Annotated in this window: 95 protein-coding genes, 12 tRNA genes and 2 pseudogenes (2 of these 109 only partly in view); 30 read left to right on the top strand and 79 right to left on the bottom strand. The window is 62.4% G+C overall.

All coding sequences use genetic code 11. From position 1 onward, the window contains the following. The 13 genes from purF to leuC all read right to left on the bottom strand — a co-directional run. Positions 1-600, bottom strand: partial view of an amidophosphoribosyltransferase gene (gene purF, locus ACIOAU_RS12370; RefSeq protein ID WP_101321405.1) — the 5' portion only. It extends 906 nt beyond the left edge of the window; only the first 600 of its 1,506 coding nucleotides appear in the window; its start codon is at positions 598-600; its stop codon lies beyond the left edge, outside the window. A 42-nt stretch (positions 601-642) separates the two neighbouring features. Beyond that, positions 643-1,197, bottom strand: a complete 555-nt coding sequence (locus ACIOAU_RS12365; protein ID WP_101321407.1) for a CvpA family protein — start codon at positions 1,195-1,197, stop codon at positions 643-645. 120 nt (positions 1,198-1,317) lie between these two features. Beyond that, positions 1,318-1,968: an SPOR domain-containing protein gene (locus ACIOAU_RS12360; RefSeq protein WP_188036472.1), complete on the bottom strand. Its 651-nt coding sequence runs from the start codon at positions 1,966-1,968 to the stop codon at positions 1,318-1,320. Next, positions 1,952-3,259: a bifunctional tetrahydrofolate synthase/dihydrofolate synthase gene (gene folC / locus ACIOAU_RS12355; RefSeq protein WP_150570207.1), complete on the bottom strand. Its 1,308-nt coding sequence runs from the start codon at positions 3,257-3,259 to the stop codon at positions 1,952-1,954. The genes ACIOAU_RS12360 and folC overlap by 17 nt, the downstream gene beginning before the upstream one ends. After that, complete coding sequence (gene accD, locus ACIOAU_RS12350) at positions 3,259-4,158, bottom strand: acetyl-CoA carboxylase, carboxyltransferase subunit beta (RefSeq protein WP_101321413.1); 900 nt, start codon at positions 4,156-4,158, stop codon at positions 3,259-3,261. The genes folC and accD overlap by 1 nt, the downstream gene beginning before the upstream one ends. Positions 4,159-4,396: 238 nt before the next feature. Further along, positions 4,397-5,017, bottom strand: a complete 621-nt coding sequence (locus tag ACIOAU_RS12345; RefSeq protein WP_401182239.1) for a phosphoribosylanthranilate isomerase — start codon at positions 5,015-5,017, stop codon at positions 4,397-4,399. Between the two features lie 59 nt (positions 5,018-5,076). After that, complete coding sequence (gene truA, locus ACIOAU_RS12340) at positions 5,077-5,931, bottom strand: tRNA pseudouridine(38-40) synthase TruA (protein ID WP_101321417.1); 855 nt, start codon at positions 5,929-5,931, stop codon at positions 5,077-5,079. A gap of 119 nt (positions 5,932-6,050) precedes the next feature. Further along, the gene (locus tag ACIOAU_RS12335) at positions 6,051-8,795 is read right to left on the bottom strand and encodes a FimV/HubP family polar landmark protein (protein WP_401182234.1); all 2,745 of its coding nucleotides are present in this window, start codon (positions 8,793-8,795) and stop codon (positions 6,051-6,053) included. A gap of 71 nt (positions 8,796-8,866) precedes the next feature. Next, a complete protein-coding gene (locus ACIOAU_RS12330; protein WP_401182232.1) occupies positions 8,867-9,871 on the bottom strand; it encodes an aspartate-semialdehyde dehydrogenase in 1,005 nt (334 codons plus the stop codon). 139 nt (positions 9,872-10,010) lie between these two features. Next, positions 10,011-11,123 (bottom strand): aspartate-semialdehyde dehydrogenase, encoded by a 1,113-nt coding sequence (gene asd / locus ACIOAU_RS12325; protein WP_101321423.1) that lies wholly within the window; start codon positions 11,121-11,123, stop codon positions 10,011-10,013. A 64-nt stretch (positions 11,124-11,187) separates the two neighbouring features. After that, positions 11,188-12,270, bottom strand: coding sequence for a 3-isopropylmalate dehydrogenase (leuB, locus tag ACIOAU_RS12320; protein WP_150572950.1), 1,083 nt, complete (start codon positions 12,268-12,270; stop codon positions 11,188-11,190). Between the two features lie 78 nt (positions 12,271-12,348). Continuing rightward, entirely contained in the window at positions 12,349-12,993 is a 645-nt protein-coding gene (gene leuD, locus ACIOAU_RS12315) for a 3-isopropylmalate dehydratase small subunit (protein ID WP_101321427.1), read from the bottom strand. Continuing rightward, positions 12,990-14,423, bottom strand: a complete 1,434-nt coding sequence (leuC, locus tag ACIOAU_RS12310; protein WP_101321429.1) for a 3-isopropylmalate dehydratase large subunit — start codon at positions 14,421-14,423, stop codon at positions 12,990-12,992. Before leuC ends, leuD begins: the two co-directional genes overlap by 4 nt. A 130-nt stretch (positions 14,424-14,553) precedes the next feature. On the opposite strand from leuC, the gene ACIOAU_RS12305 reads away from it, so the two are divergent. Continuing rightward, the gene (locus ACIOAU_RS12305) at positions 14,554-15,432 is read left to right on the top strand and encodes a LysR family transcriptional regulator (protein WP_312389963.1); all 879 of its coding nucleotides are present in this window, start codon (positions 14,554-14,556) and stop codon (positions 15,430-15,432) included. A gap of 61 nt (positions 15,433-15,493) precedes the next feature. After that, positions 15,494-18,790 carry a PAS domain S-box protein gene (locus ACIOAU_RS12300; RefSeq protein WP_401182228.1) on the top strand — a complete coding sequence of 1,099 codons (3,297 nt, stop codon included), beginning with the start codon at positions 15,494-15,496 and terminating at the stop codon, positions 18,788-18,790. A 49-nt stretch (positions 18,791-18,839) separates the two neighbouring features. Here the strand turns inward: ACIOAU_RS12300 and ACIOAU_RS12295 are convergent, their stop codons facing one another. The 13 genes from ACIOAU_RS12295 to uvrB form a co-directional block, all read right to left on the bottom strand. Then, complete coding sequence (locus ACIOAU_RS12295; protein ID WP_101321435.1) at positions 18,840-19,283, bottom strand: Hsp20 family protein; 444 nt, start codon at positions 19,281-19,283, stop codon at positions 18,840-18,842. Between the two features lie 126 nt (positions 19,284-19,409). After that, positions 19,410-20,384, bottom strand: a complete 975-nt coding sequence (locus ACIOAU_RS12290; RefSeq protein WP_101321437.1) for a tRNA-dihydrouridine synthase — start codon at positions 20,382-20,384, stop codon at positions 19,410-19,412. Positions 20,385-20,433: 49 nt separating this feature from the next. Beyond that, entirely contained in the window at positions 20,434-20,868 is a 435-nt protein-coding gene (locus tag ACIOAU_RS12285) for a thioesterase family protein (RefSeq protein WP_186700129.1), read from the bottom strand. Positions 20,869-20,911: 43 nt separating this feature from the next. Continuing rightward, the gene (locus ACIOAU_RS12280) at positions 20,912-21,745 is read right to left on the bottom strand and encodes an alpha/beta hydrolase (protein WP_150570234.1); all 834 of its coding nucleotides are present in this window, start codon (positions 21,743-21,745) and stop codon (positions 20,912-20,914) included. Positions 21,746-21,767: 22 nt separating this feature from the next. Continuing rightward, positions 21,768-22,307: a TetR/AcrR family transcriptional regulator gene (locus ACIOAU_RS12275; RefSeq protein WP_103438111.1), complete on the bottom strand. Its 540-nt coding sequence runs from the start codon at positions 22,305-22,307 to the stop codon at positions 21,768-21,770. Positions 22,308-22,478: 171 nt separating this feature from the next. Further along, positions 22,479-22,554: transfer RNA gene (locus tag ACIOAU_RS12270), tRNA-Glu, on the bottom strand. A gap of 45 nt (positions 22,555-22,599) precedes the next feature. Then, positions 22,600-22,675: transfer RNA gene (locus ACIOAU_RS12265), tRNA-Ala, on the bottom strand. Between the two features lie 64 nt (positions 22,676-22,739). Beyond that, positions 22,740-22,815: transfer RNA gene (locus tag ACIOAU_RS12260), tRNA-Glu, on the bottom strand. A 42-nt stretch (positions 22,816-22,857) separates the two neighbouring features. Then, positions 22,858-22,933: transfer RNA gene (locus ACIOAU_RS12255), tRNA-Ala, on the bottom strand. Between the two features lie 53 nt (positions 22,934-22,986). Beyond that, a tRNA-Glu gene (locus ACIOAU_RS12250) sits at positions 22,987-23,062 on the bottom strand. Positions 23,063-23,138: 76 nt separating this feature from the next. After that, positions 23,139-23,214: transfer RNA gene (locus tag ACIOAU_RS12245), tRNA-Ala, on the bottom strand. Positions 23,215-23,459: 245 nt separating this feature from the next. Next, a complete protein-coding gene (gene gltX / locus ACIOAU_RS12240) occupies positions 23,460-24,941 on the bottom strand; it encodes a glutamate--tRNA ligase (protein WP_103438112.1) in 1,482 nt (493 codons plus the stop codon). A gap of 145 nt (positions 24,942-25,086) precedes the next feature. After that, the gene (gene uvrB / locus ACIOAU_RS12235; protein ID WP_101321457.1) at positions 25,087-27,102 is read right to left on the bottom strand and encodes an excinuclease ABC subunit UvrB; all 2,016 of its coding nucleotides are present in this window, start codon (positions 27,100-27,102) and stop codon (positions 25,087-25,089) included. Between the two features lie 279 nt (positions 27,103-27,381). Here uvrB and ACIOAU_RS12230 point away from each other — a divergent pair, with 279 nt between their 5' ends. Beyond that, positions 27,382-28,578: an amino acid aminotransferase gene (locus ACIOAU_RS12230; RefSeq protein WP_150572946.1), complete on the top strand. Its 1,197-nt coding sequence runs from the start codon at positions 27,382-27,384 to the stop codon at positions 28,576-28,578. Between the two features lie 36 nt (positions 28,579-28,614). Here the strand turns inward: ACIOAU_RS12230 and ACIOAU_RS12225 are convergent, their stop codons facing one another. The 16 genes from ACIOAU_RS12225 to ACIOAU_RS12150 all read right to left on the bottom strand — a co-directional run bounded on the left by ACIOAU_RS12225 (position 28,615) and on the right by ACIOAU_RS12150 (position 41,857). Further along, positions 28,615-29,175 (bottom strand): DUF1285 domain-containing protein, encoded by a 561-nt coding sequence (locus ACIOAU_RS12225; RefSeq protein WP_150570200.1) that lies wholly within the window; start codon positions 29,173-29,175, stop codon positions 28,615-28,617. 12 nt (positions 29,176-29,187) lie between these two features. Beyond that, on the bottom strand, positions 29,188-29,793 hold the full coding sequence (locus ACIOAU_RS12220; RefSeq protein ID WP_101321464.1) for a DUF4823 domain-containing protein: 606 nt from the start codon (positions 29,791-29,793) through the stop codon (positions 29,188-29,190). A gap of 66 nt (positions 29,794-29,859) precedes the next feature. Then, on the bottom strand, positions 29,860-30,828 hold the full coding sequence (locus ACIOAU_RS12215; protein ID WP_401182219.1) for a GTP 3',8-cyclase MoaA: 969 nt from the start codon (positions 30,826-30,828) through the stop codon (positions 29,860-29,862). A gap of 108 nt (positions 30,829-30,936) precedes the next feature. Next, entirely contained in the window at positions 30,937-31,572 is a 636-nt protein-coding gene (locus ACIOAU_RS12210) for a TetR/AcrR family transcriptional regulator (RefSeq protein ID WP_101321468.1), read from the bottom strand. Positions 31,573-31,977: 405 nt separating this feature from the next. After that, positions 31,978-32,760, bottom strand: a complete 783-nt coding sequence (locus ACIOAU_RS12205; protein WP_101321470.1) for a TatD family hydrolase — start codon at positions 32,758-32,760, stop codon at positions 31,978-31,980. Positions 32,761-32,791: 31 nt separating this feature from the next. After that, the gene (locus tag ACIOAU_RS12200; protein ID WP_101321472.1) at positions 32,792-33,778 is read right to left on the bottom strand and encodes a DNA polymerase III subunit delta'; all 987 of its coding nucleotides are present in this window, start codon (positions 33,776-33,778) and stop codon (positions 32,792-32,794) included. Next, positions 33,771-34,403 carry a dTMP kinase gene (tmk, locus tag ACIOAU_RS12195; protein ID WP_101321474.1) on the bottom strand — a complete coding sequence of 211 codons (633 nt, stop codon included), beginning with the start codon at positions 34,401-34,403 and terminating at the stop codon, positions 33,771-33,773. Before tmk ends, ACIOAU_RS12200 begins: the two co-directional genes overlap by 8 nt. Positions 34,404-34,412: 9 nt before the next feature. Beyond that, the gene (gene mltG / locus ACIOAU_RS12190) at positions 34,413-35,606 is read right to left on the bottom strand and encodes an endolytic transglycosylase MltG (protein ID WP_401182214.1); all 1,194 of its coding nucleotides are present in this window, start codon (positions 35,604-35,606) and stop codon (positions 34,413-34,415) included. A gap of 3 nt (positions 35,607-35,609) precedes the next feature. After that, complete coding sequence (gene pabC / locus ACIOAU_RS12185; RefSeq protein WP_401182211.1) at positions 35,610-36,431, bottom strand: aminodeoxychorismate lyase; 822 nt, start codon at positions 36,429-36,431, stop codon at positions 35,610-35,612. Further along, the gene (fabF, locus tag ACIOAU_RS12180) at positions 36,431-37,675 is read right to left on the bottom strand and encodes a beta-ketoacyl-ACP synthase II (RefSeq protein ID WP_101321480.1); all 1,245 of its coding nucleotides are present in this window, start codon (positions 37,673-37,675) and stop codon (positions 36,431-36,433) included. Before fabF ends, pabC begins: the two co-directional genes overlap by 1 nt. Before the next feature lie 169 nt (positions 37,676-37,844). Then, positions 37,845-38,081 (bottom strand): acyl carrier protein, encoded by a 237-nt coding sequence (gene acpP / locus ACIOAU_RS12175; protein ID WP_004371293.1) that lies wholly within the window; start codon positions 38,079-38,081, stop codon positions 37,845-37,847. Positions 38,082-38,296: 215 nt separating this feature from the next. Next, positions 38,297-39,037 (bottom strand): 3-oxoacyl-ACP reductase FabG, encoded by a 741-nt coding sequence (gene fabG / locus ACIOAU_RS12170; protein ID WP_101321482.1) that lies wholly within the window; start codon positions 39,035-39,037, stop codon positions 38,297-38,299. A gap of 16 nt (positions 39,038-39,053) precedes the next feature. Next, positions 39,054-39,992, bottom strand: a complete 939-nt coding sequence (fabD, locus tag ACIOAU_RS12165; protein ID WP_101321485.1) for an ACP S-malonyltransferase — start codon at positions 39,990-39,992, stop codon at positions 39,054-39,056. A gap of 127 nt (positions 39,993-40,119) precedes the next feature. Continuing rightward, positions 40,120-41,130, bottom strand: a complete 1,011-nt coding sequence (gene plsX, locus ACIOAU_RS12160; RefSeq protein ID WP_259406991.1) for a phosphate acyltransferase PlsX — start codon at positions 41,128-41,130, stop codon at positions 40,120-40,122. A gap of 3 nt (positions 41,131-41,133) precedes the next feature. Then, positions 41,134-41,316, bottom strand: a complete 183-nt coding sequence (gene rpmF, locus ACIOAU_RS12155; RefSeq protein ID WP_016485486.1) for a 50S ribosomal protein L32 — start codon at positions 41,314-41,316, stop codon at positions 41,134-41,136. Between the two features lie 13 nt (positions 41,317-41,329). Beyond that, the gene (locus tag ACIOAU_RS12150) at positions 41,330-41,857 is read right to left on the bottom strand and encodes a YceD family protein (protein WP_101321489.1); all 528 of its coding nucleotides are present in this window, start codon (positions 41,855-41,857) and stop codon (positions 41,330-41,332) included. Positions 41,858-41,951: 94 nt separating this feature from the next. Between ACIOAU_RS12150 and ACIOAU_RS12145 the strand changes: the two genes are divergently transcribed. Continuing rightward, a complete protein-coding gene (locus ACIOAU_RS12145; RefSeq protein ID WP_401182204.1) occupies positions 41,952-42,530 on the top strand; it encodes a Maf family protein in 579 nt (192 codons plus the stop codon). Positions 42,531-42,568: 38 nt separating this feature from the next. Here ACIOAU_RS12145 and sppA read toward each other — a convergent pair whose 3' ends face one another. Genes sppA through rluC form a run of 3 tightly spaced genes read right to left on the bottom strand, consistent with a single transcriptional unit; the run spans position 42,569 to position 45,204 of the window. Then, complete coding sequence (gene sppA, locus ACIOAU_RS12140; protein WP_101321493.1) at positions 42,569-43,558, bottom strand: signal peptide peptidase SppA; 990 nt, start codon at positions 43,556-43,558, stop codon at positions 42,569-42,571. A 6-nt stretch (positions 43,559-43,564) separates the two neighbouring features. Next, entirely contained in the window at positions 43,565-44,242 is a 678-nt protein-coding gene (locus ACIOAU_RS12135) for an HAD family hydrolase (RefSeq protein WP_150570145.1), read from the bottom strand. Further along, the gene (gene rluC, locus ACIOAU_RS12130; protein WP_101321498.1) at positions 44,239-45,204 is read right to left on the bottom strand and encodes a 23S rRNA pseudouridine(955/2504/2580) synthase RluC; all 966 of its coding nucleotides are present in this window, start codon (positions 45,202-45,204) and stop codon (positions 44,239-44,241) included. Before rluC ends, ACIOAU_RS12135 begins: the two co-directional genes overlap by 4 nt. A 783-nt stretch (positions 45,205-45,987) precedes the next feature. Here rluC and rne point away from each other — a divergent pair. Continuing rightward, positions 45,988-49,275, top strand: coding sequence for a ribonuclease E (rne, locus tag ACIOAU_RS12125; RefSeq protein ID WP_188036483.1), 3,288 nt, complete (start codon positions 45,988-45,990; stop codon positions 49,273-49,275). Positions 49,276-49,374: 99 nt separating this feature from the next. Here rne and murB read toward each other — a convergent pair whose 3' ends face one another. From murB to ACIOAU_RS12085, 8 genes are all read right to left on the bottom strand, one after another. After that, complete coding sequence (gene murB / locus ACIOAU_RS12120) at positions 49,375-50,394, bottom strand: UDP-N-acetylmuramate dehydrogenase (RefSeq protein ID WP_150572939.1); 1,020 nt, start codon at positions 50,392-50,394, stop codon at positions 49,375-49,377. After that, on the bottom strand, positions 50,391-50,855 hold the full coding sequence (locus ACIOAU_RS12115; protein ID WP_101321504.1) for a low molecular weight protein-tyrosine-phosphatase: 465 nt from the start codon (positions 50,853-50,855) through the stop codon (positions 50,391-50,393). Before ACIOAU_RS12115 ends, murB begins: the two co-directional genes overlap by 4 nt. Beyond that, positions 50,855-51,619 (bottom strand): 3-deoxy-manno-octulosonate cytidylyltransferase, encoded by a 765-nt coding sequence (kdsB, locus tag ACIOAU_RS12110; protein WP_401182197.1) that lies wholly within the window; start codon positions 51,617-51,619, stop codon positions 50,855-50,857. The genes ACIOAU_RS12115 and kdsB overlap by 1 nt, the downstream gene beginning before the upstream one ends. Further along, positions 51,616-51,801 (bottom strand): Trm112 family protein, encoded by a 186-nt coding sequence (locus ACIOAU_RS12105; protein WP_028633616.1) that lies wholly within the window; start codon positions 51,799-51,801, stop codon positions 51,616-51,618. Before ACIOAU_RS12105 ends, kdsB begins: the two co-directional genes overlap by 4 nt. Positions 51,802-51,843: 42 nt before the next feature. Next, the gene (lpxK, locus tag ACIOAU_RS12100) at positions 51,844-52,851 is read right to left on the bottom strand and encodes a tetraacyldisaccharide 4'-kinase (protein ID WP_401182194.1); all 1,008 of its coding nucleotides are present in this window, start codon (positions 52,849-52,851) and stop codon (positions 51,844-51,846) included. Further along, complete coding sequence (locus tag ACIOAU_RS12095) at positions 52,851-53,285, bottom strand: biopolymer transporter ExbD (RefSeq protein WP_060481531.1); 435 nt, start codon at positions 53,283-53,285, stop codon at positions 52,851-52,853. The genes lpxK and ACIOAU_RS12095 overlap by 1 nt, the downstream gene beginning before the upstream one ends. Next, a complete protein-coding gene (locus ACIOAU_RS12090; RefSeq protein ID WP_060481604.1) occupies positions 53,282-53,917 on the bottom strand; it encodes a MotA/TolQ/ExbB proton channel family protein in 636 nt (211 codons plus the stop codon). Before ACIOAU_RS12090 ends, ACIOAU_RS12095 begins: the two co-directional genes overlap by 4 nt. 90 nt (positions 53,918-54,007) lie before the next feature. Continuing rightward, positions 54,008-56,218: a DNA internalization-related competence protein ComEC/Rec2 gene (locus tag ACIOAU_RS12085; protein WP_401182189.1), complete on the bottom strand. Its 2,211-nt coding sequence runs from the start codon at positions 56,216-56,218 to the stop codon at positions 54,008-54,010. A 142-nt stretch (positions 56,219-56,360) separates the two neighbouring features. Here ACIOAU_RS12085 and ACIOAU_RS12080 point away from each other — a divergent pair, with 142 nt between their 5' ends. After that, on the top strand, positions 56,361-56,987 hold the full coding sequence (locus tag ACIOAU_RS12080; RefSeq protein ID WP_150570139.1) for a DUF2062 domain-containing protein: 627 nt from the start codon (positions 56,361-56,363) through the stop codon (positions 56,985-56,987). Here ACIOAU_RS12080 and ACIOAU_RS12075 read toward each other — a convergent pair. From ACIOAU_RS12075 to ACIOAU_RS12065, 3 genes are all read right to left on the bottom strand, one after another. Next, positions 56,871-57,650 carry an ABC transporter permease gene (locus ACIOAU_RS12075; protein ID WP_103438136.1) on the bottom strand — a complete coding sequence of 260 codons (780 nt, stop codon included), beginning with the start codon at positions 57,648-57,650 and terminating at the stop codon, positions 56,871-56,873. The two genes, ACIOAU_RS12080 and ACIOAU_RS12075, sit on opposite strands and share 117 nt — an antisense overlap. Continuing rightward, entirely contained in the window at positions 57,647-58,579 is a 933-nt protein-coding gene (locus ACIOAU_RS12070) for an ABC transporter ATP-binding protein (protein ID WP_150570138.1), read from the bottom strand. The genes ACIOAU_RS12075 and ACIOAU_RS12070 overlap by 4 nt, the downstream gene beginning before the upstream one ends. Before the next feature lie 145 nt (positions 58,580-58,724). After that, positions 58,725-59,348, bottom strand: coding sequence for a glutathione S-transferase (locus ACIOAU_RS12065; RefSeq protein WP_150573112.1), 624 nt, complete (start codon positions 59,346-59,348; stop codon positions 58,725-58,727). Between the two features lie 168 nt (positions 59,349-59,516). On the opposite strand from ACIOAU_RS12065, the gene ACIOAU_RS12060 reads away from it, so the two are divergent. Beyond that, entirely contained in the window at positions 59,517-61,964 is a 2,448-nt protein-coding gene (locus ACIOAU_RS12060; protein ID WP_401182183.1) for an acyl-CoA dehydrogenase, read from the top strand. Between the two features lie 53 nt (positions 61,965-62,017). Here the strand turns inward: ACIOAU_RS12060 and ACIOAU_RS12055 are convergent, their stop codons facing one another. Further along, on the bottom strand, positions 62,018-63,547 hold the full coding sequence (locus ACIOAU_RS12055; protein WP_401182180.1) for a hypothetical protein: 1,530 nt from the start codon (positions 63,545-63,547) through the stop codon (positions 62,018-62,020). 216 nt (positions 63,548-63,763) lie between these two features. Between ACIOAU_RS12055 and ACIOAU_RS12050 the strand changes: the two genes are divergently transcribed. The 3 genes from ACIOAU_RS12050 (at position 63,764) to ACIOAU_RS12040 (ending at position 65,732) form a co-directional block, all read left to right on the top strand. Further along, entirely contained in the window at positions 63,764-64,174 is a 411-nt protein-coding gene (locus ACIOAU_RS12050) for a PA2817 family protein (RefSeq protein WP_101321521.1), read from the top strand. 227 nt (positions 64,175-64,401) lie between these two features. After that, positions 64,402-64,941, top strand: coding sequence for a fimbrial protein (locus ACIOAU_RS12045; RefSeq protein ID WP_401182176.1), 540 nt, complete (start codon positions 64,402-64,404; stop codon positions 64,939-64,941). Positions 64,942-64,997: 56 nt separating this feature from the next. Continuing rightward, positions 64,998-65,732 (top strand): molecular chaperone, encoded by a 735-nt coding sequence (locus ACIOAU_RS12040; RefSeq protein WP_101321525.1) that lies wholly within the window; start codon positions 64,998-65,000, stop codon positions 65,730-65,732. 146 nt (positions 65,733-65,878) lie between these two features. Here ACIOAU_RS12040 and ACIOAU_RS12035 read toward each other — a convergent pair whose 3' ends face one another. The 4 genes from ACIOAU_RS12035 to ACIOAU_RS12020 all read right to left on the bottom strand — a co-directional run bounded on the left by ACIOAU_RS12035 (position 65,879) and on the right by ACIOAU_RS12020 (position 76,898). Beyond that, the gene (locus ACIOAU_RS12035; protein WP_401182172.1) at positions 65,879-69,595 is read right to left on the bottom strand and encodes an RHS repeat domain-containing protein; all 3,717 of its coding nucleotides are present in this window, start codon (positions 69,593-69,595) and stop codon (positions 65,879-65,881) included. A gap of 58 nt (positions 69,596-69,653) precedes the next feature. Then, positions 69,654-72,476 (bottom strand): hypothetical protein, encoded by a 2,823-nt coding sequence (locus ACIOAU_RS12030; RefSeq protein WP_401182169.1) that lies wholly within the window; start codon positions 72,474-72,476, stop codon positions 69,654-69,656. Between the two features lie 2 nt (positions 72,477-72,478). Beyond that, positions 72,479-74,890 (bottom strand): hypothetical protein, encoded by a 2,412-nt coding sequence (locus ACIOAU_RS12025; protein WP_401182166.1) that lies wholly within the window; start codon positions 74,888-74,890, stop codon positions 72,479-72,481. Positions 74,891-75,101: 211 nt separating this feature from the next. After that, a complete protein-coding gene (locus ACIOAU_RS12020) occupies positions 75,102-76,898 on the bottom strand; it encodes a hypothetical protein (RefSeq protein WP_401182163.1) in 1,797 nt (598 codons plus the stop codon). A gap of 322 nt (positions 76,899-77,220) precedes the next feature. Here ACIOAU_RS12020 and ACIOAU_RS12015 point away from each other — a divergent pair, with 322 nt between their 5' ends. From ACIOAU_RS12015 to ACIOAU_RS12000, 4 genes are all read left to right on the top strand, one after another. Then, positions 77,221-77,658: a hypothetical protein gene (locus ACIOAU_RS12015; protein ID WP_312389550.1), complete on the top strand. Its 438-nt coding sequence runs from the start codon at positions 77,221-77,223 to the stop codon at positions 77,656-77,658. A gap of 27 nt (positions 77,659-77,685) precedes the next feature. Continuing rightward, complete coding sequence (locus ACIOAU_RS12010; protein WP_401182160.1) at positions 77,686-82,797, top strand: RHS repeat-associated core domain-containing protein; 5,112 nt, start codon at positions 77,686-77,688, stop codon at positions 82,795-82,797. Positions 82,798-83,045: 248 nt separating this feature from the next. After that, entirely contained in the window at positions 83,046-85,625 is a 2,580-nt protein-coding gene (locus ACIOAU_RS12005; RefSeq protein ID WP_401182157.1) for a fimbria/pilus outer membrane usher protein, read from the top strand. Next, the gene (locus ACIOAU_RS12000; RefSeq protein ID WP_401182154.1) at positions 85,622-86,701 is read left to right on the top strand and encodes a fimbrial protein; all 1,080 of its coding nucleotides are present in this window, start codon (positions 85,622-85,624) and stop codon (positions 86,699-86,701) included. The genes ACIOAU_RS12005 and ACIOAU_RS12000 overlap by 4 nt, the downstream gene beginning before the upstream one ends. A 106-nt stretch (positions 86,702-86,807) precedes the next feature. Here the strand turns inward: ACIOAU_RS12000 and ACIOAU_RS11995 are convergent. The 5 genes from ACIOAU_RS11995 to ACIOAU_RS11975 all read right to left on the bottom strand — a co-directional run bounded on the left by ACIOAU_RS11995 (position 86,808) and on the right by ACIOAU_RS11975 (position 87,359). After that, positions 86,808-86,883: transfer RNA gene (locus ACIOAU_RS11995), tRNA-Gly, on the bottom strand. 85 nt (positions 86,884-86,968) lie between these two features. Then, positions 86,969-87,044, bottom strand: a tRNA-Gly gene (locus ACIOAU_RS11990). 3 nt (positions 87,045-87,047) lie between these two features. Beyond that, positions 87,048-87,123: transfer RNA gene (locus tag ACIOAU_RS11985), tRNA-Glu, on the bottom strand. Positions 87,124-87,205: 82 nt separating this feature from the next. Then, positions 87,206-87,281 (bottom strand) — tRNA-Gly (locus ACIOAU_RS11980). 2 nt (positions 87,282-87,283) lie between these two features. Beyond that, a tRNA-Glu gene (locus ACIOAU_RS11975) sits at positions 87,284-87,359 on the bottom strand. A gap of 369 nt (positions 87,360-87,728) precedes the next feature. On the opposite strand from ACIOAU_RS11975, the gene ACIOAU_RS11970 reads away from it, so the two are divergent. After that, positions 87,729-88,496, top strand: coding sequence for a hypothetical protein (locus ACIOAU_RS11970; protein ID WP_150570126.1), 768 nt, complete (start codon positions 87,729-87,731; stop codon positions 88,494-88,496). 60 nt (positions 88,497-88,556) lie between these two features. Here the strand turns inward: ACIOAU_RS11970 and ACIOAU_RS11965 are convergent, their stop codons facing one another. Both ACIOAU_RS11965 and ACIOAU_RS11960 read right to left on the bottom strand, forming a co-directional pair. After that, positions 88,557-89,039: a GAF domain-containing protein gene (locus ACIOAU_RS11965; RefSeq protein WP_150570125.1), complete on the bottom strand. Its 483-nt coding sequence runs from the start codon at positions 89,037-89,039 to the stop codon at positions 88,557-88,559. Position 89,040: 1 nt separating this feature from the next. Further along, complete coding sequence (locus tag ACIOAU_RS11960) at positions 89,041-89,928, bottom strand: ATP-binding protein (protein ID WP_150570124.1); 888 nt, start codon at positions 89,926-89,928, stop codon at positions 89,041-89,043. Positions 89,929-90,005: 77 nt separating this feature from the next. On the opposite strand from ACIOAU_RS11960, the pseudogene ACIOAU_RS11955 reads away from it, so the two are divergent. Continuing rightward, positions 90,006-92,362 (top strand): annotated as a pseudogene (locus ACIOAU_RS11955) (response regulator). Here the strand turns inward: ACIOAU_RS11955 and ACIOAU_RS11950 are convergent. Together ACIOAU_RS11950 and msrB are read right to left on the bottom strand one after the other, a co-directional pair. Beyond that, positions 92,352-92,840, bottom strand: a complete 489-nt coding sequence (locus ACIOAU_RS11950; protein ID WP_401182149.1) for a glutathione peroxidase — start codon at positions 92,838-92,840, stop codon at positions 92,352-92,354. The pseudogene ACIOAU_RS11955 and the gene ACIOAU_RS11950 overlap by 11 nt on opposite strands. Positions 92,841-92,853: 13 nt before the next feature. After that, a complete protein-coding gene (gene msrB / locus ACIOAU_RS11945) occupies positions 92,854-93,249 on the bottom strand; it encodes a peptide-methionine (R)-S-oxide reductase MsrB (protein ID WP_101321551.1) in 396 nt (131 codons plus the stop codon). Positions 93,250-93,418: 169 nt separating this feature from the next. Between msrB and ACIOAU_RS11940 the strand changes: the two genes are divergently transcribed. Both ACIOAU_RS11940 and htpX read left to right on the top strand, forming a co-directional pair. After that, entirely contained in the window at positions 93,419-94,630 is a 1,212-nt protein-coding gene (locus ACIOAU_RS11940) for a pyridoxal phosphate-dependent aminotransferase (protein WP_101321553.1), read from the top strand. A gap of 218 nt (positions 94,631-94,848) precedes the next feature. Beyond that, a complete protein-coding gene (gene htpX, locus ACIOAU_RS11935; protein ID WP_101321555.1) occupies positions 94,849-95,736 on the top strand; it encodes a protease HtpX in 888 nt (295 codons plus the stop codon). A gap of 57 nt (positions 95,737-95,793) precedes the next feature. Here htpX and ACIOAU_RS11930 read toward each other — a convergent pair whose 3' ends face one another. Then, entirely contained in the window at positions 95,794-96,444 is a 651-nt protein-coding gene (locus tag ACIOAU_RS11930) for a thiopurine S-methyltransferase (protein WP_401182144.1), read from the bottom strand. A 102-nt stretch (positions 96,445-96,546) separates the two neighbouring features. On the opposite strand from ACIOAU_RS11930, the gene ACIOAU_RS11925 reads away from it, so the two are divergent. Then, entirely contained in the window at positions 96,547-97,314 is a 768-nt protein-coding gene (locus tag ACIOAU_RS11925) for a DODA-type extradiol aromatic ring-opening family dioxygenase (RefSeq protein ID WP_401182141.1), read from the top strand. A gap of 66 nt (positions 97,315-97,380) precedes the next feature. Here the strand turns inward: ACIOAU_RS11925 and ACIOAU_RS11920 are convergent. Then, positions 97,381-99,109, bottom strand: a pseudogene (locus ACIOAU_RS11920) (DEAD/DEAH box helicase). A gap of 343 nt (positions 99,110-99,452) precedes the next feature. After that, complete coding sequence (locus tag ACIOAU_RS11915; protein ID WP_188036499.1) at positions 99,453-100,208, bottom strand: spermidine synthase; 756 nt, start codon at positions 100,206-100,208, stop codon at positions 99,453-99,455. A gap of 119 nt (positions 100,209-100,327) precedes the next feature. Here ACIOAU_RS11915 and ACIOAU_RS11910 point away from each other — a divergent pair, with 119 nt between their 5' ends. Next, positions 100,328-101,674: a class II 3-deoxy-7-phosphoheptulonate synthase gene (locus tag ACIOAU_RS11910; protein ID WP_101321563.1), complete on the top strand. Its 1,347-nt coding sequence runs from the start codon at positions 100,328-100,330 to the stop codon at positions 101,672-101,674. A 44-nt stretch (positions 101,675-101,718) separates the two neighbouring features. Here the strand turns inward: ACIOAU_RS11910 and ACIOAU_RS11905 are convergent, their stop codons facing one another. Then, a complete protein-coding gene (locus tag ACIOAU_RS11905) occupies positions 101,719-102,468 on the bottom strand; it encodes a sulfite exporter TauE/SafE family protein (protein WP_103438148.1) in 750 nt (249 codons plus the stop codon). Positions 102,469-102,580: 112 nt separating this feature from the next. On the opposite strand from ACIOAU_RS11905, the gene ACIOAU_RS11900 reads away from it, so the two are divergent. From ACIOAU_RS11900 to ACIOAU_RS11890, 3 genes are all read left to right on the top strand, one after another. After that, positions 102,581-103,534 carry a LysR substrate-binding domain-containing protein gene (locus ACIOAU_RS11900; RefSeq protein WP_401182136.1) on the top strand — a complete coding sequence of 318 codons (954 nt, stop codon included), beginning with the start codon at positions 102,581-102,583 and terminating at the stop codon, positions 103,532-103,534. Between the two features lie 57 nt (positions 103,535-103,591). Then, entirely contained in the window at positions 103,592-104,047 is a 456-nt protein-coding gene (locus ACIOAU_RS11895) for a MarR family winged helix-turn-helix transcriptional regulator (RefSeq protein WP_101321569.1), read from the top strand. A 128-nt stretch (positions 104,048-104,175) separates the two neighbouring features. Next, a complete protein-coding gene (locus ACIOAU_RS11890) occupies positions 104,176-104,604 on the top strand; it encodes an organic hydroperoxide resistance protein (protein WP_150570117.1) in 429 nt (142 codons plus the stop codon). A gap of 62 nt (positions 104,605-104,666) precedes the next feature. On the opposite strand, the gene efp is transcribed toward ACIOAU_RS11890, so the two are convergent. Continuing rightward, positions 104,667-105,236: an elongation factor P gene (efp, locus tag ACIOAU_RS11885; protein ID WP_101321573.1), complete on the bottom strand. Its 570-nt coding sequence runs from the start codon at positions 105,234-105,236 to the stop codon at positions 104,667-104,669. A gap of 48 nt (positions 105,237-105,284) precedes the next feature. Next, positions 105,285-106,418, bottom strand: a complete 1,134-nt coding sequence (earP, locus tag ACIOAU_RS11880; RefSeq protein WP_401182131.1) for an elongation factor P maturation arginine rhamnosyltransferase EarP — start codon at positions 106,416-106,418, stop codon at positions 105,285-105,287. 130 nt (positions 106,419-106,548) lie between these two features. Between earP and ACIOAU_RS11875 the strand changes: the two genes are divergently transcribed. Further along, the gene (locus tag ACIOAU_RS11875) at positions 106,549-106,935 is read left to right on the top strand and encodes a hypothetical protein (RefSeq protein ID WP_150570115.1); all 387 of its coding nucleotides are present in this window, start codon (positions 106,549-106,551) and stop codon (positions 106,933-106,935) included. Beyond that, the gene (locus ACIOAU_RS11870; protein ID WP_401182128.1) at positions 106,935-107,420 is read left to right on the top strand and encodes a transcription elongation factor GreAB; all 486 of its coding nucleotides are present in this window, start codon (positions 106,935-106,937) and stop codon (positions 107,418-107,420) included. Before ACIOAU_RS11875 ends, ACIOAU_RS11870 begins: the two co-directional genes overlap by 1 nt. Here ACIOAU_RS11870 and ACIOAU_RS11865 read toward each other — a convergent pair. Next, positions 107,417-108,355 (bottom strand): LysR family transcriptional regulator, encoded by a 939-nt coding sequence (locus tag ACIOAU_RS11865; protein ID WP_401182125.1) that lies wholly within the window; start codon positions 108,353-108,355, stop codon positions 107,417-107,419. The two genes, ACIOAU_RS11870 and ACIOAU_RS11865, sit on opposite strands and share 4 nt — an antisense overlap. A gap of 120 nt (positions 108,356-108,475) precedes the next feature. On the opposite strand from ACIOAU_RS11865, the gene ACIOAU_RS11860 reads away from it, so the two are divergent. The 3 genes from ACIOAU_RS11860 (at position 108,476) to ACIOAU_RS11850 (ending at position 112,881) form a co-directional block, all read left to right on the top strand. Then, positions 108,476-109,225, top strand: coding sequence for a 3-oxoacyl-ACP reductase family protein (locus ACIOAU_RS11860; protein ID WP_312391832.1), 750 nt, complete (start codon positions 108,476-108,478; stop codon positions 109,223-109,225). A 132-nt stretch (positions 109,226-109,357) separates the two neighbouring features. Beyond that, positions 109,358-110,560 carry an MFS transporter gene (locus tag ACIOAU_RS11855; RefSeq protein ID WP_150570112.1) on the top strand — a complete coding sequence of 401 codons (1,203 nt, stop codon included), beginning with the start codon at positions 109,358-109,360 and terminating at the stop codon, positions 110,558-110,560. Between the two features lie 194 nt (positions 110,561-110,754). Beyond that, positions 110,755-112,881: a TonB-dependent siderophore receptor gene (locus ACIOAU_RS11850; RefSeq protein ID WP_401182121.1), complete on the top strand. Its 2,127-nt coding sequence runs from the start codon at positions 110,755-110,757 to the stop codon at positions 112,879-112,881. A gap of 116 nt (positions 112,882-112,997) precedes the next feature. Here the strand turns inward: ACIOAU_RS11850 and ACIOAU_RS11845 are convergent. After that, positions 112,998-113,087: transfer RNA gene (locus tag ACIOAU_RS11845), tRNA-Ser, on the bottom strand. 288 nt (positions 113,088-113,375) lie between these two features. On the opposite strand from ACIOAU_RS11845, the gene ACIOAU_RS11840 reads away from it, so the two are divergent. Next, complete coding sequence (locus tag ACIOAU_RS11840; RefSeq protein WP_150570110.1) at positions 113,376-114,065, top strand: crotonase/enoyl-CoA hydratase family protein; 690 nt, start codon at positions 113,376-113,378, stop codon at positions 114,063-114,065. 75 nt (positions 114,066-114,140) lie between these two features. Then, positions 114,141-115,112 (top strand): magnesium and cobalt transport protein CorA, encoded by a 972-nt coding sequence (locus tag ACIOAU_RS11835; RefSeq protein WP_101321582.1) that lies wholly within the window; start codon positions 114,141-114,143, stop codon positions 115,110-115,112. Between the two features lie 42 nt (positions 115,113-115,154). On the opposite strand, the gene ACIOAU_RS11830 is transcribed toward ACIOAU_RS11835, so the two are convergent. Beyond that, a protein-coding gene (locus ACIOAU_RS11830; RefSeq protein WP_401182117.1) for an amidotransferase crosses the window boundary here: on the bottom strand, positions 115,155-115,343 show its 3' end. Its footprint extends 549 nt past the window's final position; the window shows 189 of its 738 coding nt (coding positions 550-738); the start codon falls outside the window, past its right edge — the gene reads right to left on this strand; its stop codon occupies positions 115,155-115,157.

The following is a 115,343-nucleotide window of genomic DNA, read 5'->3' as shown; positions in this document are numbered from 1 at the left end:
GCCCTCGTCGGTGTGACGCTGGCCGAACACCACCGGGCGAATGCCGTTGGGGTCACGGAAGCCGACGATGCCGTAGCCGGTGATCATCGCTACTACCGCGTAACCACCAACACAGCGGCTGTGCACGTGGGAGACCGCCGCGAAGACGTCTTCTTCGGTAGGCTGCAGCTTGCCGCGCACGGCCAGCTCGTGGGCGAACACGTTGAGCAGCACTTCCGAATCGGAATTGGTGTTGACGTGGCGCAGATCGGACTCGTAGATCTCCTTGGCCAACTGCTCGACATTGGTCAAGTTGCCGTTGTGGGCCAAGGTGATGCCGTACGGCGAGTTGACGTAGAACGGCTGGGCCTCGGCCGAGGTCGAGCTGCCCGCAGTCGGGTAGCGCACGTGGCCAATGCCCATGTGGCCGACCAGGCGCTGCATGTGCCGCTGCTGGAATACGTCGCGCACCAGGCCATTGTCCTTGCGCAGGAATAACCGGCCGTCATGGCTGGTGACGATACCGGCAGCATCCTGGCCGCGGTGCTGGAGGACCGTAAGCGCATCATACAGCGCCTGATTGACGTTCGACTTACCGACAATACCGGTGATGCCACACATGCGACGCAACCCCTACTTTGATGAAACTTGAGTGAATAGCGCTCAAGGCCGCGATGGCCCCAGCAACTGTTCCTTGAACGGAAGATCAGCAGGTGCGCTGATCCCACTGGACATCCACTGGCTGGTGAAACCCAGGATAAGGTTTTTCGACCAGTCAGCGACCAATAGAAATTGAGGTATCAGGCGCGACTCTTGCCACCATGGGTCCTGTTGTACAGGGCCAAGGCTGAGCAGACCGACTGCCACGACAACCAAAAGGGCTCCACGGGCGGCGCCGAAGGCCATGCCCAGAAAGCGATCGGTGCCGGACAGCCCGGTCACGCGGATCAGCTCGCCTATCAGGAAATTGAGCATCGCCCCGACAATCAGCGTGGCGACAAAAAGAATGGTACAGCCGGCGATGACCCGTGCCGAAGGCGTCTGGATGTAGCTTTCCAGGTACTGCGCCAACGAGCCGCCGAACATCCAGGCAACCGCACCCGCGGTAATCCAGATGACCAGCGACAGGGCTTCCTTGACGAAGCCGCGTGTCAAACTGATCAATGTGGAGACGGCGATAACAGCGATGATCGCCCAATCAACCCAGGTAAATGCCACGGTGCCGCCTGCATACGTTTGAGGCGGCGCATTTTACCAGAGCAACGGGCTGGGAGTAAGCGGAATGTCAGGGTGTTGCTTCACCAGCGCTGGCGACGCTGGCAAAGCGACATTCCGGACTCAGTTGCGCTCGGGCTGGAAGCGGGTGACAAAGCCCTTGAGCTTCTGCTGGCGGTTGATCACATCACGCAGGCGCTCGGCCTCGGCGCGCTCGATCAACGGCCCGACGTAGACCCGGTTCATGCCATCGGCGGAGCGAATGTAGGCGTTGTAACCCTGGCTGCGCAGGGTCTTTTGCAAGTTGTCGGCACCGGCCCGGTTGGACAGACTGGCCAACTGGATCGACCAACTGACCGGCAGACCATTGCTATCGATCTTGGACGCGGCGGCAGGCTTGGTGACGGCGGCGCTGGCGGTGGCTGGCGCGGTGACCGGCGCACGGTTCTCGACCTTCGGCGCAGGCGCTGGCGCAGTTACCGGCGCTGGCGACGGTGCAGCACTGATCGGCTGGCTCGGCGTGGACGGTGGCGCGGTCGACTCATCGACCACCACCGGTGGCTGCTCGACAATCGGCTGCTGCTCGGGCACCTGGATCGTCTCGACCTGCACCTGCGGCAAGCTCGGCATAGCCGGGGCCTCGGGCGCATCGACCCGGACCTGGCGCATCTCGTCTTCGCGGGTGAACAGCATCGGCAAGAAGATCACCGCCAGTGCAACCAGCACCAACGCACCGACCATGCGCTGTTTCATTCCCTTATCCAGCACTGCCATTTACTCCGCCCTCAGGAGCCTGCTGCGCAAGCCATTGCAAGGCCTGGGCAACACAGAAAAACGAACCGAACAGCACGATCTGATCATCGCCGGTCGCGTGTGCGCACTGGCCCTGCAAAGCGGCCTCGACGCTGGGGTAAGACTTCACCGACTGACCAAGGTTCGTCAAGGCCTGCGCAAGCTCGCCAGCCGGGCGACTGCGCGGGGTGTCGAGCGGTGCCACGGCCCAGCTGTCGAACAGCCCCTGCAGCGGCGCGAGCACGCCGTCGAGGTCCTTGTCGGCGAGCAGGCCGAACACCGCCAGGCGTTTGCCCAGTGGTGGCCTGGCAGCCAGCCGTCGTGCCAGGTACTCGGCCGCATGCGGGTTGTGGCCGACATCCAGCAGGACCTCGACAGGTGTACCCTGCCAAGTCAGCGAACGCCGGTCGAGGCGACCGGTCATGCGCGTATCCAGCAGTGCCTGACGTACCTGCGCCGCGTCCCACTCCAGCCCCATCAGCAGATAGGCCTGCAACGCGAGCGCGGCGTTTTCCATAGGCAGATCGAGCAACGGCAGGTCATGCAGCTCGACCGCCGCGCCATCCAGGGTCCGCCCCCGCCAGTGCCAGCTATCGGCAGCCAGGCTCAGGTCAAAATCGCGGCTGCGCAGGAACAACGGGCAGTCCAGCTCGCGGGCTTTATCCAGCAACGGCTGCGGCGGCTCGAGATCACCACACAGGGCCGGTTTGCCCGGACGGAAGATGCCCGCCTTCTCGAACGCCACCGACTCTCGCGTGTCGCCCAGGTATTCGACGTGATCGACGCCGATACTGGTGACCAGCGCCAGATCGGCATCGACAAGATTGACGGTATCCAGCCGCCCACCGAGGCCGACTTCAAGCACCACGGCATCCAGCGCCGACCGCTCGAACAGCCAGAACGCCGCCAGGGTGCCCATCTCGAAATAGGTCAAGGAGGTGTCACCGCGTGCAGCCTCGACGGCGACAAACGCCTCGCACAGGCGCTCATCGCTGGCATCGACGCCATCGATGCGCACCCGCTCGTTGTAGCGCAGCAGGTGCGGCGAGCTGTACACGCCAACGCGCAGACCCTGGGCCTTGAGCAACGCTGCGACAAAGGCACAGGTCGAGCCCTTGCCGTTGGTGCCGGTAACCGTCACTACCCGCGGCGCCAGCTTGCCCAGCCCGAGCCGCTGCGCCACCTGCTGCGAACGCTCCAGACCCATGTCGATGGCTGAAGGGTGCAACTGCTCGAGATAGGCGAGCCATTCGCCGAGGGTGCGCTGACTCATCAGGCGACGGCCGCCACTTCCTGCACCAGGGCCTGGGCAGGCGTTGGCTGACCGGTCATCTGCGCCAGCAGACGGGCCAGACGTGGACGCAGTTCAGGACGGGAGATGATCAGGTCGATGGCACCGTGCTCCAGCAGGAACTCGCTGCGCTGGAAGCCTTCCGGCAGCTTCTCGCGCACGGTCTGCTCGATTACGCGCGGGCCGGCGAAGCCGATCAGCGCCTTGGGCTCGCCAACGATCACGTCGCCGAGCATAGCCAGCGAAGCAGAAACGCCGCCATAAACCGGGTCGGTCAGCACCGAAATGAACGGGATGCCTTCTTCACGCAGACGCGCCAGCACTGCCGAGGTCTTGGCCATCTGCATCAGCGAGATCAGCGCTTCCTGCATGCGCGCACCGCCGGAAGCGGAGAAGCAGATCATCGGGCAGCGATGTTCCAGGGCATAGTTGGCAGCACGCACGAAGCGTTCACCGACCACGGCACCCATCGAGCCACCCATGAACGAGAATTCGAAGGCGCTGACCACGACCGGCATGCCCATCAGGGTGCCGCTCATGGAGATCAGGGCGTCTTTCTCGCCGGTCTGCTTCTGCGCGCCGACCAGACGGTCCTTGTACTTCTTGCCATCGCGGAACTTGAGGCGGTCGACCGGTTCCAGATCGGCACCCAGCTCGGCACGGCCTTCGGCGTCGAGGAAGATGTCGATGCGCGCACGGGCACCGATACGCATGTGGTGGTTGCACTTGGGGCAGACGTCGAGGGTCTTTTCCAGCTCCGGGCGATACAGCACGTTCTCGCAGGCCGGGCACTTGTGCCAAAGGCCTTCAGGCACCGAGCTTTTCTTCACCTCGGAACGCATGATCGAAGGGATCAGTTTGTCGACTAACCAGTTGCTCATGCTTCGTCTCTCCAGTATTTGACGGACGGGGACCGGTCACGCCGGCCAAGCCCTGCCCTTGAGCTCAATTTTTTCAAATCATTCGCTACCAGCTCGGTTCCGTGGCCCGCGGTAGTGCGGTGCCGGCCGGACGACCGGGCCGTGTTCAATCTGTTCGGCTGCGCCACAGCGCGCGCCGGGCAGCACCAGGCTGCGAAAGCTATGGACGATGGCGCGCGGCCAGCCGTCACATCTGCACTCATGCCTGGTGCACTGCGCGCATGAACGCTTCGATCCTGGCCGCGTCCTTGATGCCCTTGGCCTGCTCGACGCCGCCGCTGACATCCACCGCATACGGCTGCACCTGGGCGATCGCCTGGGCGACGTTGTCTGCGCTCAGGCCGCCGGCAAGGATGATCGGCTTGCTTAACTGCGCCGGCACCAACGACCAGTCGAACGCCTCGCCGGTGCCACCAGGCACGCCGGCGACGAACGTATCCAGCAGAATTCCGCTGGCACCCGCGTAGTGCTGGCAAGCCGCCTCCAGATCATCCCCCGGGCGCACCCTCAGGGCCTTGATATATGGCCGGTTGAAGCCCACACAGTCGCTCGGGGTTTCGTCGCCGTGGAACTGTAGCAGGTCCAACGGCACCGCCTCGAGGATCTCGTTGAGTTCGCAGCGTGAGGCATTGACGAACAAGCCGACCGTGGTCACGAACGGCGGCAGCGCGGCGATGATCGCACGCGCCTGGTGCACGTCGACCGCACGCGGGCTCTTGGCGTAGAACACCAGACCAATGGCATCGGCGCCTGCGTCGGCGGCAGCCAGGGCATCCTCGATGCGGGTAATCCCGCAGATTTTGCTGCGCACGTTGCTCATGGACGGCGAACCCTCGGTAATCGATAGGGGGCGGATGGTAGCAAACGCTGGATGCCGCGTCAGTCCGCCAAGGTATCGAAACCGCTGAGAAAGTGTGGGCCGATGTAACGCTGAGGCAGCACGAATGGCTCGGGATATTCGACCTGGACCAGGTACAGCCCATACGGATGCGCGGTAACTCCGGCTTCGCGCCGGTCGCGGCTTTCCAGCACTTCACGAGCCCAGGCCACTGGCCGCTCACCGCTGCCGATGCTCATCAACACACCAGCGATGTTACGCACCATGTGGTGCAGAAAGGCACTGGCGCGGATGTCGAGCACGATCATCTGGCCGTGCCGGGTCACGCGCAGGTGGTACATCTCCTTGACCGGCGACTTGGCCTGACACTGGCTGGCGCGAAAGGCGCTGAAGTCGTGGGTACCGAGCAGGCATCGAGCGGCCTCGGCCATGCGCTCGACGTCGAGCGGGCGGTGGTTCCAGGTGACTTCCTCGGCCAGGTGCGCCGGGCGGATCGGATCATTGTAGATGACGTAGCGATAACGCCGGGCGTTGGCTTTGAAGCGGGCGTGAAAATCCGCCGGCATGACCGTCGCCCAGGTCACGCTGATGTCGTGGGGCAGATTGAAATTGGTACCCATGGTCCAGGCACGCTCGTCGCGCAACGCATTGGTATCGAAATGCACAACTTGACCACTGGCATGCACACCGGCATCGGTGCGCCCGGCGCAAGACACGGTAATGGGTGCATTGGCCACCTTCGACAGGGCCTGCTCAAGCGCCTGCTGAACACTCGGTACGCCACTGGTCTGGCGCTGCCAGCCACGGTAGCGGGCGCCCTTGTATTCCACGCCCAGGGCAATCCGGGAGAAGCCTTCGGCCGCCGATTCGGCCCGGTCGATGTCGATGATGTCCAAGTAACTGAAACCTGTGGATGGAACAAAAGGCGCCAGTATAACGACAACGGCAGCCGATAGGGCTGCCGTTGCCGGGCAGGCGCCATGTCGGCCCTGCCCCGTTCTGCTGAACTGGCTGACTAGACCAGACGCGAGAGCATGTCCTCAGCTTCGCTGCGCTGGGTGTCGTCGCCGTCCTTGACCACTTCATCAAGGATGTCCCGCGCGCCTTGATGGTCACCCATGTCGATGTAGGCACGCGCCAGGTCAAGCTTGGTCGCGACCTCATCGGCGCCGGAGAAGAAGTCGAAGTCCAAATCGTCCAGCGGCTCCAGCTCCTGCTCGGCATCGGCGGCCGTGAACTGCGGCTCGAGCGGCGGGGTTTCCAGGCTCTGCGACAGCTTGTCGAGTTCGGCGTTGACGTCGTCCAGCTCGGAGGCGAAGTTCTGCGCTGCCGGCGAGTCGTCGTCCAGCGACAGCGACAGATCGAAGTCGTCTGGCAGCTCCAGCTCGGAGATCGGATCGAACTCGGGGATTTCGTCGAATGCGGCCAGTTCCGCCGCGACATCTACCGGTGGCTCTGCTGCCGGCGGCTCGACTGCTACGTCGCCGACGTCAAGGTCGAAGTCAGCCAGGTCATCAACGGCCTGCGGCTCGGCCTGGGCCTGGGCTTGTGCCTGTGCCAGCAGCGCTTCGAAATCATCGTCCGCGTCGGTAGCGGCAGCGACAGGTTCAACCGGCTCGCTCAGCTCGGTTTGCGGATTATCGTCCAGCGTTACCGTGAGGTCGTCCTGGGGCTGCGCCTGCAGTGGCTCATCCAGCAACAGGTCATCGTCCAGGCTGAGGTCGAAGGCAGTGTCCAGATCGTCTTCGGCAACCGGTTCGATATCGGCCAGTGCGGCCGGCTCGGGCTCAGGCTCTGCTGCAGGTGCGGGCTCGGTGATTACCGGCTCGGGCTCGAAAGACAGATCGTCAAGCACCGGCTCCGGCTCGACAGCGGCCGGGATGTCCTGTTCGTCCTGCAGCAGCTCCTGTACGTACTGCTCGTCCAGCTCAGCGGCCAGCGCCGCAGCACCGAGGCCGGCAGCTGCCAGTGCAACCATGGCCGGGAAGCGCTCGCGCAGCGATTCGACTTCGGCTTGATTGGCTGGGTTGGCGGGCAACTGGCGTTCCTGCTCGACAAAGGCGTTTTGGTCGCCCTGGCGCGCGTAGACTTCCATCAGTTTGAGGCGCAGATCGCTGCGTTCCGGCTCGGCAGCAACCGCTGGTTCGAGCAGGTCGGCGGCGTGATTCAGGCGACCACGAGCCAGGCTCAGGTCGACTTCCGCGAGCAGTGGATCAGTCGTATCGGCTTGAGCTGCGGGCTCAGCCTCCACCACTGGCACCACCGGAGCAACCGGCACCGCCGGTTTCTCGGCCGCTGTCGCCGCTGCTGCCGACGCTGCTACTACCGCTGGTGCAAGGGTCACGCTCGGCGCCGACATGTCCAGACCGTCGAAGCTGCCAGGTGGCAGATCCAGATCAGGGTTGCGCTCGCCCTCCTCCGACAAGGCACGGGCCATGCGCAGGTGTTTTTCGGCCTCTTGGTCGGCTTTGCGCTTACGCGCCAGCAAGAGCAGGAGCAACAGCAGCACGAGCAGCGCGGAACCGGCGATCAGCGCCAGCAACAGCGGGTTGCCGAGCAACTGGTCCAGAGCGCTCTGCTCCGGCTTGACCTCGTCTGCAGGAGCGACTTGCGGCGCAGTATCCACGGCAGCTGGCGCAGGTGTAACCACCGGCTCGGCCGGGGCCAGTTGCGCATCGACAGCAGGTACAGCAGGCTGAGAAGGCGTCTCTGCACCAGGCAGCGCAGCTGCAGCGGCCGGGTCTGGCTCGGCCGCGCCTTGGGCTTCAAGGCGGGCCAGCTGGTCGTTCTTCATCTGGATCAGACGCTGCAGCTTGTCCAGCTGGCTCTGCAGGTCGGTCATGCGGCTTTTCAGTTCGTCGTTGTCACGACGGCTGGTGTCCAGGCTTTCCTGGGCCACGGCCAGCTTGTCACTGACCGCCTTGGCATCGTTCCTGGCGGTCTTGCCGCCAGGGGTCACCAGGCGCAGGTTGTCGCCTTGAGCGATTTGCGCAGGCGTGGCTTCAGCGGCACCGCGGCGAGTGGCATCGAGCTGGCGGGCGCGCGGCCCGAGCCTGCGCCCTTCACGCCAGGCGGCATATTGCTCGGCCACATCGCGATTGGCCTCACCCTGCGGGATGCTCTGGATCTGTTGCTGATCAGGCAGGCGCAGCACCTGACCGACCTTGAGCTGGTTGATGTTGTTGCCGATGAACGCGTCCGGGTTGAGCGCCTGGATCGCCAGCATGGTCTGCTGCACCGAGCCACCCTGGCTGTTGCGCGCAGCAATCTGCCAAAGCGTGTCGCGGCGCTTGGTGGTGTAGTTGGCGGCACCACTCACGGCCGGGTTTATATTGGCTGCAGCAGGCTGCGCGCCTTGGGCCTGGGCCTGGTCGAGGAGAACGCTGTAGTCACGCAGCAATCGCCCCTGCGGCCACATTACCTGCACCAGGAACTTGACCACCGGCTCCGGCAACGGCCGACTGGAAGTAACCCGCAACACGCTCTTGCCGTTGGGGCTGAGCACCGTGGTGAAGGTCAGGTCCTCGACGTAGGACGGATAGGCCACCCCGGCCTTGGCGAACTCTTCGCGCGAAGCGAGGCTAGGTGCCACCTCGGCAGCGGTGAGGTCGCGAACGTCGAGCAGTTCGATCTCAGCGTCCAGCGGTTGGTTTTGCGCCGACTTCAGTGTCAGCTCACCCAACCCCAGAGCATTGGCCATGCCAGACGACAGCGCCGAAGCTGCCGCCATGGCCAGAACCAGTTTGCGAATTCGAAGCATGACCTCTTCCCTTGTATGAATCGTCCCGAAACCTGCATGCGGTGCAGGACAAAAGTGCTCAGCAGTATCTTTTACAGCCTGTGTTTAAGCAACAATTGGCCGACCTGCACGGCGTTGAGCGCCGCACCCTTGCGCAGGTTGTCGGTGGTCAGCCAAAGGTTGAGCTGCTCTGGCTCATCAATTCCGTGCCGTACACGACCAACATAGACCACGTCTTGGCCGACTGCGTCACCCACCGGTGTCGGATAATCATCCGCTTCGACCAATTCGATGCTCGCCGCCGCCTCCAGCGCCTGGTTCACCGCACCCAGATCCACCGGGCGCCGGCTTTGCACGGCCACACTCAAGCTATCGCCGAAAAACACCGGGACTTGAACGCAGCTCACAGAAATCTTCAGCGCTGGCAAATCCAGCAGCGCCCGCAGCTCATTGACCAGGCGCCGCTCTACCGCGCTGTGGCCGTGCGCATCAACGGCGCCGACCTGGGCCAACACGTTGAACGCGATCTGCCGATCGAAGAAGCGCGGCTCCAATGGCCGCGCATTGAGCAGCTCGGCGGTCTGCCGGGCCAGCTCACCCACCGCTTCCTTGCCCTGGGCCGACACCGCCAGGCTGGCCATGACCTGCACCCGCTCGATATCGAGCAGGCCCTTGAGCGGCGCCAACGCCACCGCCAGGGCCACGGCACTGGCACTTGGGCTGGTGATCAGCGCGGGCAGGCTCAAGCCGGCCACCTGCTCGGGATTGGCTTCTGGTACCAGGGCAACGGCGTGCTCAAGCTCGCCGGACAGGTCGATCACGCTGCAACCGGCGGCATGGGCCTTGCTGGCGAAGCTGCGGCTGACCGCCGGGCCCGCAGCAAAGAAGGCCAGCTTGACCAGGCTGAAGTCGAAGCTATCGACCTCACGCACGCGCACCTTTTTGCCGGCGAACATCACACTGCTGCCAGCCGATTCCATGCTGGCCAGCAGATGCAGGGTGCCCACCGGGAATTCGAGCTCTTCGAGGATCTGCACGAGGGTTTCACCGACACTGCCGGTGGCGCCGATCACGGCGATATCTAGGGGTTGGCTCATGGGGAGTCCTCTGCTGAAACGGCGGGAGCGGCACTTTACTTGGATTCTCAGCCTGGGGGTACCTTGGCCGCGCCATCTACCGCCCATAAAAAAACCCGCGCTGGGCAACAGCGCGGGTTTTTCTTCAGTGCAAACGCAATCAGCGCTCCAGCAGAATCCGCAGCATGCGGCGCAGCGGCTCGGCAGCACCCCACAGCAGCTGGTCACCGACGGTGAACGCGCCCAGGTACTGGCTGCCCATGTTCAGCTTGCGCAGACGACCAACCGGCACGTTGAGGGTACCGGTGACGTTGGTCGGGCTCAGCTCCTGCATGCTGATTTCACGCTGGTTCGGCACCAGTTTCACCCATGGGTTGTGCTGGCTGATCATGCCTTCGATATCGGCCAGCGGCACATCCTTGTTGAGCTTGATGGTCAGCGCCTGGCTGTGGCAACGCATGGCACCGATGCGCACGCAGATGCCGTCGACCGGGATCGGGCTCTTGAAGCGGCCGAGGATCTTGTTGGTCTCGGCCTGGGCCTTCCATTCCTCACGGCTCTGGCCGTTGGGCAGCTCCTTGTCGATCCACGGGATCAGGCTACCGGCCAGCGGCACACCGAAGTTCTCGGTAGGGAAGGCTTCGCTGCGCATGGCCTCGGCAACCTTGCGGTCGATGTCGAGGATGGCGCTGGCCGGGTTGGCCAGGTCTTCGCTGACGGCGGCGTTGATGCCGCCCATCTGCTTGATCAGCTCGCGCATGTTCTGCGCGCCAGCGCCGGAAGCGGCCTGGTAGGTCATGGCGCTCATCCACTCGACCAGACCCGCTTCGAACAGGCCACCCAGGCCCATCAGCATCAGGCTGACGGTGCAGTTGCCGCCGATGTAGTTCTTGGTACCGGCATCGAGCTGCTGGTCGATCACCTTGCGGTTGACCGGATCGAGGACGATCACCGCGTCATCTTGCATACGCAGCGACGATGCAGCGTCAATCCAGTAACCCTGCCAGCCGGCTTCGCGCAGCTTGGGGAACACCTCGTTGGTGTAGTCGCCGCCCTGGCAAGTCAGAATGACGTCGAGGGTCTTCAGCTCTTCAATGCTGTAGGCGTCCTTCAGCGGAGCAATATCCTTGCCCACGTTCGGACCCTGGCCACCGACATTGGAGGTGGTGAAGAACACCGGCTCGATCAGGTCGAAGTCCTGCTCTTCCAGCATGCGCTGCATGAGCACGGAACCGACCATTCCACGCCAACCGATCAGACCTACACGTTTCATCGCAACTACACCTTTGCTAAAAAGTGGGCCGCCACCGAGAGATATTGGCAGCGGGCCAGAGAGATTACAGATTCCGCAGCGCCGCGACTACTGCATCGCCCATTTCCTTGGTGCCAACCTTGTTGCAGCCTGTCGACCAGATATCACCCGTGCGCAGGCCTTGATCGAGCACCTGGCTGACCGCCTGCTCGATTGCCTCGGCAGCAGCGTGCTGATTGAAGCTGTAACGCAGCATCATCGACACCGACAGGATGGTCGCCAACGGGTTGGCTACGCCCTGGCCGGCGATGTCTGGCGCCGAGCCGTGGCATGGCTCGTACATGCCTTTGTTGTTGGCATCCAGCGAGGCCGAAGGCAGCATGCCGATGGAACCGGTGAGCATGGACGCTTCATCCGAAAGAATGTCGCCGAACATGTTGTCGGTAACCATTACATCGAACTGCTTGGGTGCCCGCACCAGCTGCATGGCGGCGTTGTCGACGTACATGTGGCTGAGTTCGACGTCTGGGTAATCCTTGGCAACCTCTTCAACCACTTCACGCCACAGCTGGCTGGACGCAAGTACGTTGGCCTTGTCGACCGAGCACAGCTTCTTGCCGCGCACGCGGGCCATGTCGAAGCCGACCCGGGCAATCCGGCGCACTTCGCTTTCGCTGTATGGCAGGGTGTCGTAGGCCTGACGCTCGCCGCCTTCCAGCTCGCGCTGGCCACGCGGGGCGCCGAAGTAGATGCCGCCGGTGAGTTCACGGACGATGAGGATGTCCAGGCCCGAAACGATTTCCGGCTTCAGCGAAGAGGCGTCGGCCAGTTGCGGGTAGAGAATCGCAGGACGCAGGTTGGCGAACAGGCCCAGTTGCGCACGAATCTTCAGCAGGCCGCGCTCTGGACGAATGTCCCGCTCGATCTTGTCCCACTTCGGCCCGCCGACCGCGCCCAACAGCACTGCATCAGCGTTGCGCGCACGCTCAAGGGTGGCATCCGCCAATGGCACGCCATGGGCGTCGATGGCAGCGCCACCGATCAGATCGTGCTCCAGGGCGAAACCGAGCTGGAACTTGTCGTTGGCCAGCTCCAGTACCTTGACCGCTTCGGCCATGATTTCCGGGCCGATACCGTCACCTGGGAGAATCAGAATCTGCTTGCTCATGCTTTTCTCTATCCGTTCAAACGGCGCCGCCGCCATGGCCGCGCCGAACAAAAATTAATGCCCGACCTGCGCGCTGCTTCAGGCTTCGCGGAACAGCCATGGCTGGCTGGCGCGGTGCCTGGCTTCAAACGCCTGAATCGACTCGCTATCCTGCAAGGTCAAGCCAATGTCGTCGAGGCCATTGAGCAGGCAATGCTTGCGGAAGGCGTCGATCTCGAAGTGCAGCACCTTGCCGTCAGGACGGGTAACGGCCTGCGCCTGCAGGTCGACGGTCAGCTGATAGCCTGGAATGGCTTCGACCTGCTTGAACAACTCGTCGACTTCTTCGTCGCTGAGGATGATCGGCAGCAAGCCGTTCTTGAAGCTGTTGTTGAAGAAGATATCAGCAAAGCTTGGCGCGATGACGCTGCGAAAGCCATATTCGTCGAGGGCCCACGGGGCGTGCTCACGGCTCGAGCCGCAACCGAAGTTTTCCCGGGCGAGCAACACGCTGGCACCTTGGTAACGTTCGTGGTTGAGCACGAAGTCCATGTTCAATGGGCGCTTGCTGTTGTCCTGGTATGGCTGGCCAACGTCCAGGTAGCGCCATTCATCGAACAGGTTCGGGCCGAAGCCGGTGCGCTTGATCGACTTGAGAAACTGCTTGGGGATGATCTGGTCGGTATCGACGTTGGCGCGATCCAATGGCGCAACCAGGCCGGTGTGCTGGGTAAAGGCTTTCATGCTGCGCTCCCTTGAATCAACTCGCGGACATCGATGAAGTGGCCGGTCACCGCGGCAGCGGCGGCCATTGCCGGGCTGACCAGGTGGGTACGACCACCGGCGCCCTGCCGACCTTCGAAGTTACGGTTGGAGGTCGACGCGCAATGCTCGCCGCTTTCCAGCCGATCCGGGTTCATCGCCAGGCACATCGAGCAGCCCGGTTCACGCCATTCGAAGCCGGCTTCGATGAAGATCTTGTCCAGCCCTTCCTTCTCGGCCTGAGCCTTGACCAGGCCCGAGCCCGGTACCACCATCGCCTGCTTGACGGTAGCGGCGACCTTGCGGCCCTTGGCGACTTCGGCGGCAGCGCGCAGGTCTTCGATGCGCGAGTTGGTGCACGAGCCGATGAACACCCGATCGAGACGAATATCGGTGATCGCCTGGTTGGCACTCAGGCCCATGTACTTGAGCGCGCGCTCGATCGAGCCACGTTTGACCAGATCCGGCTCGGCAGCTGGATCCGGTACACGCTGATCAACGGCCAGGACCATCTCCGGCGAGGTGCCCCAGCTGACCTGTGGCTTGATCTGTGCGGCGTCGAGCTCGACCACGGTATCGAATACCGCATCGGTGTCGGACACCAGCCCTCGCCAGGCGGCAACCGCTTGCGGCCACTGGCTGACAGTCGGCGCGTAGGGGCGGCCTTCGACGTAATCGATGGTGGTCTGGTCGACAGCGACCAGGCCAACTCGGGCGCCGGCCTCGATGGACATGTTGCAGATGGTCATGCGGCCTTCCATCGACAAGTCGCGGATGGCGCTGCCAGCAAATTCCATGGCATGGCCGTTACCGCCGGCGGTGCCGATCTTGCCGATCACGGCAAGGACGATGTCCTTGGCGGTCACGCCTTCGCCCAGCTGGCCCTCGACACGGACCAGCATGTTCTTCATTTTTTTTGCGACCAGGCACTGGGTGGCGAGCACGTGCTCGACCTCGGAAGTACCGATGCCGTGGGCCAGTGCGCCGAAAGCGCCGTGAGTCGAGGTGTGCGAGTCGCCACAGACCACGGTCATGCCCGGCAAGGTGGCGCCCTGCTCTGGGCTGATGACGTGAACGATGCCCTGGCGAATGTCGTTCATCTTGAATTCGACGATGCCGTATTCGTCACAGTTTTCATCGAGGGTCTGCACTTGCAAACGCGACACCTGGTCAGCGATGGCCTCGATGCCGCCTTTGCGCTCAGGGGTAGTCGGCACGTTGTGATCGGGCGTAGCGATGTTGGCGTCGATCCGCCACGGCTGCCGCTTGGCCAGACGCAGGCCTTCGAATGCCTGGGGCGACGTCACTTCGTGAATGATGTGGCGATCGATGTAGATCAACGACGAACCATCGTCGCGTCGCTTGACCTCATGCGCATCCCAGAGCTTGTCGTAAAGCGTTTTGCCGGCCATCAGACTGTTCCTCATCAGCGTCTTTCTATGCCAATAACCCCTTGGCTTGTACGGACGATGCTATGGGTTTAGATTGAATAACTCAAATTGATAATTTTTATGCTTTGGATAACCAAAAGGAATACGAGCAGTGGACCTGGCCAACCTCAGTGCGTTTATCGCCATCGCCGAGACCGGCAGTTTTTCTGGCGCAGGAGAACGCCTGCATTTGACCCAGCCCGCCATCAGCAAACGCATCGCTGGCCTTGAGCAGCAACTTGATGTTCGCCTGTTCGATCGGCTGGGCCGCGAAGTGACCCTGACCGAGGCCGGCCGCGCCCTGCTCCCGCGTGCCTACCAGATACTCAATGTACTCGACGATACACGACGCGCCCTGAGCAATCTGACCGGTGAAGTCACGGGTAGGCTGACCCTGGCGACCAGCCACCACATCGGCCTGCACCGCCTGCCACCGTTATTGCGGGCTTTCACCCGTCAGTACCCCCTGGTTGCGCTGGATATTCAGTTCCTCGATTCAGAAGCGGCCTACGATGAAATACTCCACGGCCGGGCTGAAATCGCGGTAATTACCCTGGCCCCCGAACCGCACAACCTGGTGCGCGCGGTGCCGGTCTGGGACGATCCGCTGGATCTGGTGGCTGCCCCCGAGCACCCGCTGGCCAGCAGCGAGACAGTGAGCCTGGCTGACGTCGCCCGCCATCCGGCAGTGTTTCCCGGCGGCAATACCTTTACCCACCACATTGTCCAGCGCCTGTTCGAAAGCCAGGGCCTGACACCCAACATCGCGATGAGCACCAACTACCTGGAAACCATCAAGATGATGGTCTCGATCGGCCTTGCCTGGAGCGTGCTGCCGCGGACCATGCTCGATGATCAGGTTGCGCCTATCGCTTTGCCCGGCGTAAAGCTGACGCGGCAGCTAGGCTACATTCTGCACACCGAGCGCACCCTTTCGAATGCCGCCAAGGCATTCATGGCCCTGCTCGACAGTCACGCCAGCAGCGCCTGACGGTTCGTCGGGGCGGCACACCACTCTCAGGGACAGGTCACTCGCCAAAGGTCTGGTATCGATGCCCAAATCAGCTAACCGTTTTCCGCGCTTGCCGCGTATTCCTGCTGTCGACCCGCAGGACTCGGAGTTGGCCTGGCAGAACGCCCCGCAGTTGCTGGCGGCGCTCAATGGCGCGCAATTGGGCGCTTGGCTGTGGGATATCGACAGTGGCCGAATCAGTTGGTCGCGAGGCACTCAGGCGCTGTTCGGCTTCGATCCGCAGCAGCCTTTGCCCAGTGATATCGACTACCTTGAACTGCTCCCGGAGGAAGACCGCGCGCGCACCCGCCTGGCGTTTCAGGCGGTGGTCAATGGCGAGCCCATCGAGCAGGCCATGCGTCATCGGATTCGCTGGCCCGACGGCAGCCTGCACTGGCTGGAAGTCAGCGGCAGCCTGACCCACGACCGTAATGGCCGCCGGCAGATGATCGGCGTGATCCGCGAAATCACCCGCCAGCGCGACCGCGAAACGGCCTTGATCAACTCGGAAAAACGCTTTGCCAGCCTGTTTCACATGAGCCCCAATGCCATTCTGTTGAGTCGGCGCAAAGACGGCATGCTGTTCGAGGTCAACCAGCATTTTGAAGACATGTTCGGCTGGCCCGGGGCGCAGATCGTCGGCAAGACCAGTATCGAACTGGGCCTGTGGGTGCATCCGGAACAGCGCCAGCAGGTACTGGAGGCGACCCGCTACAGCACCGGGCCGATCACCATGGAAGTGCAGTTTCGCGGCAGCGGCGGCAAGGTCCACGACGGCATCCTGTGCACCCAGAGCATCGAACTGGAGGGCATAGCGTTTCTACTCACTACCTTTGTCGATACCAGCGAGCGCAAGCGCGCCGAGCTTGCCCTCAAGGACAGCCAGGAACGCCTCGACCTGGCGCTGGACTCTGCCCAGCTGGGCACCTGGGACTGGCATATCCCCAGCGGCATGCTCTACGGCTCGGCGCGCGCCGCGCAGCTGCATGGGCTGGAGCCGGTGCCGTTTCATGAATCCTTCGAAGCGTTTTTCGAAGGTGTGCCTGAACAGGAGCGTGAGGCCATGCGCCAGTCTTATCGCAGCTTGCGCGAAGGCCCGGCGGGCAGTTACCAGATCACCTACCGGGTGCAGCTGGAAAATGGCACAGCGCGCTATATAGAAAGCCGCGCCCGCCTCTACCGTGACGAGCAGGGCAATCCGTTGCGCATGGCTGGCACCCTGCTCGACATCACCGACCAGGTCGAGCGCGAGCAGCGCCTGAGCGCCTCTGAAGAAAAGTTCGCCAGCCTCTTCCAGGTCAGCCCCGACCCAATCTGCGTAACCCGCCAGGACAATGGCCAGTTCATCGAGATCAACCCGGCCTTCAGCCAGACCTTTGGCTGGAGCGCGCAACAGGTGCTCGGCCGCACCGCCGAGCAGATCGGCCTGTGGGCAGAAACCGCAGAGCGCGCCCAGCGTATCGAACACGTGATCCGCGAACGGGCGCTGAGCAACGTCGCAGTCGTGGTCAACCATCGTAGTGGCGCGCCCATGACCTGTGTCATTTCCAGCCGCCTGATCATGGTCGATAACCAGCCCTGCAGCGTGACCTCACTGCGTGACATCACTCAGCAGCAGCGCGCCGAAGCGGCAATCAAGGCCAGTGAAGAGAAATTCGCCAAGGCGTTTCACTCCAGCCCCGACGCCATCACCATAACCGTGCGCGCCAGCGGCCTGTACCTGGAAGTCAACGACGGCTTCTGCCGCCTGACGGGCTACAGCATTGACGAAGTGATCGGGCGTACCGTGCACGAGCTCGGCATCTGGGCCGACGACACGCAACGGGCGACCTTGCTCAGCGAGATCAAACTGCGCGGGCGGGTGCACCACCGCGAGATGCTCGGACGCAACAAACGCGGCGAGCTGCTGACGGTGGAAGTGTCGGTCGAGCCGATTACCCTGAATGCCACCGAATGCCTGCTGCTGACCGCGCGCGACGTCAGCCAGCTGAAAAACGCCCAGGCGCAGATTCGCCACCTGGCGTACCACGACCCGCTCACCAACCTGCCCAACCGAGCCCTGCTGATGGACCGCCTGAGCCAGCAGATCGCCCTGCTCAAGCGGCACAACCTGCGCGGCGCGCTGCTGTTTCTCGACCTCGATCACTTCAAGCACATCAACGACTCACTCGGTCACCCGGTCGGCGACATCGTGCTCAAGGTCATCACCGCCCGGCTCGAGGCCAGCGTGCGCCTGGAAGACACCGTGGCGCGCCTGGGCGGCGACGAGTTCGTGGTCTTGCTCAGCGGCCTGGAAGGCAGCCGCGAGGCGGTTGAAGGCAAGGTCCGCGAACTGGCCGATACCCTGCGCGAATTGCTCGCCGAGCCGATGTCTCTGGACGGCCAGCGCCTGCAAGTCACCCCCAGCATTGGCGTTGCCTTGATCCCCGATCATGGGGCTACGCCTGCCGACTTGCTCAAGCGCGCCGACATTGCCCTGTACCGGGCGAAGGACTCTGGGCGCAACACCACCCAGCTGTACCACACCACCATGCAAAAGGCCGCCAGTGAACGCCTGCGCATGGAGAATGATCTGCGCCAGGCGTTGGCCCGCGGCGAACTGGCGCTGCACTTTCAGCCGCAGGTGGATGCCCGCGACAATCGCATTGTCGGCGCTGAAGTACTGCTGCGCTGGCATCACCCGCAACTGGGGCAGCAACCGCCCTCGCAGTTCATCCAGGTGCTGGAAGAAAGCGGGCTGATTCTGGAGGTGGGCAGCTGGATTCTCGACGAGGCCTGTGATGCCTGTGCCGGCATGCTCAGCGACGGCCTGATCAAGGCGGACGAATTCAGCCTGTGCGTGAATATCAGCCCGCGGCAGTTCCGCCAGAACGACTTTGTCGGCAGAGTGCTGCGCAGCCTGGACGACTATCGCCTGCCCCGGCACATGCTCAAGCTGGAGATTACCGAGGGCATCGTGATCCAGAATCTGGAGGACACCATCGCCAAGATGCGTGAACTCAAAGGCTACGGCGTGAGTTTTGCCATGGATGACTTCGGCACCGGTTACTCGTCGCTGACCTATCTCAAGCGGCTGCCGGTGGATACCTTGAAGATCGACCAGTCATTCGTGCGCGATGCGCCGATAGATCCCAATGATGCCGAGATCGTCCGCGCCATCGTCGCCATGGCCCGCAGCCTTGAATTGACGATCATTGCCGAGGGCGTCGAGCTGAGCGAGCAGTTGGCGTTTCTCGAGCGGCTGGGTTGCCATTTGTATCAGGGGTATTTGCATAGTCGGCCGTTGCCGCTAAGCGAGTTCAGGCAAATGTTGCTTGAGGCACCGGCGGATTATTGATCAGGCGGGGGATAGAGGAATGGGGCCGCGAGGCGGCCCCAGCCAATCGTCAGTTCAACGCTGGCTTGTCAGCACTGATCGGGATCCGCTTGGCTTTGGCTTCTTCCGGCACGACGCGCAGCAGTTCGACGCTGAGCAGTCCGTTGGCCAGGCCTGCGGATTTCACTTCGATGTGGTCGGCCAGGCGGAACGACAACTTGAAGGCACGCTGAGCGATGCCCTGGTGCAGGTAGGTCACTGCGTCGTTGCTGGCGTCGCGTTTGCCGCCAGTAACCGTCAGTACGCCCTTCTCAACCTGCAGTTCAAGGTCTGATTCCTGGAAGCCTGCTGCTGCAACCACGATGCGATAGTGATCATCGCCATGTTTTTCCACGTTGTAGGGCGGGTAGCTGCTACCGGCCTCATTACGCGCCGCGGATTCGAACAGGTCGTTGAAACGGTCGAAACCAACGGAATGGCGGAACAGTGGTGCAAGGGAGAAAGCGGTAGTCATGGTCATAAACTCCTGAAAATCAGCAAGTGAGTCAATCCGCGACCCGAATTCGGCATCGCGTACTAAATAGATATGGCCCGACCAACCGCTTTCAAGAGCTCAACCAAAAAAATTTTTAAAATTTGCTCAGGCCACTGCTTCACATGGCAGCTGGCTGATGTCGGCACCCAGCAAATGGGTGATCCGCTGACAATCATCGACCCGGCGCAGTTCGGCAAATAACAGTACTGCTTCCGGATAGCTGCGAGTCAGCATTGCCACCCACTGCTTCATCCGCCCCGGCGCATAGCGCGGCGACAGCTTGGCCTGGGCCTGACGCCAAAACTCGCGCAGCAACGGCAACAGCGCCTGCCAGGCAAGCGGCTGATACTCGAGCCCCGCCCGTGCAGCAGCAATCTGCAGGCCCAGATCAGGCCGCGACACCAGGCCACGGCCGAGCATGATGTCTTCAGCGCCGCTGACCTCGCGGCACCGTCGCCAGTCGTCCACGGTCCAGATCTCGCCATTGGCGAACACCGGCACCTTGACCACATCCTGCACCCGCGCCACCCACTCCCAGTGCGCCGGCGGCTTGTAGCCCTCGACCTTGGTCCGTGCATGCACCACCAGGTGCGCCGAGCCACCTTCGGCCAACGCGGTAGCGCAATCGAGGGCGCCATCCGGGGTATCGAAGCCCAGACGCATCTTGGCCGTGACCGGGATGTGGGCAGGCACCGCCCGGCGCACTTCACGGACGATCGCGTGGAGCAACTCAGGCTCCTTGAGCAACACCGCCCCACCGCGGGACTTGTTCACCGTCTTGGCCGGGCAGCCGAAATTCAGGTCGATCACCGGCGCGCCCAGCTCGCAGGCCAATGCAGCGTTTTCAGCCAGGCACACCGGATCGGAGCCAAGCAACTGCACGCGCATGGGCACACCTGCCGCAGTACGCGCGCCGTGGCGCAGTTCAGGGGCGAGCTTGTCGAACTGGGAAGGTGGCAGCAGGCGGTCGCAGACGCGAATGAACTCGGTCACGCACCAGTCGACACCGCCGACCCGCGTGAGGACGTCGCGCAGGATGTTGTCGACCAGCCCCTCCATGGGGGCCAGGGCAATTTGCATGGATGGCTCTCGCGAAAAAGGCGGCAGTCTATCAAACAATCAGGTGGACTCAGACGCCGATCAGCGCCTGCCCATAACCTTCAATGAATTCGCCCGGCATACGCTTGGGCTTGCCGGTCGACAGCTCGATACAGACAAAGGTGGTTTGCGCGCGCAGCAGGGTCACGCCGTCGCTCGGGCGCTTGAGCTGAAACCGGCGGGTCATGCGCAGGCGCTGGTCCCAGTCGACGATCCAGGTGGCCAGTTGCAGCTCGTCATCTTCGTAGCCGGCAGCCAGGTAATCGATTTCGTGGCGAACAACGGCCATGGCCCGGTCAAGACGGCGATATTCGGCCAGGTCCAGACCCAGACGCTGCGAGTGGCGCCAGGCGCAGCGCTCCAGCCAGGTGACGTAGACCGCGTTGTTGGCGTGGCCGAGGCCGTCGATGTCGTCACCGCCAACGCGTAGGTCGATGATGAATGGCGATGCCAGATCCCAGCTCATGCGCGCTCCGAAGGTCATTGAACGCGTTGATTGTACCGGATGCTCAGGCGCTTTGGCGTGCTGGTGTGGCAGCGCGCGCCAGCAGCTCAAGCACGCCTTCGACCAGGAGCGGGTCGGCCAGCACACGCTGGTGACCGCCTTCTTCGAGCATCAGCAAGCGGCTGTCGAACCAGGCCTTGTGGATCAATTGCGCTTCGCTGGCAGCGACCAGAGGATCATCACTGGCGTGCACTATCAGGCCCGGCAGCTCGAGTTGATAGCCGTTGACGTCAAGCCGGGCGACTTGCAGGCCGACATCCTGCTCGACCTGGCGAATAAACGCCGCCCGCGCCCGCGCCGGCATGCCCAGCCGCTGGGCAAAACCGCGCAATACCCCGAGCAGTTGCGCCGGCGCGGCAATGCTGACCGCAGCCTCGGCGCGCAAACCCCATTGCAGCGCCAGCAAGACACTGGCACCGCCCATCGAATGGCCGATCACGGCGCGCAGCGGCGGCAGTTCGGCAGCAGCTTCGAGCAGCGCCCGGGCAAACAGCGCCACATGCGCCTGGCGGCCCGGAGAACGTCCATGGGCCGGCCCTTCCAGCGACACCACGGTATGCCCGGCCGCCACCAGCGCTTCAATCAACGCGGCAAACTGGGTTGGGCGCCCTTCCCAACCGTGCATCATCAGCACTGTCGGCCCCTGGCCCCAGCGCAGCGCTGACAGGCCGAAGCGCAAGGTGATGCGTTCAGCTGTCGCCAGCAAGGGCAACTCCCATTGCCGCGGCGGCAGGTTGCGCGGGGTCATGAAGGCGCGGCGCATCTTGCCCGCTATATGCTCGGGGGCCAGTCGGCCCAGGGTACCGTTGACGCCGCGAATCCAGCTCAGGGTAGTCATCATCAATACTCCAGTCAGGCCACTAGATGACCGCCGACTTGGCGGCGCGCAGGATTCGGTCGGACAGCTCACTGGTGCCCAGCGCCCGGGCCAGCGCCAGGCCACCGATCATCAGCGCCAGGTCGGCCAACGCCTTGTCGGCGTCCTCAGGGCGGTCGACCATCTGCGCGGTCATCAGCTCCAGGTGCTCGGCCAGCGCCTCGCGAAACGCCTCAGGCAGGCGCTGCATCTCGCTCAGCGAGGTGGGCAACGGGCATGCCTGCTCGAGCGCGTCGCGATGCTTGCGTGACAGGTAGAAAGCAGCAGCGAGGGCACGGCGGCCGGCGCCGTCCAGGGCTGGATCGATCTGGGTGAATAAACCGCGGCGCTCGCTCAGCAACTGGCTGAACGCCTCGAGCATGAGTTCGTCCTTGCTGTCGAAGTGCGCGTAGAAACCGCCCACGGTCAACCCGGCGGCGCCCATCACCTGACTCACACTGGGCTCGGCCGGTCCGTGCTGGATCAACGCGCTGCGGGCTGAATCGAGAATGCGTTGGCGGGTCTTGCTCTTCTTGTCGTTCATAAGCCACCCGATAAATATTATGAGTGTAATATGATGCACATAATATTTATTGGCAAGCGAAAAACTCGAGCTCAGGCCGCTTCATTGAAAAAGTAAGGAAGGCAGAAAAAACAAAAGGCCCATTCAATAATCGAATGAGCCTTATAAGCCCCGCAAAACGCGAGAAAAAATTGGCGTCCCCTAGGGGACTCGAACCCCTGTTACCGCCGTGAAAGGGCGGTGTCCTAGGCCACTAGACGAAGGGGACTTGTAACCTTCGTGCAGGCCCGCTTTCACGAACCCTGGCAAATATTGGTGGAGCTAAGCGGGATCGAACCGCTGACCTCCTGCATGCCATGCAGGCGCTCTCCCAGCTGAGCTATAGCCCCTAAAACAAAAGGCCCATCCAATATGCGAATGAGCCTTTAAAGCCCCGCAAAACGCGGGTAAAACTGGCGTCCCCTAGGGGACTCGAACCCCTGTTACCGCCGTGAAAGGGCGGTGTCCTAGGCCACTAGACGAAGGGGACATAACCTTCGTGCCGGTTCGCTTGCACAAACCGCGGCAAAACTGGTGGAGCTAAGCGGGATCGAACCGCTGACCTCCTGCATGCCATGCAGGCGCTCTCCCAGCTGAGCTATAGCCCCGGATTTCTAGCCTCGCGGCCCAGCGACATGGTTATACATCGCTTGTGTAAAACTGGCGTCCCCTAGGGGACTCGAACCCCTGTTACCGCCGTGAAAGGGCGGTGTCCTAGGCCACTAGACGAAGGGGACGAACCTTCTACCGTGAAACCTGGCGCTGGTGCCGGGCTTCATTCTCCGCCAGCAGTGCTGACCAAGAATCGGAATTTGGTGGAGCTAAGCGGGATCGAACCGCTGACCTCCTGCATGCCATGCAGGCGCTCTCCCAGCTGAGCTATAGCCCCACAATGTCGCTTTGAACTGAATTGCCGGCTGGGTTGCTGACAGTTCGTTACGTTCATCGCTGTGGACGGGGCGCATATTAAGATCGGATGGCTATGCTGTCAAACGAATTTTTGAAATTAACCAAAAGATTTTTCACAGATAACAATCACTTACCGCCCTGCCCCAGCAATTGACGATTTTGCCTACGGCAGCCGACCCGCCCAGCGTCAGCTGGGACAGGCAAGCACGCTTGGGTAGCTGGCTGTCAGGCAATGTTGGCCAGCAGTTTTTCCCATTCCTTGTTTTCTTTCTTCGACACACCACCGAGCAGATCCAGCGCCTGACGCAGGCGGTAGCGAGTCAGGTCAGGGCCAAGGATTTCCATCGCATCCAGCACCGACACCGAACTGGCCTGGCCTGAGATAGCAGCAAACATCAGCGGCATGGCGTCACGCAGCTTCAGCTCAAGCGATTCGACCACGGCCTGGATGCAACCGGTGATGCGGTCTTTTTCCCACTGGCGCAAGCTCTCCAGCTTCCACAGAATCAGCTGGATGACCTGGCGGACCTGATCGGGCGAGAGCTTCTTGTGCTCGAACAGCTTGGCATCAAGCTTCAACGCACCCTCGAAGAAGAAGCCACCCAATGGGGCGATCTGGCTGAAGGTCTCTACGCGGCCCTGCACATGCGGCGCGATCTTCATCATGTAATCGCTGTTGAACGCCCACTTCTGTACCCGTGCAGCGAACTCCTCGACCGGCAACTCACGCAGCCACTGGCCGTTGAGCCAGGACAGCTTTTCGATATCGAAGATCGGCCCACCCAGGGAAACCCGCGACAGGTCGAAGTGCTCGACCATCTCGGCCAGGGAAAACTTCTCGCGCTCGTCCGGCATCGACCAGCCCATGCGGCCGAGGTAATTGAGCATGGCTTCGGGCATGAAGCCCATGCGCTCGTAGAAGGTGACCGAAGTCGGATTCTTGCGCTTGGACAGCTTGCTCTTGTCCGGGTTACGCAGCAGCGGCATGTAGCACAGCTGCGGCTGCTCCCAGCCGAAGTACTCATACAGTTTGATCAGCTTGGGCGCCGACGGCAGCCACTCTTCGCCACGCAGGACGTGAGTGATGCCCATCAGGTGGTCATCGACCACGTTGGCCAGGAAGTAGGTCGGCAGGCCGTCGTTCTTCATCAGGACCTGCATGTCCATGCGATCCCACGGGATTTCGACATCGCCACGGAGCATGTCCGGGACCACGCAGACGCCTTCGCTTGGCACCTTCATGCGGATCACATGGGGCTCACCAGCGGCCAGGCGACGCTGCACTTCCTCAGCGCTGAGCAACAGCGCGCGGCCGTCGTAACGCGGCGTCTCGCCCCGGGCCATCTGTTCGGCGCGCATCTGGTCGAGTTCTTCTGCGGTACAGAAGCAGTAGAACGCATGCCCGGCGTCAACCAGCTGCTTGGCGTACTTCGCGTAGATCTCGCCACGCTCGCTCTGCCGGTAAGGGCCGTGCGGGCCGCCCACGTCCGGGCCTTCGTTCCACTCGATGCCCAGCCAGCGCAGGGCGTCGAAGATCTGCTGTTCCGATTCACGGGTCGAACGCAGCTGATCGGTGTCCTCGATGCGCAGGATGAATTCGCCGCCGTGCTGCTTGGCAAAGCAGTAGTTGAACAGGGCGATGTAGGCGGTGCCAACATGGGGGTCGCCGGTGGGCGATGGCGCGATACGCGTGCGAACGGTGGTCATGGAGGGTCTCGAACGAAGTTGAAACAAAGGCGCGATGTTAGCAGGGAGCGGGCATCAGGCTCCAGCGGTGGCGCAATCGCCCCACCGTCAGCCCAGGCGTGCAGATGATCGGCAGGCTATGCCGATCACCGGACCCGTCGGCAACTTAGCTGGTGATCAGCCGCTCACGCAGCTTGGTGATCTCGTCGCGCATCTGCGCGGCGGCCTCAAACTCGAGGTCGCGCGCCAGCTGGAACATCTTCTCTTCCATCTGTTTGATGCGTTTGGTGATCTCGCCTGGGGTGCGCAACTCGGCTTCGTAGCGAGCGCTCTCCTCCGCCGCCTTGGCCATGCCTTTGCGCTTCTTGCTGCGCCCGCCGGGGATGTTGGCGCCTTCCATGATGTCGGTGATGTCCTTGACCACCCCTTTGGGCACGATGCCGTTGGCCTCGTTGAAGGCGATCTGCTTTGCCCGGCGGCGCTCGGTCTCGTCGATGGCGCGTTGCATCGAGCCGGTCATGCGGTCGGCATACAGGATGGCCTTGCCGTTGAGGTTACGCGCTGCGCGGCCGATGGTCTGGATCAGCGAGCGGTCCGAGCGCAGGAAACCCTCCTTGTCGGCATCCAGAATCGCCACCAGCGACACTTCGGGCATGTCCAGGCCTTCACGCAGCAGGTTGATCCCTACCAGCACATCGAAGGTACCCAGACGCAGGTCGCGAATGATCTCTACCCGCTCGACAGTGTCGATGTCCGAGTGCAGGTAGCGCACGCGTATGTCGTGGTCGGCCAGGTAGTCACTGAGGTCTTCGGCCATGCGCTTGGTCAGCGTGGTGGCCAGCACGCGCTCGCCAACGGCCACACGTTTGCCGATCTCCGACAACAGATCGTCGACCTGGGTCAGCGCCGGGCGGATTTCTACCAACGGATCAACCAAGCCGGTCGGCCGCACCACCTGCTCGACGACACGCCCGGCATGCTCCGCCTCGTACTGACCGGGGGTGGCCGAAACGAAGATGGTCTGCGGGCTGACCGACTCCCATTCATCGAAGCGCATGGGCCGGTTGTCCAGCGCCGATGGCAGACGGAAACCGTACTCGACCAGAGTCTCCTTGCGTGAACGGTCGCCTTTGTACATGGCGCCGACCTGCGGAACGCTCACGTGCGACTCGTCGATCACCAGCAGGGCGTCGGCAGGCAGGTAGTCGTACAGGGTGGGCGGCGGCGCACCGGAAGGCCGACCAGACAGGTAGCGCGAGTAGTTTTCGATACCGTTGCAATAGCCCAGCTCGAGGATCATTTCCAGGTCGAAGCGAGTGCGCTGCTCGAGGCGCTGCGCCTCGACCAGCTTGTTGTTCTTGTGCAGGTACTCAAGGCGGTCCTTGAGCTCTTCCTTGATGCCCTCGATTGCCCCAAGCAGGGTTTCACGCGGGGTTACATAGTGGCTCTTCGGATAGAAGGTAAAACGTGGCAGCTTGCGCAGCACCTCGCCGGTCAACGGGTCGAAGGCGGCAATGTTCTCCACTTCGTCATCGAACAATTCGATGCGGATCGCCTCGAGATCTGACTCGGCCGGGTACACGTCGATGACATCACCGCGCACACGGAAGGTGGCGCGGGCGAAGTCCATCTCGTTGCGGGTGTACTGCAGATCGGCCAGGCGCCGCAGCAACGCGCGCTGGTCGAACTTGTCGCCGCGATCGATGTGCAGGACCATCTTGAGGTACGTTTCAGGGCTGCCCAGACCGTAGATGCACGACACCGTGGTGACAATGATGGCGTCGCGTCGCTCGAGCAGGGCCTTGGTAGCCGACAGGCGCATCTGCTCGATATGGTCGTTGATCGATGCATCCTTCTCGATGAAGGTGTCCGAAGACGGCACATAGGCTTCCGGCTGATAGTAGTCGTAGTAGGAAACGAAATACTCGACCGCGTTGTTCGGGAAAAACGCCTTGAACTCGCCATACAACTGGGCCGCCAGGGTCTTGTTCGGCGCCAGCACCAGGGTTGGCCGCTGCACCTGCTGAATCACGTTGGCGATACTGAAGGTCTTGCCCGAGCCGGTTACCCCGAGCAGGGTCTGGTGCGAAAGCCCGGCGTCGATACCCTCGACCAACTGGCGAATCGCCTCAGGCTGGTCGCCGGCCGGCTGAAAACGGGTGACAAGCTGAAACTCGGACATGGCAGACCTCGAGCAACTGTAAATATAGCCAGTAGTCTACACCGAAACGGGCCTTTCCATTGCCCGCTTCGCGGCTGGCGCTGTGAACGTGTGTTTCTGTGGACCGGGCAATTAGACCAATGGTCCAAAAAAATTGCGAAAAAACGCCGGAAAACCTGCGCCCGATGGTCGCAGCGGTCGGCGCGTATCTCTATACTGACTCCCCGTTTGTGCACCGCTTCAGTGCATTCGGCTGGAGCGTGCAAGCCCTATCACACTCCATTCAGAGCCAAGGTAACAATGAGCCTGTTTTCCGCTGTCGAGCTGGCACCCCGCGACCCTATCCTGGGCCTCAACGAAGCTTTCAACACCGACCCGCGCACCGACAAGGTGAACCTGGGCGTCGGCGTTTACTGCAATGAGGAAGGCCGTATCCCGCTGCTGCGCGCAGTGATCGAAGCCGAGACCCAGCGTGCCGCACAGCATGCTTCGCGCGGCTATTTGCCGATCGATGGGATTGCCACCTACGACCAGGCTGTACAGAAGCTGCTGTTCGGCGCCGAATCGCCACTGCTGGCCGCTGGCCGCGTGGTCACCGTGCAGGCCGTGGGCGGCACTGGCGCACTGAAGATCGGCGCAGACTTCCTCAAGCGCCTGTCGCCTGATGCAGTCGTCGCCATCAGCGACCCGAGCTGGGAGAACCACCGCGCGCTTTTCGAGACGGCCGGTTTCCCGGTACAGAACTACCGCTACTACGATGCTGCCAGCCACGACGTCAACCGCGCCGGCATGCTCGAAGACCTCAACCAGCTGCCGTCGGGCTCGATCATCGTCCTGCATGCCTGCTGCCATAACCCGACCGGTGTCGACCTGACCCTGGACGACTGGAAAAACGTCCTGGAAGTGGTCAAGGCCAAAGGCCATGTGCCGTTCCTCGACATGGCCTATCAGGGCTTTGGCGCCGGCATCGCCGAAGACGCCTTCGCCGTACGCCTGTTCGCCGAGTCGGGCCTGGACTTCTTTGTCTCCAGCTCGTTCTCCAAGTCGTTCTCGCTGTATGGCGAGCGCGTCGGCGCGCTGTCGATCGTCACTGCCTCCAAGGACGAAAGCACCCGCGTGCTGTCGCAGGTCAAGCGGGTTATCCGCACCACCTACTCCAACCCGCCGACCCACGGCGCAAGCATCGTCGCTGCCGTGCTGAACAGCCCTGAGCTGCGCCAGATGTGGGAAGACGAGCTGGGCGAAATGCGTAATCGCATTCACGGCATGCGCAAGCAGATGGTCGAGTTGCTGGCTACCTATGGGGCCAAGCGCGACTTCAGCTTTGTCGGTCGCCAGTGCGGGATGTTCTCCTACTCGGGCCTGACTGCCGAGCAGGTCAATCGCCTGAAGGATGAGTTCGGCATCTATGCGCTGGATACTGGCCGTATCTGTGTTGCTGCGCTGAACCAGAGCAACATCCACGTAGTGACCAAAGCTATCGTCGCGGTGCTTTGATGCAGTTGGGGGCTGCTCTGCAGCCCCCAACTGTTTTCAGCCAGCACGCCCAATCGGGTAAAACTGGCCATGGCTCCACACCCCGAGCCATTCCTCGCCGTCCAGCAAGCGCGGCACCGCCAGCTCCACCAACTGATAGAACACGTTGCGATGCAACAGCGCCTCAAGGTTGCTGCGCATCAGGATGTAGGGCGCAGGTTCCTGCGTGACCGGATCAACCTCGACCCGCAACGGATGCGCACTGCTAGCCTCAATCACATCCTCAACATTGTTGGTGAAACGCAAAACCTGCGTCTCCCCCGCGCCGATCACCTCCAGCAACACCGCCACAAACGGCGCGTCATCGACTTGGATGCCGACCTTCTCGACCGGCGTCACCAAAAAGTAATCATCACCGTCACGGCGCAGGATATTGGAAAACAGCCGCACCATCGGTTTACGGCCAATTGGCGTGCCCTGGTAAAACCAGGTGCCATCACGGGCGATGCGCATGTCGATGTCGCCGCAGAAATCCGGGTTCCACAGGTGAACCGGCGCCGGGCCCCTACCCTTGGGGATTTGCGCCAAGAGATCATTGGTCTCGACAGACTCGGTCATCACCCTCTCCTATCAGCGGCTCATACCCAACAGGCTACGAGCGTACTCGCGCATGGGCGCTGCGAGCAAATCCTGCGGGCTATTGTCGTGAAACGTCAACAAACCGCCACGGCTCTTGATCCGCGCCGTGTCGATCAGGTAGCGAGTGCTGGTTTCGATGAGCATCATCTGCACCACGCCGGTGTCCCAACCGAGCCGGTCGACTGCCTGTTCGTCGTACCACTCATCACCATTGCCGATGCGGTCGTCGGTACGAGCGAAGCGGGTATACAGCACATAATGGGCACCGACCGAGCGGGCTTCGGCGATGGCATCTTCCAGGCCCAGCGGGCCTTGCGCACGACGCACCAGCGGGAAGTACTCGACAAAAGCCTTGAACGCCTCTTCGGCGACGATGTTCTGCTGCGGCAGCGGGCCTTTGCCCGGCGGCACGAACGCACCCTGGCCAATATAGATGAACGAATCCGGTTGCAGGCGCACCGACAGGCTGCGCTGGGTATCGCTATGATCGAGCAGACCGGCATCGCTCATGTGATAGCGAACACCTTCGCCCATATCGCTGACATTCATGCAGCCACCAAGCGCCATCAGCGCCAGCAGCAAGACCAGGCTACGCATCTTTCCTCCAGAGACCGGTGACGAAAAACCGGCGAATAGCCGCCAGATGCAGCTTTTGCGCCAGAGTCAGCCGCCGATCACCTTCATTACCGTTACCCCACCGGCGAACGCCAGCTCCTGCTTGTCAGCCAGGGCTTTTACCAGTAACCGTTGCAGCGCTGGCAACGCCAGGTGCCGGGGGCGATCAAGCAAGTCGCCGATGTAGTGCCGATTGCTGCTCGACAAACAGCCATGCAGCCAGCCGGTTGAGGACAAGCGCAGCCGCGAACAGGCGCGGCAGAACGGTACGCTCTCGTTGGCGATAACGCCAAAATGGCCTTTACCGGGGATCTGGTAGCGCAATGCGGTGGCATCAACAGCAGCGCTGGCCTGCTCAAAGGCATGGTGCTGGCCAATCAGCGCCAGCAGCTCAGGCAGGCTGACCAACTGCTGGCGAAAGGCATTGCCGTCGCGCGCCAGGTGGCCCATGCGCATCAGCTCGATGAAACGCAGCTCGTAGCCACGCGCCAGGCAGTAATCAAGCAGCGGCGCGACCTGATCCAGATTCTGTCCGCGCATCGGCACCATGTTGACCTTGATGCGCATGCCAGCCGCACTGGCCTCTTGCATGCCAAGCAACACCGTGGCCAGGTCACCGCCGCGAGCAATGCTGCGAAATGCAGCGGCGTCGAGGGTATCCAGCGACACGTTCAAGCGGCGGATACCCGCGGCCTCTAGCAGCGGCAGGCGCCGCGACAGCAACTGGCCATTGGTAGTCAGGCTGATGTCGTGCAGGTCGAGGCCGGCGATGGCGGTGAGAAACCCTTCGAGCCTGGGACTGATCAGTGGCTCGCCGCCGGTGATGCGTAGACGCTCGATGCCGGCCGCCTCGATCAGGTAAGCCACCCCTCGTGCCAGGGCCTCGCCAGAGAGCTCATCCTGCGCCGCCACCAAACGCTTGCCGTCGGGTACGCAGTAGGTACAAGCGTAGTTACAGGCCGCCGTCAGGCTGACCCGCAGGTTGCGAAAACGCCTGCCTTGACGATCGACGATCATGGATGACTCCGACATGGAAGAATAAGCCGTGCAAAACCTGACTCATAAATCAGGTTTTTGCAAGCTCGCATGTCGGACAGCCCCGCAAAGGGTGACGGGGCGTTGCTGTCAGGCGTTCGGTTCGGGGTCGCGCTTGCGCTTGTTACCCATGCGCACACCGATGTCCATCAGGAACTGGAAGAAGCCTTCCTGATCTTCCAGCACATTGCTCCAGAACGGCGAGTGGTACAGCGCCACTGCGCCATGCACCAGCGCCCAGGCGGCGCAGTAGTGGAAGTACGGTGGCACGTCTTCAAGCTTGCCTTCGCTGATACGACCCTTGATCAGTTGAGTCAGGCGATCGAAATTGGAGGCACGAATGCTGTGCAGCTCCTCGACCATCTCTGGTACCTGATTACCCTTGACCACCTTCTCTTCAAGGCGATCGAACAGCCGGTAGCGCTGCGGGTCACGCATGCGGAATTCGAAGTAGGCACGCGACAGTGCTTCTTTGTCGCGGTCGACATCGGCCGAGTGCAGCAAGGTGTTCAAATCGCGCTCGTAGTCGAGCATCAGGCGCAGGTAGATCTCTGCCTTGGACTTGAAGTGCTTGTAGATCGTACCTTTGCCGATGCCAACGGCGTCGGCGATCATCTCGACGGTGACGCTGTCTTCACCCTGTTCGAGGAACAGTCTGAGGGCGGTATCAAGGATCTCTTGTTCGCGACGGCGAAACTCACGGACCTTACGCGGTTCTTTCTGCATGGGAGGCTGCATGGGGGAGGACTGGCTGACAATCGAAGCGGATTATTATGCCTATCTTGCAAGAAATTGCACGGATCATCGGCGCATGTCTGTGTTTCACGATGAGTTCGCAAACGGTGGGATTGATTGGGCAAGCTGCAGATTGGCCAATCGAAGTGACTTGCCTGCAGGGAATGCACTGTGCATCCCGCGACGTATTCCAAATCTGTTTAAAAAACGACCAGTTGTCGCTGGCACTGTGCCAAAGCTGACCAATACTTGAAGTGTTGACCCGCCACATCCCCCCAAGTGGCGTGCCGATAAAGGCGCTCAGGGACCGCGTGCCTTTGTTTACTCCTAATGGTCTTAACCCGGTTTCCTCCCCCAGAACCCGGGTTTTTTTTGCCCGCCAATCAGGCTGCCAGATCAGCGTACTCGCGCAAGCGGGAACAAGCGCTTGAAGTTGGCCGTGGTTTGCTCGGCCAATTGTGCATAACTGACGCCACGCAGCGACGCGACGTATTCGGCGACTTCGCGCACGTACTGAGGCAAGTTGGGCTTGCCTCGGTAAGGGATCGGCGCCAGGTACGGTGAATCTGTCTCGACCAGCAGACGATCGCTGGGGACCTGGCGGGCCACGTCGCGCAGGGCCTCGGCATTGCGGAAGGTGACAATGCCGGACAACGAGATGTAGTAGCCCAGGTCCAGCGCCGCCTTGGCCATCGGCCAGTCTTCAGTGAAGCAGTGCAACACCCCGGCCTGCTCCAGGCTGGCTTCGCGTAACAGCGCCAGGGTGTCAGCCCTGGCCGCACGGGTGTGCACGATCACCGGCTTGCCGGTCTGCCGCGAGGCCTCCAGGTGCAAGCGGAAAGACGCCTGCTGCAGGCTCGCCGCCTCCGGCTCGTAGTGATAGTCCAGGCCAGTCTCACCAATCGCCACGACGTGCGGATGCGCAAGCTCGTTGAGCAACCAGTCCAGCGCTGGGGTTTCTCCTGGCGCCAGATCCAGCGGGTGAATACCCACCGAGCAGTCGACATCTGCGTACTGTTCACTCAACGCCTTTACCGCGCCGGCATTGTCGGCACTCACGCCGATGCACAGAAAGTGCCCTACCCCGCGCTCACGCGCCGCCTGCAGGGCAGCGTCGAGCGAGCCATCATGGGCACTCAGGTCTAGACGGTCGAGGTGGCAGTGGGAATCTACGAGCATGGCAGCAGGACACATATTTAGAAGAAGGGAGTCAGCGTGAGCCTGGCAGCTGGACCCAGTGGGCCAACAACGCTTCCAGCAGCAACACGCGGTTGAGGTTGGCCTTGCCCAGCACCTTCTGGCGCTGTTCAAGGATCCACGCCTGGGTTTCCAGCACCTTGCCCTGGCGGCTCTTCTGCGCCAGATACTGCAGCACCTTGCGCATATCAGCCAGGCCCAAGCCTTGTTCATCCTGAGTCATCTGATAGCGCAGGATCAGGTGCGACCACTCGAAGAACCAGTCAAACAGCAGCAGTAGTGGCACGCTGTTCCACGACTCGGCCAGTTGCGTCGGTGACTGTTGCTGCTTGAGCAGTTTTTTCACGCCCTCGGTGACCTGCGCACGTTGCTCGAGGACACCTTGCGCGTGCAGCTTGGCTGCCATCAGTGGCGATCCTGCCGCCAGGGTCAGCAGCTCCTCGCGCTCTCCCGGCTCACTGTCTGGCAACGCATTGGCGAGCCAGGCCTGGCTTTGGGCAAGGTTTGGTTGCGGACATACAACTTGCTGGCAACGGCTCTTGATGGTCGGCAACAGTCGGCTCGGTTGATGGCTGACCAGCAGCAGCACCGTATTGCCGGACGGCTCTTCCAGACTCTTGAGCAAGGCGTTGGAGGCATTGATGTTCATGGCCTCGACCGGTTCGATCAGGATCACCTTGCGCCCGCCCAACTGCGCGGTCTGAACAACAAACGACACCAGATCGCGAACCTGGTCGATCTTGATCGGCTTGTCGACGTCTTCCGGCTCAAGCACGTAGTTGTCCGGATGGCTGCCAGCACGCAGCAACAGGCATGACTTGCACTGCCCGCAGGCATCAGCGCCTTGCGGCTGCTGGCACAACAAACGCGCCATCAGGCGCTCGGCCAGGGCCCGCTTGCCAATCCCCTGCGGACCGTGCAGCAGGTAGGCATGGGCATGCTGGCTGCGCCCGGCCAATTGCTGCCAGAGCGCATCCTGCCAGGCGAAGGCCTCAGCCACGGGCGCGTTCCAGCATGGCCGGCAACAAGCTGTCGATGTCGCGCTGCACCGCCTCCAGCGATTGGCCGGCGTCGAGGATGCTGTAGCGCTGCGGGTCAGCTTGGGCCCGTGCCAGATAGGCATGGCGCACGGCCTCGAAGAAGGCCGTGCCTTCTTGTTCGAAGCGGTCCAAACGGCCCCTGGCAGCCGCGCGCGACAGGCCGATCTCGATCGGCAGGTCGAACACCAGCGTCAGGTCAGGGCGCAGATCGCCCTGGACAAATGTTTCCAGCGTAGCGATGCGCTCGACCGGCAAGCCGCGGCCGCCACCTTGGTAGGCGTAGGTGGCATCGGTGAAGCGATCGCACAACACCACCGCACCGCGCGCCAGCGCCGGGCGGATGACCTTGGCCAGGTGCTGGGCACGCGCCGCAAACATCAACAGCAATTCAGTATCCGCTGCCATGCTTTCGTCGCTTGGTGCCAGTAGCAACTCACGAATCTGTTCAGCAACCGGCGTGCCGCCCGGCTCGCGGGTCAGCACTACGTCCAGGCCCTGCTCGCGCAAGCGCTGCGCCAGATATTCGCGGTTGGTGCTCTTGCCCGCGCCTTCGGGGCCTTCCAGGGTAATAAACAAGCCGCTCACGCGCAGTCCTTAGGGTTTGTCATCGGGTGTCGGCGCCGCTGCGGGGGCAGCGTCGGTCGCCGGTGCGGTTGGCGGGGTCGACGCAGGTGCGTCCGCCGGTGCATCCGCAGCAGGTGTCGGCTGGTCTTCCGCTGCCGGTTCTGGCTGCTCAATCGCACCCGGCTGCGCCTGCGGCGCGGGGCTGGAGCGGTAGTCGCTGCGGCGCTTGAGTTGATACTCGCGCACTGCCGAGTTGTGGTTGTCGAGGTCGTCGGAAAACACGTGACTGCCGTCGCCCCGCGCAACGAAGTACAGACTGGTGCCGTTGGCCGGGTTCAGCGCGGCATGAATCGCCTCGCGGCCGACGATAGCGATCGGTGTCGGCGGCAGGCCACTGATGGTATAGGTATTGTAGGGCGTGGGCTCACGCAGGTCGGCACGGGTGATCTTGCCGTTATAGCGCTCGCCCATGCCATAGATCACGGTCGGGTCGGTCTGCAGCATCATGCCCAGCCGCAGACGCCGCACGAACACCCCAGCAATCTGCGCGCGCTCTTGCGGGATACCGGTTTCCTTCTCGACCAGCGAAGCCATGATCAGCGCCTGGTACGGGTCGCGGTAAGGCAGCTCGGTGGCCCGCTCGGCCCATTCCTTGGCCAGCACTTGCTCAAGACGCATGTACGCCTGCTGCAGGAACTCGACATCGCTCATGCCACGTACGAAGCGGTAGGTATCCGGAAAGAAGCGCCCCTCAGGGAACACGCCACTATGGCCGAGTTTGTCCATAACCTCGGCATCGGACAGGCCGTCCAAGGTCTGGGTGATTTTCTCGTGCTTGGCCACTGCCGCACGCACCTGGCGGAAGGTCCAGCCTTCGACCAGAGTCAGGTTGTACTGCACAACATCGCCACGGCGCCAGGCATCGAACAGCTGGTTGACGGTCATGCCAGGTGTCAGCCGGTATTCACCGGTATGCAGTGGCGTGCCGGCCATGTTGAAGCGCCAGTAAAGGCGCAGCCAGACGGCATCGTCGAGCAAGCCGTCAGTCTGCATGCGGTAGAACATGCGATTGGGTGTGGTGCCGTTGGGAACCTCGAGCATCCGCTCCTGCTCGACGTGCAGAGGCTGCTCAAGGGCCGAATGGACTTTCCAGGCCGACCAGCCCAACGCCAGACCGGCTAGGATCAGGCCTATTTCCAGCAGCAGGAGAAATTTGCGTCTCACGAATCAGGTATCCAGTAACGTCCGGGCAACGGCCTGCAGTTTACGGGTGAGCGGCCCCGCCGGCCAGTTCAGCTTGAGCGCAGAGCACTCCAGTACCGGCCAGATTCCATACACGCTGTTGCAGAGAAAGACTTCCTCGGCCTGTTCCAGGTCAGCCAGGGCCAGATCACTGACCTGCACGCTGATACCCAGTGCCGGCGCTTGCGCCAGCAAGGCGCCGCGCATTACCCCGGCTACACCGCAGCGACTCAGCTCAGGCGTTTGCAGCACCCCGCCACGAACCATGAACAGATTGCTGTAAACGCCCTCGATGACCCGCCCGTGGCTGTCACAGACCAGCCCTTCGGCGTGCTCGGCGTCCTGCCATTCGGCGCGGGCCAGCACTTGCTCAAGGCGATTGAGGTGTTTGAGGCCGGCCAGCAGGGGTTGTTCCGCGAGGCGCGTCTGGCAGGCGAACAAACGCACGCCTTGCTCGGCATTGACTGCGGGATACTGTGGCAGCGGGCTACCCTGAAGGATGCGCCGAGCCGCGGCGCCAACGCCTGGAGCGTAGCCGCGCTGGCTGTCGCCACGGGTAACGATCAGCTTGGCGACGCCGTCGCCGAGCTGGCTGGCAAAGCGCAGCAGGTCGTCGCGCACCAACGGCAGGTCGATGCTGATAGCCAGACGCTGGCAGCCCAGTGCCAGGCGCTGCAAGTGCAGCTCCAGCAGGCTGGGCTTGCCAGCACGCACGGCGATGGTTTCGAACAGACCATCGCCGTAGGCCAGCCCGCGGTTGTGCAGGTTGACTGCAGTCGCGGGTTGGCCGTCGATCCAGCTATGCATCAGTCGGCGAACCGGCGGAACACCAGCGAGCCGTTGGTACCACCAAAGCCGAACGAGTTGGACAGCACCACGTCGATCGGCATGCTGCGGGCGTGATGGGCAACGAAGTCGAGATCGCAGCCCTCGTCCGGCTCGTCCAGGTTGATGGTCGGCGGCGCCATCTGGCTGTTGATTGCCAGCACGCTGAAGATCGCTTCCACGGCACCGGCAGCACCGAGCAGGTGACCCGTCATCGACTTGGTCGAGCTGACTGCCACCTTGTACGCATGCTCACCGAACACACGCTTGATCGCGGCCACTTCGGCGATATCGCCGGCCGGGGTCGAGGTGCCATGGGCATTGATGTAGCTGACTTCTTCCGGGGCGATGCCGGCATCGCGCAGGGCGTTGGTCATGCAGCGCGCCGCACCCTCACCGGAATCCGGTGGCGAGGTCATGTGATAGGCATCACCGCTCATACCAAAGCCAACCAGCTCGGCATAGATGGTGGCGCCGCGCGCCTTGGCGTGCTCGAGCTCTTCGAGCACCAGTGCACCGGCACCGTCGGAGAGCACGAAACCATCACGGCCCTTGTCCCACGGCCGACTGGCCCGGGTTGGCTCGTCATTGCGCGTCGACAGCGCACGCGAAGCACCGAAACCGCCCATGCCCAGGCCACACGCGGCCATTTCAGCGCCGCCGGCGATCATCACATCGGCTTCACCGTAGGCAATGTTGCGCGCGGCCATGCCGATGCAATGGGTGCCGGTGGTACAGGCAGTGGCGATGGCATAGTTCGGACCCTGCAGACCCAAATGGATCGACAGGAAGCCGGAGATCATGTTGATGATCGAACCAGGCACAAAGAACGGCGAGATGCGACGCGGGCCTTGCTCGTGCAAGGTCCGGCTGGTCTCTTCGATATTGGTCAGGCCGCCGATGCCGGAGCCCATGGCCACGCCGATCCGCTCACGGTTGCTGTCGTTGATTTCCAGCCCGGCGTTACGGAACGCCTGGAAACCTGCGGCCAGGCCGTATTGAATGAACAGGTCGAGCTTGCGGGCCTCTTTGACCGACAGGTACTGCTCGACTTCAAAGCCCTTCACCGAGCCGCCAAAACGGGTGGAGTAGGCCGTCAGATCGGAGTGTTCGATCGGACCGATGCCACTGCGGCCAGCCAGAATGCCCTGCCAGGTGCTCGGTACATCGGTACCCAGCGGCGACAGCATGCCCATACCAGTGACCACGACGCGTCTACGCGACACAGTACTCTCCTCATTGTCCAGTAACAGAGTCTCTTGCCGTTGCATTCTGCAGCAAAAGGCAATGGCAAAAGGCTCTTGGTGCCTGCTTCACACATCTCGCAAAGAAAAAACCGCACGCCAGTTACGGCAGTGCGGTTTTCCCCGACAAGAAGCGTCGACTACAGACGTCTTAAGCCTGGTGGCTGGTGACGTAGTCGATAGCAGCTTGAACGGTAGTGATTTTTTCGGCTTCTTCGTCAGGGATTTCGGTCTCGAATTCCTCTTCCAGAGCCATCACCAGCTCAACGGTGTCAAGCGAATCGGCACCCAGGTCTTCTACGAAAGAAGCACTGTTAGTTACTTCTTCTTCCTTGACGCCCAGTTGCTCGGCGACGATTTTCTTGACGCGCTCTTCGATGGTGCTCATACCTAATTTTCACTCCTAATAGACATATGTCAGGCAGCTGGCCGGTGACCGAGTTTATAGCAAGACGCCTGCTTTTCAAGCGTAACGCGCCCCGCCATCAACTGGCTATGTGGTCACTCGACCCTCTGCCCGGAATCTGGTTGCAGCTTTATAACGGATTTTAAGCTCGGAGTATGACTCTTTTTTGAAGCAATCCGTCACATTGAGTTGCGATATTACATGTACATCCCGCCGTTCACAGGCACTGTAGCACCTGTGACATAGGCTGCGCCGTCGGACGCCAGGAAAGCAACTACCTTGGCGATTTCGTCGGCTTGACCCAGACGGCCCAGCGGAATCTGGGTCTGCAACGCTTCACGTTGAGCCTCTGGCAGCTCACGGGTCATATCGGTGTCGATAAAACCTGGAGTTACCGAGTTGACAGTGATGTTGCGCGACCCGACTTCACGTGCCAGAGCGCGGCTGAAACCTTCCAGACCGGCTTTGGCGGCGGCATAGTTTACCTGACCGGCGTTGCCCATGGCACCCACAACCGAGCCAATGCTGATAATGCGGCCCCAACGCGCCTTGGTCATGCCGCGCAGCACGCCCTTGGACAGGCGGTAGAGGCTGTTAAGGTTGGTGTCGATCACGTCGAACCACTCGTCGTCTTTCATCCGCAGCATCAGGTTATCGCGGGTGATGCCGGCGTTGTTGATCAGGATCGCGGTAGTGCCGAACTGTTCCTGGATCGCGGCCAGAACGCTGTTGACCGACGCTTCATCAGTCACGTTCAGCTCCATGCCGGTGCCGGTGATGCCATGCTCCTTGAGCGTGGCAGCAATGCGCTCGGCGCCCGAGGCCGAGGTCGCGGTACCGATGACGGTAGCGCCCTGACGGCCCAGCTCGAGGGCGATGGCCTGGCCGATACCACGGCTGGCGCCGGTGACCAGTGCAACTTTACCTTGCAGGCTCATGCAAGCTTCTCCAGTTTCAGGCCAGCGCCGCACGGGTGGCGGCGATGGCATCAGGGGTATTGAGGTTGTAGGTGGTCACGCCTTCAGCGCAACGCTTGTTCAGACCGGCCAGGACCTTGCCCGGGCCGCACTCGACCAGATTGACCGCGCCATTGGCCGCCAGGGTCTGCACGCATTCAACCCAGCGCACGGGCTGGTACAACTGGGCCAGCAGGTCTTGCTTGAGCACGCCCAGGTCAGCTGGGATGGCTGCAGAAACGTTCTGCACCACTGGGATCTGCGGCGCCTGCCATTCGATGGCGTTGACCGACTCGGCAAAGCGCTCGGCAGCAGGCTGCATCAGGGCGCAGTGCGACGGCACGCTGACCGCCAGCGGCAAGGCGCGTTTGGCGCCCTTAGCCTTGCACAGCTCCATGGCGCGATCTACCGCTGCCTTGTTGCCAGCAATGACCACCTGCCCTGGCGAGTTGAAGTTGACCGCGCTGACCACCTGGTCTTCTGCTGCTTCAGCGCAGATGGCGACCACGACCTCGTCGTCCAGACCGAGAATCGCGGCCATGCCGCCATGGCCTGCCGGGACTGCTTCCTGCATCAGCTGGCCACGGCGCTCGACCAGGCGCACCGCGTCTTTCAGGCTGAGGCTACCGGCCGCTACCAACGCGCTGTACTCGCCAAGGCTATGCCCGGCGACGAACGCAGGCTTTGCGCCGCCCTGCGCCAGCCACAGGCGCCACAACGCAATGGAGGCGGTGAGGATGGCCGGCTGAGTCTTGTCGGTTTGATTGAGTTGCTCTTCCGGACCTTGCTGAACCAGTGCCCACAGGTCGTAACCCAGAGCGTCGGAAGCTTCCTTGAAGGTTTCGACGATCACCGGCTCTACTGCGCCGATTTCGGCGAGCATGCCCAGCGATTGGGAACCTTGACCCGGAAAGACAAATGCGAGGGATGCAGACATTGAACAAGCCCTTATGATCTTGTCGTCGGAGAGGATGCGCCCAGCCCACGGCTGTACGCAGAATCTGAAAACTTGGATGAATACGAAAACCCAGCGGTCACATTTAACCACCTCATGGCGATTATGCCTAAGGCAGCAGGTCTTCGAGGCGGCTGCGCAGGCGCCCGGGCAGGTTTTCCTCGATCTCGATCAGCGCACGCTGGATAGCGCTCTGCAGGCCTTCGACCCCTGCTGAACCGTGACTCTTGATGACGATGCCCTGCAGACCGAGAAAACTCGCGCCGTTGTGCCGTGCAGGCGCCAGGTCAGCCTGCAGGCGTTTGAGCAGCGGCATGGCCAGCACACCGACCGCGCGCGCCAGCACCCCCCTCTTGAACAGCGCCTCAATTCTGGCACTGATCATGGTTGCCAGACCCTCGCTGGACTTGAGCAGGATATTGCCGACAAAGCCGTCACACACCACTACATCGGCTTCACCGCGATAGAGGCCATCACCCTCGACAAAGCCGACGTAGTTGATACCGCGGGCATTCTGCAGCAGCGTTGCCGCCAGCTTGACCTGCTGATTGCCCTTGATGTCTTCGGTGCCGATGTTGAGCAGCGCAACGCGTGGGCGCGGAATGCCCAAGGCCTGCGCCGCCACCGAGCCCATCAACGCGAACTGGTAGAGATGCTCGGCACTGCAGTCAACGTTGGCGCCCAGATCGAGCAACTGGCAAAAGCCTGACTGAGTCGGGATCGCCGCGACCATGGCCGGCCGATCAATGCCTGGCACGGTCTTGAGGACAAAGCGCGACAGCGCCATCAGTGCACCGGTATTGCCGGCACTGACGCAGGCCTGGGCCTTGCCGTCCCGCACCAGTTCAAGGGCGATGCGCATCGACGAATCAGGCTTGCTGCGCAACGCTTGCGAGGGCCGCTCGTCCATCTCCACCACTTCACTGGCCGCGACAATTTGCAGGCGCGCGCGATCGGCAGCTGCAAGGCCGCTGACGAGTGGTTCAAGAAGGGAGGGTTGACCGACGAGGGTCAGGTGCAGCGAGGGCGTAGCCGAGAGGCAAGCGATACTTGCCTGAACAATGTTGCGGGGACCGAAGTCCCCGCCCATTGCGTCGATCGCGATGATCTGAGCGGACAAGATTTACTCGTCAGCGCCCTTGTCGATCACTTTGCGGCCACGGTAAACGCCTTCTGGCGAAACGTGGTGACGCAGGTGAATTTCACCGGTGGTTTTTTCTACCGACAGCGCGTTTTCCGACAGGGCATCGTGCGAACGACGCATGTCACGGGCAGAGCGGGATTTTTTGTTCTGCTGAACAGCCATAATTGATTAACTCCTAAACGTTTGGGTCACGCTTTAACTGCGCCAGGACACTGAACGGGTTGGACCGCGTTACCTCGTCCTCGCTCGATTCGGGCTCATCGAGGCCCGCCGGCTGCTGGCATTCTTCCGGATGATGAGCAGGCACGATGGGCAAGGCGAGCAAAAGCTCTTCCTCGATCAGCGCCTGCAGATCCAAAGGATCTTCGCCCAGTTCCAGCACGTCATAGCCTTTCGGCAACGACTGGGTATTCGCACCCTCCTTCACCACCGCGTACGAACACTCGCTGTGGATCGGTAGGGTGACCAGCTCAAGACAACGCTGGCAAACCATTTTGACTTCGACGTCGAGCTCACTGTGGATAACCACGGCATGCTGTTCATCTCGTTCAAAATCGAACTTCGCCTGCACCGTACCGACATTGTCGGAAAGCGGGTCGCAGAGTCTTTCCAAATCAGCGAGTTGCAACGAACCTTGAAGGGTTACGCCACGATCGGCTAATTTGCGCGGGTCAACGTGAGGTGGAATCGGGTCATTCAACATAGGCGCAGCATTCTAGGGATGGCCCCCGCCCCTGTCAAAGGAAATTCGGCGGCAAGTGGATGATAGAATCGGTTGATCTGCCAAGGAGTCTACCATGCTGCCCCTGTTACTGGCTTCCAGCTCTGCCTACCGCCGCGAATTGCTCGCCCGCCTGCGCCTGCCCTTTACCTCGGCAAGCCCCGACCTAGACGAACAGCGCCTGCCTGACGAGCCCGCCATCGCGCTGGTCAAGCGCCTGGCGCAGCAAAAGGCCGAGGCATTGGCCGCAGCCCACCCCGGCCATCTGATCATCGGCTCTGACCAGGTCGCGGTGCTGGGCGAACAGATCCTCGGCAAGCCACATACGTTCGAGCGCGCCCGCGAGCAACTGCTTGCCGCCAGCGGCCAACAGGTCACCTTTCTGACCGGCCTGGCGCTACTCAACAGCAGCAGCGGCCACTGCCAGGTCGACTGCGTGCCGTTCACGGTGGTCATGCGCGAGCTGAGCCAGGCCAGTATCGAGCGCTATCTGCGCGCAGAGCAGCCTTACGACTGCGCCGGCAGTTTCAAAGCCGAGGGATTGGGGGTAAGCCTGTTCCAGAGCACCCATGGCAGCGACGCGACCAGCCTGATCGGGCTGCCGCTTATTCGCCTGGTGGATATGCTGCTGGAAGAAGGCGTACAGCTACCCTGAAGGGAAACTGCTGGCCTGCACGCGCAGGCCAGCAGCGCTTAGCGCAGGGTCGGTCCCTGGAAGCCCATCCACATTGCCAGGTGCTCAGCTACGCTGGCGCCGATGCGTTTGGAGAAACGGTCGAACGGCGACTCCTGCACAGTGAAATCGACCAGATCCTTCTCGCCAACGATATCTCTGGCGACATAGCTGGCACTGCCCAGACCATCTACCAGGCCTAGCGCCTTGGCCTGCTCACCGGACCAGATCAGGCCACTGAACAGCTCGGGGTGCTCTTTGTCCTTGAGCCGATCACCACGCCCCTGCTTGACCATGGCAATGAACTGCTGGTGAGTGGTGTTGAGCACGCCCTGCCAGAACTCGGTTTCTTCAGGTTTTTGCGGCGAGAACGGATCGAGGAATGCCTTGTGCTCACCGGCCGTATAGGTGCGCCGCTCGATGCCCAGCTTGTCCATGGCACCGACAAAGCCATAGCCCGCAGCGGTAACGCCGATCGAGCCGACCAGGCTGGCCTTGTCGGCATAGATCTCATCGGCAGCACTGGCGATGTAATAGGCACCCGAGGCACCGAGGTCGGTGATCACTGCGTAGAGCTTGATCTGCGGGTACTCGGCGCGCAGGCGGCGAATCTCGTCATAGACGTAACCGGACTGCACCGGGCTGCCGCCTGGGCTGTTGATACGCATCACCACTGCCTTGGTATTGGCATCCTTGAATGCCTCGCGCAGGCTCTTGATCAGGTTGTCGGCACTGGCCGCCTCCTGATCAGCAATAACCCCACGCACCTCGACCAGCGCGGTATGGCTGCCACTGCGCGAAGCAGCGCCGTCCATACTCATCAGCGGCGAGAACAGGAACAGGATGCCGAACAGGTAAAGGAACGTCAGCAGCTTGAAGAAAATCCCCCAGCGTCGCGCTCGACGCTGCTCCTGCACACCAGCAAGGAGGGTTTTCTCCAGCAGCTTCCAGCTCTTGCGATCCTCACTCTCGACCACTTCGGTCTCGGGCGCTTTCCACTCGTCAGCCATGCTCACCTACCTTGGAATTGATAATTGCGCCGAACCTGCCAACCACTCGCGCAACTGGGAAAAGTGATCGATGCACACCTGCGGCCCGAACTCTGCCAGCGCCTGCAGCGACATAGCCCCGTAACCGACAGCCACCGAGTGCATGCCGGCGTTGTTGGCCATTTGCAGGTCGAACGCAGAATCTCCGACCATCAGCGCCTGGCCGGGTTCGGCGCGGCAGTGGGCAAGAATTTCTTCAAGCATCAATGGGTGCGGCTTGCCGCGGGTTTCGTCAGCCGCCCGAGTGATATCGAAAAAGTCTTCCCAGCCATTGGCCTTGAGCACCCGATCGAGCCCGCGACGGGCCTTGCCAGTAGCTACTGCCAGGCGATAGCCCTGGGCGCGAAACGCATCCAGCGACTCGACCACACCGTCAAACAACGGTGACGGCTGCTGGTCGAGCGCCATGTACACATCAGCATAGTGCTGACGGAAGCGTTCGACCTGCAGCGGCTCAAGGTGCGGATACAGGGTCCAGATCGCCTCGCCCAGGGCCAGGCCGATAATGCCTTTGATTGCATCCTCGGCACTGGGCGCCTCACCGGCGCGCTCAGCGGCCTCATTCATCGCCAGAACGATGCGCCCGACAGAGTCAGCCAGAGTGCCATCCCAGTCAAAAATCAGCAGCTCGTAGGGTTTGCTCATGTGAAGTCAGGCCGCGCCAGGCGCTCTACAGTCTTGGCCCACATTTCGTCGACCGGCGCTTCTACCTTGAGCTCGCCGCCATCGGGCAGCGGCACGGTCAGGGCATAGGCATGCAGGAACAGGCGCTTGCCGCCGAGATCACGAATCTCGCGGGAGAATTCTTCATCGCCGTATTTGTTGTCGCCGGCAATCATGTGCCCGGCATGCAGGGCGTGCACGCGGATCTGATGGGTGCGACCGGTGATCGGACGCGCTTCGATCATGGTGGCGAAGTCGCCGAAACGGCGCAGCACCTTGAACAGGGTCAGCGCTTCCTTGCCCTCTTCGTTGACCTCGACCATACGCTCGCCAGAACGCAGGTTGCTCTTCTGCAATGGGGCATTGACCTGTTTCTTCGCGGTTGGCCAGTTGCCACGCACCAGCGCCATGTAGCGCTTGTCGACGCCATCACCGCGCAGGGCAGCGTGCAGATGGCGCAACATGCTGCGCTTCTTGGCGATCATCAGCAGGCCGGAAGTGTCGCGGTCGAGCCGGTGCACCAGCTCCAGCTCCTTGGCATCCGGACGCAACTGGCGAAACGCTTCGATCACGCCAAAGCTCAGGCCGCTGCCGCCATGCACGGCAATGCCGGCCGGTTTGTTGAGCACGATGAGCGCCTTGTCTTCATAGACAATGGCCGCCTCCAAGCGCTGCAACAGCGATTGCGCCACCGGCACCGGCTCGTCACGCTCGGGCAGACGCACCGGTGGCACGCGCACGATGTCGCCGGCCTGGATCTTGTATTCAGGCTTGACCCGACCCTTGTTGACCCGCACTTCACCCTTGCGCAGGATGCGGTAGACCAGGGTGCGAGGCACGCCCTTGAGCGCCGTGATCAGGAAATTGTCGATTCGTTGGCCGGCAAGCTCCGGCGCGACTTCGATCAGCTGGACGCCGGAAGTCGGAGGGGTATTGGTAGTCATGGCGCCGATAATAACAATTTTTTAGGGAATTGAAGCACTTAATCATTGCTGCTATAGTCGCGAACGCCGCCAAAAGCGGTGGGCCAGCGGTATACGGCGCTTTGCCAGCCCCTGACCAACGCAATTCTCGAGGACGCGAGGCCGTCCTACGGGGCTTTCGCCAGTTTATCGAAATACCTGGAAGCGCCACTCGCGCCGGGTAGAGAAGACCGAAAAAAATCATAAGTGCGGTAGTTCACCTGCTTAACTGGCTTTTTTCGCCGTGTCTCTGCACCGCCATCGTCACTTCCTCCTACACCCGGCGAATGCTTCGGAAATACCTGCCTTGGACATGAATGGCGCCAGCTTCCCTTATGAAGATGGCGAAAAATGCAACCCGTTGCGGATTCAGCGCGCGGCAGCACCCGAATTATCAGGGATACGTGCAGGGTGGAGATGCACAGCCCTCGGACCGTGTAGCACCGCGTCCGGCCACCGCCCCACTGTAATGGGCGGCGAGCGGATAAGGTCCTTACAGATGCCAAGTAGGCGTCCACGGCTGACGGTTGATTCCTCCTCCTGACTGAGTGCACCAGGCCTGCCAGGTTGATCCCGATACCACAGGCCCACAGCACCGCAGCAACAGGACGCGTCGTCGCGACAACGGCAGGCTGGGCAACCGGCTGGTGCCGAACGTCGCCGACACGGGGGTGGTTCGCCACCCTTTGCGCACCTTGACACCGACCATGAGAAGTCGTGTGTGCCGAACGCCGTTTCCGGCAGCCCGGAAACCGACGGTACAACATGAAAAGAATGCTGATTAACGCAACTCAACCCGAAGAGTTGCGTGTAGCCCTGGTGGATGGCCAACGCCTCTACGACCTGGATATCGAATCCGGCGCCCGTGAGCAGAAAAAGGCCAACATCTACAAAGGCAAGATCACCCGGATCGAGCCCAGCCTCGAAGCCGCCTTCGTCGACTTCGGCTCCGACCGTCACGGCTTCCTGCCGCTGAAGGAAATCTCCCGCGAGTACTTCAAGAAGGCCCCAGAAGGCCGCGTCAACATCAAGGAAGTACTCACCGAAGGCCAGGAAGTCATCGTCCAGGTCGAGAAGGAAGAGCGCGGCAACAAAGGCGCCGCCCTGACCACCTTCATCAGCCTGGCTGGCCGTTACCTGGTGCTGATGCCAAACAACCCACGTGCTGGCGGCATCTCCCGCCGTATTGAAGGCGAAGAGCGCAACGAGCTGCGTGAAGCCCTCAACGGGCTGACCGTACCGGGCGACATGGGCCTGATCGTGCGCACTGCCGGCCTTGGCCGCAGCAGCGAAGAAATGCAGTGGGACCTCGACTACCTGCTGCAGCTGTGGACCGCCATCAAGGAAGCCTCGCTGGACCGCACCGCGCCGTTCCTGATCTACCAGGAAAGCAACGTCATCATCCGCGCCATCCGCGACTACCTGCGCCAGGACATCGGCGAAGTCCTGATCGACAGCATCGAGGCCCAGGAAGAAGCTCTGACCTTCATCCGCCAGGTGATGCCGCAGTACGCCAGCAAGGTCAAGCTGTACGAAGACAGCGTGCCACTGTTCAACCGCTTCCAGATCGAAAGCCAGATCGAGACCGCCTTCCAGCGCGTCGTCGAGCTGCCGTCTGGCGGTTCGATCGTGATCGACCCAACCGAGGCGCTGGTGTCGATCGACATCAACTCGGCGCGTGCCACCAAAGGCAGCGACATCGAAGAAACCGCCCTGCAGACCAACCTGGAAGCGGCTGAAGAAATCGCCCGCCAACTGCGTCTGCGTGATATCGGCGGCCTGATCGTCATCGACTTCATCGACATGACCCCGGCGAAAAACCAGCGCGCGGTCGAAGAGCGTGTGCGTGAATGCCTCGAGGCCGACCGTGCTCGCGTCCAGGTTGGCCGCATCTCGCGCTTCGGCCTGCTGGAAATGTCGCGCCAACGCCTGCGTCCATCGCTGGGTGAAAGCAGCGGCATCGTCTGCCCACGCTGCTCGGGCACCGGCATCATCCGTGACGTCGAGTCGCTGTCGCTGGCGATCCTGCGCCTGATCGAAGAAGAAGCCCTGAAAGACCGCACTGCCGAAGTGCGCGCTCAGGTGCCAATCCCGGTTGCCGCGTTCCTGCTCAACGAGAAACGCAACTCGATCACCAAGATCGAGATGCGCACCCGTGCTCGCATCATCATTCTGCCGAATGACCACCTGGAAACCCCGCACTTCGAAGTCCAGCGCCTGCGCGACGACAACCCGGAAGTGCTGACCAACCAGTCCAGCTACGAAATCGCCACCACCGAAACCGAGGAAGCGCCGCAGCAGGCCGCGACCCGCACCCTGGTTCGCCAGGAAGCTGCGGTCAAGACTGCTCCACCGCGTACCAACGCTCCGGTACCGGCTGCTGTAGAAGAGGCTGCTCCGGTTGCCGCTGCGCCAGCACCAAGCATGCCTGAGCCAAGCCTGTTCAAAGGCCTGGTCAAATCGCTGGTGAGCCTGTTTGCCGCCAAGGAAGAACCGGTCGCTGCACCGGCTGCCACCGAGAAGCCTGTTACCGAGCGCCCACAGCGCAACGAAGAGCGCCGCAACGGTCGTCAGCAGAGTCGCAACCGTAACGGTCGTCGCGACGAAGAGCGCAAGCCGCGCGAAGAGCGTGCACCGCGTGAAGAACGCGCTCCACGTGAAGAGCGTGCACCACGTGAAGAGCGTGCACCGCGTGAAGAGCGTGCACCGCGTGAAGAGCGTGCGCCGCGTGAAGAACGCGCTCCACGTGAGGAGCGTGCTCCACGTGAAGATCGCCCACGTCGCGGCAACCGTGACGAGCGCCCTGTGCGTGAGCTGCGTGAGCCACTTGACGCTACCCCTGCATCGACTGAAGAACGCGCACCACGCGAAGAACGTGCACCACGTGAAGAACGCGCCCCTCGCGAAGAACGTGCCCCACGTGAAGAACGCGCCCCTCGCGAAGAACGCGCTCCACGTGAAGAGCGCGCCCCTCGCGAAGAACGTGCTCCACGTGAAGAACGCGCCCCTCGCGAAGAGCGTGCTCCACGTGAAGAACGCGCCCCTCGCGAAGAACGTGCTCCACGTGAAGAACGTGTGCCGCAGGAAGAGCGTCAACTGCGCCCAGCCGCCCAGGCTGACGAGCAGGCCGCAGAGATCGCCGATGAGCAACTGCCGAACGACGAACTGCAGCAGGAAGAACAAGAAGGCACTGATGGCGAACGCCCACGTCGTCGCTCGCGCGGCCAGCGTCGTCGCAGCAACCGTCGTGAACGTCAGCGCAATGCCAATGGCGATCTGATCGATGGCGACGAAGAAAGCAGCGAAGGCAACGAAAACGGTGAAGAGCAGCAACCACGTCAGGCGACTGATCTGGGTGCCGACCTCGCCGCTGGCCTGGCCGTAACTGCCGCTGTTGCCACTAGCAACATCAGCGCTGCAGCCGAAGCACAAGCCAATCAGCAGGCTGAAATCGCTTCTACCCAAACGCCTGAAGCGGCTACCGGTGAAGTTATCGCCCTGCCAGCCGAGCCTGCACAGCAAGCTGATGACGTTGCGATCGCCCCTGTGGTCGAGCAGCCTGTCAGCGAGCCGGTTGCAGTGGTCGAGCCGAGCATCGAGCCGGTTGTCGAGGTTGCGCCGCAGCCCGTAGTCGAAGCACCTGCCGTTGAAGCAACCCCGGTTGCTGCAGCAGAAGTGGAAACTGCAGCGCCAGTTGCTGAAGCGCCACTGGTCGAGGCACCAGCCGCCGAAGCTCCTGTGGTTGAAGCTCCAGTGGTTGAAGCCGCCGTGGTCGAGTCGGGTGAAGCCGAGAAGCCAGTGCACGTTGCCGAGGCCCCAGCGGCCGCGCCAGTCGAAGCACCGGTGGTCGAGCAGGCTGCACCGGTTGAAGCCAAGCCCGAAGTTGTCGAGGCAGCGCCTGTAGCGGCTGAACCGGCGCCTGTAATGCTGGCCAACGGTCGCGCACCGAACGACCCACGTGAAGTGCGTCGCCGCAAGCGTGAAGCCGAGGCCGCTGCTGCCGCAGCTCAGGCCCAGGCATCGACCGATGAGCACAAGCCTCATCACGGTTGATAGCCACGGCTGAATGAAAAAGCCCCGCCAGTGCGAACTGGCGGGGCTTTTTTTTGCGTTGCATTCAGCGCTGCACTGGCATATCCATGTGCCACCTACTCAGTACAGATTCGGCTCCATCTCCAGCTCCACGCCAAACCTGGCGAAGATATCAGCCTGAATTTTCTGCGCCAGCGCATGCAACTGCGCCCCCGAGGCCTGGCCATAATTGACCAGTACCAACGACTGCAACCGATGCACGCCGGCATCGCCATCGCGATAGCCCTTCCACCCTGCCTGCTCGATCAACCAGCCCGCCGCCAGCTTCAGCTGGCCATCGGCCTGGGGATAAGCCACCACACCCGGATAGCGAGCGCGAAGCTGCTCGCCGAGCACGGCGCTGACCAGCGGATTCTTGAAGAAGCTGCCAGCATTACCCAGTTCGAGCGGGTCAGGCAGTTTCTCGCGACGAATGCTGCAGATCGCATCGCTGATTGCCTGCGCGGTCGGCTCGACGACGCCCTGCTCGTGCAGACGCTGACGCACTGGGCCGTAGTCCAGGTGCGCATGCAAGCTGCGACTCAGGGCAAAGCGCACGCGCAGGATCAACCAGCGGCCGGGATTGCGCTTGAACAGGCTGTCGCGGTAACCAAACCCGCACTCCTCAAGGGAAAAATCCTTGAGCTCGCCTGTTTCACGGTCGAGTGCGGTCAAGCCGGCAAACACGTCTTTGATCTCGACGCCATACGCGCCGACGTTCTGCATCGGCGCGGCACCGACGGTGCCGGGAATCAGGCTGAGGTTTTCCAACCCGCTGCAACCCTGCGCCAGGCTCCACTGCACAAACTCATGCCAGGGTTCACCGGCTTCGGCCTCGACCACCACACGATCGCCCTCCTCACTCAGCAGCCGCCGGCCACGGCTGGCCATATGCAGCACCAGCGCGTCGATGTCACCGGTCAACAGCAGGTTGCTGCCACCGCCGATGACCAGCACCGGGAGCTCAAGACGGGCCGCTTCGAGCAATGCCGCCCGCACCTCGGCGTCGCTGTGCGCCTGGGCGAAATAGCGGGCCTTGACGTCAATACCAAAGGTGTTGAAAGGCTTGAGCGATACCTGCTGTTGCCAGGTGGCAGTCATAGCCGCCCCCTGATTTCATTGACCAACTGCTCGCACGCCAGCTCGATCAGGTCCAACACCTGCTCGAAACCGGCCGCGCCGCCGTAATACGGGTCGGGGACTTCATCCAACGCGCCGTCATAGCGACGCAGGAACAGATCCAGCTCGCCCTTGGACGCCGGCGGGCGTATGGCCTTGAGGTCGGCGAGGTTGCTGGCATCCATGGCCAGCACCAGATCGTACTCGGCAAAATGGCCGGCCTTGACCTGCTGGGCACGTTGCGCCGACAGGTCATAGCCGCGCGCCAGCGCTGCCTTGCAGGTGCGCGCGTCCGGCGCCTTGCCCACGTGCCAGTCGCCCGTACCGGCCGATGCCACTTCTACCTGGTCGGCCAGCCCGGCGCGTTGCAACTGATGACGCAACACCCCTTCTGCGGTGGGCGAGCGGCAAATATTGCCCAGGCACACAAACAGGACGCGCATCAGGCCTCCAACAAGCGCCGAACGCGCTCCAGGTCTTCTGGGGTATCAACGCCCACGGCGGGAGCCTCGAGCGCATCTTCAACGTGAATACGCACGCCATGCCACAGCGCTCGCAGCTGTTCCAGCGCTTCGGTCTGCTCGAGCCAGCACGGGCCCCAGCTGACGAAGGCCTGAAGAAAACCAACTCGGTAGGCATACATGCCGATATGGCGGCGATAAGGCACTGCCGGCGGCAACTGCTCGCGGTTCACGGCAAACACATCGCGGGCCCACGGCAACGGTGCACGGCTGAAGCTCAGGGCCAGGCCATTCTTGTCGCTGACTACCTTGACCGCGTTGGGATTGAACACCGTCTGCGGCTCATGGATCGGCTCAGCCAGGGTGGCGATGCCGGCTTCCGGGTGCGCAGCAAGGTTGGCCGCGACCTGGTCGATGATTACCGGCGGGATCAATGGCTCGTCGCCCTGCACGTTGACGACGATGGCATCACTGGCCAAACCCAGCTGGGCGGCAACTTCTGCCAGGCGATCAGTGCCCGACTCATGGTCAGCGCGGGTCAGCAATACCTCGGCACCAAATGCCTGACAGGCGGCAACGATGCTGGCGTCATCGGTGGCGATCACCACCCGGCTGGCGCTGCTTTTGCGCGCCTGTTCCCAGACGTGCTGGACCATCGGCTTGCCAGCGATCAACAGCAGCGGCTTGCCCGGCAGGCGCGTGGAGCGCAGCCGGGCGGGGATGACCACAGTGAAGTCCAGGCTCATTTGTCCAGACGCTCGTCGTCGGTCAAGGTGCGTGCTTCGCTTTCCAGCATGACCGGGATGCCATCGCGCACCGGGTAGGCCAGGCCTGCGCCTTTGCTGATCAGCTCGGTCTTGTCGGCGCTGAGCTTGAGCGGGCCTTTGGTGATCGGGCAAGCCAGGATATCAAGCAGTTTGGTGTCCATGAGTGCGTCCTTGGGGCCAAGCGGCCGGAAAATTGAACAGGGTCAGGGCTGCTGCGCAGGCAGCAGACGCTCAAGCTGGGCGTCGAACCAGGTACTGAAGGCCGGCGACGGTTGCGCCTCGACTGTCAGGTACCACCAGTCGTCAGCGGCAAAGGCACGGCATTTCACCGCATCTTTTTCGGTCATCACCAGCGGCAGCGTCGGGCTGAACGTCAGCGCTTCGGCGCTGAACTGCGCATGGTCGGCAAACGGGTGCGGCACCGGCTGCCAGTTTAGCTGCAGCAGGGTGTTGAAGAAACGTTGTGGATTACCGATGCCAGCCACCGCATGCACGGCCTGGCCAGGGCTGAAATGGTCAAGCCCACGGCGTTCGTCACTGCGCAGGTTGACCAGCGCCGAAGGCTTGAGTTGAAAGGCGAAGCCGTCTTCGCGGTCGCTGCTGGCACCGTTGTAGAGCAGCGCGTCGACCTCGTCGAGGCGCTCGACCGGCTCGCGCAGTGGCCCTGCGGGCAGGCATCGGCGATTGCCCAAGCCCCGTGCGGCATCGATCAGCACCAGCTCAAGGTCACGCGCCAGGCGGTAATGCTGCATGCCGTCGTCGCAGAGGATCAGGTCGAGGGGTTCGCTGGCAAGCAGCCCGCGTACGGCCGCCGAACGGTCGGGATCGATCATCAGCGGCACACCGGTGCGCTGAACGATCAACAACGGCTCGTCGCCGGCCTGCTCGGCGCTGTGCTCCGCCGCCACCCGCCAGGGCAGCGAAGGCGGCTTGGCACCGTAACCGCGGCTGACCACACCGACGCGCAAGCCCCGCTTGCGGCAGTGTTCGATCAGCCAGAGGATCATCGGCGTCTTGCCGGTGCCGCCAACGGTAATGTTGCCGACCACAATGATCGGCACCGGCGCGCGGTAAGCGGCGCTTGCACCACTGATGAAGCGCGCACGCTTGCGCAGCACGACGCGACGGTACAACAGCTCCAGCGGCCGCAAAAAGGCCAGCGCCGGGTGGCCGTTGTACCAGGCAGCGAGCAAGCGCTCGGTGAAAGCCATCAGGGCGTCCCCGCTGCAGCCTCGACCGTGGTCATGCGCAGCTGGCTGAAACCAAGCTTGCCCGCCGCGTCCATGGCCGTCACCACCGACTGATGCGGGGTCTTGCCATCTGCGCTGATCGACAACGGCAGCTTGGTATCACCGCCAGATTCCTGCTGCAGCGCTTCGACCAGAGTGGCCAGGTCGCTTTTCGGCAGCAGGTGGTTGTTCACCGAGTACACCCCGTCGGCACTGATGGTGATATCCACCCGCTTGCCCTCGTCGGCCTCGGCCGGCGCGCCTGTAGAGGCCTCCGGCAGTTCGACCCGCAGCTGGTTTTCGCGGGTGAAGGTGGTGGTGACGACGAAGAACAGCAGCAGCACGAACACCACGTCGATCAACGACGCCAGGTTGATGTCGACGTTCTCCCGCGCACGGTTGCGCCGAAACTTCACGCCTTGACTCCCGCCACTTCCACTTCGCGATCACCTTGCACGACTTCGACCAGCTTGATCGCCTCTTGCTCCATACCGACCACCAACTCGTCGATGCGGCGCAGCAGGAAGCGGTGGAAGAACACCGCCGGGATACCGACCATCAGGCCTGCAGCCGTGGTCACCAGGGCTTTGGAGATGCCACCGGCGAGCACCGAAGCGTTGGCGGTCATCTGCGACCCCATGAACGCGCTGAAGATGTCGATCATGCCCAGCACGGTACCGAGCAGACCCAGCAGCGGTGCCATCGCAGCGATGGTGCCGAGCGTGCTGATATAGCGTTCGAGCTCGTGAATAACCCGCGAGGCGGCTTCTTCAATGCACTCTTTCATGATTTCGCGGCCATGGCGCGAATTGGCCAGGCCGGCAGCGAGGATCTCGCCCAGCGGCGAGTCAGCGCGCAGGCTCTTGAGCTTGTCACTGGTGAGCTGCTTGTCCTTGATCCACATCCACACCTGACCCAGCAGGTGCGGCGGGGTTACGCGACTGGCACGCAGGGTCCACAGGCGTTCGACGACGATAGCCATGGCGACGATGGAGCTCAGAATGATCGGCAGCATCATCCAACCACCGGACTTTACCAATTCCCACACAGTAATCATCCCCTCGAAAAAGGCCGCCACTCTACCATAGGATCGCCCTCGGCTGAGTTGCCGGAGGTCGCAACAATGCGCGTGCCGGGGTCATTCTTTGTCACGCCAGAACCTGCGCTGGGCACGCTGCCCGACAACCTGGGATTGAGCGCCCAGGCGCAAGCTCAAGGCGCCCTCTATGGCGGTGTCGTGAATTGCCAGCCCATGGCGCTGGTAGCGTTCCAGCACCTGCGCATGCGGATGGCCGAAACCGTTGTGCGCACCGCGGGAAATCAATACGCCGCGCGGCCTGGTGGCAGCAATGAACGCCTCGGTGGAGGAGCTGCGACTGCCGTGGTGCGGCGACTGCAGCCAGTCGATGCGTTTGCCTTCATGCGCCGCCAGCCAGGCGCGTTCGGCGCTGGCTTCAATGTCGCCGGCCAACAACAGACGCTCGCCCTGCGCCTCGACCAGCAATACGCAGGAGCGGTCATTGCTCGAGCGCGCCTGCGGCCAATGCCAGAGTGAAAAGTCGACCCCGTCCCACTGCCAGCCCTGCCCCGTCTCGCAGCTTTGTGCCTGGAAGGCCTGCTCCGACTCACCGGCCACAACGCGCCCGACCGACAGGCCGCGCTGCACGGCCGCTGCGCCGCCGGCATGGTCGGCATGGGCATGGCTGATCAGCAGCACATCCAGTCGATCGACGCCCAGTTTACGCAAAGTAGGCAGCACTACACTTTCGCCCAGATCGCTCTCGCCGCGCGCTGGGCCAGCATCGTAGAGCAGGCTGTGGTTGCGCGTGCGCAAAAGGATCGCCAGGCCTTGGCCGACGTCCAGCTGCAGCACCTCGACCTGCCCCTGCGGCAACGAGTTGCCAGGCACCCACAGCGCCAGCAGCATCAGCGCGCCCAGGCCACGCATGGGTACGCCACGGGGCAGCAACACGATCAACGCGCCACTGAGCACCAACAACCAGGCCAGTAGCGGCAACTGCCGGGCAATCCATGCCGGCTGCCACTGAGCCACCACCGTCAGCACGTCGAACAACCCAGCCAGCGCTGCGCCGGCCAGCCATAGCAGCAGTTCGCCAAACCCCGCCAGCGGCAGCAACAAGGTGCCCAGCAACGCCAACGGCAGCACCACGAAGCTGATCCAGGGCACCGCGAGCAGATTAGTCAACGGCGCGCTCAGACTGATCGGTAGGCCCAGCGCCAGCATCGCCGGCAACAAGCCGATGGCGATCACCCACTGCGCACGCGTCCACGCTTGCCAAGGCCGCCAACCGCCTAGGCGCTGGGCAAAGCAGCAGATCAGCACTGTCACCGCGCCGAACGACAACCAGAATCCGGGCAGCAAACTGGCCAACGGCTCAACCAGCAGCACACCACACAGCGCCATCAACAGTGGTACAAAGGCGCTCACTTGGCGAAAGCGCAGGCGCCAGAGCAGCACCACCGCCAGCATCAGACAGGCCCGCTGCACAGGCACGCCAAACCCGGCCAGCCAGCCGTAGCCCAGCGCGGCCGTCATGGCCAGCCCGCACGCCCACGGCAGCCATGGCCAGCGCCGCGGCCAGCCTCCGTAACGTAACAGCCCCGCCACCAAGCCGTAGACCAACCCTGCGACCAACCCAATGTGTTGGCCCGAGATGACCAACAAGTGCACCGTGCCGGTCGCCTGCAGCGTTTGCCAGTCTTGCCTGGCCAGCCCCGAGCCATCGCCCAGTACCAGCGCCGCCAACGTCGCTTCGCGGCCCCAGGCATCCACTGCCAGCAGGCGCTGGCGCAAATTGTCGCGCCAGCCGCCGGCCACCGGCTCTAGCAACGCTCCCGCCTTGACCGTGCCAGTGGCGCCGATGCGCCGGGCCAACAGCGTCGCCTCGCGGTCCGGCCCATGTGGATTGAGCAGGCCGCGCGGGCGTTTCAGGGTCACGGCCAGGCGCCAGCGCTCTCCGGCACGAATCTCTGGGCCGTCGAACCAGCTCAGTTGCAGGCGCCCGGGCAATTCGGCGCGGCGCGAAGCGGGTTCATCCAGCTCGAAGCGCACACCGTGGGCCGATACCGCTGGCAGGCCGACCACGCGCCCCTCAAGCCATAGCGTGCGGCCATCAAGTGAATGCGCCAGAGGATCATCCAGCGCCTGCTGCGCCGACCAGCACGCCCAGCAAAAGCCCAGCAGCAAGCAGCCCAGCGGCCAGACTCGCGTAGCCAGGCAGCCAAGCGCAGCCAGCAGCATCACCACCAGCCAGCCGACCGTCGGCAGAACGGGTAGAAAGCCCAGGCACAACAGCCCGAGCGCAAGCGCCAACATCCCTGTGCGCATAAGGTAGAGCTCCGCAAGCAAGACAGCCTGCAGAGGAATAGCGTATTTAAGGGTCAGTCTTGCTCAACAATTGTCACAAACTCTGAACAAGCCATTCCGGGAATCAAGGCATACTTGCCCGATCACTGCCCCGGGAGCCCCCATGCCGCGCCGCCTGTTCAAACGGTACATGCCGGATCCGACCAGCATTCGGGAACACAAGTCCTTACGCTTTTTCGGCAAGCTGCTGCACGACCCCAACCTCTGGCACCTGAACCGCCATTCAGTGGCACGGGCCATGGGCGTGGGCCTGTTTGCCGCATTGATCCCGATGCCGATGCAGATGCTGCTGGCCGCCAGCCTGGCGATCCCGCTGCGGGGCAACCTGCCGATCGCGGTCAGCCTGGTCTGGCTGACGAACCCGCTGACCATGCCGCCGGTGTTCTTCGTCACCTACATGACCGGCGCCTGGCTGTTGCAGACGCCACCACGCAGCCTGCCCGACGACCTCACCTTCGAGTGGATCACCGACCAGCTGGCTACCGTGTGGCAGCCATTTTTGCTCGGCTCAGTGGTGTGCGGCGTGGTGCTGGGCATCGCCGCCTACTTCATCACCATGAGCTACTGGCGCTGGTGGGTCGGCCGCCAGTGGCGCCGCCGCAAGCAACGTACGTCATGCACGCATGCCGCGGCCGCTGACCAGCAGGCGAATGCACAGGGCATACAGCACAGCCGTGGCCACCAGCATGAAGGTGATCGCAGTACCGATACTGATATCCGAAACCCCTAGGATGCCGTAGCGGAACGAGTTGACCATGTGCAGCACCGGGTTCGCCAGCGACACCACCTGCCAGAACGGCGGCAGCAGGCTGATCGAGTAGAACACCCCGCCCAGGTAGGTCAGCGGGGTCAGCACGAAGGTCGGGATGATCGAAATATCATCGAAGTTGCGCGCAAACACTGCGTTGACGAAGCCCAGCAGCGAGAAGATGGTTGCGGTCAACAGCACTACCACCACGGTCACGCCCAGGTGATGCACCTGCAGGTGGGTGAAGAACATCGACAGGATGGTCACGATCACCCCTACCGCCAACCCACGCAGCACGCCGCCGAGCACATAGCCGACGAGAATGGTGTGCGGCGACACCGGCGACACCATCAGCTCCTCGATCGAGCGTTGGAACTTGCTGCCGAAGAAGCTCGAGACCACGTTGCCATAGGAGTTGGTGATCACCGACATCATGATCAGCCCAGGCACGATGTACTCCATGTAGGTGAAGCCACCCATGTCGCCAATCTGCCGACCGATCAGGTTACCGAAGATGACGAAGTACAACACCATGGTGATGGCCGGCGGCAGCAGCGTCTGCGGCCAGATGCGCAGGAAGCGACGCACTTCGCGGTAGACGATGGTATTCAGGGCGACCCAGTTGGTGCGCAGTTCCACACTCATACGGCCACCTTCGACAGGTTTTTCTCTACCAGTGACACGAACAACTCCTCAAGCCGGTTGGTCTTGTTGCGCAGGCTCTGCACCTCGATGTTCTGCAAGGCCAGCTGGCCGAACAGCGCGGTGATGCCGATATCCTTGTCGACCTGCACTTCCAGCGTATGCGGGGTGATCAGCCGGCACGGGTAGCCGTGCAGGGCTGGCACCGTGGTCAGGTCCTGCTTCAAGTCCAGAACAAAAGTCTCGACATGCAGCGTGCCGAGCAGTTTGCGCATGCTGGTGTTTTCGACAATGGTGCCGTGGTCGATGATGCCGATGTTGCGGCACAGCTGTTCGGCCTCTTCCAGATAATGCGTGGTCAGAATGATGGTGATGCCTTTCTCGTTGAGCTCGGTGAGAAAGCTCCACATCGACCGACGCAGCTCGATATCGACGCCCGCGGTTGGCTCGTCGAGGATCAACAGGCGCGGCTCGTGAATCAGTGCACGGGCGATCATCAGCCGACGCTTCATGCCGCCAGACAATGAGCGTGATGGCACGTCGCGCTTGTCCCACAGGCCCAACTGGGTCAGGTACTGCTCGGCGCGTTCCTTGGCCAGCTTGGGCGGGATGCCGTAGTAGCCAGCCTGGGTGACGACGATATCGAACGTCTTTTCAAACTGGTTGAAGTTGAATTCCTGCGGCACCACGCCCAGGCAACGCTTCAGCGCGGCAGGCTCGCGGTCGAGGTCATGGCCAAAGACATTGACGCTGCCGCTGGTCTTGTTGACCAAGGTCGAGAGAATGCCGATGGTGGTGGATTTGCCGGCGCCGTTGGGGCCGAGCAAGGCGAAGAAGTCACCTTCGGCGACATCCAGATCAATACCCTTGAGGGCCTGGAAGCCGTTGCCGTAGGTTTTGGTCAGCTGTCGGATGGACAGAGCAGAACTCATAGCGGGTCACGTACCATTCTAGGAGGTTCAGGACACGCCAGATAAGGTCACTGGCGCAGTGAGTGCGGCCCATGGTGCAAGCCAGGGCCACACAAGTACAGTCATGTGCATTGATAGTGACTATCGAAAGCGCACAGGTGTTCGATCAGGTCAGCGCGGTCATTACCGCCGCTTGATAGGCCGGCCGCGCCTTGAGGCGCTCATACCAGGCCTGCAAATGGGGCAAATCAGGGCGCTCGATGGGCATCTCGAACCACGCGTAGGCGAAACAGCCCAGGGGAATGTCACCCATGCCGATCTGCTCGCCGGACAAGTACGGTTGCCTGGCCAAGGTCTCATCGGCAATCGTCAGCAGGTTGCCACAGGTCTTTAGCGCGGCGTTGATCGCCACCCAGTCGCGTTGCTCCTCGGGCGTGCGCAGGATGCCCCAGAACAGCGGCCGGAACGGCGTGGCCAAGGAAGAAGTGGTCCAGTCCATCCATTTGTCCGCCAGGGCGCGCTGGCGTGGATCATCCAGATACCAGCCCTGCTCGCGGCCGTACTGCGCGCAGAGGTAGCGCACGATGGTGTTGGATTCCCACAGGGTCAGATCGTTGTCTTCGACCATCGGCACCAGGCCATTGGGGTTGCGCGCACGGTAGTGCGGCTCATTGACCAGACCAAAAGCGCCGCCGGCATCGATCGCTTCGAAATCCAGGCCGAGTTCGTGGGCAGCCCACAATACCTTGCGCACGTTGCTCGAGTTCTTGCGACCCCAGATCTTCAGCATGACGACGTCCTTATGAATGCAGAACCTGGAGTCTACTCCAGCGGACACCCAGGAAACATGCCCTGACAACACCCGGCGAACTCTTGGCGCCACGACCGGTCACTGAACAGACGAGGCCGTCTATGCTGCTGGGGTCGGCTCAAGCCCAACTTCCAAGGAGGAAGGATTATGTTGCTGTTGTGGTTGCTGGTCCTGGTGATCGGCACGGCGTACCTCACCCACCGGCGTCTGCCACCGTTGCAGATTCTCGCCATCGTTGCCGCCTATACCCTGCTGATGGGCATTTTCAGCAAGGCACCCGGCTGGCTGCTGGCGCTCATCTGGCTAGTGCTGGCGGCGAAGACCGCCCTGCTGGTGCTCCACGATTGGCGCCGCAAGATCTTTACCGGGCCGGTGTTCAAGTGGTTCCAGCGCACCCTGCCGCCGATGTCGCAAACCGAGCGCGAGGCGATCGAGGCCGGCACCGTCTGGTGGGATGGCCAGCTGTTCAGCGGCCGTCCTGACTGGCATACCCTGCTCGACTACCCCGCGCCGAAACTCACCGAAGAAGAGCAAGCGTTCATCGATGGCCCCGCCGACGAGCTCTGCGCGATGGTCAGTGATTGGCAGATCGGCCAGGACCTGGACCTGCCCCCCGAAGCCTGGGCATACATCAAACAACACGGTTTCTTCGCCCTGATCATCCCCAAGGAATATGGCGGCAAGGGCTTCAGCGCCTACGCCCACTCCCAGGTCGCGATGAAACTGGCCACCCGCAGCGGTGACCTCGCCTCGACCGTGATGGTGCCCAATTCGCTCGGCCCGGCCGAACTGCTGCTGCACTACGGCACCGATGAGCAACGTAACCATTACCTGCCACGCCTGGCGCGGGGTGACGATATCCCGTGCTTCGCCCTCACCGGCCCGCTGGCCGGCTCCGATGCCGGCGCCATGCCTGACACCGGTATCATCTGCAAAGGCCAGTGGCAAGGCGAGGAAGTCCTCGGCCTGCGCCTGAACTGGGAAAAGCGCTACATCACCCTCGGCCCGGTCGCCACCCTGCTCGGCCTGGCCTTCAAGGCCTACGACCCCGAGCACCTGCTGGGCGAGGAAGAGGAACTGGGTATCAGCCTGGCGCTGATCCCCACCGACACCCCCGGCGTGGAAATCGGCCAGCGCCACCTGCCGCTGGGGGCAGCGTTCATGAACGGGCCGAACAGCGGCAAGGACGTGTTCATCCCGCTGGACTTCCTCATCGGCGGCCAATCCATGCTCGGCAAAGGCTGGATGATGCTGATGAACTGCCTGTCGGTCGGCCGCTCGATCTCCCTGCCAGCGGTCGGCACCGGCGCCGCCAAGTACACCAGCCTGGTCACCGGCCAGTACGCCAACATCCGCGAGCAGTTCAACGTACCCCTGGCCGCCTTTGAAGGCATCCAGGAATCGCTGGCGCGCATCGGCGGCAATGCCTGGCTGATGGACAGCGCGCGCCTGCTCACCGCCAAGGCGGTCGACCTGGGCGAGAAGCCCTCGGTGCTGTCGGCGATTCTCAAGTACCACCTGACCGAGCGCGGCCGCGAGTGCATTCAGCACGCCATGGACGTGCACGGCGGCAAGGGTATCATCATGGGCCCGAACAACTACCTGGGCCGTAACTGGCAAGGCGCGCCGATCTTCATCACCGTCGAAGGCGCCAACATTCTTTCGCGTAACTTGATGATCTTCGGCCAAGGCGCCATCCGCTGCCATCCGTTCGTGCTCAAGGAAATGGCTGCGGCCGGGCACGAAGACCGTGAGCAGGGGCTGAGTACGTTCGATGATCTGCTGCTCAAGCACATCTCGTTCGCCGTCAGCAACGCGGCCAGCACCTTTGTCCTGGGCATTGGCCTGGGGCGCTTCGAGCGGGCACCGGGTGACGCCTTGAGCCAGGGCTACTTCCGCGCCTTGAACCGCCAAGCAGCAGCCTTTGCGCTGCTCGCCGATCTGTCGATGATGCTGCTCGGCGGCGCGCTCAAGCGCCGCGAGCGGCTCAGTGCCCGCTTGGGTGACGTGCTCAGCTACCTCTACCTGTCCTCGGCGGCGCTCAAGCGCTACCACGACCTGGGTTCGCCCGAGCACATGCAACCGCTGCTGCGCTGGGCCATGGAAGAAAGCCTCGGCCAGGCGGAAAAAGCCCTGGATCGCCTGCTGGACAACTTCCCCAACCGCTTCATCGGCTGCGCCCTGCGGGTGCTGGTATTCCCCACCGGCCGCTGCCATACCGGACCGAGTGACGAACTGGATGCGCAGGTCGCCGAACTGATCGGTCGCGGCAAAGGCGACCCGGCGCTCGAGGAACTGCTGGCGGGCTGCTATCGGCCCAATGCCGCCGACGACCCGGTGGGTGCACTGCAGCGCGCCAGCGACCTTCTCGATGAGGTCGCCCCGCTGCAACGAACGCTGCACCAGGCCCTCAAGGACGGCACCGTGCGACCCGCGCCCGGCGAGTCGGCCATCGATGCGGCGGTGAACGCAGGCGTACTGCAGCCGCAGGACGGGCAACGCCTGCTCGAAGCGCAACAGGCCCGTCGACAGGTGATCGATGTGGACGCGTTCGAACCCGAGCAGCTGTCGCTGACCGAGGGCCAGATTCGCTGACGGCGCGCCAGCCCGGGACCGGCGTTCGGTCCCGGGCTGGCGCTACAGGCGCCTCAACCGTTGGTCAGTTCAACGAAGCGAGCGGCGTCCAGCGTCGGTACAGGCAGGACAATCGACGCCCAATAGTGGAACTGCGCCTGATCCTGAGTATCTTCTGCCAATAGCACAGTGAAGGGGGACGGGTCGCTCGGATGTGGCGTAAACACCCCCGCTGTAGACATGCTGCCATTACCACTGATGACGGTCCATCGGACCTGGGCATCAGGCACCTCGACCACACCCCCCCAAGTCTCATAAAACACCTTCAGCTTGACCTTGTTGTTGGCCAACTGCGCCTTGATGTAATGGGACTCTGTGGTGTGCAACGCAACGAAGGTGGACGTTGCACTTTGACCGCCCGCTGTTGCCTTGATGACATCCGCGCTGATCAGCGTACCTGCGTCGGATCGGCGCGCTACAGGATGCCTGGTCTTATTATTGGCCTCGAGCACGAAGGCCGGCGAGGGTGCATTGGGCGGGTAATAGAACATCTGCCCCTGTTCGTTTACCAAGCGGCCGAGAGCTCGACCCTCAAAGCTCCACTGCACGCTCGGCGCGCCAGGGGGCAAGCTCAGGGCCTGTTTTGCATCACCTGCGCCAACCAACCGAAGCCGAGGCGTAATGGACAGCGGTGGTGCAGCGAGTGCCTGACTGTGGTCTGGGCCCGCCACGCTGCTGACGTCATACATGGCCCAATACATCAACAGTTCAGGTATCAATTGCCCGGCGGTGAATCGCAGGGAAGCCGGCGGCGTGCAGAAGTTGGCAAGCCAGGCCCTATCAACAGGTGGCAGCCCGGTTAATACCTCGGGGAAAAGAATGCTGAGGAACGATAAAACGCCCGCATCCCCTGCACGTGCAGGCGCAGGCGCTGGCGTTGCATCAACCGCGGCATGTTCTCCCGATAACGAAGACAACACCAGGTCCATACTGTCGTCGCGTATCGTGTAACTGCCTTTGATGTCGTGCAGCAGCGGACTGACTGGCGGAAGTACCTCATACAAGTTGACCCGAGCCGCTGTTTTATAAAACTCGCTCAGCGCTGCCCAATTGTAATCACCGCCCGAGTTTTCGAACGTCGCCTGACCCGACCACTGCAGCCGAACGACCCGCCCCTCGAGCGTCTTGTAACGCAAGTAGCCATTGGCCAGCGGTACCTTGACGGTGAATGTCGTGTCCGCACCCGGCAAGACTTCCAGGATTTCATGAACGCGTCGCACGGCACGCCCCAATTCCGCGCGAAAGGTAAACTGCGAGTCCTTTGCAACGGGCAGGGTCAGGCTGATGGAATGATCGCCGTAGTGCACGCGTGGAACACCCACAGCGAGGGTGCCCACCCGCCACACATTACCCTCGACAATCCGGTCGTACGGTATCTGCTCACTGATGCGCTGCGCATCACGCTGAGCATAAGCCGACCAGGACGCGTTGACGACCTGCTGGTCAAAGACACCGATAAGCAGCGTTGGCGGGTCGACAGACAGCGTTTTCACGGAACTGTCGGGTGTCGTGGGTTGCGCGCGGCGTGGCGTAGTATCAGGCATGGCAAAACTCCTTGTTCTTCAGGTCGCCCATACCAACATTGCGTCACCACCCCGCCAACTGACAGCCCTTGCAGTAGACAACCCACTCATTGGCAGAACACCCTGTCTGCCGCCCACCCACATTGAGACGGGGCGATAGCCGTTGGCGCCCATTCGGGACAGGAGGTCGGCCCTGAGCGTATAATTGCGCATTTTCTACGTACTCGAGTTGTTAACATGGCCCACTCCTATCTGGCACACCACCTGCAGCTTCTGCAGCACCTGCGTACCATCCTGGTGGCGCTCGGCGAAGCCGAACAGGTTCCCGAAGAAAGCCACGCGTTGTTCCTCGAGCGTTTCGACGAACTGCTGGAGCGTCTGCCGACCGATCCACTGGAAAGCCAATACCTCGGCCAGGACCTGATCTGTCAGGTCATCCAGCGCTATCCGCAGATCGCCCACCTGGTGCCCCGTGACCTGCTGTGGTTCTTCGGTGGCGACTGCCTGCACTTCATGCCGGACGACGAGCTCGAGCTGTACCAGCAACTGGAAGAAATGCGCTACGACGCCGAACAGCAAGGCGAAGCGTTCGATTGGCATCAACACAAAGAAATGTTGATGCTGTCCAATCGAGGATCCGCGCACTGAACACTGCGGTCTGCCATATTCGGGGCGGCGCGTCAGGCTGACGTGTGCCCCGCCTCTGCGCCCCTTGCGGCGCCCCCATCTGATAATCCACAGGCGCGGGTTAATTAGCCCTACATCCTGCCTGTCGCGTCCCCTTTAATCTGCTCGTCGCTCACATCCACCTAGCGCCGCTCCATCAGCGAGCCTGCTGGGCCTGCCACACCACGAACAGATTCAAGGAACTACCCATGAAAAAGACGTTACTCATGCTTGCCCTGGGAATGGCGAGCAGCACCGTGTTCGCAGCACCCGAAACCGGCCAGATCAACTTTTACGGTACCGTTTACGGCGGTGGCACCTGCCCCATCGAGGTGGTCAACCCGGGCGGCAGCGTCATCCCCCGTGTATCGATGGGTAACTTCACCACCGGCTACTTTGGCGCGAGCGGCACTGCCACCCCAGAAGTGGCATTTGCCTTGCGCGTGACGCCGACCACCTCGTGCGTCATCCCTCCCAGTACCAAAACCAAGGTGACCTTCACGCCATTGCACGGCGTGGTCGGCACCAACCTGTACGGCATTCGCGGTGGCGGCGCCACGGGACTGGGCATCACGATCAAGGACCGGACCCGCACCAAACTCAACCCCACTGTGGCATCTCCCGATTACGACCTGTACCAGTCGCAGCCTACCGACTTGATGTTCTATGCGGCGTATGAGTCCTACGCCGCCAGGGTTGGCGAAGGCCTGGCCGAAGCGGAAGTTTCGTTCCTGGTGAGCCTGCCTTAACACGCACTCCAGGTGCTGGCACCTGGAGTCGATTTCTTTACGCTCGGTCAAACATCATGCAGCCTTTGCCCCGCTCACTGATTACCCTGAGCAGCTGCCTGCTGCTGCTCAGCGCCAGCATGCCTAGCGCGTATGCCGCACTCACCATAAGCCACACGCGAATCGTCCATGAGAGCGCCAAGCGCAGCTCTTCGGTGATTGTCGCAAACCCTTCGAAAACGTCGTACGCCGCACAGGCCTGGGTCAATACCGAGGCCGACGATGCGACCACTGCCGTCCCCCTGATTGCCTCGCCCAGCCTGTTCCGCATCGACCCTGACAATGAACAGACGGTGCAGATCAACGCCCTGCCCAACGACCTGCCGCAAGACCGTGAATCGCTGTTCTATTTCAACCTGCAGGAAATTCCGCAAGCGACGGACACTGGGCAAAACGTCCTCAACATCGCCCTGCGCACGCGCATCAAGCTGTTCTACCGGCCCAGCCACCTCAAAGGCCGCCCGGAAGATCGACTCAAGGACCTGGTCTGGTCGGTACAACGGATCGACGGTAAACCGCACCTGGTGGTCGACAATCCCTCGCCCTACCACTTCACCTTCAACCAGCTGGTCATCAGCGGCGCCGGCGTCCGTGAAACCATCACCGCCCACGACATGGCCTTGCCATTGGCCCGCCAGACCTATGCGTTGAAGCAGGTATCGGTCACCAACGGCCTGCAGGTCAGCTTCACCACGATCAATGACTACAGCGGCATCACTGCCGAACGTTCCAGCCCGGTGGGCGTGCAGTGATTCAGCGTCGTTAGCGGCTGGCCGGTAACCACCCGGCCGCAGCCCACAGCAAAAAAAAAGGCCTGTGCATGCACAGGCCTTTGTTCATTCGAGGCAATCCAAGGGCCGCTGTGCCTGCACATGCCAGGTCACACCGCGCCCGTCACTCAAAGCGTTTGTTGCATCGCCAGCCGATCCAACGGGTCGTAGCCGTAAAGGGCGATGGTTGAACGGTCCTCGTCCTTGACGCTGTGCAAGCGCCCCAAGGCATCGTACTGCAGCTCGCGCCCTTCTTCGTCCAGCACCAGGTTGCCATCCAGGTCATAGTCGAGCACGATCCGGCGCGGCGTTTCCTCAAGCCCGCGGACCTCGATACCGGTCAACTGCGCAGGATCGAGCGCATTGTCGAACTGATAGCGGGCGTCAATGGTGCCCCCCTCGAAGCGCGTGCGCACGCGGGTGATGTTGTCCAGGGCGTCCAGATCGAACCGCTGGATCTGGATTTTCTTGCCGTAGGGGTCCACCGGCACGTACGCGTCTTCACCCTCACACTCGTAATGGGTCAATCGGCCTCGCTCGTCGTAGGTGTACGCCTCCTCGCGAAGCCGTTGTCCGCCCTCGCTGAGCGTCTTGGTGACGATCGCATCGACCGCATCGTAGGTCTGCGCCAATACCTGCTGCGCATCGCCAAAATCAAAGTGGCGAGCGGTCTCACGCTCGAAGTCGTCATAGTCCAGGGTGATCTGCACGCTGCGAACAGCCTCATCGGCGTCACGCGTCTGGGTGGTGATCGACGTGTTGCGGCCCAGTGCGTCATAGCTGAAGGTGCTGGTCAGCGTGCCCAGGCTGGTCTGCTCGAGTTGGCCCAGCGGGTTGTAGCTATAGGACTGGACCTGCCCGAGCACATCGGTGTAACTCAACAGGCGACCGGCCAGGCTGTGAACATAAGCCATCTCGTAGCGGGTGCCCTCCTGCACGCGCGCCTCCGACCGCACCTGGCCGGTGCTGAAGTAGGTACGCGAGAGCTCCTCGCCCTGCTCCTTGCAATACAGCAGCCGCGCATTGTGCTTGTCGTAGTCGTATCGCGCCTCGACCCCGGAGCCAATCACCGCCCGCTGCAAGGGTTCCTCACCCAACTGCGGCAGGTACTCATAGCGGATGACCTGGCCACTGGGGGTGACCACTGACTCCGGCTGGCGCATGCCATCGGCGTACTGCAGCACCCGCCGACGGCCACCGGTGATGGTCTCGACCATGCGATCGAGGCCGTCGAACACCTGTTCACCCAGCACACTCTGGGTGGCACCGTCGGCATGCCGCACCTTGATCAGCACCGGCAGGTCTTCATCGCTGTGCTCGGCATACTCGCGCAGCACCTGCGCGCCATCGGCCAGGGTATGCGTGTGCAGGCGGTCGAACTCGTCGTAGGCGAAGGCGGTCTGCGCACCACGGCCGTCGATTTCTCGCGCCGTCCGGCCCAGGCCGTCATAGAAGTACTGATGCAGGCTCTCGCGCGCATCGTCACAGCGCAGACGTTCGACGCGTACCGGCTTGTCGAACAGATTGTTCCAGATGACGGTCTTGCCAGTGCGCACACGGCCATCCGCCGACTCACGCCACTGGGTGAGGATCGGCCCGTTCGATTCTGGCGTGCCGATCGGATCGACCTGCTCGTGGTTGCGCACGCCGTCGGGGCCGATCACACAGCTGCGCTGGCCCCAACCGTCGTATTCGAAGCGGGTGCGCAGCGGCAGGTCGTCCAACGCCAGCCACTCGTGCTCGATCTCTTCACACAGATTGCCGAGGGCATCGTAGCGGGCACTGTAGCTCAGCCGCGGCGCTTCCTGGGCCAGCCGGGTCGTCGCGTAGTCAGGGTCCTGGCGCATCTGCCGGACCACCCGGTTGAGGCCGTCGACGTAGCTCCAGGTAGTGACGCCCTTGACGTCCGTCATGACCTGCACCGCCTGGTTGCCCGTGGCCGACAGGTAGTAGCTGTAGGCGCGCGCGGCCTTGAATGCTTCCTCGTTCGGCGAGACGGTTTCGCGCACTACACGCCTGAGCGGGTCGTACTCGTAGGCAATCTGCACCTGATTGTCGTCATAGTTGAGCAGCGGCTCACCGATCAGCACCGAGTGGTGCAGGGTGGTGACTTTTTGCGTTTTATCGAACCCCGTCCGGGTAGCCACCGTCTCCACCACCGGGTGCCGGTCGACCACGCGCTGGGCGTAGCGGTAGTCGGTACGGGTGCGCTTGCCGCCCAGGGTGCGCATCTCGCTCAGGCGCCGGCCATGCAGCAGCGGATCGGCCAGCGCGGCCGCGTACTCGACCTGGGTGCGGCTGAGGACCGTGCCGTCACTCACTCGCACCAGCACTTCGCTGCCCTGCAACAGCTCGCCCTTGGCCTGAGCATCGAGGGCGGCCAGCGCGATGTAGGTGTAATCGCGGCGCAGGGCCTCGGCCTGGCCCTCACCGTCGGCGGCCGGCAGCTGGACCTGCGACTTGAGCGTGCGCACAAAGCCTTCCGGATCGCGCGGGCAGCCCTGGCTTTGCGTGGCCGGGTAATAGCTGTAGTGGGTTTGCATCCCATTGGCCTGGACCTCGCGGATGAGGTTGCCGTGGGTGTCGTAGTCGGTGGCGGTCACTTCACTGCGGCGAGCCTGGGGGTTGCCTTGCAAGCGCCACTCGGTGGTCACCGTCTGGGGCAACTGGAAATGTTCAGGCTGGTCGGCGAACGGCAGATCGCTGAGCTCGTGATAGGTGGTTGTCGCCGTTTCGATGCAGCCTTGCTGGGTGGTGACCTGGGCGGTGAGCAAGTGGAAACGGTTGAACTCGCGGGTGATCGTGCGCAGCGCGGCGCCGTCCTGGTAGTGACTGGCCGTCGAGCTGTAGACGAAGCGTGAGCCGGTAAACTTGTACAGGTTGTCCAGACCATCGTTATCCCAGCTCACCCCGGTGCCATTGCCGAGGAAGTTGTTGCTGCTGAACGCGTAGTGCGTCTCGACGTCCGGCTGCCCGGCGCCCGGGCTGATGACATGGCGCCGCACGTACGGCACTGTGCGCCCCTGGCCGCCGGGCAAGGCATGGCCGTCATCCTTGTACTCGATCACTTCGCGGGCACCGACCGGGGTCTGCATGGCGGTCAGGCAGCGCAGCTCACCCACCCGACGATAGGTGAAGGCCCAGCATGCCTGGTCGGCGGTCGGCAACACGACCTTGCCCAGCTCATCACCCGAACGTTCGAGGGTGTAGCGCGCAAAGGCTTCAGTGCCGGGATTGAGGTCGATCTTCACCTGCGCATTGCCGCTGTAATCGATCGCCAGCAGGGTGCGCGGGCGGCCGTCGAGCAGCGTGTCATCGGTGATCGTTTCGAGGCAAGGCGCGCCGTTTACCACGCGGTAGCTCAGGCTGATGCCGTGGCCGCTGGCGGCCAGTACGCGCACTGGCAGCGCCACCGAGTAATCCGGTGCCTGCGGTTCAAGCACCTCGATCAGGCCGGACTTGTGGGCGATGCGCACACGCTTGTGCGCACCCTCGCTGACATTCTCGAAGTGAAAGCTGTCGATCTTGCGTTCAGGGATCACTGCCGTCTGGCCAGGCCCATTGTCGGCCACCTTGAAGCTTTCGCCGGTGTGCAGGCCGAGCATGCCGGTGGTGACGTCGAACTGGGTCAGGTTGAGGCTCCAGCCGACGCCGAAGCCGCTGTCCTGAATGTTCAATGGGTTGTAGCGCAGGCTCAGTGGCAGGTTGGGCCCACTTAGGTGGTTGGCCGGCAGCTCGGGCAGTGCGATGGCCAGGGAATAGAACCCGGTGCGCGGGTCGACACTGCCCTGCACGAAGCTGAGGAAGTTGAAGGCGTTGGAATGAATCAGGGTTTGCGTCGTCATAGGATCGTTTTCGTTCTGATAGCGATGGAAAGTCGCCCCGCGAAGGGGCGACCCACACTTACTGAAGGTCCAGCGTCAGGGTGTTGCGACTGTCTGCTCCGGCACCGAAGGTGACCTTGAGCCGATGCGCAATGCCGAAGTTGTCGATCAGGGTGAACGACAGCGGCGTGTCCAGGACTTTGCGGTAATTGGTGCCTGCGGTGTCATACCAGTAGGCGAGGTTCGGTACCCGATCCAGAGTCAATAGCAGGCTGCCTTCAGCGACGTCTTCCTGGCCCTTGAAGCCATAGTCGAGTTCCTTGAAAGCCACTTGCCGTTCTTGCGCCAACAGCTGCAATTCGGCCTGGTATTCGATACCTGTCGATGTCGGCACTGCGCCCCGGTAGCGGCGCGGTTTGAAGGCGTAGCCGGTGTACGTGCAATACGACTCCTTGAGCAGTTCGCTTTCCCAGCGGATCATCGACGCTTTATCGAAACTGACACTGGTGAATTGCGTGTCCCTTGCGCTGATCACCCAGTAATCGGTGGTGTAGTGCCAGTAGTTGAAGGTATCCAGTGGCTGGCCGTGATCAAAGCCCATGCGACGGGCCACGCGCTTGGGCGCGATCACGTAGTTGCCAAGGTTCGGTGGCGGTACCACCACCCCTTCGAGCTGGACGACGCCCTTGGTTTCGTCCTTGAGCTCGGAGTAATGCCAGGCATTGGCATGATCCTGGAACTTGGCCTTGAACTTGCGAACCTCTGCCTCCAGGCAATGCACGTACACCGTGACGATGCGTCGGGCATCAGCCGGCGCCAGCTGCGGTGCCGGCGTGGCCTGGGCGCTGCGGTTGGCGGTTGGCAGGTAGTCGAAGCGATTGCGCACCTTGCTCACCGCCCAGTGCTTGCCGTCGCCGGGTTTATCCGGGTCAAGCCCTTCGCGCCCGGGCAGCAGGTAATCGACTTCAGTGCCGTCCTCATGCAGGATCACCAACGTCGACAGCTCCAGGTCGCTGACCGGGTCCCAGGCCGTACCGTCATCGTCCTCGAACGAGTTGGTTTCAAGCAGGATATCGATGCCCACCTGCTGCAATCCATTGGCCAGCACCCGGTTACGGTTAACGTTATTGAGCGAAACCTCGAACCTGTTCAGGGTTTTCCAGCGCGCGCGCAGGCTGGCCATTTGTTGCGGGCTGTTACGCTGGTGTTCAATCACCGCAAAGCCGGCGTGCATACCGGCGATGCCGGCGACCACGCTGACCTCGCCCGCGCCGCTCTCAGGCGCCGTGTACTCACCGGTCGCTCGGTCGATTTCGCCGGCACCGAACAGTACCCAGTCATCAGCGGGGAAATCGGCCAGGGCGAACGTCTGAACACCGCTGGCGGGCATCGTGCTCACATGGAAGGGTTCGACGTTCAACACTGGCGTGTAGTTGAGAATCGCCACGGTCGCATAACCGCTGTCCGCGCCACGGGTGACCTTGATCCGCTGCAGCACGACCTGCGCCGCACCGGTCTGATCCTTGGGCACGAACTGCGCCGTACCCAGGTTTGCCGGGTCGGGCTGCAGACTGCCGTGCGCTGCGCCCTCCAGCTCCCAGCGCAGGCCGTCACTCTGCGACGCGCGCAGGCTGACCGGGCCATCGCCCTTGCCCCACAGCACCACCCTCGGCGAGATCGCCAGGGACTCGCTGGACTCGACCAGCAACGCCGTACGCGGCTTGCTGTCCGCGGCATCGGCCACGTGTGCGGTGACCACCACCACTTGCTGATCGCTGACGAAATCTTCGCGCGCAGATGCGGTATAGCGGCCTTGACTGATCGCGCCGCACGCACGTGGATGGACGAGGTTGCGCGCCGACCATGCGCTGGCGGGTGCTCCGTTCAGCTTGTAACTGACCTGCCGTGAGGCCGCGACACTGCTCAGGGCGGGTTGCAGATCACTGCTTTGCGCAGTGGCCTCGAGGTCACCGAACAGAATCATGTCGTGCGGCAGGTGCTCTTCGCTCATGCGCACCTGATAAGCCTGGGGTAGCAGCATGCGCGTCAGGGTATTGCTGGCCTTCTGGCCCAACAGCGGCGCACGAAGTCTGTCGACCAGCAGGGCGGCATTGTAGTTGCCGCCACCGGTATCCTTCGCCGGCAGCAGGTACGGCAGCGCCGAAGGGACGTCACCTGCGGCGGCACTACCGCGCAACTGCAGGAGCAGCAGCACGGCACCATCGTCTGCCGGTGACGCGCCGCTGCCAGCGCCTTGCGGTGCTTTCTGCGCGACTACATTGAAATCGGCCACCGAGGTTGCGTCATAGCCGAGCATGTCGAGGGTCATCACCGGCAGTATCCACTCGGGGCGTTGCTCACCGAGTTGCTGCTGGATGAAGTTACCCATTGCGCGCCTGGCGATATCGCTCATCCCCAGGTTGCAGGTGGGCTCAGTGGCAGCCCCCAGGTCCAGGATCAACTGGCTCTGGCCGGACGCTTCCAGCGGGACCACCTGCAGCACCGCCTGCATTTCCAAGTGATAGCCCATGCCCTGCAGCAAGCGATGGCTGCGGCGCAGCCAGTCGGGGGCGCCTGGATGCTGGCCGATCGCGTAGCAGGTACCGGCGATCAGCTCCATGCTGACCGTGACCTGCGCCGTTTTCCCGCTGGCATGCTTGAACGACAGCTGAGGCGGGCCGAGCATGAGGTTGTCGAAGACGACCTTCTCGGTGCGGTTTTCCATGAAGTACTCGCCGCTGATCGGCAAGGTGAAATCCTGGGTCGCGAACGCATCGACGAATTGCGATTCAAGCAACTGATTGAAGCGATTACGTCCCAGCGCGAGGATCGCGCCCCAACCATGCAGGGCATCGCCCTTTTTCAGCTCATCGAGCAGGGTTTGTTTAGCGTTGCCAGTCATGATCAGCCCTTCCTTTGAGTGCTGTGCGCGTGCACATGCTCGACCAATTCGGTGTAGGCCTGGTCATATGGCATCGGCAAGATGGTGTAGCTCCAGACAAGGGCCGGAGAAGTCTTGTCAACCGCGGCAACGATGATGTAGTCACCCTCGGCACCTGGCGTGTAGATCCCTGTTTCAGCCAGGGTGCCCTCACCCTTGACCAGGAACCACAGGGTATTTTCAGGTGGCACCTCCACCGAGCCGCCGCCCCAGCTCTGCCCCCACAAGCCCAGTTTGAGCGTATTGCCCGGTTGCGCAGTGACCTTGAGTTCGGCGGTGGTGGGCATCCAGGGCAGGACGACATCCATGGTCTCTGTTTGTGCACCCGCACTCACCTTGACCGTATCCAGCTGCATCAGGGAGTCGATCGTGCCGCTAGCGCCTGGTTGTTTGGTCGGCGCGACATAGATCCGCACCTCCTGGTCCACTGGGATGTCCAGGTCCGAGTCTTCAGCGCCCGGCGTGCGCAAGGTGCCTTTGGCCCCGGGTGCCATCGACCAGGTCAACGGGGCGCCCAGGCTACCGCCGGTCACGACATAGCGGGACGGTTTCGCAGGCGGCTCGCTGGAGAATTGGCCACTGAGCAGGAAGGGGAAGACCGACACGCTGCGGGGAACGACGGTCACCAACGCGCGGCTGAGCTGGTCGCCGACCTTGGCGGTAACGATGACCCGCTTCGACGTACCGGTGATGGTTTCGCTGGCCGGCGCGCTATACACACCGTTGACGATCGTGCCTTTGTCGCCGGTCTCCCCTGGCAGGTGGTCGACAGTCCAGGTCACCGTACCCGAAGGGCGTGGCGTCAGCTGGAAGGTTTGGCTGGTACCCGCAGAGAGCGAGGCATTCAGCGGTTCGACGGCGAATGCGGTGAGCTTGGGTGCCAAGGTGCCCAGCAGTGACAGGTCACCAGGGGCCTGGAGGCTCTCCGGCTCGGCAGCCTGCTCGCTGCGAAACAGCAGGCTGTTCAAGCGCAGGACGTCCAGCGAGACCCCGGCGGCATCTACGGCAGCGGTAAAGGTATCGAACTTCTCGACGACCTGAGCCAGGAGTTTGGGGGCAGTATCACGGCGAATGTAATCCTGGAAGGGGCCGATATTCCAGTTGGTATCGTCCACCTGCTTGACGTCCACAGTGGACGTGACCGCGTCACCCTTGAAAATGACACTGCCTTTGCGCGCACCACTGGTCTGCAGTTCCGATACGAACTTTTTGGTGCAGGTAAAGGTAAACTCAGCCTTTCGGCCCTCTGCCACTACCCACGACTCGGCATATTTGAATCGGGATGAGAAGGTGCCGACCGCCACGGCGCGCCACGAGAAAACAATGTTGTTGTCTTCCACACGGAAATTCAGCGCGCTACGGCTCGGCTGCAGATCGAAGGCATCATAGGCCTGCCATGTCACCCAGTTATCGCCATCGAAGTCATCGCGGCCGGCCGGGAACGCGACATTGGCTGAGCCGAACTCAACCCCTACATTGAAACCATTCTCCACCACATAGGTCGGCACGGTTTCGGTAAAGCCAGGCACACTTCTGAGCAACTTCACCAGTACCTGCTGGGTCCAGCTGGCATTGCTCAAGAGCACGTTCATGGTGTACGGCGCATGACCACTGTTCGGCGCAGGCTCGGGCAGCAAGTACGGCATGTCCTGGTCACGGGTTGGAAAATCGCCCCCCTTCGCGCCGTTGAAGGCGACACCGATCACCACTGCGCCCTCTTCTTGCTCAGCCCGATCGGTGCTGGCTACAGATTGCCCGGCGTTGGCCAAGGAATGGGTGCGTACCGCAAACGAGGTGGGGTTGAGCTCACCCTCGACCGGCTTCAGCGTGTTCAGCTCCCACACCCGCTCCTCGATCGGTAGCGCGGCAAAGCTCCGCTGAATAGCGGCGCCGACCTTTTCGTTCAAGTCTTTCCAGCTCGACACTTCGAAGGTGTAGCCCGAACCCTCGGAGAGGTCCAGGGTCACCCGTCCCTGATCGGTGATAGTGCCGTTGTTACTTTGGTTGAGGTTGATATTCATGCGCACGGCCGGTGCACTCAGCGGGTCGAGCCGCGACAGCCCCACCAGTTCGATCTGCTCACTGCCGGTCTTTCTGCGCAACTGTTTGAGTTTGCCACCTTGCATAGACATGCTCAAACGGGCCGCCGAACTGCTGATGTTCGAATTGACGAAGGACAGGCTCGGCTTATCCATTGTCAGTTCGGAAACATCGGTCCAGCTGCCGCCTTCGGTTTCCACTCGCACGCTGATCGGTTTCAACCAACGGCTGTTGTCAAAGCGTTCGATATGTTCCTGCGCCAACAGCATGTTGGTTTTGAAACGGTCATACACCAACAGCGCACCCCAGCCTTTGGTGCGGGGTTCACGTTTCAAGTAAGTTAAATAATTTGCGAATGTAAGCTTAGCCATCAGGGTCTTTCTCCTAACCTATCGAGTCGTCATGAACAATTCTGCGAATTGCATGGAATTGCAGGCGATATGAATCGCCAGATAAACCTGGAGTCGATTTGGATTGTTTGCTATCAGTCAGTGTCCTGGAAGGCAGCTTGACAACGTGCCAACCGGGGTTATTGAATGGTATGAACTAGCGGTTCAACGTTAATGTGATACTACGAAACGGCGTGTAATAGTCCCCGCCGTCAAAACTGAGTCGTGGCGAAAGTGTGAAACGTTCGCCCATTACCAGCCCTTGCAGGAATACCCTGGGCAACTTTGCCTGTACCCCTTTCTCGGCTTGCTCGGCCGTGACCGGAACGCTGTCGAGAATGACCTCCTCGACCTCGCCCGTTGCCGTCAGGCCGCTGGCTACCAGCGTCAGCAGTTGGCCTTCTTTGCCGAACAGCCAGGTCCCCAACGTCAGGTCGGCACCCGCAGCAGGAACCCTCGACAGTGACAGCCCCCCCGCATCAGCCTGGGTACAGTTGATCTGCGGGTAGTTGGCGCTGGGCACCGGCGTGATCCGAAGGTTGTACGGCAGCGAGTCGACATGGCCGTTAGCTCCGATCAACCGGTAGAACACCGGAAAACGCCTGGACTCGTCCCGGTCACCGCGGCCAAAGTTCGCCGGTACATAGTCTTGCGGAATGAGGAAGCGCAGCGGGTTGGCCTCGCTGACCGGCGACTTGGCGACATACTGGCCCAGCGCTGACTGGCCCATCCAGTGAACCTCGGCTCGCTCGCCCGGGGCCAGGGTGTCTGGGGGCACCACCACATAGACTCCGCCTCGGGCCTCGAGAGCGGGTATCCGGCCTGAGCCAGGCGCGTTTTCCGGGATGGCACTTCGGACATCAGCGGCAAGCAAGGTGCGTATCAATGCCACATTGATCAGCAGCTCCCTGGAGCCCAGACTGGCGCCCTCGCGCCCATACTGGTAGGTCAAGCGCACGCTCGCGCCCGCGTTGTGCACCAGGTTTTCGGCAGGCACTCGGAAATACATCGAATCCGCCGTCACGCTGCTGAGGTCAACCCGCGCCGCCTGGATCAGGTCACCCGCCGGGCTACGCCAATGCAGCACGACATGGTCCGCCACGGCCATCCCCGGATAACCTGGCACGCGAAGGGTCAAACCGTTGCGAAAGCGTGCCGGGTCCAACGGCTCGCCCTCGGTGTGGCCCTCGATGGCGGGTGCATCGAGCAGGCCGGGGAGCGTTGCGCTCGAGTCGATCTTCCAGCGCTGCGCAGGCGAGTCCAGGCTGCTACCGTCAGCCAGGGCAATGCGGTAATGGCCTTCTACACATCCGTCTTCGAGGAAACTGAACCAGTTCTTGGGAACGTTGGCGGACAGCGGCTTCTTGTCGAAATGGTCTTTGTCCACCGTCAGCACAGTCGACCAGTCATCGTCCTCGACCCCATCTTCGTCGTAGCCCACCAGCTTCACGGTGATCTTGTCACCGACCTGCATGGCCTGGTAAGGCGCGACCACCAGCGTGATGACCCCATTGGAGGGCAACGCCCGTGGCTGCAGGGTCAGGTCATGCGAGGGCAAGGCATGCAGCACCGACAGGGTTTCCGCCGCGGGCTTTGGACGCAGGCCCAGGTAGCAGATCTTGCGCAGTGATTCCGGCCCTTCGTTGACGCTATAGGAATACACCGCCAGCCCCCCTGCGGCGGCGCGAATATCTTCATTCTTGATAATGACTGGATGACCGCTCACCAGATCATCCGGGCCCACCTGACGTACGGCCCCGACATCGTCGAACGGCTCGCCGCTGATACTGGCGCCTATCCAACGCGGCCGGAGCAAGTCACCATCTTGCATACCGGTATATTTGATATAGGTCAGCAGGTCCTGGTTACCCAACGCATCCAGGTCCAATTCATTCGATTCATTCAAATCAGGAACTGACGGTTCTTCGAGCCCTGCCGTCTGTTGCACACTCATGTTTAGCGACCTCAAATCAGAGACGGAACTTATTTAACCGCCGCATCGCCAGCGGTTGCCGGGCCTCAGTTATAAGCCGGGTTGAATGAGTCGAACAGCTGGCACAACTACTAGGCTGCTCACGGTGAACTCACCAGCCCTCTGGATTCGCCAGCTTGCGGCCAGCCTGCGCGCACCTGTGAATGTTACGAGGTGCGCACCCAGTCAAACTCTCCTAGCCTGCCAATCTTCAAACAGCGCTGCACGGCACCCGCCAATTGTGCTCACACAGGCCCTGCACGCACGTGTGAACCAAACTATTAATTCACGAGGTTAGTGTTTCATGACCCATAACAACGCACGCTTGCAATCTGCGGTGATCATCGTCAGCGATCCCGATCAAGATTCAAAGATTCTCAATATCCCGGCAGATGCCAACGGTCGAACCTTCACACTGGACCTCACCCGAGGCGATACCCAACTGGGCAGACCGCGCAAGATTCAAATGGACGACTTACCGTCTGCCACACGCATCACACTCGCGTCCAGACAACTGAACAGTGACGGTACACCACAGTGGTGGATGCGTTTGAAAACCACTCACCAGACTTCAAAGTTGGACAGCCACGACGTCGATTACTTCGTTAATGGTTATCTGGCGAACGACTTTATCAAGGAAGGCCTGGGCATCGTCGTCGATGCAAAGACTGAAAATAATATAACCCGCGACACCCTCGGCAAAGTCACCGTCGACACGTCCCCTGTCCCCCCCACCCACTGAGCTGAGTGGTTTCACCTGGAGCACTGTATGTCTCTGCATTCCAATGCCTTCAACTTCATGAGTTTCGTTCAGGGCAGTGTCGATCCACGCACCGGCCAATATGCACTGGGCATCGACTTGCCGGCACTCAACCCCAACGCACTGTGCGGCCCCGACCTGCCCCTGCAGTTGAGCTTCAACCCGATGAACGAACGCAACAGCGGCTTCGGCATCGGCTGGAGCCTTAAACTGACCCGCTTCAGCCTCGCCGATGGCATGCTCGAGCTGCACACCGGCGAAAGCTTCAAGGTCGCCGATAACGGCCCTGGGCAAACCGCGGTCATCGCGGAGCGCAAACTGGAAAGCTTCCAGTTCAGCAACATCAGCGAAGGCGAACACAAGCGCTTGCGCATTGCCCATAAATCGGGCCTTGTCGAAATCCTCGAACCCCAGGGCCCAGGCTTCGACGTGGCCCTGCCGGTGCGGGTACTGGCGCCCTCCGGGCATGGCGTCGACCTGACGTATCAAGTCCTCAACGGCCAACCGCGCCTGGCGTCGATCAGCGACGACAGCCAACGCACCCTGCTGAGCATCGACTACAGCGGCAACGCCCGGGTACTGCTCGACCTGCACCCCGCGACCGACGCCCATGCCCGCTTCACCCTGGGCCTGGAAGGCGACCAGCTGACCCGGATCACCCTGCCCGGCACCGACCAGGCGGGCTGGGACTTCACCTATCGAACCATTGGCGGCTTGTACTACCTGACTCGCTTGGCCAACCCCATCGGTGGCGTCGAGACGGTGGCCTACAAGGAAGACGGTCACGCGCTTCCGGGGGTCGCACGCACGCTGCCCTATGCCGCCGAACACATTCTCCAGCCTGATCCGCTGGATGAATCCACCCACATGAAGAACACCTACACCTTCAGCAGCAATAACTTTCTCGGCTATGGCGCCGGCGTCACCTGGTCCGACCAGGGCGAGGACAACCTCTACAAGTCGACCCAGGCCAACTTCAGCTACGACTCCACCGCCAGCCATTACCTCGATGGCCAGGTACTGCGCACCGTCAAACGCAGCTTCAACCGTTTCCACCTGATGACCGAACAGGTCACTACCCAACAAGGCTGCATTGAAACCGTCACCACCACCTACCATGAACTGCCCAACCTGCAGTTCGCCGACCAGCCGAACTTCTTTCAGTTGCCGCACACGGTGACCAAGACCTGGACCCTGCAGGGCAACTCGCAGGACCGGCGCGCGGAAACCCTGCAAACCCGCTATGACGCGTTTGGCAACCTGATCGAAGAGACCAACGCCAATGGCATACGCACCGTGCGCGAGTACTATCCCAGGACGCAAAGCGACGGCTGCCCGGCGGACCCGGAAGGCTTCGTGCGCAACCTCAAATGCGAGACGGTCTACCCCGCCCCGGTCGACGACGAGACGCTGCCCGCCGCGGCGATCAAACGTAATCGCTATCGCTATACGCTGCTCCCTGGCCTGAGCCGGAACACCCTTCAGACGCGGCCTGAAGGCTGGCTCGCACTCGCGCAGGAGGATACCTTCGAGGTCACCCTCGATCAGGCCAAGGAACACGAAGCGCTGTTGCACAGCAACCGTCGCAGCTACCTGAACCTGCCCGATAAGCCGCATCTGCACGGTCGCCTCGACCAGCATCAGTTCGCCATGAATGGCGTTTCCGCCAGCCGCCGCTGGCGCTACGAGCTGGTCGATGACCCTGCCGGGCAATCGACCTGGCTGCAGACACGCGAGACCTACAGCGCGCCATGCGGCACCCTGGAGACCACTACCCGTTCGGCGCAGTCGATCATCAGCGGCCATCTGGTCGAAGACCAGGACACCCTCGGTGTGGTCACCCGCTACCAGTACGATGTGCTCGATCGCCTGGTCGAGCAGACCACCGCGCCCGATGACCCGACCTACCGGGCCACCCGCCGCTTCGCTTACCCGATCCTGCAAGAAGACCGCCGCACGCGCAGCTGCGAGGAAGTCACCGACGCCAAGGGGGTGCTCACGCGCATCGTCTACGATGGCCAAAACCGCCAGATCAGGGAAGAGCGCGAAGTCGCCATGCCAGGCGACCCGCAACAGCGTCTGAAGTACACCGTGTCGACCATGCGCTACGACTCGGTCGGCCGTCTGGTCGGTGAAACCTTCCATGACTATCCGACGCAGCCGGGGGATGCCCGGGCGCTGACCCCGGACGTCACCCTGAGCTATAGCTACGGTTACGACGGCTGGGGCCGACGCAGTGAAGTGACCCGTCCAGACGGCGTCAGGGAGCTGACCCACTTCACCCCGTTCGGCGACGGTGGCGACCGTCTCACCAACTGGTCCGAGAGCCCGGATGCACCCGGGGTCAAGCAACAGCTGCGGGTCAGCCAACTCAATGCGTTCAACAAGCCGGTATTCGAGTACCGCCAGCTCGAGCAGGGAGACCAGCCAGCGCTCCAGGTGGGGCGTAAGGACTTCGTCTATGACGGGCTCGGCCGCTGCGTCCAGGACACCTTCAGCTTCACTGACAACAGCACCCAGGCAGTACGCCGCGTGACGCAATACACCTATGACGTCTGGGGCCGAATGGTCGAGACCGTGCGTCCGGATGGCAGCGCCCTGATCCGTCACTTCGCCGCGCAGAGCGCCAGTGAACTGACCACCGCCTTGCAGGTGCGCAAAAGTGCCGGCAGCGACGCCGAGACAGTCTGCGAGCGTGCCTTTGACGGCCTGGATCGGCTGGTCAAGGTCAAGGTTGGCCCGCGCCTAGAAGAATACGATTACCGCAGCACCACCCCGCTGGTGGAGAAGCGCACGAGCTACAGCCTCGAGCGCACTGGCAAGGGCCTGCGCAAGCGGGTGATCGGCTACCAGTACCTGCCGCAGTTGACCGTGCAGCCGACCCACGTCAGCGCCCGGATCGAAGTGGAGGGTCAAAGCGCGCCCAGCAGCGAATTGCAGGCCAATTATGCCTACGACGCGGTGAGCGCAGAGATTGCCAGTGCCGCCAATGCCAGCGGTAGCCGCGAATACCACTACTCCGCTCAGGGTCACCTGCGCGCAGAAACCTGGAAAGTCGCCGACCAGCAACAGCATCACAACGCCTACCGGCACTCGCTGCAAGGGCGAATCCAGGCCCGCGAGCACTCCGATGGTCACGACTGCCACTATGCCTATGACAGCCTCGGGCGCGTCACCCGCGTGGACCAGGGCAGCCTGCACTGTACCTTCGGCTACAACAGCGAAGGCTTGCTCGCCTCCACCACCACCCGCGACAGCGACAATGCCGATCGCCAGGTGCAGTGCACGCTGGCCTACGACGCGCTGGGCCGCGAGGTTACCCGCACACTGAGCGTCAATGGCAGCGAACAGCAGGTAGTCAACCTGACCTGGCTGGACAACGACCTGCTTGCGAGCCGTACCTTGCACCGCGCTGGCAAACAGGTGCGCAAAGAGACTTTCGAGTACGATGAGCTCGATCGCCTCTTCGAACATTGCTGTGACGGCGAGGCACTGCCGCGCAATGCCAAAGGGCGGCCGATCAGTCTGCAGCAGTTCCGATTCGACGAACGAGACAACCTCACCCGCTGCGTAACCCAATTCGCCGATGGCACCAGCGACCGAGCCGACTTTACCTACGCGACGGATGGCAGCTTCAAGCTGACCAAAGTGACCCATCGCCTGCTTGAGGATTACCCCGCAGAGCAAGCGTTCGACTACGACGAATTCGGCAACATGCTCAATGACGAGCAGGGGCGCAAGCTTGAATACGACACCCTCGGCCGCCTGCAACGGGTGCTGGAGGTCGACGGTGTGACTCCGTTGGTCGAGTACCAGTACGATGGCCATGATGAGCTGGTGGGCTCGCTGCACGGCGGCACTCGCCAGGTCGACCGGCGCTTCCTAGGTCAGCAATTGCACTGCACCTCGCAAGACGATGTGCTGACCCACTACCTGTATGCCGGCATCCAACCGCTGGGGGTGCAGCACTACCCCGCCGATGCCGACGCCACGCAACTGCTGCTCAGCGACCTGTCGGGCAGCGTCATCGGCGAATGCGATGCGCAGGGCACCCGCCACGCAGACTATAGTGCCTACGGCGAACGGCCCGATGACAATGGCATGCGCAGCCTGCTGGCGTTCAACGGCGAAGCCCGTGAAGAGGCGCTTGGCTGGTACCTGCTGGGCAACGGTTATCGTGCCTACAACCCAGGCTTGATGCGCTTCCACAGCCCGGATTCGCTGAGCCCCGAAGAGGCCGGCATCAACCCCTACCTGTATGCACTGGGCAACCCGGTCAACTGGCGTGACCCCACCGGGCACCGGGCCGAAGGCGTCTCGCCGGATCGCGATCCACCGTCGTATGTCGATCCGCCGGAGAAGCCGAAGACACCGTGGGGCGCATGGATCGGCGTAGGCATCGCCGCCTTGATGCTCGGCGTGGCGGCCTTCACCATGCCGTGGACCGCACCGGCGACCATTGGCCTCACGCTGAGCTATGTTGCCGGTCTGGGCGGGGTGGCAGCCAACGCAGCGGCGCTCGGCATCCAGACCTACACCGCAATTACCGGAGATGACAACGCCAACCTGACCTACATCGCCTACGGGCTCAGTTTCATGGGCGGCTTCATCGGGGCTGCGGGCATCAATGGCACTCGCGCTGCACTTGGCGCAGTCAAGGCGGCGCAGTCTGCGAAAGCCGCGGCCAGTTACCAAGCGGGGGAAAAAGCCTTGTTCGACAATGTCTCCAAGGTCGCCACGGCCACGAGCAAGGTCAAAGGTAATGCGCCAGCGGGGCTGTCGAGGTCGCCGAGTTTGAGTGGACCCACCAGAAGCTCGATCGCCAACTTGCCCGAGCCCGACGCAGCCATGGGAAGCAGAACCGGTTCACAAAGTTGGTCAGGGCTGGACCTAGAGATGTTCGAAAACGCTTCCAGTCCGTCACCAGTCGCTTCCCCGGCACTCTCGCGCGCGAGCTCAGCGTCGAGCGTCAATCCGGTAGCAAACAGTGGCCATACAACTGCCACACCAGGGGCGGCATCCCCATGGAGACCAGTGCCCGCTGACTTTACCCAAGTGGGTAAGGGGCAATACATCGCCTGGAGAGATAATCACCAGCAATGGAGAATCATAAATGGCTAAACCTAAGGGTTGTCGAGCCTGAACACCCTCTGCGCCATGCAGCGGTAGTCCATATCGCTACGTAGACTACTCCACTGCGAACCAGAGAAATTGCCTACATCCCCCCTCCCGGCGCCAGCCTAACCTAGCGCCCTCGAACCCGATGTACCTGCCGCTGAGGCGGTCGGTACATCGCGGTTCCCCCCACGCTCCAGCCACCACTCACCGATCCGCTGCGATCGGTAGTGCATGCAGTTCAGGATCCTCCCATGTCCCGACTTGACCGGCGCAGGCCTCTGCCGTCGCGCCTGCGCATCGCCCTGCTTCAACCCTTTACGGGCAGTTGCCTAACCCTGGTGCTGAGCGCACCCGCCCTTGCCGAAAGCCCCTCTTCGCAGTTCCAGGCAGGTTTCATGCGCCAACCACCCGGCCAGGCGGCCGAAGCGGGTGCGCTTGCCCTGCAAAGCCTGGCGGCGGATACCCCGCTGACCCCTGGGCGCTATCGGGTGGCACTGCTGGTCAACCTCACGCCCGTCGAAACGCGCGAGATCGAATTCCGTCAGTCTGGCAAAGGCAAAGCGTTACAGGCCTGCCTGACCCGCGACCTGTTGCGCGACCTGAACCTGCGCGAGCAGGCGCTGGAAACGCCCTTGCCCGATGACGATCGCTGTATCGACCTGGCAGCGCTGATCCCCCAGGCGCGGGTTGATTTCGATCCGTCGCAGCTACGCTTGTCGCTGTCGATCCCACAGATTGCCCTGCGCCAGGATCGCTCCAGCACCGTGACGCAAGAACGCTGGGACACCGGCATCCCGGCCGCCTTCATCAACTACCAGGCGTCTGCCCAGCACAGCAGCCGGCGCGACGGGCGCAACACCCACAGCCAGGACCTCAACCTCAACAGCGGGCTCAATCTGGGGGCCTGGCGCCTGCGCAGCCAACAGTTCCTGCGCGAGGATGAACAGGGCCGGCGCCGCTGGACCCGCACCGACACCTACGCCCAGCGCGACCTGCCGGGCCTGTATGCCAACCTCACCCTGGGTGAAACCTTTGCCAGCGGCGACATGTTTCGCTCCTTCGCCTTCTCCGGCGCGCGCCTGGCCTCCGACCAGGGGATGCTGTCCGACACCCTGCAACAGTACGCCCCGGTGATCCGCGGTGTGGCACAAACCCGGGCCAAGGTCGAAGTGCTGCGCAGCGGCTTCCCGATCTACTCGACCTACGTGGCGCCCGGCCCCTACGAAATCGACGACCTGAGTGTCGGCTCCGGCAACGGTGAGCTGGAAATCGTCGTCACCGAGAGCGATGGCCAGGTCAGCCGTTTCATCCAGCCCTATTCATCGATGGGCAGCCTCCTGCGCGAAGGCGTCTGGCGCTACAGCGCCACCGTTGGCAATTACACTGGCGCCAGGCACCTCGACGAGCCGCGCTTCTGGCAGGGCACGCTGGCGCGCGGCGGCGCCTGGGGCACCACCCTTTATGGCGGCCTGCTTGTCAGTGACCACTACCGAGCCGATGTGCTGGGCATGGCCCGCGACTTCGGCGAGCTGGGCGCGTTTTCGCTGGATGTCACCCAGGCCAATACCGACCTGGGTAGCACCCTGGGCCACGTCCAGGGGCAAAGTTACAGCCTGCGTTACGGCAAGACCTTCCAGACCCGCACCAGCCTGCGCTTCGCCGGCTACCGCTACTCCACCGAGGGCTACCGCGACTTTGACGAAGCGGTCCAGCAGCGCTTCGCCGACGCGCGCTTTGCAGGCAGCCGGCGCAGCCGGGTCGAGGCCTCGCTGTACCAGAACCTTGGGCGCAGCAGTTCGCTGAGCCTGACCCTGTCGCAGGAAGACTTCTGGCACAGCAATCAGCAACGCCGTCAGTATCAGTTGCAGTACAACACCCGCGTGGACAAGCTGGGCGTCAACCTGTTCGCCTCGCAGTCGCTCAGTTCGCGCAACACCGACAGCCGCCAGTTCGGGGTCAGCTTGAGCCTGCCGCTGGACTTTGGCCGCCGCCCGCATACCGCTTCGTTCAACCTGCAACACGTCGATGGCAAGTCCACCGAGCGGGCGAGCCTGCAGGGCGGCCTGCTGGATGATCGCCTCAGCTACCATGCTTCGCTCAACAACGATCGGAACCAGCACCAGAACGGCGCCGTATCCCTCGCTTATCAGGGCAGCCAGGCCAGCTTCGGCGCAGGTTACAACGAGTCACGCCAGCAACGCAGCCTGTCCCTGAACGCCAGCGGTGCGGTACTGGTGCATGCCGACGGTATCGCCTTCGGCAGCTATCTGGGCGAAACCCCGGCCCTGGTCCATGTACCCGACGTCGCCAACGTCGGCGTGCAGAACGCGTCCTCGGCCCGCACCGACGCCCAGGGCTATCTGCTGGTCTCGCACCTGAACCCGTATCGGATCAATTCGCTGGTGCTGGACACCGACCAGCTATCGCCCGAGGTCATCATCGACAATGCCAGCCAGCAGGTGGTGCCGCGCCGGGGCGCGGTGATCAAGGCCCGTTTCGATGCCCGCAAGGTGCTGCGGATGGTGCTGACCCTGCATCAGCCCGACGGCCGCCCGCTGCCCTTCGGTGCCCAGGTCAGCAATGCCCAGGGCGAGGTACTGGGGAGCGTCGGCCAAGCCGGGCAAACCCTGCTGGCCACCACCGAACCCGGGCTGCAGCAGCTGCAGGTGCGCTGGGGCGACAGCGCTATTCAACACTGCCAGGTGATGCTGGATGCGCAAACGATGCCGTACAGCGACGGCTATCGCCTGCAAACGCTGGCGTGCCTGCCGCACTCCCCTGACGACGCCGCCCCGGCCTCCGCTACCCTCTTACAGGAACAAACCTCATGACTTCTGCGCTGCGCAGTACCCTGCGTCCCCTCGTGCTGATCCTGGGCAACCTCGCGCTCGGGCTGGCCTCGACCAACGCCTACGGCAGATGCGCATTTGGCACCGGTGGCGCCTACATGACCTTCGTCAAAGACATGGGCAGCTTCTGGATCCCTCGCGACGCCCCGGTCGGCACCGTCATTGGCAAAGCACGATTATTCGCTCGCAATAACGAGAGCACGACGCTGGAGTGTTTTTATGATGCCGCCACCCCAGTCACCGCCAGGTTGCCCAACACTGCACCGCTGTTCAGCGGCAGCCTGCCACCGGTCGAAGGCAAGAACGTTGATGGTCACGTGCTGCAAACCAATATCCCAGGCGTCGGTGTGTATATCGATTTGGGATATCCCTACGATGGCAGCAGCACCAATAGCTTCAGCCCGGACGCTGTCAACGCAGTCCCCTACTCTGGCGCCATGAGGACCATGACCAGCTTCCCCGCGTCACTGAGCACCATCAATGGCGAGGCGGTGTTCATCAAGACCGGCGACATCGCCGCGGGGCCGCAGCGGATCGCTGGAGAGATGTTCCATGGGATTGTCCACGACCTGGGCAAAGTGCTGGACTACCGGCTCACGGCGACGGTCACTCGCGCGCAATGCTCCCTCAAAGCCGATGCGGTAAGTGCCGACCCGGTGTTGCTGGGTGATCACAAGGTTGAAGACTTCAAGGGCGTCGGCACGCACACGCCGTCTGTACCCTTCCATATCACCCTAAACGATTGCCAGGACAGCAGTGTGCCCGGCGCCACCCGTGCGGATGTCCATGTGTATCTCGACGGTGCCAAAGGCTCTCGGGCAATCGACCCTGATCAAGGCGTGTTCAGCCTGACGAGCACGTCGGACGATATCGGCCTGGGTATTCAGATATTGCGCAGCGACGGCTCGCCGATGCCGCTGCAAGCCGATCAGTTGATGAAAGCCCTGGACATCGGCCTCACCCGCCTGGATTTTCAGGCACGCTATGTTCAGATCGACCCGCGGGTGAAACCGGGCGTGGGTGAGGGCGCGTTGAACTTCACCATCACCTACCGCTGAGCCCTACACGCCCCTGATTCAGGGGCGCCGGCGCAGTCACTGGATCAGCGTGAAAAAATCCAGACGCAAAAAAGGGGACCAGAGGTCCCCTTTTTCGTACTACGTTTGGAGCGGGAAACGAGACTCGAACTCGCGACCCCGACCTTGGCAAGGTCGTGCTCTACCAACTGAGCTATTCCCGCAATGTAAAGCGTGCTTCTGTCGGCGTGACCGGCGTACTGCCCTTCACCACCGCTGTTACGTCATGAACGCCACAGTTTGAAAAACTGGAGCGGGAAACGAGACTCGAACTCGCGACCCCGACCTTGGCAAGGTCGTGCTCTACCAACTGAGCTATTCCCGCAAATGGCGTCCCCTAGGGGACTCGAACCCCTGTTACCGCCGTGAAAGGGCGGTGTCCTAGGCCACTAGACGAAGGGGACAATGCCGACGCTTTACAGCGCACCAGGTACAAGCCCTGGATTTCTTTTTTCGAGCCCTGCCGTGAGGCAAAACCCTGAAAACTGGAGCGGGAAACGAGACTCGAACTCGCGACCCCGACCTTGGCAAGGTCGTGCTCTACCAACTGAGCTATTCCCGCAATGGCGTCCCCTAGGGGACTCGAACCCCTGTTACCGCCGTGAAAGGGCGGTGTCCTAGGCCACTAGACGAAGGGGACACGCTACATCTTCACTATTTATTACTGACTTGCTGCATCTAGCGGTTAGCTTTCCGCTGCAAGTGGCGCGCATTCTAGGGATGCCTTCGAAAGCCGTCAACCCCTTTGTATAAATTTATTGAAATCAATGACTTCGGCGCTGGCTGCGCAGCTATATAGGTAGCGTCCGGGGATTGGCGTTGATTTTCTGACAGCAGCCCGGCAAGCTCGCAGCAAAGTGCCACTAGCGATCGACTGCACTGCAGTTTTTGCCGTGCGAGCCGACACAGGATACAGGCATCGTGCCTGGCGTCCGCCAAGCTGCACTGTTCGCCCTCCAGCGAACTCACTACACTCATTGCAGCAAAACTTATTCATGAGGCGTTAACGGTGACACCACTTCTGATCACTCTGCTCATCGTTGCCGGCATTGCCCTGCTGATCGTTATCGGCTACCTCAACAATGTGGTCGAGAACAGCAAGCTCGAACGCGCACGGCTGAAAATCGAGCTGGCCGAACGCGCCCGCCGCTGTGGCGAAATCAACGAGACGTTCCCCGGGCAGCTGATGAACCCGGCGCTGAAGCTGTTGATGACGCGCCTGGAACACAACGTCACGCAGCGCCAGCTGGCGGTGGACAAGAACAGCGCCCCCCTGAAAGCGCGCCTGGCCGAGCTGGAAGGTTTGATTGCACTGGGCGACAAGCTGCCGGTGAACAACCCACCGAGCCCGATCCAGACCGAAGTCAAAGCCAAGGATGTGCGTTTCCTGCTGGAAGCACTGCACAACCAGATCGTGCGTGCCACACAGGAAGGCTTCCTGGCCAGCAACGAGGGCAAGTACTGGGTCAAGGAAATCCGCCATATCCTGGTGCTGCTGCACATCGAGTTCTTCAACAACCTCGGCCAGCAGGCACTCCAGCAAAATCAGCCTGGTCAGGCGCGGTTGGCCTTCGAGCGCGGCGTGCAGTACCTGCGCAAGCAGCAGGAGCCCAAGCAGTATGAAGAGCAGTTGACCTACCTGGAGAAGCTGCTGGCCCGAGCCAACGCTATGGTGCTGGACCAGATGGAGCCTGCCGAGAGTGACAACAATGAGTTGACCGAAGGCCTCAAGACCGACGAGGAAGAGACCTGGAAGAAAAAGGTCATCTACGACTGATTGGCATGCTGCATCGTTTGCAACACAGCACAAGGGGCCTGATCAGGCCCCTTGTCGTTTTCAGCAGTCGGTCAACTCCAGAAAGATCGCCGCCAATCGCTCCAGCCCCATCTGATCGGCCTCAGTGAAACGCGCAAGCCTGGGACTGTCGAGGTCGAGCACGCCAATCAGCCTGCCCTCCTTGACCAGCGGAATCACCAGTTCGCTCTGCGATGCACTGTCACAGGCGATATGCCCGGGAAACGCATGCACGTCTTCCACCCTCTGGGTCTGCCAGCTGGCTGCGGCCGCGCCGCACACGCCCTTGCCGAAGGGAATGCGCACGCAGGCCACTTGCCCCTGGAATGGGCCAAGTACCAGCTCTTCGTCACGGTTGATATAGAAGCCGGCCCAGTTCAGGTCATCCAGCTGGCTGTACAGGAATGCCGAGAACTGCGCGGCATTGGCGATGAAGTCGCGCTCGTCGGCAAACAGCGCCTGCACTTGCGCGGCCAGCAGGTGATAGCCGTCCAGGCCTGCGCCACTGGCATTGAGGTCGATCATTTCAGTTTTGCTCCAGCAATTGCAGGCCGACCCAATAACGGGCGAACTGATAGGCACAGCGGCCGTTACGATTACCGCGCCCGGTGGCCCAGCGCACGGCGAGAATTTCCAGTGCTTCGTCGCGCTGCCATTGCAACCCGGCGGTACTGGCCAGTTGGCCGATCCAGTGCTCGACCACATCGAGGAAGTGTTCCTGGGTGAACGGGTAGAACGACAGCCACAGGCCGAAGCGGTCAGACAAGGCGATCTTGTCCTCCACCGCCTCGTTGGGGTGCAGCTCGCCGTCAACCATCTTCCAGTTTTCGTTGTCGCTCTGCTTCTCTGGCACCAGGTGGCGGCGGTTGGAGGTGGCGTACAGCAGGACGTTGTCCGGCGCCTGCTCCAGCGAGCCATCGAGCACGCTCTTGAGCACGCGGTAGTCGCCCTCGCCAGCTTCAAACGAGAGGTCATCGCAAAACAGCACGAAGCGCTGCTTGAGCTTGCTCAATTGCTCGACCACCCGGGGTAGGTCGGCCAGGTGATCGCGCTCGATCTCGATCAGGCGCAGACCGGCGCCGGCGTGCTCGGCGAGCAAGGCGCGCACCAGCGACGACTTGCCGGTGCCACGCGAGCCCCACAGCAGCGCGTGGTTGGCCGGCAGGCCGTTGATGAATTGATGGGTGTTGCGGCCGAGTTGATCGCGCTGCTTGTCCACCCCGATCAGGTCGGACAGGCGCATGTCCAGGCTGACTTCCAGCGGCATCAGGTAGCCGCTGCGGCCATCGCGCTGCCAACGGGCCGCCAGGGTTATGTCCCAGTTGATCTGCGGGCGCAGCGCGGGCAGCAGCGGTTCGAGCCGGGCGAGCACCGATTCGGCGCGCTCGAGAAAGGCGGTGAGGCGGGGGTCCATGGTGACTCCTGGTTAAAACGGATGCAGGGAAAGGCTGAATGTTTGACAGACCCACCAGTTGCCGAGGTTGATCGGCTATGCTTGCGCAGCGCAGGAGCGCGAAACCGGCTTGGGATCCATGGATATAAAGTTCACCAATCGTCTGTCTTACAAGCAAGCCCGGCTGACTGTCCTGGTCGGCTTCATACTGGGAACATTGCTCAGTCTCATCCAGATCGGTATCGATTATGCCAGCGAAGACGCGTCTATCAACCGCGAAGTGCAGGCATTATTGCAAATCAGCCACAACCCCGCCTCGCGCATCGCCTACAACATCGACACCGAGCTTGCCCAAGAGCTGACCGGCGGCCTGCTGCAATCGCCGGCGGTGATCCGTGCGCGGCTGATCGACAACAATGACACGGTGCTGGCCGATGTGCAGCGCCCGCGCCTGGAAGACCGCTATCGGCTTTTGAGCGACTTTCTGTTCGGCGAGCAACGCCAGTTTCAGGAGCGCCTGCACCTGGCGCAGATGCCCAAGGACTACCTCGGCACGCTGTACCTGGACGTCGACACCTACACCTTCGGCGGGCGCTTCCTCGAGCGCGCCTGGGTCACCCTGCTCAACGGCTTTACCCGCAGCCTGGTGCTGACCGGCATCCTCCTCGGCCTGTTCTACATGATGCTGACCAAGCCGCTGGTGACGGTGATTGCCGCGCTGAGCAACAGCGACCCGCGCCAGCCCCAGCAAACCCGGGTGGATTGCCCGCCCGGGCACGAGTCGGACGAGATCGGCGTGCTGGTCAAGGTGGCCAATCGGCAGTTCGTCAGCATGGCCACCGAGATTCAGCAGCGGCGCGCTGCGGAAAACCGCCTGACCGACTACCTCAACGAACTGGAGGACCGCGTCTCGGCCCGCACCGACGAGCTCAAGGCAAGCAACGATCGCCTCAGCCAGACCAACCAGGACCTTGAAGAAGCACGCCGCCGCGCCCTGGAAATGGCCCAGGCCCGCGCGGCGTTCCTGGCCAACATGAGCCACGAGATCCGCACCCCGCTGAACGGCATGCTGGGCATGATCTCGCTGGCCCTGGACAGCGGCCTGCCGGCCGAGCAGCGCCAACAGCTGTCGATCGCCCATGATTCCGGCAAGGTGCTGGTCGAACTGCTCAACGATATCCTCGACCTGTCCAAATTCGACGCCGGGCAGCTGGAGCTGGAGCGCATCCCGTTCGACCTCGGCGCGATGGTCGAAGACACCGCCAACCTGCTGTCGCAGAACGCCGCCGCCAACGTCGAGCTGACCTGCCTGATCGCCAGCCAGTTTCCCAGTACCGTGCTCGGCGACCCAACGCGGGTGCGCCAGATCGTCAGCAATCTGCTGTCCAATGCGCTCAAGTTCACCCGCTTTGGCCGTGTCGATGTGCGCCTGTCGCCAATTGTCGGCGGCGTACGCCTGGAAGTCTGCGACACCGGCATCGGCATCCCCGAAGAGGCCCAGGCACGAATCTTTCAGCCGTTCACCCAGGCCGGTGCCGGCATCACCCGCCAGTACGGCGGCACCGGCCTGGGCCTGGCCCTGACGCGCAACCTGTGCAAAGCCATGCAAGGCCACCTGCATATCCAGTCAGCCGCAGGCTTTGGCAGCCGTTTCAGCGCCGACCTGCCGCTGCTGACCCACACCGAAGCGATTCCCGCCGCGCCGCTGCGTGGACGCGTGGTGGTCCTGAGCAAGGCCGGCAGTGGCCTGGCCGAGCTGCTGAGCAGCAACCTGCCTGGCTGGGGCCTGGACTATCAACAGCACGAAAGCGCCAGCACGCTGCAGCCAGGCGCATTCGAGCTGTTGATCACCGATGACCTCGAGCAACTGCTCGCGCTGCGCCCGCAATTCGCTGCGCCGATTCTGCTGGTCACAGCCTACGGCAACTTCCTCCCCTCCGAGCGCGCCGGCGAGCTGGCTCCGCTGGTGCAGCTGGCTCGGCCGTTGGCGCGCAACGCGCTCTACCAGACGCTGCGGCGTATGCTCCAGGGCGAACAGGCCCACACCGCTCCCGTGCAGGCTTCGCCCAACGCCCTGCAGCACCGCGCACGAGTGCTGCTGGTCGAAGACAATCCGGTCAATCAACTAGTGGCCAAGGGCATGCTGGGCAAGCTCGGCTGCCAGGTGCTGGTCGCCAGCCAAGGCGCCGAGGCCCTGGAAATGCTCGAACGGGAAACCGTCGACATGGTCCTGATGGACTGCAACATGCCGGTCATGGACGGTTACGAAGCCAGCCGGCGGATTCGCCAGAGCGGACGTTGGCAACAATTACCCATCGTCGCCCTGACCGCCAATGCCATGCCGGAAGAGCGCGAGCGCTGCCGCGCCGCCGGCATGGATGACTACCTGGCCAAGCCGTTTCGCCGCGAAGACCTGCTCGCACTGATCGAACACTGGGTGCCGCTCAAGGGTTGAGCAGTTTCTCCACCGCAGCCTGTAACGCCTGCGGCTTGGTGGTCGGAGCAAAGCGGGTGACCTTGCCGCTGACCGGGTCGAGCAGGAACTTGGTGAAGTTCCACTTGACCTTCTCGGTGCCAAGCAGGCCCGGCGCGCGTTTTTTCAGCTCGACGAACAGCGGATGAGTGCCTGGGCCGTTGACGTCGATCTTGCGCATCAACGGGAAACTGACGCCAAAGCGTGCTTCGCAGAACGAGGCGATTTCGCGGGCATCGCCGGGCTCCTGCTTGCCGAACTGATTGCAGGGAAAGCCCAGCACCACCAGGCCCCGCCCGCGATAGTCGCGCCATAGCTGTTCCAGGCCCTGATACTGCGGGGTGAAGCCGCACTGGCTGGCGGTGTTCACCACCAGCAGTGCCTTGCCGGCGAAGTCGCCGAGCAGCTTGTGCTCGCCGCTCAAGGTCACGCAGGGGATGTTCAGCAAAGAATCGTCCATGGTCGCTCTCCGGTCAGTCACGCGGCTTGAAGTCCAGACACACCGAGTTGATGCAGTAGCGCAGCCCGGTCGGCGGCGGGCCGTCAGGGAACACATGACCCAGGTGCGCATCGCACTGGGCGCAGGTGACTTCGGTACGGATCATGCCGTGAGTCGTGTCACGGATTTCGATCATCGCGCTGTCGGCAATCGGCGCATAGAAGCTTGGCCAGCCACAGCCGGAATCGAACTTGGTGGTCGAGTCGAACAGGTCAGCGTTGCAACAGATGCAGGTGTACACACCGTCGGCCTTGTGGCTGTTGTACTTGCCGCTGAACGGGCGCTCGGTGCCTTTCAGGCGACACACCTGATACTGCTCGGGGTCGAGCATGGCGCGCCATTCATCCAGGGTTTTGTCGATCTTTTGCATGTTGTCACCTCGGCAGGCTGAATTTCACCTCGCACCGGCTTTTCCACGGCGCGGGTGGCACGTATATTAGTTGGCTTCGTGCGCAAGGCTCCAAGTCTGGCACCCGCGCCGCGCCCTTACAAACCTTTCGACGGCGACGCGTCCGCGACTTCTCAATCGGGATCACATCATGCAGTTCAGCAAATCGAATAAGCTGGCCAATGTCTGCTACGACATTCGCGGCCCTGTGCTCAAGCACGCCAAACGCCTGGAAGAGGAAGGCCACCGCATCCTCAAGCTGAACATCGGCAACCCGGCGCCGTTTGGCTTCGAGGCGCCGGATGAAATCCTCCAGGACGTGATCCGCAATCTGCCGACCGCCCAGGGCTACAGCGACTCCAAAGGCCTGTTCAGCGCGCGCAAGGCAGTCATGCAGTACTGCCAGCAAAAAGAGATCGAAGGCGTCACCATCGAGGACATCTACCTTGGCAACGGCGTCTCCGAGCTGATCGTGATGTCGATGCAGGCGTTGCTCAACAATGGCGACGAAGTGCTCATCCCGGCACCGGACTACCCGCTGTGGACCGCCGCAGTAAGCCTGGCCGGCGGCAACCCGGTGCATTACCTGTGCGACGAGCAGGCCGACTGGTTCCCGGACCTGGCCGACATCAAGGCCAAGATCACCCCCAATACCAAGGCGCTGGTGATCATCAACCCGAACAACCCTACCGGCGCGGTGTACTCCAAAGAGATGCTGCTGGGCATGCTCGAACTGGCTCGCCAGCACAACCTGGTGGTGTTCTCCGACGAGATCTACGACAAGATCCTCTACGACGAAGCCGTGCACATCAGCACCGCCGCGCTCGCCCCGGACCTGCTCTGCCTGACCTTCAACGGCCTGTCCAAGTCGTACCGGGTGGCGGGCTTCCGCTCCGGCTGGCTGATCATCTCCGGGCCCAAGCACAACGCCCAGAGCTACATCGAAGGCATCGACATGCTGGCCAACATGCGCCTGTGCGCCAACGTGCCGGCCCAGCATGCGATCCAGACCGCCCTGGGTGGTTACCAGAGCATCAATGACCTGATCCTGCCGCCAGGCCGCCTGCTCGAGCAGCGCAACCGGACCTACGAGCTGCTCAACGACATCCCGGGTGTCAGCTGCGTCAAGCCGATGGGCGCGCTGTATGCGTTCCCGCGGATCGACCCGAAGGTCTGCCCGATCCTCAACGACGAGAAGTTTGCCCTCGACCTGCTGCTCTCCGAGAAGCTGCTGATCGTCCAGGGCACTGCGTTCAACTGGCCGTGGCCGGACCACTTCCGGGTGGTTACGCTGCCGCGCGTAGATGACTTGGAGCAGGCCATCGGCCGCATCGGCAACTTCCTGCGCACCTACCAGCAGTGATCCAGCCTTGAGCATGACGGGGCCGCGCTGCGGTCCCGTCTACGGGTGCGGAATTCCCCTTACATCCTGCAACGCTCTCGCCTACAGCTGGGCGAAATTCCTCTGCCATACTCCGCGCTACACAGTTTGAAATAGTCGCCCGGTTGAATCAGCGCGACAGCCCCCTTATATACCCCGCAGTCAGCAAAATTTTCATCCGTCAGGAGAACGTAACAACCATGATGCGCATTCTGTTGTTTGTAGCCACCAACCTCGCGGTGGTGCTGGTTGCAAGCATTACCCTGAGCCTGTTCGGCTTCAATGGGTTCATGGCCGCCAATGGGGTTGACCTCGACCTCGGCCAGTTGCTGGTCTTCTGCGCCGTGTTCGGCTTCGCCGGCTCGCTGATCTCGCTGTTCATCTCCAAGTGGATGGCGAAGATGAGCACCGGCACGCAGATCATCACCCAGCCCCGCACCCGCCATGAGCAATGGCTGTTGCAGACGGTCGAAGAGCTATCCCGCGAAGCCGGCATCAAGATGCCCGAGGTGGGTATCTTCCCGGCTTACGAGGCCAATGCCTTTGCCACCGGCTGGAACCGCAACGACGCCTTGGTCGCCGTGTCGCAAGGCTTGCTCGAGCGCTTCTCGCCCGATGAAGTCCGCGCGGTGCTGGCCCACGAAATCGGCCACGTCGCCAACGGTGACATGGTCACCCTGGCGCTGGTGCAGGGCGTGGTAAACACCTTCGTCATGTTCTTTGCGCGGATCATCGGCAACTTTGTCGACAAGGTGATCTTCAAGAACGAAGAAGGCCGCGGTATCGCCTACTACGTCGCGACCATCGTTGCCGAGCTGATCCTGGGCATTCTGGCGAGCATGATCGTCATGTGGTTCTCGCGCCGCCGCGAGTACCGCGCCGACGAAGCCGGCGCTCGCCTGGCCGGCACCGGCGCCATGATCGCTGCCCTGCAGCGCCTGCGCGTCGAGCAAGGCATGCCGGTGCACATGCCCGACACGCTGAAGGCCTTCGGCATCAATGGCGGCCTCAAGCAGGGCCTGGCTGGTCTGCTGATGAGCCACCCGCCGCTGGAAGAGCGTATCGAAGCGCTGCGCCAACGCGGTTGATAACCCGCCGGGCCGCTGCCAAATGCGGCGGCCTGGCACGTTACATCTCGGACCGCTTCAGCGGTGCAAGTGATACACCCGCTCCAACAAGCTGCTCACGCCGGCCTGACTGTACTTAGGGCTTTCGGCAATGATCTGCTGAGTCCCCAGCGCATCAACCTGCCAACCTGCATAGCCTTCCCGCACTTCACGCTCAGCCACCGAAAACGGCGGACCGTCGATACGTGCCTGATCGTACTCAAGGGTCACCAGCAAGCCTTGGGCGCCAGCTGGCAAGCCGTTGCCAAGCAACTGCAGATAGCTGCTACGCATTTCCTGCGGCAAGGCAATCAGCGCCGCACGGTCATACAGCCCGGCGCACTCGGCCAGGTCAGCCGCCTGCAAGTCGAAGATATCGCCACACCAAAGCTCGATTTCCCCGCTGCGCCAGACCTCGAACTGGCCCTGACGGGAGACCTCTGGCTGCAGCCCGTTGCCGGCAAAAAACGCCTCGATTGCCTGAGCGGACAGCTCTACTCCACGCACCTGATGGCCCTGCCCGGCGAGCCAGAGCAGATCCAGGCTCTTGCCACACAGCGGCACCAGCACCCGGCTACCAGGCGCCAGTTGCAGGGACGGCCAATGCGCCTGCAAATAGGGATTTACCTGGCTCTGGTGAAAACCGATCTGGTTGTCTGCCCACTTCTTGTGCCAAAACGCAGCCTGCATGCTTCCTCCTGGTTTTTCGATCAGTCACTGCAAAAACTTATATTGGAAGTCGATCTGAATCTGCTCGAAGATGGCCTCATCTTAGCCTTCAGGACCACCGCCATGTTGCCCAGCCTGTTTATTTCCCACGGCTCTCCAATGCTGGCCTTGCAACCTGGGGCCAGCGGGCCGGCCCTGGCCAGGCTGGCCCGCGAGCTGCCTCGACCTAAAGCCATCGTACTGGTCTCGGCCCATTGGGAGAGCCGCGAGCTGCTGGTCATGAGCAACCCGCAGCCAGCGACCTGGCACGACTTCGGTGGCTTCCCGCCAGCGCTGTATGTCGTTGAATACCCGGCACCGGGTGCGCCCGAGCTGGCCAGTCAGATCAGCCAGCAACTGAGCGCTGCCGGCCTGCCAGCGCGGCTTGATGACCAGCGTCCGTTCGACCATGGTGCCTGGGTACCGCTGTCGCTGATGTACCGCGAGGCCGATATTCCCGTAGTACAGGTGTCGCTGCCCAGCCACGCCGGACCGGAGCTGCAACAGTGCGTCGGTCAGGCACTGGCCGCGTTGCGCGCAGACGGCATCCTGCTGATCGGCTCAGGCAGCATCACCCATAACCTCGGCGAGCTGGACTGGCACGCTGGGCCAGATGCTGTAGAGCCCTGGGCGCTGGCGTTTCGCGACTGGATCGTGGCCAGGCTGGAGGCGGATGACCGCCCTGCCCTGCTTGACTACCGGCGCCAGGCACCGCACGCGGTACGCAACCACCCGAGCGATGAGCACCTGCTGCCGTTGTTTTTCGCGATGGGTGCAGGGGCGCGCCTTGGCGTGGTCCATCAAGGCTTCACCCTCGGCGCGCTGGGCATGGACATCTATCGCTTCGATTGAGCCTGGGCGTTTTTCAGGCAAAAAAAATCCCCGAATCAATCGGGGATTTTTTTTAGTGCGCCAGGATCAATCCTCGCGATAGCGGCGCAGCTTGAGCTGCTTACCGGCTACGCGGGTGTCCTTGAGCTTGGTCAGCAGACGCTCCAGACCATCTTCCGGCAGCTCGACCAGGCTGAAGCTGTCGCGCACTTGGATACGGCCGATAGCATCGCGGGCCAAGCCGCCTTCGTTGAGGATCGCGCCGAGCAGGTTCTTGGCGGCGATGCCGTCACGAGCACCCAGAGCGGTACGGCAACGCACACGGCCTTCGGCCAGTGGCATTGGCGCACGGCGCTCACGGTCGCCACGGTCGCTGCTGCTGCGCTCGCCACGATCAGGGCGGTCGCTACGCTCGGTACGCTCGCCACGCGGGGCACCGGTTGGTACCAGCGGCTGCTCGCGCTCAACCGAAGCCAGGTCCAGCGGCTGACCGTTGGTGGCTTTGCTCAGCAGGGCCGAAGCCAGAGCACGCGGGGTGCATTCCAGCGAAGCGGTCAGGCGGTCGAACAGGTCGCCGTGGGTGGTTTCTGCTTCGGCTACCAGTGGCGCCAGGCTTGCGGTCAGCTTCTTGATGCGCGCATCGAGCACAGCTTGTGGGCCAGGCAGACGGGCTTCAGCAACTTTCTGACCGGTCACACGCTCGATAACCTGCAGCATGCGGCGCTCACGTGGAGTCACCAGCAGCAGTGCACGGCCTTCGCGACCGGCACGGCCAGTACGGCCGATACGGTGAACGTAGGACTCTGGGTCGTACGGCATGTCCACGTTGAACACGTGGGTGATGCGCGGTACGTCCAGACCACGGGCAGCGACGTCGGTAGCGACGACGATGTCCAGGCGGCCATCCTTGAGCGACTCGATGACGCGCTCACGCTGGTTCTGGGCGATGTCGCCGTTCAGCGCGGCAGCCTTGTAGCCTTTGGCTTCAAGGGCGGCAGCGAGATCCAGGGTGGCTTGCTTGGTACGCACGAAGGCGATCAGGGCATCGAACTCTTCGACTTCCAGCAGGCGCAGTACGGCAGCGATCTTCTGGTCAGCGTGAACCATCAGGTGAGCCTGATCAATCGCGGTGACGGTCTGAGTCTTGCTCTGGATCTTGACGTGTTTCGGCTCGCGCAGATGACGCTCGGCGATGCTGCGGATCGACGACGGCAGGGTCGCAGAGAACAGCACGGTCTGGCGAGTCGGCGGCAGGGCCTCGAAGATGACTTCGAGGTCGTCCATGAAGCCCAGCTTGAGCATCTCGTCGGCTTCGTCCAGCACCAGGTGCTGAACAGTCGACAGGACTTTCTCGTCGCGACGCAGGTGGTCGCACAGACGGCCTGGGGTCGCTACGACGATCTGAGCACCATTGCGAATGGCACGCAGCTGTGGGCCCATCGGGGCGCCACCGTACACAGCGACTACATTGATACCCGGCGTTTGTTTGGCGTAGGTTTCGAATGCGGTAGCAACTTGCAGCGCCAACTCACGGGTTGGCGCCAGGATCAGGGCTTGCGGTTCGCGCTTGCTCACATCGATGCGATTCAGGATCGGCAGAGCGAAGGCAGCGGTTTTACCGGTGCCGGTCTGCGCCTGGCCGATCATGTCATGACCGTCGAGGATGATCGGGATCGACTGATGCTGAATGGCGGACGGCTCTTCGTAGCCGGTGGCCATTACAGCAGCAACAATGTTCGGGTTAAGTCCGAGAGCGGCGAATCCGCCGGTTTCCTGGGTCATGGGTCTGCCTCTATGTGCATCCGCAAAGACCCATGCTCCAAAACTGCACATGCCTTGAAAGACCCAAAGGTCACCCAGGCAGTTTTGGCGGCGGGGATTTGCGAAAACGATTGAAAAAGAAATACTTGAGAAGGTCCGACTAGCGGACGTGCAGCCGAAGCTGGACTCGGAGGATTTGCACCACCTGATTTTGCGGCCCGCTAAAAGACCGGCGCGTACTATACCCGAAATCCTTGATTACGGTGAAATTTTTTTCTCGACCGTGGTGGGGTGGGTAGCTGGCCAGGGATTATGGCTGAATCGGTTCGGCTTTTGCGGGTGGCAGGATGAAGAATTGTAGTGTGCAGGCAATTCGGGGGGCATGCGCCCCGAAGGCCTCAGGTCGCCGGGCGAATCGTCTTGATCAGGTACTCAAGGCTATACCCCAACTGCGGCGCCAACGCCTCGGCCCGCGCGCGCAACTCGTCGATCTGCAATTCCTGATCGAATTCGGCTGGCACCAGCACCACGACATTGCCCTCCTTCACCGGCAACTCCCAATAATGCCGGTGGTAGAGTCCACGCAGCAGCGCCGCACCCAGCGGCTTGCCGTCATCGCCGGCCCACTGGTTGATCACCAGCCAACCGCCTGGGTTTAGCTGCTGCTGACACTGCTCGAGGAAATTCCAGGCCAGATGCGCCACTCCCGGCCCATGGTCGGTATACAGGTCGACAAAGATCAGGTCAGCCTTCTCGGCCGTCGGCAGCAACTCGACCGCATCACCAATGCGCACATACAGCCGCGGGTCATCGTCCAGACCGAGGTATTCCATGGCCAGCCGCGGTACATCCGGGCGCAGCTCGATGGCTTCGACGTCATCCAACGGCAGGAACTTCAGGCACGCCTGGGTCAGCGTACCCGCACCCAGGCCGAGAAACAGCGCGCTCTCGGGCAGCTCATGGCACAGCGCGCCGATCAGCATCGCCCGGGTGTAGTCGTATTCAAGCCAGCTAGGGTCAGCGGTAAACACGCAGCTTTGCTCGATGGCCTCACCGAATTCGAGAAAACGATAATCCTCGACCTCGTAAACGCTGACGATGCCATAGGCATCCTCGACCCGAGCCAGCAGCCGCTCTTCCCGCTCGTTAGTCATTACCACTCCCGCTGCACCGCGCACAAAAGCGCCATTGTCCGTCAATGCCTGCGGTGCAACAAGCACGCCGCCACCTGATACCATGAGCCATTGCCCATAACAGCCATAACGAGCCCGTGATGAACCAACCCTGGAGCCCTGAAAGCTGGCGTGCCCTGCCCATCCAGCAGCAGCCGAGCTACCCCGATGCCGCGCACCTGGCCAAGGTCGAGCAGACCCTCGCCAGCTATCCGCCGCTGGTGTTTGCCGGTGAAGCGCGCGAGCTGCGCCGGCAATTCGCCGAGGTCACCCAGGGCCGGGCGTTTCTGCTGCAGGGCGGCGATTGCGCCGAGAGCTTTGCCGAGTTTTCCGCCGCGAAGATCCGCGACACCTTCAAGGTGCTGCTGCAGATGGCCATCGTCATGACCTTTGCGGCCGGTTGCCCGGTGGTCAAGGTCGGGCGCATGGCCGGGCAGTTCGCCAAGCCGCGTTCGGCCGGTGACGAGACCATCGGCCAGGTGACCTTGCCAGCGTATCGCGGCGACATCGTCAACGGCATTGGCTTCGACGCACCCAGCCGCATCCCCGACCCCGAGCGCTTGCTGCAGGCGTATCACCAGTCCACCGCCAGCCTCAACCTGTTGCGCGCGTTCGCCCAGGGCGGCTTTGCCGACCTGCATCAGGTGCACAAGTGGAACCTCGACTTCATCGCCAACTCAGCCCTTGCCGACAAGTACCACCAGCTCGCCGACCGCATCGACGAGACCCTGGCGTTCATGCGCGCCTGTGGCCTGGACAGCGCGCCGCAGCTGCGCGAAACCAGTTTCTTCACCGCCCACGAAGCGCTGCTGCTGAACTACGAACAGGCGTTTGTACGCAGCGACAGCCTGACCGGCGATTTCTATGACTGCTCAGCGCACATGCTGTGGATCGGCGACCGCACCCGCCAGCTCGATGGCGCGCATGTCGAGTTTCTGCGCGGAGTGCACAACCCGATCGGGGTCAAGGTTGGCCCGAGCATGGACCCTGAGGAGTTGATTCGGCTGATCGATGTGCTCAACCCGAGCAACGATCCAGGCCGTCTGAACCTGATCGTGCGCATGGGCGCAGGCAAGGTCGGCACACACCTGCCGGGGCTGATCCGTACGGTAGAGCGCGAAGGCCGCCAGGTGCTGTGGAGCTGCGACCCGATGCACGCCAACACGATCAAGGCCAGCAGCGGCTACAAGACCCGCGACTTTGCGCAGATCCTCGATGAGGTGAAGCACTTCTTCCAGGTTCATCAGGCCGAAGGCTCGTACGCTGGCGGCATTCACATCGAGATGACCGGGCAGAACGTCACCGAGTGCATTGGCGGTGCGCGACCGATCACCGAAGACGGCTTGTCCGATCGCTACCACACCCACTGCGACCCGCGGCTGAATGCCGACCAGTCGCTGGAGTTGGCATTCCTCATCGCCGAAACCCTCAAACAGGTCCGTCGCTGACCTGCTCCGCGCAGTCACTGCCAGCCAGTGACTGCGCGACCGGCTTACAGCTCGTAAGCCAGCAGCACGGCGCACACCACCAAAAAGCCACAGAACATCATGCGCAGCACGCGCTCGGGCAAGGCGTGCGCGAGCTTCACGCCCCAACTGATGCTGAGCAGCCCGCCCACGGCCAGGGCAGCGCCCATCTGCCAGTCAACACTGTGGTGCAGGCCGTAGGTGAGCAAAGTCACCGAGGTGCTCGGTGCCGCCAATGCTAGCGACAGGCCCTGGGCGACTACCTGAGTGGTGCCGAACACACTGGTCAGTACCGGTGTGGCAACCACCGCGCCGCCAACCCCGAACAGCCCGCCCATGGTCCCGGCAAAACAGCCGAGCACACCCAGCCACGGCCACGGATAACGCAACTGGCTGCTGGCCGGTGCGGTGCGCATGAACATCCGCGCCAGGTTCCACACCACCAACGCCAGCAAAAAGCCGACAAAGCCCAGACGCATCGAATGGGCATCGATGCCGACCGCCCAGATCGAGCCCAGCCAGGCGAACAGCAGACTGCACAGCGACAACGGCAAGGCGTAGCGCAGTTCGATGCGGTTGCGCTGGTTGTAGCGCCACAGCGCCAGCAGCACATTCGGCACCACCATCACCAGCGCGGTGCCTTGCGCGAGTTGTTGGTCCAGACCGAATAGCACGCCCAGCGCCGGTATCGCGATCAAGCCGCCACCGATGCCGAACAACCCGCCCACCGTGCCCAATGCAGCGCCCAGTACGATATACAGCAACCACTCGATCATCAGGGCCTCATCTGCCTGTTACACAATGTGTACATGCTAACCATTGCGGGCTGGTAGGGAAACGCACAGCAGCGCACAATGGCTTTGCGTATCTCGCACAAGCAGAGCCTGAATGAACCCCGATGCCCTTACCGAACAGCTGAGCCTGTTCCTCGACGTGCTCGACACCGGCAGTTTTTCCGCCGCGTCCAGGCGCCATCCCCTGACCCCATCAGCCGTAGCTCGGCGCATCGACAGTCTCGAGGCAGCAGTGGGCAGCCGGCTGTTCGTGCGCAGCACCCATGCCGTACGCGTGACTCCCGCCGGCAAGGCCTTTGCCGAACGCGCGCGACGCATCATCGAAGAGCTGCGCCTGGCCCGCGCCGAAGCGGTCTCGCTGAGCAACGCCCCTGAGGGGCTGATCCGCATCGACGCCCCGGCCGCCTCCGGCCGCCTGCACCTGGCCCCGGCGATTGCCGACTTTCTCGCGGCGTATCCCGGGCTGGACGTGCGCCTGCGCCTGATCGACAGCTTCGTCGACCTGCACGGCAGCCACCTGGGCGAGGTAGATCTGGTGTTGCGCGCCGGCCCCTTGGCCGACACCCGCCTGGTTGCTACACCACTGGCCTATATGGTCCGCGTGGCCTGCGCCAGCCCGGCGTATCTGACCAACCGTGGCCTGCCCAACTGCCCCAGCGAACTAGCAGAGCACGACGGCCTCGACTGGGACGGCCTGGCGCCACCGTTTGCCTGGCGCTTCAACGTCGACGGCCAACTGCGCCTGTATCGGCCCAGCCGCATGCGCATGTCAGCCAACAACGCCGAGACCCTGCTGTGCGGCGCCCTGGCCGGTTTGGGAGTGGCACATCTGCCGACCTGGCTGATCAGCGAGCACCTGCTGCGCGGCGACCTGGTGCCGTTATTCTGCCAAAACGGCCTGCCTGCAGCCGAGACCAGCGGTATCTATGCATTACGCCTGGAACATGAAACGAACTCTCGCAGCCGCTTGCTGCTCGAATTCCTCAAGAGCCGGTTCAGTCCGTTGCCGCCGTGGGATCTTGCCCTGCGCAGCGAATTACGCTGGTAGTGAGCGCGCCAGCTATCAGCGTGCTAGATTTTAAATCTGAAGAATTCAAGGACCTGCATGAACGCCGACACTAAAGCCCCCTGCGACGAGCTGCTGCTGAACAACCAGGTCTGTTTTGCCCTGCACTCGACCTCGTTGCTGATGACCAAGGTTTACAAGCCCTTGCTGCAGGCGCTTGGCCTGACCTATCCGCAATACCTGGCGATGCTGGTGTTGTGGGAGCAGGACGGCCTGACCGTAGGTGAAATCAGCAATCGCCTGCTGACCGACCCTGGCTCGCTGACCCCGCTGCTCAAACGCCTGGAAAGCGAGGGCCTGCTCAAGCGCACCCGCAGCCGCGAGGATGAACGGGTGGTACTGGTGCAACTGACCGACAAGGGCCATGCCCTGCATGAGGATGCCAAGCGCGTGCCGCAGTGCATTCTGCAGGCAAGCGGGCGCAGCCTGGAGCGGCTCCAGCAGTTGCAGGCCGAACTGTTGGACCTGCGCGCCAGCCTGCAAAAAGCCGTATAGCACCTAGGCTGTGACAGCCGCTCCGACAAACGGTCAGCTATTTATCTTGCGCACTAACTAATTGCGCGCTAATTTAAATCCCACACCAACCAGCGCCACGGCGCGCAGCACATTACGCGAGGCTAGTCATGCAAAAGGTCACTCCGCTGTACATTGCCCAAGCCACTTCTACCGGTGGTCGTGATGGCAAATCCCGCTCGGACGACGGCAAGCTCGAAGTCAAACTGAGCACGCCGAAAGAGCTCGGCGGCGCCGGCGGCGAAGGCAGCAATCCCGAGCAGCTGTTCGCTGCCGGCTACTCGGCCTGCTTCATCGGTGCCCTGAAGTTTGTCGCGGGCCAGGCCAAGCAACCGTTGCCAGCAGACACCACGATCACCGCCAAGGTCGGCATTGGCCAGATTCCCGGTGGCTTTGGCCTGGACATCGACCTGGAGATCAACCTGCCCGGCCTGGAACAAGCCGCAGCGCAGGAGCTGGTCGACAAGGCACACCAGGTCTGCCCGTACTCCAATGCCACCCGCGGCAACGTCGATGTACGCTTGCATGTGAACGTCTGAGTAATCTTCAGGCATAAAAAAACCCGGCCAGCGCCGGGTTTTTTTGCGTTCGGCAGAAGTGATTACTTCTTCGAACGGCCTTTGAAGCTACCGTCACGGGTGTCGATATCGATCATTTCGTCGATTTCGATGAAGTCAGCAACCTGAACTTCAGTACCGTTGGACAGTTTGGCAGGCTTCATGACCTTGCCCGAAGTGTCGCCACGCGCCGAGTTCTCGGTGTAGACAACTTTACGGCTGATGGTGGTCGGCAGTTCAACCGAAACCAGACGGTCTTCGAAGAACACCGCTTCGCAGACGTCTTCCATGCCTTCTTCGATGTACGGCAGAACGGCCTCGATGTCTTCGGCGTTCAGCTCGTACATGGTGTAGTCGCTGGTGTCCATGAAGGTGTACGAGTCACCGCTGATGAACGACAGGGTCGCTTCTTTGCGATCGAGGATCACGTCGTCCAGCTTGTCGTCTGCACCGTATACGGTTTCAGTCTTGTAGCCGGTCAGCAGGTTTTTCAGCTTGGTCTTCATGATCGCGCTGTTACGGCCCGACTTGGTGAACTCAGCTTTCTGAACCAGCCACGGATCGTTATCGATGCGCAGAACGGTACCGGGTTTGATTTCTTTACCAGTTTTCATTGCGAAATATCCGAATCTGGATGGATTTATAAAAATCGAGGCCGCGTATCATAGCGAATTTCGGCAAAAGTGTACTAGCGCTGTGGCGAGGTCCGGCTGAGCGGCTTGCGCGACAGCCCATTCGCGGGCATGGGTTTGCAGTTCGTCCCAGTGTGGCTGCAGCGCTTGCCAGGCCTGGCCCATGTCGCCGTCGATGTTCCATGCCCGCCACAATGCGGTCAGCGCCACGCTGGCCGGGTCTGACAGACCCTGGCGGTAGAGCGCCAGGAACGCTTCGAGTTTTTCCCAGTGGGCATTCTCGTCCTGGACGTAGATATGCCACAGCATCGGCACACCGGCCCACTGCGCACGCACGAACGAATCTTCACCGCGCACGGCATTGAAGTCGCAGGCCCACAGCAGCTTGTCGTAATCACCCTGACTGACGAATGGCACCACCTGCACAGTCAGCGCGCCGCGTTGATGCAGCGCACCCGGCGCCAGCGTGGCAACCTCGAGCCAGGCCGCCAGGTCCGCCAGAATTCGCCCCTGTGGCACCAGCAGGTGAGTCGCTTGCGCCCCTGCCGCCAGCGCCTGCAGCCAACTGCCCAACTGGCGGTTCTCATAAGCGAACAGCGACAGCAGCCGGCTGCCGGATGCGACCTGCACGCCCAGCCCTGCCAAAAACTCTGCCCGTTGCTTTGGCGCTGACTGCAGGCTGTCGCGGCTCCCCAGCAAACCGGCCTCGCGCAGCAGGCCGCCGGTCCTGGCGGTGAAACCCGGGAAGAAAAACACCTTACGCAGGCCGTTGGGCTGGGGCGACGGCAAACCGTGGCAACCCTCGACCCAGTCTTCGGCGCTCAGGTACTCGAGGTTCAGCCACAACGGCGGCGTCGCTTGCGCGCTCATCGCTTCGATGTAGGCCGGGGGCAGTTGGCAGGCAAAAGCACCGATCACCACCTCGGCTGGTGTAGTGGCCGGCCATGCCGCCGGCCAATGGCGCACGTCGACCCCCTCGTGCCACTGCTGCTCGGCGCTGGCGTCAGCGGCTGGGCACAGCGGCACGAAGGCCCTCAGGTCGTCGACCCACAAGCGAACAGCCAGGCCATGTTCGGCCACCAGTTGCCGGGCCAGGCGCCAGGTCACGCCGATATCACCGTAGTTATCCACAACGGTGCAAAAGATATCCCAGCTGGCTTTCATCGCCGCTCCCATGCTGCGCGGTAAAACCCGCGATTTTGCGGATAAACGCCTGCCGACAAAAGCACCGCGCTGAATATTTGTCGGCGGCCATGCGACAATGCTCGCCACCCCGCCCTGCCAGGAGGCCGCCATGTACCGCCGCCGTGAACTGAAGATTACCCTCAAGCCCGTGCAACTGGTGCTGTGTATTGCCTTCGGCCTGTGGCTTGGCGCCGTCGCGATTGCCGTGAGCCTGTGGCTGGCGGCGCGGTTGTGGCCCGAACAGGTGCAGCCGGTCGCTCAGGTGCTGGCACCGGCAATCGTAGCGCCAGCACCGGCCGCAGCCGGCGATGCCCAGGCGCAGATGTTCGAGCGTTACAAGGACATTCTGCACAACCAGGAAGCCGAGCAGGCCGCCGCAGCCGCGCAGGGCAACCCGCGTAACCTGAACAAGCCCAAGTGCCAGTTCTGGCTGCAGCAGAATCGCACCGCGCCGACCGACAAGAGCCAGGCCAACGTACTCGAGTTCTGTTACTGATGCTGAACAAGAATGAAGTCCTCAGCGCCATCGTCACTGCCCTCGAAGCCGACGTCGAGGCACTGCGGCGGGCCGCGCAGATCGCCTATGAAGCCGCCACCGCCGAAGAGAACAAGGCCGAGAACAAGTACGACACCCTCGGCCTCGAGGCTTCTTACCTGGCAACCGGCCAGGCCCGTCGCGCTGCCGAGATCCGCCAGGCGCTGCTGACCTATCAACAGTTGGTGCTGCGTGACTATGACCCCGCACGCGGCATTCAGATCAGCAGCCTGGTCACCCTCGAAGACGAACAAGGCGATCAGCGTCGGGTGTTCATTGGCCCGGAGGGCGCCGGCCTGAAGATTGGCCACGGGCCGCAGCAGGTGACCGTGATCACCCCGCGCTCACCACTGGGGCAAGTGTTGATCGGCAAGCGGCTGGACGATGAAGTGAGCCTGGTGGTGGCAGGCGTGGCCCAGGCGTCCGCCGTGGTTGCTGTCGTCTAAAGCAGCTCCAGCGCATCAAAGGCGCTGGCCAGGCCCTGCTCGGCAAACTGCCCGACGACAAAGTCGATGAACGCGCGGGTCTTGCCCGGCAGCAGCTTGTGCCCAGCGTAGTAAACGCTGATGTTGCCATCGTCCACGTACCAGTCCGGTAGCACCCGTTGCAGCAGGCCAGCGCGCAGGTACGGCACAGCAAACGGCAGGCTGACCAAGGCAATCCCCAGGCCTTGCTGGGCCACTGCGCAGGCAGCATCGGAGTCGCTCATGGTCATGGCCTGACGCAACTGCAGCGGTCGTTGCTCACGCCCGCGACTGGTCAATGGCCAGGCCCGCACGCGGCCGGTCTGCGGCGAGCGGATAAGAATGCCGGGCAACTCGATCAGATCTTCCGGCTGATTGATCGCGGCGCGCCCTTGAATAAACCCAGGCGCCGCGACCAGCACCCGATGCGCTGGAGTCAACCGCCGCGCCACCACCCCCGGCGGCAGCTCGAAGCCGCCGCCGATGGCCGCATCGAAGCCCTGGCCGATCAGGTCGACCTGGCGGTTGTCGAAGTGCCAATCCGGCGTGATCGCCGGGAAGCGCTGCAAGAACTCACCCAGCAGCGGCAGCACGTACAGGCGGCCGAACACCGTGCCCATGCTCACCCGCAACAGCCCCGCCGGCTGCCCCTGCGCGCTGGCCAGGTTGGCCATTGCCGACTGGATAGTGCCGAAGCTGTCCTTGACCTCGCTTAAAAAGCGTTGGCCGGCTTCGGTCAGGGTCAGCTTGCGGGTGCTGCGCTGAAACAGCCGCACACCCAGGCGCGACTCCAGCTGGGCAACGTTCTTGCCCACTGCGGCCGGAGTCAGGCGCAGCCGCCGAGCCGCTTCGGCGAAGCTGCCAACCTCGGCGCTGCGGATAAAGCATTCCAGCGTACTGAATGACTCGATGGCCATGATTAGCAACCCAGGGTTTACTCTGCTGATAGTGATTAGCATCTTATCAGTAGCTAATCGGCAGCGGATACTGCGCCCATGCCAAGGCCTTTCGCCTTGCCCACTAGCAGGAGTTCGCCCATGTCCAGTTCCCTCACCCTCACCGGCAAAGTCGCTTTGGTCCAAGGCGGTTCGCGTGGCATCGGTGCAGCCATCGTGCGCCGCCTGGCGCTGCAAGGTGCACACGTCGCGTTCACCTACGTCAGCTCCGCCGGGCCTGCCCAGGCCCTGGCCGAAGAGATAAATAGCGCCGGCGGCAAGGCCTTGGCGCTGCGCGCAGACAGCGCCGATGCCAGCGCCGTCCAGCAAGCGGTACAGAACACCGTGGAGACTTTCGGCCGGCTGGATATCCTGGTCAACAACGCCGGCGTGCTCGCCGTTGCACCCGTCGCCGAGTTCGATCTGGCCGAGTTCGACCGCATGCTCGCGGTCAACGTGCGCAGCGTGTTCGTCGCCAGTCAGGCTGCAGCGCCGCACCTGGGCCAGGGCGGGCGAATCATCAATATCGGCAGCACCAATGCCGAGCGCATGCCGTTTGCCGGCGGCGCCCCGTATGCCATGAGCAAGTCAGCGCTGGTTGGCCTGACCAAAGGCCTGGCACGCGACCTCGGCCCGCAGGGCGTGACCGTCAACAACGTGCAGCCAGGGCCAGTGGATACCGACATGAACCCGGCCGATGGCGACTTTGCCGACAGCCTGATCCCGTTGATGGCCGTCGGCCGTTATGGCCACGCCGAGGAAATCGCCAGCTTTGTCGCCTATCTGGCCGGCCCCGAAGCGGGCTACATCACCGGCGCCAGCCTGACCGTGGATGGCGGCTTTTCGGCCTGAGTACCTGCCCCGTTGCGCCAGACAACGCGACGGGGTCGCCTGGTAATCGCTACCATGCAGCAATTGAATTGGGATGGGGCCAACGCAGCCCCAATACTCGATGTACTTTTTACTGCCAGCAAAGGACCTGCCATGCCCTCCCCGACCTTGAGTCGCGCCCTCATCCTGCTGATGGCGACCGCCACCGGCCTGGCCGTTGCCAGCAACTATTACGCGCAACCTTTGCTGCACAGCATCGCCGAACAGTTTGGCCTGAGTACGGCCAGCGCCGGCACCATCGTCATCGCTGCGCAGCTCAGTTACGGCGCCGGCCTGCTGCTGCTAGCGCCGCTGGGCGACATGTTCGAGCAACGGCGGCTGATCGTGTGCATGATTGCCATCGCCACGGTCGGCCTGGTCATCAGTGCCTGCGCTCCGAACCTGGCCTGGTTGCTGGTCGGCACCACGCTGACCGGATTGTTTTCGGTGGTGGCGCAGATTCTGGTGCCGATGGCCGCCAGCCTGGCCGCCCCCGAACAACGCGGCCGCGCGGTCGGCACCTTGATGAGCGGGCTGCTGCTGGGGATCCTGCTGGCGCGCACCGCTGCGGGCTTCATGGCCGAGCTGGGCGGCTGGCGCAGCATCTATGTGCTGGCGGCAGTGTTGATGGCGATCAGCGCCATCGCGCTATACCGCAGCCTGCCGCAGCACAAGAGCCACGCTGGGCTGAAATACCCGGCACTGATTGGCTCGGTGTTTCGCCTGTTCGCCGAAGAGCCGGTGCTGCGCCTGCGCTCGTTGCTGGGGCTGTTGGCGTTCAGCCTGTTTGCGTTGTTCTGGACCCCACTGGCGTTTTTGCTGGTGCGCGAGCCCTACCACTATGGCGAGGCGGCCATCGGCCTGTTTGGCCTGGCCGGGGCTGCCGGTGCCCTGGCAGCGAACTGGGCCGGGCGCCTGGCCGACCGCGGCAAGGGTGCCCTCGGCACTACCGTGGGCCTGAGTGCGCTGGTGCTGTCGTGGCTGCCACTGGGTTTTGCCGAACAGTCGCTGGTGGCCCTGCTGATCGGTGTGTTGCTGCTTGATCTGGCGGTACAACTGGTACATGTCAGCAACCAGAACGCCGTGATCAGCCTGCGTCCCGAGGCCCGCACCCGGCTCAATGCCGGCTACATCACCTGCTACTTCATCGGCGGCGCGCTGGGCTCACTGCTGGGGACGCAGTTGTTCGAGTACAGCGGCTGGAAAGCCATCGTCGTCGCCGGGATCCTGATCGGCACGCTGGCCTTGCTGGTGTGGGTTCTGGCCGAGCGCAGGCGCAAGCTGCAGCCGCCACGCCCGTCGGCTGCCGCGAGCTGAATTATCTGCCAGCTCAATCGTTTCTCTGAACGGGCGCCTCTGAAATAGGGGCGCCCGGCGCTGCTGCGCCTGCTACCATGGCGCCCCTTTTTCGCCTGCCTGGCGCAACACCAGCAGGCTGCCCGCTGCCGCTGCCACGCCCCGCCTGCCCTCGGCGCAGCGGTGCCGCGCGCGCGTTTTTCCAGGAGCCCTGCATGACCTCGCTTCGCCCTCGCCTGCCCCTGAGCCTGCTCAGCCTTGGCCTTGCTCTGCACAGCGGGCAGGCCCTCGCTGACGGCGTGACCCTGGCGCCGTTGCAGGTGACCGATGTTTCCGCCAGCGACGGTTATCAGGTGCGCCAGGCGCAGGTCGGCGGCTGGCAGCCAGCGGCGCTGCTCGACACCCCGGCCTCGATCAGCGTATTCAGCCAGCAACTGCTGGAAGACCGCCAGGTGCGCAAGCTCAGCGAAGTGCTGCAAAGCGATGCCTCGGTGGGCGAAAGCTATGCGCCGATTGGCTACTACGAAAACTTCAACGTGCGCGGCTTCGAGCTCAATGCTGCCAGCAGCTACAAGATCAACGGCCAGACCATCGCCGGCGAGCAGAACGTCGCACTGGAGAACAAGCAGCAGGTGGAACTGCTCAAGGGCTTGTCCGGTTTGCAGAGTGGCGTCTCCGAGCCGGGCGGCCTGATCAATTACGTGACCAAACGCGCCGCCGATGTGCGCAGCGTCAGCGTCTCGACCAACGAACACGGCGAGCGCTATCTGGCCACTGACGTTGGCGGCTGGTTCGGCAGCGAGCGCCAGTTCGGCCTGCGCGCCAACCTCGCCCACGAGGACATTCGCTCGTATGTCGACCACGCCGACGGCAAGCGTGATTTTGCCTCGTTGGCGTTTGACTGGCAGATCAGCAGCAACGCCACCTTGCAGCTGGACGCCGAGTATCAGCACCGCGAGCAGCGCTCAGTGCCGGGTTATCAGCTGCTTGGTGGCAGCGCAGTGCCGCATGGGGTCGATCCGAGTGATCGGCTTGCTTATCAGCAATGGGCCAAGCCCGTGCAGAACGATTCGCTGAACCTTGGCGGGCGCTTCGAGTACCGCTTCAATGATGACTGGAGCGGCACGCTGAGTGCTTCGCGCAGCAAGGTGGTGATCGACGATTACAGTGCGTTTGCCTGGGGTTCGAGCGAAGGCGCGTTCTTTGCCGGCAATGGCGATTACGACATCTATGACTACCGCAGCCCGGACGACACCCGTCGTACCGATGAGGCGCAGGCAATGCTCAATGGTCGCTTCGATGCCCTGGGCCTCGGCCACGAATTGACCGTAGGTGCCAGTGCGCAACGCCGTACCCTCGACCAACGCCCGTACTACAACGAATGGCTCGGCAGCGGCAATATCGATACCGGCGCGCCGCCACTGGAACCGTCGAGCAAGGCCGTTGGCGCCAGCGAGCGCCGCCTCGACAGCCGCCAATACGGTGTGTTCTTCAGCGATCGCATCACCTTCAACGAGCAGTGGCAAACCGTGCTCGGTGCCCGCGAAGTGCGCCTGGATGAGAAGACTTGGGACGAGACTGGCATTGCGGGCCGCCACACGCAGCAGTATCAACTGCTGCCAAATGCTGCGCTGATCTACAAGCCGCAGCCTGACACCACCGTCTACGCCAGCTACTCCAAAGGCCTTTCGGCCGGGGGCACGGCACCGTGGTTCACCAGCAACCTCGGCGAAATCCTCGCCCCGACGCTCTCAAGGCAACTGGAACTGGGCATCAAGCATGACTGGCAAGGCATGAGCTTCAGCGCTGCGCTGTTCCAGATCCGCCAGGCCTACCAGTACGCTCGCCCTGAGGTCGGTGGCTTTACCTACGTCCAGCAAGGCCAGCAAAAAAACACCGGCCTGGAGCTCGGCGCCAGCGGTTGGGCCACCTCGAAGTTGCAACTCCAAGCCAGCGTCGCAGCTATTCGCGCGCGGGTCGAAGACAGCGGCACCGACGCTTACGAAGGCCACCAGGCGATCAACGTGCCGAAGGTGCGCGCCGCGCTGCACGCCGAATACACCCTACCGGTGCCCGGCCTGGCCCTGCTCGGCGGCGCCCGTTACAGCGCCAGCAAGTACGCCAGCCAGGCCGGTAACGTCGAAGTCGGCGGCTACACCGTGTTCGATCTCGGCAGCCGCTACCGCACAGCCATCGGCGGCTATGACACGGTACTGCGCCTGACCGTCGACAACCTGTTCGACAAACGTTACTGGCGCGACACCGGTGATTATCTGGGCGACAACTATCTGTTCCAGGGCGCCCCGCGTACGGCTCGGTTGTCGGCTTCGGTGAGTTTTTAACCCAGCGTCTACCTGCACGCGGTCATCAACCGCGTGCAGGTGAAGTACAGCCCGCAAAACCGCGCCCAAAACAAAAAACCCCCGAACTTTTCAGTTCGAGGGCTTCTCGTAGAATGTGGCGGTGAAGAAGGGATTTGAACCCTTGATACGATTTCTCGTATACACACTTTCCAGGCGTGCTCCTTCGACCACTCGGACACTTCACCGTTTCTCTTCAAGCTATTCAGCCTGTCGAGGCGCGCTAATTTAGTCGAAGAGTCGGGTATTGGCAAGCGCTTTTTTCAGAATTTTCATGCGCTTAAGCAAACCCGAGGATCGCTGCAGGGGCCGATGGCAAAGCTGCCATTGTACCCGGCGCTTTTCCCGCGCAACGGCGGCCACGGCCGCAACCCGTGGCCGCGATGGCCGCAGCTGACTGGCCGGTCAGCCTTGCTGCTTTACCTGCGCAGCTGCGCTGGGTAACGTCATCGCCACGCCACTTAAAGGACTCTGCCATGAACGAGCTGATCACTTACCACGCCGAAGACGGCATCGCCACCTTGACCCTGAACAACGGCAAGGTCAACGCCATCTCGCCAGACCTGATCACCGAATTCAACGCCGCCCTTGATCGTGCGGTAGTGGAGCGCGCCGTGGTGATCATCACCGGTCAGCCCGGCATTCTCTCCGGCGGCTACGACCTCAAGGTAATGACCTCGGGCCCACAGCAGGCGGTCTCGCTGGTCACCGCAGGCTCGACCCTGGCCCGCCGCCTGCTCGCGCACCCATTCCCGGTGATCGTCGCCTGCCCCGGCCATGCCGTGGCCAAGGGGGCGTTCCTGCTGTTGTCGGCCGACTATCGCATCGGCGTCGAAGGGCCGTACAAGATCGGCCTCAACGAAGTCGCCATCGGCATGACCATGCACCACGCCGGCATCGAACTGGCCCGCGACCGCCTGCGCCGCTCGGCCTTCCACCGCTCGGTGATCAACGCCGAGATGTTCGACCCGCAGGCGGCCCGCGAAGCTGGCTTCCTCGATGCGGTGGTACCCGCCGAGCAATTGCTTGAAGCCGCCACCAGCGCAGCCCATACGCTGAAAAAACTGAACATGAATGCGCACAAGAAAACCAAGCTGAAAGTGCGCAAGGACCTGCTCGATGCGCTCGACGAAGCGATCATCCTCGACCAGGACTTTGCCCTCTGAGCCCGCGCCGAGGTTGCCTGCGCGGCGCAGACCGACCAAGCTGTCCGACATAGTCAACCGAACAAGCGGACAGCCATGGGTCGAGTCGTCGCAGCGGCGGTGTACAGCGCCGGAAGAAAGGTCACCAACATCAGCATCGACGAGGGCAGTGAGTGGGCGAAAAAGCCCGGCCACTTCGTCTGGATCGGCCTGGAAGCGCCCAGCGCCGAAGAGCTGGCCAGCCTGCAGTGCCAGTTCAACCTGCATGAGCTGGCCATCGAGGACGCGCTGGAGAAACACAGCCGGCCCAAGCTGGAAACCTTCGGCGATGCGCTGTTCATCGTCACCTATTCGCCGGTGCGGCAGGACGGCAAGCTGGAATTCATCGAAACGCACATCTTTGCCGGCAACGGCTACATCATCACCTGCCGCAACGGCCACTCCAAATCCTACGCGCTGGTGCGCCAGCGCTGCGAAGCCCGACCGTTGCTGCTCGATCACGGTGAAGACTTCGTGCTGTATGCCCTGCTCGACTTCGTCACCGAGAATTACCAGCCAGTCAGCGAAGCGATCCACGGCGAGATCGAGGAGCTGGAACAGAGCGTGCTCAGCAGTTCGCTGATGGAAGACGACATCCGCCGCCTGCACAGCCTGCGCCGCGACATCCTGCGCCTGCGCCGCTACGTGGCGCCGATGGTGGAAATCAGCGAAGAGCTGCAGCGGCTGAGCTTCCCCTTCATCGACAAAAACATGCGCCCGTATTTTCGCGACGTGCAGATCCACGTCACCCGGCAGATGGAAGACCTGGTGAGCATTCGCGATATCGCCAGCCAGACCATCGAGATCGGCATGCTGCTGGAGTCGTCACGCCAGAGCATTACCCAGCGCAAGTTCGCCGCGTGGGCAGCGATCCTGGCGTTCCCGACGGCGATTGCCGGGATCTACGGGATGAATTTCCAGAATATGCCCGAGCTAAGCTGGCACTACGGCTACTTTGCCGTGCTGAGCGTGATCGGCCTCGGCTGCACCGGGCTGTTCGCCAGTTTCAAGCGCTCGGGTTGGTTGTAGCGGGATAAGCAGGAGCCGCGCTGGCAGCTCCTGACAACTGCCTCAGGCGGCGCTTTCCTTGGCGCTCGGTGCGTGCGCAACAAAGCGCAGCATCCACTCGCCAACCAGATCGCCTTGGTGCTCCAGCTTGAGGCTGGCAATGGCGCGCTGGTAAACCTCGTCCCCCAAATGCTCCTGGCGGGCATCGAGCAGTGCCCGCGAGTAATCATGGACAAACTCAGGGTGGCCCTG

Origin of the sequence: Pseudomonas sp. NPDC088322 (assembly GCF_044740745.1) — a bacterium.
Classification (GTDB): domain Bacteria; phylum Pseudomonadota; class Gammaproteobacteria; order Pseudomonadales; family Pseudomonadaceae; genus Aquipseudomonas; species Aquipseudomonas shirazensis.
Note: the sequence above shows the minus strand (reverse complement) of the source record. Positions and strands in the feature narration are given on the sequence as shown.

What these genes read in the sequence shown, in the direction of transcription:
- ACIOAU_RS12360 (WP_188036472.1), bottom strand. Translation starts at nt 1,968, where the DNA reads ATGGCAGTGCTGGATAAGGGAATGAAACAGCGCATGGTCGGTGCGTTG.
- folC (WP_150570207.1), bottom strand. Translation starts at nt 3,259, where the DNA reads ATGAGTCAGCGCACCCTCGGCGAATGGCTCGCCTATCTCGAGCAGTTG.
- accD (WP_101321413.1), bottom strand. Translation starts at nt 4,158, where the DNA reads ATGAGCAACTGGTTAGTCGACAAACTGATCCCTTCGATCATGCGTTCC.
- ACIOAU_RS12345 (WP_401182239.1), bottom strand. Translation starts at nt 5,017, where the DNA reads ATGAGCAACGTGCGCAGCAAAATCTGCGGGATTACCCGCATCGAGGAT.
- ACIOAU_RS12335 (WP_401182234.1), bottom strand. Translation starts at nt 8,795, where the DNA reads ATGCTTCGAATTCGCAAACTGGTTCTGGCCATGGCGGCAGCTTCGGCG.
- ACIOAU_RS12330 (WP_401182232.1), bottom strand. Translation starts at nt 9,871, where the DNA reads ATGAGCCAACCCCTAGATATCGCCGTGATCGGCGCCACCGGCAGTGTC.
- asd (WP_101321423.1), bottom strand. Translation starts at nt 11,123, where the DNA reads ATGAAACGTGTAGGTCTGATCGGTTGGCGTGGAATGGTCGGTTCCGTG.
- leuB (WP_150572950.1), bottom strand. Translation starts at nt 12,270, where the DNA reads ATGAGCAAGCAGATTCTGATTCTCCCAGGTGACGGTATCGGCCCGGAA.
- leuD (WP_101321427.1), bottom strand. Translation starts at nt 12,993, where the DNA reads ATGAAAGCCTTTACCCAGCACACCGGCCTGGTTGCGCCATTGGATCGC.
- leuC (WP_101321429.1), bottom strand. Translation starts at nt 14,423, where the DNA reads ATGGCCGGCAAAACGCTTTACGACAAGCTCTGGGATGCGCATGAGGTC.
- ACIOAU_RS12300 (WP_401182228.1), top strand. Translation starts at nt 15,494, where the DNA reads ATGCCCAAATCAGCTAACCGTTTTCCGCGCTTGCCGCGTATTCCTGCT.
- ACIOAU_RS12295 (WP_101321435.1), bottom strand. Translation starts at nt 19,283, where the DNA reads ATGACTACCGCTTTCTCCCTTGCACCACTGTTCCGCCATTCCGTTGGT.
- ACIOAU_RS12290 (WP_101321437.1), bottom strand. Translation starts at nt 20,384, where the DNA reads ATGCAAATTGCCCTGGCCCCCATGGAGGGGCTGGTCGACAACATCCTG.
- ACIOAU_RS12285 (WP_186700129.1), bottom strand. Translation starts at nt 20,868, where the DNA reads ATGAGCTGGGATCTGGCATCGCCATTCATCATCGACCTACGCGTTGGC.
- ACIOAU_RS12280 (WP_150570234.1), bottom strand. Translation starts at nt 21,745, where the DNA reads ATGACTACCCTGAGCTGGATTCGCGGCGTCAACGGTACCCTGGGCCGA.
- ACIOAU_RS12275 (WP_103438111.1), bottom strand. Translation starts at nt 22,307, where the DNA reads ATGAACGACAAGAAGAGCAAGACCCGCCAACGCATTCTCGATTCAGCC.
- gltX (WP_103438112.1), bottom strand. Translation starts at nt 24,941, where the DNA reads ATGACCACCGTTCGCACGCGTATCGCGCCATCGCCCACCGGCGACCCC.
- uvrB (WP_101321457.1), bottom strand. Translation starts at nt 27,102, where the DNA reads ATGTCCGAGTTTCAGCTTGTCACCCGTTTTCAGCCGGCCGGCGACCAG.
- ACIOAU_RS12230 (WP_150572946.1), top strand. Translation starts at nt 27,382, where the DNA reads ATGAGCCTGTTTTCCGCTGTCGAGCTGGCACCCCGCGACCCTATCCTG.
- ACIOAU_RS12225 (WP_150570200.1), bottom strand. Translation starts at nt 29,175, where the DNA reads ATGACCGAGTCTGTCGAGACCAATGATCTCTTGGCGCAAATCCCCAAG.
- ACIOAU_RS12220 (WP_101321464.1), bottom strand. Translation starts at nt 29,793, where the DNA reads ATGCGTAGCCTGGTCTTGCTGCTGGCGCTGATGGCGCTTGGTGGCTGC.
- ACIOAU_RS12215 (WP_401182219.1), bottom strand. Translation starts at nt 30,828, where the DNA reads ATGATCGTCGATCGTCAAGGCAGGCGTTTTCGCAACCTGCGGGTCAGC.
- ACIOAU_RS12210 (WP_101321468.1), bottom strand. Translation starts at nt 31,572, where the DNA reads ATGCAGAAAGAACCGCGTAAGGTCCGTGAGTTTCGCCGTCGCGAACAA.
- ACIOAU_RS12205 (WP_101321470.1), bottom strand. Translation starts at nt 32,760, where the DNA reads ATGCTCGTAGATTCCCACTGCCACCTCGACCGTCTAGACCTGAGTGCC.
- pabC (WP_401182211.1), bottom strand. Translation starts at nt 36,431, where the DNA reads ATGCATAGCTGGATCGACGGCCAACCCGCGACTGCAGTCAACCTGCAC.
- acpP (WP_004371293.1), bottom strand. Translation starts at nt 38,081, where the DNA reads ATGAGCACCATCGAAGAGCGCGTCAAGAAAATCGTCGCCGAGCAACTG.
- fabG (WP_101321482.1), bottom strand. Translation starts at nt 39,037, where the DNA reads ATGAGCCTGCAAGGTAAAGTTGCACTGGTCACCGGCGCCAGCCGTGGT.
- fabD (WP_101321485.1), bottom strand. Translation starts at nt 39,992, where the DNA reads ATGTCTGCATCCCTCGCATTTGTCTTTCCGGGTCAAGGTTCCCAATCG.
- rpmF (WP_016485486.1), bottom strand. Translation starts at nt 41,316, where the DNA reads ATGGCTGTTCAGCAGAACAAAAAATCCCGCTCTGCCCGTGACATGCGT.
- ACIOAU_RS12150 (WP_101321489.1), bottom strand. Translation starts at nt 41,857, where the DNA reads ATGTTGAATGACCCGATTCCACCTCACGTTGACCCGCGCAAATTAGCC.
- ACIOAU_RS12145 (WP_401182204.1), top strand. Translation starts at nt 41,952, where the DNA reads ATGCTGCCCCTGTTACTGGCTTCCAGCTCTGCCTACCGCCGCGAATTG.
- sppA (WP_101321493.1), bottom strand. Translation starts at nt 43,558, where the DNA reads ATGGCTGACGAGTGGAAAGCGCCCGAGACCGAAGTGGTCGAGAGTGAG.
- ACIOAU_RS12135 (WP_150570145.1), bottom strand. Translation starts at nt 44,242, where the DNA reads ATGAGCAAACCCTACGAGCTGCTGATTTTTGACTGGGATGGCACTCTG.
- rluC (WP_101321498.1), bottom strand. Translation starts at nt 45,204, where the DNA reads ATGACTACCAATACCCCTCCGACTTCCGGCGTCCAGCTGATCGAAGTC.
- rne (WP_188036483.1), top strand. Translation starts at nt 45,988, where the DNA reads ATGAAAAGAATGCTGATTAACGCAACTCAACCCGAAGAGTTGCGTGTA.
- murB (WP_150572939.1), bottom strand. Translation starts at nt 50,394, where the DNA reads ATGACTGCCACCTGGCAACAGCAGGTATCGCTCAAGCCTTTCAACACC.
- ACIOAU_RS12115 (WP_101321504.1), bottom strand. Translation starts at nt 50,855, where the DNA reads ATGCGCGTCCTGTTTGTGTGCCTGGGCAATATTTGCCGCTCGCCCACC.
- kdsB (WP_401182197.1), bottom strand. Translation starts at nt 51,619, where the DNA reads ATGAGCCTGGACTTCACTGTGGTCATCCCCGCCCGGCTGCGCTCCACG.
- ACIOAU_RS12105 (WP_028633616.1), bottom strand. Translation starts at nt 51,801, where the DNA reads ATGGACACCAAACTGCTTGATATCCTGGCTTGCCCGATCACCAAAGGC.
- lpxK (WP_401182194.1), bottom strand. Translation starts at nt 52,851, where the DNA reads ATGGCTTTCACCGAGCGCTTGCTCGCTGCCTGGTACAACGGCCACCCG.
- ACIOAU_RS12085 (WP_401182189.1), bottom strand. Translation starts at nt 56,218, where the DNA reads ATGCGCACAGGGATGTTGGCGCTTGCGCTCGGGCTGTTGTGCCTGGGC.
- ACIOAU_RS12080 (WP_150570139.1), top strand. Translation starts at nt 56,361, where the DNA reads ATGCCGCGCCGCCTGTTCAAACGGTACATGCCGGATCCGACCAGCATT.
- ACIOAU_RS12075 (WP_103438136.1), bottom strand. Translation starts at nt 57,650, where the DNA reads ATGAGTGTGGAACTGCGCACCAACTGGGTCGCCCTGAATACCATCGTC.
- ACIOAU_RS12070 (WP_150570138.1), bottom strand. Translation starts at nt 58,579, where the DNA reads ATGAGTTCTGCTCTGTCCATCCGACAGCTGACCAAAACCTACGGCAAC.
- ACIOAU_RS12065 (WP_150573112.1), bottom strand. Translation starts at nt 59,348, where the DNA reads ATGCTGAAGATCTGGGGTCGCAAGAACTCGAGCAACGTGCGCAAGGTA.
- ACIOAU_RS12060 (WP_401182183.1), top strand. Translation starts at nt 59,517, where the DNA reads ATGTTGCTGTTGTGGTTGCTGGTCCTGGTGATCGGCACGGCGTACCTC.
- ACIOAU_RS12055 (WP_401182180.1), bottom strand. Translation starts at nt 63,547, where the DNA reads ATGCCTGATACTACGCCACGCCGCGCGCAACCCACGACACCCGACAGT.
- ACIOAU_RS12050 (WP_101321521.1), top strand. Translation starts at nt 63,764, where the DNA reads ATGGCCCACTCCTATCTGGCACACCACCTGCAGCTTCTGCAGCACCTG.
- ACIOAU_RS12045 (WP_401182176.1), top strand. Translation starts at nt 64,402, where the DNA reads ATGAAAAAGACGTTACTCATGCTTGCCCTGGGAATGGCGAGCAGCACC.
- ACIOAU_RS12040 (WP_101321525.1), top strand. Translation starts at nt 64,998, where the DNA reads ATGCAGCCTTTGCCCCGCTCACTGATTACCCTGAGCAGCTGCCTGCTG.
- ACIOAU_RS12035 (WP_401182172.1), bottom strand. Translation starts at nt 69,595, where the DNA reads ATGACGACGCAAACCCTGATTCATTCCAACGCCTTCAACTTCCTCAGC.
- ACIOAU_RS12030 (WP_401182169.1), bottom strand. Translation starts at nt 72,476, where the DNA reads ATGACTGGCAACGCTAAACAAACCCTGCTCGATGAGCTGAAAAAGGGC.
- ACIOAU_RS12020 (WP_401182163.1), bottom strand. Translation starts at nt 76,898, where the DNA reads ATGAGTGTGCAACAGACGGCAGGGCTCGAAGAACCGTCAGTTCCTGAT.
- ACIOAU_RS12015 (WP_312389550.1), top strand. Translation starts at nt 77,221, where the DNA reads ATGACCCATAACAACGCACGCTTGCAATCTGCGGTGATCATCGTCAGC.
- ACIOAU_RS12010 (WP_401182160.1), top strand. Translation starts at nt 77,686, where the DNA reads ATGTCTCTGCATTCCAATGCCTTCAACTTCATGAGTTTCGTTCAGGGC.
- ACIOAU_RS12005 (WP_401182157.1), top strand. Translation starts at nt 83,046, where the DNA reads ATGTCCCGACTTGACCGGCGCAGGCCTCTGCCGTCGCGCCTGCGCATC.
- ACIOAU_RS12000 (WP_401182154.1), top strand. Translation starts at nt 85,622, where the DNA reads ATGACTTCTGCGCTGCGCAGTACCCTGCGTCCCCTCGTGCTGATCCTG.
- ACIOAU_RS11965 (WP_150570125.1), bottom strand. Translation starts at nt 89,039, where the DNA reads ATGATCGACCTCAATGCCAGTGGCGCAGGCCTGGACGGCTATCACCTG.
- ACIOAU_RS11960 (WP_150570124.1), bottom strand. Translation starts at nt 89,928, where the DNA reads ATGGACCCCCGCCTCACCGCCTTTCTCGAGCGCGCCGAATCGGTGCTC.
- ACIOAU_RS11950 (WP_401182149.1), bottom strand. Translation starts at nt 92,840, where the DNA reads ATGGACGATTCTTTGCTGAACATCCCCTGCGTGACCTTGAGCGGCGAG.
- msrB (WP_101321551.1), bottom strand. Translation starts at nt 93,249, where the DNA reads ATGCAAAAGATCGACAAAACCCTGGATGAATGGCGCGCCATGCTCGAC.
- ACIOAU_RS11940 (WP_101321553.1), top strand. Translation starts at nt 93,419, where the DNA reads ATGCAGTTCAGCAAATCGAATAAGCTGGCCAATGTCTGCTACGACATT.
- htpX (WP_101321555.1), top strand. Translation starts at nt 94,849, where the DNA reads ATGATGCGCATTCTGTTGTTTGTAGCCACCAACCTCGCGGTGGTGCTG.
- ACIOAU_RS11930 (WP_401182144.1), bottom strand. Translation starts at nt 96,444, where the DNA reads ATGCAGGCTGCGTTTTGGCACAAGAAGTGGGCAGACAACCAGATCGGT.
- ACIOAU_RS11925 (WP_401182141.1), top strand. Translation starts at nt 96,547, where the DNA reads ATGTTGCCCAGCCTGTTTATTTCCCACGGCTCTCCAATGCTGGCCTTG.
- ACIOAU_RS11915 (WP_188036499.1), bottom strand. Translation starts at nt 100,208, where the DNA reads ATGACTAACGAGCGGGAAGAGCGGCTGCTGGCTCGGGTCGAGGATGCC.
- ACIOAU_RS11910 (WP_101321563.1), top strand. Translation starts at nt 100,328, where the DNA reads ATGAACCAACCCTGGAGCCCTGAAAGCTGGCGTGCCCTGCCCATCCAG.
- ACIOAU_RS11905 (WP_103438148.1), bottom strand. Translation starts at nt 102,468, where the DNA reads ATGATCGAGTGGTTGCTGTATATCGTACTGGGCGCTGCATTGGGCACG.
- ACIOAU_RS11900 (WP_401182136.1), top strand. Translation starts at nt 102,581, where the DNA reads ATGAACCCCGATGCCCTTACCGAACAGCTGAGCCTGTTCCTCGACGTG.
- ACIOAU_RS11895 (WP_101321569.1), top strand. Translation starts at nt 103,592, where the DNA reads ATGAACGCCGACACTAAAGCCCCCTGCGACGAGCTGCTGCTGAACAAC.
- ACIOAU_RS11890 (WP_150570117.1), top strand. Translation starts at nt 104,176, where the DNA reads ATGCAAAAGGTCACTCCGCTGTACATTGCCCAAGCCACTTCTACCGGT.
- efp (WP_101321573.1), bottom strand. Translation starts at nt 105,236, where the DNA reads ATGAAAACTGGTAAAGAAATCAAACCCGGTACCGTTCTGCGCATCGAT.
- earP (WP_401182131.1), bottom strand. Translation starts at nt 106,418, where the DNA reads ATGAAAGCCAGCTGGGATATCTTTTGCACCGTTGTGGATAACTACGGT.
- ACIOAU_RS11875 (WP_150570115.1), top strand. Translation starts at nt 106,549, where the DNA reads ATGTACCGCCGCCGTGAACTGAAGATTACCCTCAAGCCCGTGCAACTG.
- ACIOAU_RS11870 (WP_401182128.1), top strand. Translation starts at nt 106,935, where the DNA reads ATGCTGAACAAGAATGAAGTCCTCAGCGCCATCGTCACTGCCCTCGAA.
- ACIOAU_RS11865 (WP_401182125.1), bottom strand. Translation starts at nt 108,355, where the DNA reads ATGGCCATCGAGTCATTCAGTACGCTGGAATGCTTTATCCGCAGCGCC.
- ACIOAU_RS11860 (WP_312391832.1), top strand. Translation starts at nt 108,476, where the DNA reads ATGTCCAGTTCCCTCACCCTCACCGGCAAAGTCGCTTTGGTCCAAGGC.
- ACIOAU_RS11855 (WP_150570112.1), top strand. Translation starts at nt 109,358, where the DNA reads ATGCCCTCCCCGACCTTGAGTCGCGCCCTCATCCTGCTGATGGCGACC.
- ACIOAU_RS11850 (WP_401182121.1), top strand. Translation starts at nt 110,755, where the DNA reads ATGACCTCGCTTCGCCCTCGCCTGCCCCTGAGCCTGCTCAGCCTTGGC.
- ACIOAU_RS11840 (WP_150570110.1), top strand. Translation starts at nt 113,376, where the DNA reads ATGAACGAGCTGATCACTTACCACGCCGAAGACGGCATCGCCACCTTG.
- ACIOAU_RS11835 (WP_101321582.1), top strand. Translation starts at nt 114,141, where the DNA reads ATGGGTCGAGTCGTCGCAGCGGCGGTGTACAGCGCCGGAAGAAAGGTC.